This window comes from uncultured Victivallis sp., from assembly GCF_944391105.1.
Classification (GTDB): Bacteria; Verrucomicrobiota; Lentisphaeria; order Victivallales; family Victivallaceae; genus Victivallis.
Window position 1 is genome coordinate 1 of the sequence record NZ_CALXSK010000005.1, and the last position, 111,093, is coordinate 111,093.

Here is a 111,093-nt window from a genome sequence, read left to right on the forward strand (position 1 = left end):
AGCCCGTGTCGGGCTGCCGGCAATATCGCCTTGAAGGCGTGGTGCATACCACCGGCTTAGCCGGTGGTTTTGATTCTTCCTGCCCCTTTCATGGAAGCGCAAAAGAAATCTTTCATTATGCAAAATTTGCATAAAAATAGTAAAATGTGCGAAACTGCTATTGACAATTGCATATTAATCGAGTATAATATTAGCGTGATATTGGAAAACTTTCATGAGGGATCGGGAAAATGGCAGTTGCAAAGTCAAAGGGCAGCGGGTCGTCGAACGGAGTTCTGGCCCAGGTTGCATTTCGGGCACGGGTTTCGACCGGTACGGTAAGTCGTGTATTCAACAACAGTTCGCTGATTCCATCGGAGACGCGCAGCCGGGTTCTCTCGGCGGCGCGCGAACTCGGATTCCGTCCGCGGGTGGGGGTGCGCAACAAACAGATCGCGCTTGTCACGGAGCCGCCGCACAAGACGGTGATGGGCGGTTACGTCAACACGCTTACACAGCACATCTGCTATGCGCTGTCTCGGCTCGACGCGGGGATCACGATGATCACCGAGGATCGGATCGGCAATCTGACCGACTGCTGGTTTGACGGCGTGATCGGCATCGCCTGGGAAGACCGGACGATCGACATCCTGAAACAGCTTCACAACATCCCGATGGTCTGGTTCAGTGAGAACCAGTCCTCGTGGTGCCACACGGTCTTTCCGAACTGTTACACGACCGGCAGGATTGCCGGGGAGTATCTGCTCGGCAAGGGGCATCGTAAAATCGCCGTGATTCACGACATGGATTACACCGGTTGCGGTCGTGCCGAAGGGGTTCGCATGGCGATGCGGGACGCGGGGCTCAATCCCGATGAGCTGCTGTTGACGCTTTCGAGCGGCGAGCCGCTGCATCTTGCGGTCAAACAGTTGATTGATGCGGGATGCACAGCGGTCTGGGTGCCGGGTGAGGATATGCGGGCGCTGGAGGTGAACTGGCTCATCCAGGAGCTTGCGGGGAAACGGGTTCCGGATGACATCTCGCTGCTCGGCTCCGAGAATCCGGGGATCTCCGAATTCCAGCGGCCGTCGCTGACCACCATTGCGATTCCGCTGCACGAGATGGCGGAGATCGCGGTCGACCTCGTCATGCAGGGCGACACCGACGTTCTCCGGAAAATCGAGCTGCCGGCCAAACTGATCGAACGGAATTCCGTAAGCGTTTTGAAACACTGACCCGGGGATAAGTTCCCGCGGCAACAACAACAGGAAGGTCACGTTATGAACTTGAACAGAACAATACTCCCTGCGTTTCTGCTCGCATTCGCCGGGCTGCTCTGCCCGGCAGGTGAGCTCAAGCTGGACAAAGATCAGCTTGAAGCGCGGTATCACGCCAGAGTCGAACAGGATTCCCGGGGAATCAAGCTCTATTCCGACACTGCGGAATGGGATGCGGGGCTCCGGATCAATCCGCCGAAAGGGGAACTCTTCGACTTTTCCAATGCAAAATATCTCGCAGTGGACGTCGAAAATTTGTCGAAAGACCGTCAGATGCGCCTCACCATGCACATTTCGAGCGGAAAACACAACGGCAAAAGCGCGAGCCATGTGGATCTGCCTTTGCGAGAGGTCAACACCGGCATCGGCCTGAATCCCGGCGAAAAGCGCACGATGCGGCTCTATCTGCCGCACGCCTCGCTCTTCACCGCTCCGGACGGCGGCAAGAATATCCGGCAACCGCTCGACACGTCGAAGATCAACTCGATCGAATTCAAGATGCAGTGGCCGTTCGAGCCGCACAAAGTTCCCGGGCTCGTCGACTGCCGGCTTTCGAATCTCCGGCTTGAAGGGGAGCCTGAGGTCGAGCGGAAAGTGACCGGAATGGGGGAAGCGTATTTCCCGTTCATCGACGAATACGGACAGTACAAGCATCTCGACTGGCCCGAGAAGATCCACTCCGACAAACAGTTGCAGGAGAATCACAAAAAGGAGCTCGCCGAACTCGAGAAAACTCCGGCTCCCGCGACCTGGGACCGCTTCGGCGGCTGGGCGACCGGTCCGAAGTACGATGCGACCGGCAGCTTCTATCCTGTGAAGCATGACGGGAAATGGTATCTCGTCGACCCGGAAGGCAACCTTTTCTGGTCGCTCGGCATCGATGTGCTGCAGGCGCACACCGACGCGACGCAGGGCAGGGGACATGAACGCTGGTTCGCCCATGAGGTTCCCGCGGACGGAACGCTGCCTTTCACGCACTGGAATCTCCAGAAGAAGTACGGCCGTCCCGATTATGAGAAGGATTTCTACAATGTCATGGTCAAGCGGTTGGATGCGTGGGGCATCAATACGATCGGCAACTGGTCCAAGACCGATGTGATGATTCTCGGGAAGAAGCCCTACACGATGCAGCTCAGCGACTTTGCGAGGGGGTTCCCGCGTTTCCGCAAGAGCAATGTGAAGTTCTATGATGTGTTCGATCCCGAATTCGAAGAGAAAATGGGGAACATTCTGCGTGACCGCGCCGAAGTGGACGAGATCACGCGCAAATCGATCGACGACCCGATGTGCATCGGTTACTTCATCGACAACGAGCTGCGGTTCAACGACATCATGAAGGCAGTCTTCGGCGCCGAGCCCGACCAGCCCGCAAAGCAGGCGTTCATCGCCGACCTCAAGGAGAAATACGGCACGATTGAGAAGCTCAATGAGGCCTGGGAAACCGACTTCGCCGACTGGGAGAAACTTGCGGAGAACCGGAACATGCCGAAAGGCCGGGGATACCGCACGGATTCCGATGCGTTCTACGCGAAGTTCGTCGACCGCTACTTCCGGATCTGCCGGGAGGGGATCAAGAAGACCGCGCCGCACCGGCTCTATCTCGGCTGTCGTTTCGTCGGCTTCCGTCAGTCGAAAGCCGCTCAGGATGCCGCGGCGAAATATTGTGACGTGGTCAGCGTGAACACCTACCAGAACAGTGTCGCGAACGTCGATCCGAAGTCGTTCGGCGAAAAGCCGATCCTGATCGGGGAATTCCACTTCGGCACCTACGATCGCGGTATGTTCAGCAACGGGCTCTGTCCGACTGCGGATCAGACCGAGCGGGCGACCGCCTTTCTGCGGTACGTGCAGGGCGCGCTGGTCCACCCGAACATGGTCGGCGTCCACTGGTTCCAGTTCCGTGACCAGCCGCTGACCGGCCGCTGGGACGGGGAAGGGTATCAGATCGGCTTCGTCGATGTCGCGGACACTCCGTATCCGGAGTTGATTCAGGCGGCGCGCGAGGCCGGAGAGAATATGTACACCTACCGGGAGAAAGGCAAACTTGTCAACTCCATGAAGTAATTCCCCATTGCCGCCGGCTGGAAACGGCCGGCCGCTTCCGGAAATTCCCGGGGATACGGGTGAAACGGCGAACGAGTACAGACGGTTCGCCGTTTTTTTGTATTTCCGGTTTCCCGACGGAGCCTTCTCCGGCCCGGGAGATCGATCTCAGAGCGGAAGTTCCCGAAAAGAGGAGCCGCGTTCCGGGGCATCGGGAAAGCTCCGCGGTTTCAAAACCTTGCATTTCTGCATGAGGACGAAAAATAGAACCGCTTTTATGCAAAAATTGCATAAAAATAGAAAAAACTGCGGATTTGCTATTGACATTTGCATATTTTTGTGTATAATATATGTGTAGTCAAGAGAAGAACGGAATTCTGAAGGATTCCTGAAAACATTAACCGGTACTTTGAAAGAGAAGGAACTGTATCATGAAAAAGTCTTTCACTCTCATCGAGCTCCTGGTCGTGGTTGCGATCATTGCGATTCTCGCGGCGATGCTGCTGCCTGCGCTGAATCAGGCCCGTGCAACGGCGCGGGACACTTCCTGTCTCTCGAACATGAAGCAGCTCGGGACGTTGTCGCAGATGTACTTCGACAGCAACAACGGCATGATCATGAAGTACAACGGCCTGATGGCCGAAGGGAAAGCCTGCTGGAACCGGCAGGGAAAATGGCAGGACGGGCTCTACGTTCTGCAGAATGGCGGCAATCTGACCGATTTCAAACATTGGGATGACAAGGCGGGTCGCCCCAAAGGTGTGTTCGGCTGCCCCTCCCAGCCTGAGTTCGGCGAGAAGGAGTTTTATGGCGCCCGCCATTATGGGATCAACGCCTACCACAGCAATTACGAAGATCAATACATCAAGGCCGTGACCAAAGTCAACCGGATCAAATATCCCGGTTCGCGTATGCTGCTGATGGATATGGATCGCATCGGTTCGTGGCAGGATCAGAACATCGACAAGAGCACCCGGGCATTTTCGATCGTCGACGGCGCGCTCTGGCGGCACAGAAACGGTCAGTCTGCGAACGTGGCCTTCATCGACGGACACGCGAAGTCGATGACCCGGAATCAGATTCCCGAAACGCGCACCAGCATCGGCGGAGATCAATTCTGGAGCGATTGGAGATAACGGTCTCCCCGGAGTTAAAACGGCAGTTGACTGGCCGCAGATCAGATTCGATCTGCGGCCTTTTGCATTTCTGCCGGCAGTTTCGTCGGGCCGGAACGGGAGCGGAAAGGCGTTTTTTCGATTTTTTTCTTGATTTTTTTCGATTTCGCATAAGATTTTATTGTATCATGCGCATCGGTTGGAGACCAGAAGAGATGGAACGCATAATTTCACGGAGCGAATCATGAAAACAGTCTGTCCCCACTGCCACCAGAAGTACGATGTTCCCGAGGATTTTCAGCAGCAGAATGTTCTCTGTCAGAAATGCGGCGGGGAGTTTACTGTGAACCGGGCGAAGTTTTGTTCGAGCTGCGGAGCCGCCAATCCGGCACAGGCCTTTCAGTGTCACGCCTGTTCGCACCCGTTCCAATGGGAGGCTTCCCGGCCGGTGGAGAGAGCGCTCCCCGTGCGTCCGGTCTCTGCCGTGACTGACCGCTCGGAAGTGGAATTGAGTCCGGGGTTGAAAATACTTTTCTTCTTCGCCAAGCTGGGCTGTTACTTCGCAATGATCGCCGGAGTTCTGAGAGCTCTGAGCGCGGTGATCGGAGAATTCATCCATGAGGACCGGGGGATCATCATCATTTGCAGCATCATTTCCGTTCTTCTGAACGAGTGGTTTGTTCTCATCCTCACAGTGCTGGCGAATCCGGAGCGGAAGGTTAGAAAAAGTCTGTTTTTTCTGCTGGGATTCTGGGTGTACGGCATTTATCTGCTGGCCACGATCATCTTCTCTTTTCTCATGTCATCCGGATTTACGTGGATCGGAGCAGTGTTGATCAATCTGCTTTATCTTCTTTTCCTCGTGAAGGTGTTTCAGATCTGGAAGGAGCGGTGTCTCATCGACCAGGACTACGAGCCGCCGGAGCGCTGACAGGAGAAGATTCGATCGTTCCCGGACTGGAGAAGCGTTCGAAAATTCATTCCCGGAACAATTCCGCCGCACTGGAGAGCACCTGATGCTTCCCCCGAGTCGAGGCGTGCCGGTGCAGATTCCGCCGGACGCCGACCCCCGGTGCGGAAGCAACCCCGGGTCTGCCGTGTTTCCGGGTCTGCCGCCAGGGGGGGACCGGAGGTTCGGTACGACTCCGAACCGTTTTCCGGTTTCGGGACGGAAAATCGGGTGTTTCCCGGAGAATTCATTGAAAAATCATGGTTTCCGCGCTAATTTATCCATGTCGAGAAACTTTCTGCTGGAAGGAGAATTTTTATGCACATGGCGGATGCTTTGCTTTCTCCCGCGGTCGGCGGAACCATGCTGGCGGTTTCCGCCGGGGTGCTTGCCTGTTCGGTTCGGGACGTTCGGAAAAATTTTCAGGAGAGCCGTATCCCGCTCATGGGGGTGGCCGGAGCGTTTGTCTTTGCCGCGCAGATGGTGAACTTTGCGATTCCCGGAACCGGGTCGAGCGGTCATATCGGCGGCGCGGTGCTGCTTGCTGCGCTGCTCGGGCCGTCCCCCGCTTTCATCGTAATGGCGGGGGTTCTGCTGATCCAGGCGCTCTTCTTCGCCGACGGAGGATTGCTCGCGTGGGGATGCAATCTCTTCAACCTCGGATTTTTCGGTTGCTTTCTCGCGTATCCGTACGTGTTCCGCCCGATTGCGGGGAGAACTCTGAGCCGGGGACGGATTTTCGCGGCGAGTCTGGCGGCGTGTATCGTTTCACTGGAGCTCGGGGCGTTTTCCGTGACGCTTGAGACGCTGCTCTCCGGCGTTACGGAGCTGCCGTTCGGCGCGTTTGTCGCAGTGATGATGCCGATTCATCTGGCGATCGCGGTCGGGGAAGGATTGGCGACGGGGACGGTGCTGCTTTTCGTGCGGCGACATCTTCCGGAGGCGGATTCTCTGCGGTTGGAGGAGGAGAATTTCTCCCCCGGACGGTTGACGCTGGTGCTGGGAGCCGCTGCGCTGCTGATCGGCGGCGGCCTTTCGCTGCTGGCCTCCGGCGATCCCGACGGCCTTGAGTGGTCGATGGCGCGGACTGCCGGAAGTGCGGAACTCGAACGTTCCGGCGCGATCCACACCTTTTTTGCGAATCTGGCGGAGAAGTTCGCCCTGCTGCCGGATTATGCGTTTCCGGGGAGCGACGCTCCTCTCGGTACAGCGGTGGCCGGAATTGCCGGTGTACTGCTTTGCGCGGGGATTCTCGGGTTCTGCGCATATCTGGTTTGCCGGAAAACGATACATCGGAGAGCGATGAAGTGACCGGGCCGGTTTCCTGCTTTTTCCCGGTTTTGAGCGGTTCCGCGCAGCGCGGGGTGTTCGGGCGGATTGCACCGTTGCCGAAGGTTTGTTTGGTACTGGGATTTCTGGTTCTTGCCGTTTCGTTCGACCGATATGACTGGCTCGGATGTACGTTGTTTGCGGCGGTTCCGTTTCTGCTTGCGCGGATCGGCGGAGTTTCTCCGCTGCGGCTGCTGCGTCGGACGGCGCTCGCGCTGCCGTTCGTGTTGTGCGCGGCGGCGGCGAATCTTCTCTTCGACCGGGAGTTGGTCGACTTTGCCGGCGGGGCGACTTTGCCGGGCGGAATTCTCTCCTTCTGGGTGCTTGCCGCCAAGACGCTCGCGACGACGGGAATGGTGCTGCTGCTCGCGGAGACGACCTCTGCGACCGGGATTTCCGGTGCACTGGTCCGGCTTCATGTCCCGTGCATTCTGATTTTGCAGATCCAGCTTCTGCTTCGCTACCTCGTGCTGACGGCGGAGGAGGCGCGGAATCTTGCGAACGGCTATTTTCTCCGGAATCCGGAATGCCGGATCATTCCGGTGCGCGACTGGGGGATGCTGTGCGGCCGGCTCTTCCTGCGGAGCGTCGAGCGGGCGGAAGCGGTCTACCGCGCGATGCAGTGCCGCTTGTTTCACGCCGGAAAACCGCTGGAGGCCGGAGAGGTCGGCTCCTTCGCCGAATGGGGGGGCTGCATTCTGCTGTTCGGGGTTCTCTGTCTTATGCGGGGGACGCTCTCATGAGGATCGAGTTGTGCGAACTGGTTCTGGAGCGGCCCGGCGGAATCCGGGCGGTCGACGGGATTTCGTATCTGTTCGATTCGGAACGGTGCGATGCCGTCGCGATTCTCGGCGCGAACGGCGCGGGCAAGTCGACGCTGCTTGAGAGCATTCCGGGGCTTGTGCCGATTCGTTCCGGTGCGATCCGGGTGGACGGGATGAATGTGGAAAAACGGAATCTTTCTGTCGTGCGCTCGAAGGTCGGCATGATTTTTCAGAACTCCGACGACCAGCTTTTCTCGAATACGGTCGGGGAGGATGTCGCATTCGGACCGCGGAATTTGAAACTCCCCGCGGACGAGGTGGCAAAACGGGTTCAGGAGGCTCTCGCATCGATGGAGATCGCGCATCTCGCGGAGCGTGACGTGGCGCATCTCTCGGGCGGTGAAAAACGGCGGGCCGCGCTGGCCGGAGTGCTGGCGATGAAACCGGAGGCGATTCTACTCGATGAACCGACGTCGATGCTCGATCCGCGCGGTTGCCGGGAACTTGCGGAACGTCTCGCCGCGCTTCCCGCTCTGAAACTCATCGCGACGCACGATCTCGAATTCGCCGGACGGCTCTGCCCGGAGTGCCTGATTCTGCTGGAGGGGAGAATCGCGGCTGCCGGGGAAACCGGAGAGTTGCTGAAGCAGCGGGAACTTCTTCTCCGGTGCGGTCTGGCGTGATCTGCATTGGCGGGGTGGCGGGCGACACATTCTTTTTCAAGTCGATAATGGATTTTTTCGGAGGTATGCCATGAGAAAAATGATTCTGATGCTTGTCGTATCGACGCTGTTTTTGGCCGCGGTCGCTGCGAAGGAGTCCGGTCCGGCGGCCGTGGCGGTGAGCCGCGGCAAAAACGGCGAAGAGAGCTTTTTCATCTTCGGAACCGGTGCGACCGGGAAACTTTCGGATCTCCCCTCCGAACTCCGGAAGAGCGGCTGCCGGGAGGCGGATCTCTCCGCCTGGAGCAGTGAGATCGACTACGGCAAACTGCTCGCGGCACTTGAGCGGAAAGGAATCCGGGTGACTCGCTGTTACGTGCCGGATCCCGGCAGGGCCTCGTGGTTCCGGAAGAACCTTGCGGGGCCGGAGCCGGAGGCTCGCGGAAAGCGTTCGCTCTCATTCGTGCGTGCCCTGATCGAAGAGAACGAGTACAATCGCCGCTACAAACTGCCGGGAAAATTCGAGACGGTGAAATACGTGACGATCCACAATACGGCCGAACCGTTTTCTGCGCGGCAGGAACGCGACCGGGTCGATTCCCGGCGGGACAATATGAGCGTCTCGTTTCACTTCGCCGTGGACGAGCGCGAAGCCGTGCAGATTCTGCCGCTCGACATTCACGGCTGGCACGCGGGGGACGGCGCGCAGGGGCCCGGCAATACGCAGAGCATCGGCGTCGAGATCTGCCGCAGCCAGTGCCGTGGTGCGGCGGACTGGCAGTACCGCCGCAGCGAGGAGAATGCGGAAATTCTTGCCTGTGCGTTGCTTCGGCACTTCGGTCTGACGGCGGAGCAGTTGCGCATGCACCGGGATTGGAGCGGCAAATACTGTCCGCACCGGATTCTTGAGGAGAATCGGTTCGAGTCGTTTCGCGCGCGTGTCGCCGAACGTCTCTCCGAAAAGCCCGACCGGGAGGAGCGCGAAATCCTGCGCGGACTCTCCGGCCGCTGATCTGCATTTTGAATGGAGTGCGGAAGGTTGAGTCGGAAAACGGGAGGAATCCCCCTCTTTCAAGGAAAAAAATCAAATCCGCGGTTTGCGGATGCTTGTAATCTGCGGAAGCTGCGGTATAATATGAAAAGGGCTTTTTCTGTATTCAACGCCCATGAAAGGATTTTCAGAATGGCAACCAAAGCGGCAGCAGCGAAGAAGGTGCCGGCAAAAGCTCCGGCGAAAAAGACAACAGCGAAAAAGACGGCGGAGGCTCCGAAGAAACTCCGGGTCGCAATCATCGGGTGCGGCGGCATCAGCCATGCGCACATGGCGGCTTACAAGTCGATTCCGGAAGTCGAACTGGTCGGGTTCTGCGACATTCTGCCCGAGCGGCTCAAGGAGTATCAGGAGAAGTACGGCGCGAAGCCGGAACAGTGCTTCGAGAAGTGGGATGATCTCTTCAAGGTCATCAAGCCGGATGCCGTCGACATCTGCACTCCGAACGGCGTTCACTGCCCGGCGGCCGTCGCCGCGGCGAATGCGGGCTGCCACGTCATGGTTGAGAAGCCGATGGCGATGAGCCCGGAAGAGTGCGAGACGATGATCGCCGCCGCGAAGAAGAACAACGTCCTTCTGGCGGTCGGGTTCCAGCACCGCTACAACTCCAAGACCGATTTCCTGGTCAAGGCGCGTGACGAGGGCAAGTTCGGCAAGCTGATGTTTGTGAAGTGCCAGGCGCTGCGCCGCCGCGGCATTCCGAACTGGGGTGTGTTCGGCCGCAAGGAACTGCAGGGCGGCGGCCCGATGATCGACATCGGCGTGCATGTGGTCGAGATGGCGCACTACTTCATGGGTTCTCCGAAGCCGGTCGCCGCGACGGGCAACTGCTGGACCTACCTTGGCGACAAGCCGAGCGAAGTCATGAGCATGTGGCCGAACTGGGATTACAAGACCTACACGGTCGAAGACCTTGCGATCGGCCATATCCGGTTCGACAACGGCATGATCATGCAGATCGAGTCGTCGTTTGCGGCGCACATCGACAAGGACGAGTGGAAGTTCGTCGCGATGGGCGAGAAGGGCGGCTGCGACTGGGATCCGCTTCAGATCTTCACCGACGATGCTGGCGCGATGGTTCACATCAAGCCGGATTACGTCGCTCCCGACTGGAACAAGGACTGGACCTACCTCTTTGTCCGCAAGCTGCAGAACTGGGTCGACGGCATCCTCAAGGGAACGCCGTTGCGCGCCTCCGGTGAGGAAGGACTCGCGATCCAGAAGATTCTTGACGGCATCTATCGTTCCGCCGCGGCCGGCGGCAAGGAAGTGCCGATCAAGTAACGTTGGAATGTTCCGCTTTTGAATCCCGGTTTCGCGCCGGGATTTTTTTTCAGGAGAAAGATCGATGAAAAAAATTGGAGTTGCAGGGGTTGCGCATATTCATACGCCGAATTTCGCGACGCGCATGAAAGCGCGTCCGGGCGTGGAGGTCGTTGCGGTATGGGACCCGGATCCGGCGCGGGCGGAAAAATATGCGAAGGAGTTCGGTTGCAGAACCGTTTCGAATGTGGAGGCTCTCTGGCAGGAGGCCGGGGCGGAGGCGCTCGTGGTCTGCTCCGAGACGAACCGGCACAGGGAGATTGTTCCTGCGGCGGCCGCGGCCGGGATGGCTTTGTTTGTCGAGAAGCCGCTCGGATTTTCGGCGGCCGATGCGCTTGAAATGGCCGCGGCGATCGAGAAGGCCGGCGTGGTGTTTCAGACCGGATATTTCATGCGCGGCGCACCGGTTCACCGGGCGCTCAAACGCATGGTGGATGACGGGGTGTTCGGCACGATCACGCGAGTTCGTCATGTGAACTGCCACTGCGGTTCGCTCGGCGGCTGGTTCGACACGGATTTCCGCTGGATGGCGGATCCGGCGGTGGCTGGATGTGGCGCCTTCGGCGACCTCGGAACCCATTCGCTCGATATTTTAATGTGGCTCTTCGGCAAGCCGGAGTCGGTGACTGCCGATATCTCCGTCGTGACCGGACGTTACGGGGCGATGTGCGACGAAACCGGCACGGGGCTGCTGAAATTCCCTGGAGGCGCGGTCGGAACGCTCTGCGGCGGCTGGGTCGACGTCATGAATCCGGTGACCTGTGAAGTCAGCGGAATTGAAGGGTTTGCATACATTCGGAACGGTGAGCTCTTCGTGAAATCCGAACGTCTCAACTCCGACGGAAACACTCCGTGGAGCGACCTGCCGGAGGAGCTTCCGCACGCGTTCGAGCTGTTTCTTGATGCCCTGGAGGGGCGGAACGTGCCGCTCGTGTCCGCGTCGGAAGCGGCGGCGCGCAACGTCGTCATGGAAGCGCTCTACCGGGCCGCCCGGACGCACAGCTGGGTCGCGCTGTAAAAAAGGGAACGCGCGAAACTGGAAGGCGCCCCCGGTAACACGGGGGCGTTTCTTTTCCCGGTCAGAACCGCAACTCTTCCCAGGCAGGTTCGAGTTTTTTGAGTGGTGCTCGGATCGCCGGGGAGATTTCGGGGGAGAATACCGCGAGACGGCACTCCTCGGTCAGCAGCCAGAATGCTTCGAGTTCGGGTTTGCCGGTGATCTCCTCGACGCTGTCGGCGGCGATGTAGAAGCGGTCGAGATACGCCTCGATCGTTTCGAGTTTCGCCTCATCGCGCGCGGGAGCCGATGCGATGCGTTCCGCCCTCAGCTTCGCGCCGCGCAGATAACGGCCGTACCGCTCGAATACCGCCGGACTGCGCAGAAAACGGGGTCGGAAGAGGAAGTTGAGCTGCCGCTTCAGGTCCGCACAGCTTGCGGCGGCGCGCGACTTGCATTTGTCCATGAGGTCGCGCACCTGGCGGTAAGTCGGATAGAGGGCTTCGAGCTGTTTGAGAAGCCGGGTTTCGGCTTCGCCGGTCTCCTGTTTCGCGCGTTCGGCGGCGATACCGAAGGCGAGTTCATCGCGGATCTCCCACGGGTCTTCGCCGAACGCTTCGAGGATCGCGGCATTGAGCAGGTCGTCGGCCCAGTCGCGATAGTTCAGAAACCACGAGAGGTCGACTTCACGCGAGACGCGGGCGGTTCGTTTCAGGAATTTGAGCTGATTTGCGTTTTCGAGCTGAAAGAGCCGCAGAAGGCCGCGGCGGTGGTTCAGTTTCGCTTCCGATTCCTTCAGATAGACTGCGCGGCCGACTTTGCCGTCTTCGTCGCAGAGGGCGGGGCAGGCGGTTTTTCCGTTTGAATTCGGCAGTTCGATTTCGCGGGGGAGAGGTGCGGTGCCGGGCCAGGTGTCTCCCGGACGGACGGTCAGCTTTCCCGCGCCGGTGATGCCTGCGCTGAGGCGGGAGCCGTGACGGAAGCTCTCCGGCAGGGAGTCGTGGAGTTTGACCGCCCTGCCGTTCGCATCGACTTCCAGAAGTTTCATGCGCAGATACGCCGGGAGCCGGGAGTCGTCGAAATCGCCCGGCGCAACCGGTTCGCCGGTCGCCTCGCGCAGGAACTCCGCGAGCGCGTCGACGAGCGGCTGCTCCCGGAAGATGCGTCCCGCATCGAGCGATTCGAGGAACCGGTCGACGGTTTCCGCGATCGGACTGGCCTTCTGGCGGATCGGCTTCGGAAGCGAGCGGATGAGGAGTTCGGTTTTGTCGCCGAGCCAGCCGGGGACGAGGTAGTCGAGCGCCCAGCCCGGCAGCAGATTCATGCGGTCGGAGGGGGAGACCAGGCAGATGCCGTCGTCGGGTTCCCCCGGGGCGAAATGGTAGACGACCTTGAATTTCTGACCGGAAAAGGTCAGGGTGTCGGGGTAATCCTCCGCACGCCAGGAGACGAACTGCTCCTGCATCGCATCGGCGCGGGAGATGCTGTAATCCTGCGGATCGCGTTTGATCGACTCCTTCAGCGACTGGACCGAATTGATCTCCTGCGGCAGAAGGATGAGGTAGTGATCCGCGACCGCGCCGGGATCGAGCACCGTGCCGGGGCGTCGGAGTTTCTCCTCCATGCGTTCGAGCGAACGCAGAATTTCGACATGTTTTTCGACCCAGGTGCCGGGAAGGTTCAGCTCTCCGGTCGCGAGCGCTTCGCGGATGAAGATCTCGCGCGCCTCGGCCGGATGACTCTTCGCATAGTGGACGCGCCGCCCGTTGTGGATCAGCAGTCCGCCGAAGGTGAGCCGTTCCCGCGCGTAGACGAAGCCGGAGACCGGATCCCATTTCGGCTGGTCGTAGATTTTCGAGCAGAGGTGCGGCGCGGCGACTTCGAGATATTCGGGTTTGATCTCGGCGTTCTGACGCGCGAAGAGACGGCTCGTTTCGACGAGCGCGAACGAGAGCAGCCACGCCGGAACCGGCTTCTTCTTCGCGAGGCCGGAGCCGGGGAAGATCAGGAACTTGCGCCCGCCCGTCCCGAGAAAATACTGCTCTTCCGGAACGTAATGCGCGATGTTGCGCGGAATCCCGGCGAGGATCGACTCGTGCAGTGTGTCGTAAGGGGTGTTTTCGATCTCCTTCGGGAGTTCGGCGTGACTCCACTTCAGCTTCGCCGCGCTTTCGGCGAGGTCGGAAACGAGGTTGCGCCATTCGACCATGCGGTTGAAGTTGTAGAAATTCTTCCGGCAGAAAAGCCGCATCTGACGGTTGCTGCCGCACTCCCGCACGACGGCGTTCCAGAGGTTCAGGATCGAGAGGAAGTCCGACTTCGGGTCGCGGAAGCGGCGGTGCGCCTCGTCGGCCGCCTGCTGTTTTTCGAGCGGCCGCTCCTGCGGATCCTGAATCGAAAGATACGCCGTGATCACCAGCAGTTCCGGCAGAACGCGGCGCGCCTCCGCGAACGAGAGCATTTTCCCGAGGTGCGGATCGATCGGCAGAGAGGCGAGTTTCCACCCCTCCCGGGTCAGCCGCCCGGCCGGGTCGAGTGCGCGCAGATCCTCCAGCGTCCGCAGCCCCTCGCGCACGGCCGCGGGCGGTGGCGGATTGAGGAAGGGAAAACGGTCGATGCGCGGCAACCGCAGCGACGCCATCTGCAGAATCACCCCCGCAAGCCCGGTCCGCTTGATCTCCGGATCGGTGTAGGGCGCCGAACGCCGGAGGTCGTCCTCGCTGTAAAGATGGATGCAGACGCCGTCGGCGATACGGCCGCAGCGGCCGCGCCGCTGGCGGGCGCTCGCCTGGCTGATCGTTTCGACGTGCAGCTCCTCGATCCGGCTGCGCGGATTGAACCGCTTGATGCGCGCGAGACCGGAATCGATCACAAACCGGATGCGCGGAATCGTCACGCTGGTTTCTGCCACGTTCGTCGCGAGGATGATGCGGCGCATGCTGCCGGGATTGAACACCTTCTGCTGGTCGGCGGCGGCGAGCCGTCCGAAGAGCGGCAGTACCTCGGTATTGCGGTAGTTGCGGCCGGTGAGCAGGTCGGTCGCATCGCGGATCTCGCGTTCCCCGGGCAGAAATACGAGGATGTCGCCGCGCGGATCAAGTTCCCCCGCGAACTCCACGGCCCGCCCGATCGCTCCGGAGAGATCCTCATCCTCACCGGGCGGCAGATAGAGATCTTCGACCGGGAAGGTGCGTCCTTCGATCAAGAGCACCGGCGCGTGGAAGAACTCCGCGAAACTCTCCACGTCGAGCGTCGCCGACGAGATCGCAACTTTGAGATCGGGCCGGTACGGCAGCAGGTTCTTCAAATAGCCGAGGATGAAGTCGATGTTCAGCGAACGCTCGTGCGCCTCATCGATGATGAGCACTTCGTACTGTTTCAGATTGCGGTCGTTGCGGGTTTCGGCCAGCAGAATGCCGTCGGTCATGAACTTCAGCACGGTCGAGCGCTGTGTACGGTCGTCGAACCGCACCTGATAGCCGACTTCATTCCCGGTTTCGCAGCCGAGCTCCCGGGCTGCGCGGCGGGCCATTGCGGTTGCGGCCAGACGGCGCGGCTGGGTGCAGCCGATCCGGCCGGTGCGGCCGTAGCCGAGCGCGAGTGCGATCTTCGGCAGCTGGGTCGTCTTGCCGCTGCCGGTATCTCCGGCGACGATGATGACCTGATTGCTGCGCCACGCCTCCTTGATCTCTTCGACGTGGCGGCTGATCGGGAGCTCTTCCGGAAATGCAATCCGGAGTTTCCCGCAGCTTTCAACGAGTTCCGGCCGCGGTTGAGGAGGCGTCTTCATTGCGTGAGTTTCTTTCCGCGGTGGCAGAGTGCGTCGAGGAGGAGCAGCAGCCCGAGCCCGGCATAGCAGATCGGAACAAGGTAGAACGAGGTGCGCAGCCCGACCTGGTCTCCCACATAACCCATGAACCAGGAGAAGAATCCACACCCCGGAACTCCCGCGCAGGAGAGCAGAATGTAGATCATCGTCGCGTCGGACTCCTTCAGGCGGTCGACGCAGTAGCTCTGGATGCTCGGCCAGAACGGGCCGGTCGCGATTCCGAGGAAGAAGAGCAGCACGAAAAGAATCCAGACATTCGTGAGGAACGGCGGGAAGAGTCCGAGAATCGTCCCCGCCAGCGCCGCAAGCAGCACAAGTTGCAGCAGATGATTCTGCTTTACGAGCATGCCGGAACCCATGCGCCCGGCGATCATGCCGCCCGCGAAGAAGGCGGTCCCCAATCCTCCCATCCACGCATTCGCTCCGTAGTCGAGCCGGATGAAACTCGTAACCCAGAACGTCAGACAGTATTCTCCGCCGCCGGCGAGGAACATCGCCGCGAAAAAGAGCCAGAACCGGCCGATTCCCATCACGTTGACGGCGTGACCGAACACGGTTTTAAACGGAATTTGCGGTTGCGGCGGAATCTTTGTCCCTGATCTGGACGGCAGCAGATAGAGGAGCGCCGGGATCAATGCGAAAAGCGAGCACCCGGTGAGGATCCACCGCCAGCTCACGTTCCACGCCAGAAGCGCTCCCGCCACAAGAACGGTCACGACCACGCCGATCGACCAGAACGAGTGCGTGAAGTTGATGTACCGCCCCGGTTCGTCCGGGTGGAGATCCTGAATCACCGGCGTGGCGAGCCCTTCGACCACTCCCTCACCGAGTCCCGCGACTGCAATCGCCGCAAAAAGCAGCAGATAGGCGGGCGACCATGCCGCCAACAGGATCCCGACGCTCATGAGGAGCATCGCAACTCCGAGCGAGCGGAATTTGCCGAACCACCCCGCCGAGAATCCGCAGAAGAGCATCGCCGCGACCATCGGAATGCTGCGGCCGAGCTGGAGTGCGCCGCCTGCGCCCTTCCCCCCTTCTTCGAGCGGGAAGTGCAGATCCCGCGCGAGTGCGACCAGCACCACCGGCACGATGACCGAGCAGGCCGCATAGGAGCCGAAGCAGAAGAAGTTCGCGAAATCATACCGTCCGAAACGCATCCTGTGAGCGTGCATGATGACCACCCGCGTTTCAGAGAGAACCCTTGGTTGAGAGTACGCCCTTGACCCGCGGGTCGAGCGAGACGGCCTGATCGAGCGCTTTCGCGAACGCTTTGAAGATCGCTTCCGCGACGTGGTGCACCTCTTCTCCCGCGAGTTTCTTCACATGCAGATTCATCCCGGCCCGGTTCACGAGCGCCTGGAAGAATTCGCAGAAGAGTCTTACGTCGAGGTCGCGGATCATCTGCGCCGGGAAGTCGACGTCCCAGACGAGGCACGGCCGCCCCGAGAGGTCGAGCGCGACGAGCGCGAGCGTTTCGTCCATCGGCAGAATGCAGCTGCCGTAGCGGCGGATTCCCGCCTTGTCGCCGAGCGCCTCGGCGAGCGCCTGCCCGAGCACGAGGCCGAGGTCCTCCATCGTGTGATGGTAATCGACTTCGATGTCTCCTTTCGCCCGGACTTCGAGATTGAAGAAGCCGTGTTTGGCAAAGAGTTCGAGCATGTGATTCATGAACGGGATGCCGGTGTCGACCGAGCTTTTCCCTTCGCCGTCGAGTTCGAGCATGACAGTGATGTCGGTCTCCCTCGTTGTGCGTTTGACTTCGCTTTTCCGCATGATGATTTCCGCCTGATTGTTTCAGAAGTTGTAAACGTATGAATTGCATCATTAATATAGCGCCGCAAGCCGTGTTTACAACGCGGACCGCTGAAAAAAAAGCGCAAGCTGTCACTTCGCGCGCTTTTTCCCGCCCGGGGCGGCGCCGCCGACCGTTCCGACGTAAAACTCCCCGGTCGGAAGCAGATGGGTGTAGGCGAAGGCTTGAATGAATTCATCGCAGGGAACGACCGGCTTCCGGATTTTTTTCCCGTCGATCTGTGCCATGGCTTCGATTCGGACGGGGAACGGTTCCCGGTATTTTCCGGAGCTGTTTCCGATGTTCAGCGTGAACTCATTCTGATCCGCCGGGATGGTGGTCTCTCCCCGGAACGCCGGATCATCTGCCGACAGCTGGATCGGGCCGTTGAAGCCGTCCTGCCGGATGACGTGCAGTTTCAGCTTCCCGGTTCCTTTCCGGGGCAGATTCAGCATTGACTTGGCTGTGTAAACCTGAAAATCCGGCCGCGGCGGACCGATGCGCAGGAGATAGCGGTACGTGTCGCCGCCCGCGCCCGTAAGATCGCGCAGTTCCACCCGGTAAACGCCGTCGGCGGGGGCTTCCAACAGGAGATACGGGTCAACCTGCTGAAGAGATTCGCCGATATTCAGGTCGGAAGGGGAATCATCCGCTTCGGCAAGCACATTCCCGTCCGGCCCGGTCACGCGGAGCACCCCGTCGAGCGGAGAGCCGAACCGGCGCGCCGCCGCGTCGAGGACGATCTTCTGCCCGGATTTCGCCTGAAACCGGAATTCCACGTGCTCTCCGGGACGGGAGAGGATTCCGGAGACAACCTGTGTCTCGTCGGCGCGCAGAATTCGCCTGGCTGCGGTTTCTGCCTGAATGCGCGGCAGACCGGTGAACGGTTCCTCGTCGAACCGGTACGGAATTTCGCGCGGCTCGATCGCGACGCGGTAGACGAAGTCCTCGCGCCCGCGGTAGAGATTGTCGCGCACCTCGAGCAGATAGTCGCCGTCCGCGTCGGGGCGGAAACGCAATACCGGATCCGGGTTGAATCCTTCATCATCGGCGAAGGCCGCCTCGCTGCCGTCGGGGCGGAGCAGTCGCAGCACAGGCTGGAAGTGGCCCGGCACGGCGTCGCCGATGAACGGTTGGAGTTTTCGACCGATCAGGCTCAGCGTATAATTTTTTCCGGCACAGAGCCGAAGTTTGAAACGGTCGGTTTCGCCCGGCATGATCTGGCCGTCGAGCACGGCGGGAAACTGTTTGACGAGCGGGAATTCCGGTTTCGGACGGCCGGGGCGGACATACAGCGGTTCCGCCGTGTGCGGCGCCCGGTCGACGTAGAAGAGTTTCGGGGCGGTGATGCCGTTTCTCCCCCGGAGTCTGAATTCGCGTGCGCCGGGTTCGGCATCGGCGGCCACACTGATTTCGACGATCGCCATCTGCCGCAGCGACGGCGTGGCCTGCAGCGCGTTGCGCCGGACGCAGAGATTGCGGGTCACGATGGTGCGTTCGAGAAGATCGAGTTGATCGAGTTTTTCCCACCAGAGATTTTTCCGCCAGGAGTCGGTCTTTTCGGGACGCTCCGGCGCGATGCGGTTGCCTGTTTCGATACGGGCGAGCCATTCGAGCAGATATTTCCGCTGCGTCGCGTCGGGAGCGGGAAAGGAGGGTACCGCGGTGATGCTGCGGATCGAGACTCCGCCGCCCGGAACGATCCCGTCCCGGATACCCTGCAGATTCTGGCCGCCGACCAGAACCCGCACGGTCGTGCCGGCCTGCGCCCCGGCGGGATAGAGATAGCCGATATAGGGATCCGCAGCCGCGAGGGACGCCGGAAGCAGCAGGAGAAACAGCAGGTTTCCGATTTTCATTTACGCGCGCTCCCGGTAGATTTCCCGCAGCCGCCCGGCCTGGGATTCCGGCGGCAGAACGGTGGTTTCCAGCCCGATCGGATTCGGCAGCGGCCCGTCCGGATCAATGCCGCAGAGTTCATAGATGCTGCCGAGCATATCCTGCGGTGCAACCGGGCGCGAGACGACCTTTTCCGCGAATTCGTCCGAAGTTCCGACGACTTTCCCGCCCGCGAAACCGCCGCCGGCGACCAGCGAGGAGAAGCATTTGCAGTAGTGGTTTCGCCCGCCGTTCCAGGGCGCTTCCCAGTCGATCTTCGGGGTGCGGCCGAATTCGCCGGTCCACCAGATGATCGTGGAGTCGAGCAGCCCCTTTTCGTGCAGATCGGTGATGAGGGCGGTTGTGGCGCGATCCATTTCGGCGGCTTTGGTTTTCATGGTTTCGAAGTGCCGTTTGTGCGTGTCCCACCCCTGGGCGTTGATCGTGATGTACGGCACGCCCGCTTCGACGAGGCGGCGTGCGACGAGACAGGACTGACCGAGGGTCGTACGGCCGTAGCGGTCGCGCATCTCCGGCGTTTCGAGCGAGAGGTCGAACACCTTCGCCGCGTCCCCCTCGATGACCCGGCGTGCTCGGATCCCGGCCCTGTCGAACGCCTTGAGCGCCGGATTCTCCGGGAAGCTGCGGCCGAAGGTGTCGAGCCGGTCGAGCAGAGTGAAACGGTCCGCGATCTCTTCGGAGGTAAGCCCGCCCGGCGGGACGATGCCGTCGACGATGAACTTTGCCGCCGCCGGATTTCCGCCGGTCACGAGCGGACTGTAACGCTCGTTCAGGAATCCGACTTCGGAGAATCTTCCTTTCGGGACGGTCAGGATCACACAGGGCGGCAGATCGCCTTTGTACTCCCGGGCTTTGAACATGGCAATCACTGCGCCGATCGCGGGATAGACCCGTCCGCCGCCGGGACTGCGGCCGGTCTGCATGAGATAGGTCGCGGTTTCGTGTCCGGGGTACGGATGGGTCATCGAACGGATGAGGGAATACTTGTCCGCGTGTTTCGCGAGCAGCGGAAAGAACTCGCTGATCTCAATGCCGGACACGTTGGTCGGGATCGCCTTGAAGCCGCCGTTGTAATCGTGCGGCGCATTCGGTTTCGGATCGAAGGTTTCAAGTTGGCTCGGGCCGCCCCACACCCAGATTTCGATGACCGATTTTGCGAAGGGGCGCGGCGTTTTTTTCGCCGGGCTCTTCTCTGCGGCGGCGGAGAAGAGCGGCTTCCCGGCGATGTGTGCAGCTGCCCCGAACGCGGCACAGGCTGCGAAGGTTTTCAGAAATTCACGTCGAGTCATGAGGCCGGAACCCTTTCAGTGCTGATGCAGAAACTCTTTTGAATTCAATAGAATCCAGCTCAGATCCTGCGGAAATCTCCATCTCTTTTTCGTATTTTTGAGCGCGGTCTGAATCGTCAGCTTCTCTCCGACGGTTGGCGGCCGGGAATAGAAAAGCCAGTAGAGCTCCTCGACCTTGCGCGGGAGCGGTTTCAGCGCGCTGCCTTGCTGGATTTTTCCGAGTTTCCGGTAGATTTCGCCGGAGTTGAAGAGCTGCAGCCGCTGCTTGTCGGTGATGAGGTCGCTGCGTTCGGAGAGTTTTCCCGAGTCGCGCGCGGGCCGCCCGAAGAGAATCAGGAACGAGCTTGAAATCGAGCCGTCCGCGAGCGTGACCGTGCGCGCTTCCGCGGGAAGGAACGTGAACGGTTCCGGAATCACGCTGGAGTAACTGCCCGGGACGCCGGTGAGGTCGCGGATCGCATCGTCGAGCACCTCCGCCGGAAGCCTTCGGACCGCAAACGCGGCGAAGTGGCGTTCCGCCCGTTCGTCGCCGTTGCCGGAAGCTGCCCGGCAGGCGGCGGATTCCGCGATCGTCCGGCAGAGGAGCCGGAAGTCGTAACCGGATTCCCGGAATTTCCGCGCGAGCAGTTCGAGCAGCTCCGGATTGACCGGCAAATTGTCCGGGCGCAGATCGTCCGCCTCGTGCACGATGCCGCGCCCGAAGAACCGGAACCAGACCCGGTTCACAAGCGCCCGGGCGAAGTCGGGGTGCGACAGCACCGCCTCGGCCGCCGCCGTTTGCGGGTCGGAGATGTCGGGCGTTTCACGCCAGTAGACGATCTCCTCCTTCCACTCCTTTGTGCTTTTGAATGCGACCGGTTCGAAGAGGGCGCTGAACTTTTTCCGGTCAGCTTCCGGCCACGTCTCGAATCGGGAGCCGAGGAAGGTCAGAGCGACGACTCCGGCGATTCCCTGCGCGGAGCGATCCGCCGTCGCCCGGTAGAAGTTCGCCTCGGGAACGCGGAAATTGCTCCCCGCTGCCGTGAGGAGCGAGCGGGCGAACCGGTCATACGGCTCGTTCTCCTTCAGAAAACGGCGGATTCTGCGCTGATATCCGTAGACTGCGTTCGGCCAGAGGTTGATCGGAAATTCGGATTTGATTCGCAGCGTATCGCTCCACAGCATGGTCCAGTAATCCGCGAAGTTGTCGGAGTTGAGGAGCGTTTCGATCAGCGTTTCGTACTTGTCCGGCGCAGTTGAATTGACGTAGGCGCGCGCCTCGTCCGGTATCGGGAGCCGTCCCGCGAGCGCGAGATGAAGCCGACGGACCAGAACACAGTCCGACGCCTCGTGCGGAACGGCAATCCCGTTCCGCTCCCAGTCGGCCGCAAGCGCCCGGTCAACCTCCGAGCGAATCGCGACCGGGGTCGGTTTCCGGTAGATCGATGTCTCCTCCGCCGCCGTGCAGAGGGCGGCGAGAAGAGAAAGGAGCAGCAGGAAAGATTTCACTTCCGCCTTTTCCCTGACTGTCCGGATTGTTTCGCCGGTTTGGCGTGAAGCATGCGCTCAAGCTGGGCGTCGACGGCGCTGTCGGCGTTTTCCACGCGTTTCTGATATGCCTGACGGATCGCCGCGAGCCGCTGTTCCTGAATCCGCAGCCGGCTGCCGATCTCTTCGGTCGTCCGGTTGTACTGTTCGGCAAGCTGTTCGCGGAGTTTGGCGCGCAGTTCGGCTTTTTTCGCTTCATCCTTCTCCTGGCGGCAGAGGCGGGCGGTTTCGCGGATTGCTTCGGCCGCCTGCATCTTCTGGAGTTTTTTCTCACCGAGTTTGTTGAGAATCGCACTCCTCGCCGCTTCCCGGTCGGTGCGGCAGAGTTCTAGCAGTTTCGTCCGTTCCGACTCCTCCAGGGAGGAGATCATCTCCACCGCGGCCGGAGCGAGCTGCTTCTGGTCGGCCAGCACTTCGCGCAGGAGGCGTTGAGGAATGGGTTCCGACAGTTTCGCATCTTCCGCCCGAAGCTGAAACGGCGCGGCGATCGTGCCGCAGAACAGCAGTGCATAGAGAAATCTCTTCATATTTCGACCTTTCCTTTTTCGTTTGAGAGGAGTTCTTCCATCAGATCGAGTTCCGCGCCGACGTCGGCGATTGCACCGAAGAGCGAGGAGCCGTCCCACTCCGCGCCGGCTGCGGGACGGGGTTGTGTCACGGATGTCGCGATGTCGGCGAACCCGACCCCGACGGCAATCATGACCGCCGCCGCGACTCCGGAGCTCCATGCCAGAGTCCGCCGCAGGGTCCGGCGATGTTTCAGCGCTCTCCCGTCCCGGCAGTGCGCGAGCACGTTCCGGCTGAGTATTTCCGGCACGGGCGGAGCGTCGGGAGCCCCGCCCGCGAGACGTGCGAGCAGTTCTCCTCGGCACGCGGGACACGCCAAGCAGTGTTGGATGCTCTCCCGGTCAAGCGCGCCGCCCGACTCGTGAATGCGGCGGATCGTGTTCCGGCAGTGATTCATCTTTCCCTCCTGAATGGTTCGAGGAACCGTTTCAACTTCTTTTTTGCGTACTGCATGCGCATGATTGCGGTCTGAACGGCGCATTTCTGATCCGCAGCGATCACGCGGAACGAGATCTCCTGCCCACGCATGCGGAAAACCGCAAGCTGTTCCGGAGCAAGTTCTTTCAAAGCCTCTTCCAGTTTTCTTACCAGCTCCTTTTCTGCGAGGTCGTGCCAAGGTTCCGCACTGACCGGCCGATCGGCGCAGTCGCATGGGCATTCGACGCCGCCGCGCCGCCGGTTGCGCCGGAATGTATCGATCGCAAGATTCCGGGCGATGCGGAAGAGCCACGGCCCGAACTTTCCCTCTCCCCGGAAACCCGGAAGCGCCGAGTATGCCTTGATCCAGCTCTGCTGAAACACATCGTCCGCGTCAGAGGGACGGAGCAGATTCCGCAGATAACCGTAGAGCGGTTGTCGATACCGGTTATAGAGCTGCTCGAAGGCGCTGTCCGATCCCGCCAGAAAGGAGTCGATCAGCTCTTTGTCGCTTTCCTCCACTTTCGACCTGCGTTGTTCCATCGTTTTCATTGCTGTTTCTCATACACTATAACGCCGGAAATCCGGATTTATAATATGGAGTGCCGATTTTTTTCGGTTTTCCGGAGGATGCGGTCCCGGTTTCCCCGATTGGAAAAAGATCTCTTCCGGTGCGGACAGGCGATTTGAATTTCCCGAAGAGTGTGATATATTCTTTCGCAGGAACAGCCGTTGGCGAAATCAACCTTGCATGAGTACATATTGCAGTTGCTCGAAGGAGAGAGAGATGCCGCTTTATTTTGAATGTCCCCATTGCAGTATGAAGCAGGAGGTCGAAGAGAATTGTTTCGGCCGGGAAGTATTCTGTCAGAATTGCGGCCGGAAAGTGATGATCGCCCGGCCGATGGCCGCAGTGACGCCGACGACATCGCCCCAGGCCGGCGGCGGAGGCGTGTCGAACAAATCTCTGTTGGCCTACGTTCTGCTCGGAGTTTTTCTGGGGTGTTACGGAATACACGATTTTTATGCGGGATATACGACGAACGGTGTCGCTAAACTGCTGATCACTCTGCTCACCTGCGGTCTCGGCAGCATCGTCACGATGATCTGGGCAATCGTGGACATCTGCACCGTGAGAAAGGATGCGAGTGGACGTCCTTTTGCACCTTAAGCGGTTTCGATACCGGTATCTTGTTTCGGCGGCAGTGCTTCTTCTCGGGGCGGCATTGTTGTGTTTTCTTTCCTTCAACGATCCGGAATCGTTTCACTGGTATCCGCCCTGTCTGTTTCATGAGGCGACGGGGCTGTACTGCTTCGGATGCGGGAATACCAGGGCGCTTTATCTGCTCACGCATGGAGACGTGGTCGGGAGTTTGCGCAAAAACGTCCTGCTTCTTCCCGGTTGTATTTTTCTGCTGGTTTCGATCTGGAAGCCGCGCTGGGTGAATCGTCCAGCCGTCATGTGGAGTGCGGCGGTTGTGATCATCGGGTTTACCGTGCTTCGGAATCTCCCGTGGATGCCGTTCTCGCTTCTCGCGCCCCACTGAGTTCAGAATCCCCATCCTCTGTCGAAATGGAATCTTTTCCGAATCCCGTGGAGAGAATTTTTTTGAAGAAAAAAGTTGTCATGTCATCTTGACAAATCGAATTTTCTCTCCCATAATTATATTGACATCCGTACAATTGAATCAGAGAGGAAGGTTTCATGGCATCGGGGACGCGACCGAAGTATGAGGTAATCCAGCAGGAATTGACTGCGCAGATTCGGCAGGGAATTCTGCAGGTCGGCAGCAAACTTCCGACGGAACAGAAACTTGCGTCTGCCTACGGGGTTTCCCGCCTGACGGTTCGACAGGCGATCGGCGGGCTGGCCGCTGCCGGTCTGATTCACTCCGTTCAGGGGAAGGGATCGTTTGTGGCGGAGGGAAAACCGGCGGCGGTTGAGCTTCGGACCATCCATTTTGTGACCTGCTCCTTTCACACATCGGCGGAGAATGACGCATTTTCCATGCCGTTTCTGGCGCGGCTCGGGAGCGAGGCGACGCTGCGGGGTTACACGCTCTGCCTTTCGATTCTGCCGCGGCATCAGAGTTACCGGGATTTCATCCGCAAGTCGGGGTTGCCGCCGACGTTTCGCGGCGGGGTGGTTTTGAGCAACGTGCAGTACGACGAGGCGGATCTGAAGGAGCTGGAAGCGGAACGGATTCCCTATGTCACGATGCCGTGGTTTCATGCGGTTCAGCGCGGTCCGCGGGTCGGTTCCGATGGCGGAGCGGGGATGCGTCGGTGCCTGGAGTGTCTGCTGCGGCACGGGCATCGGGAGATCGGGATGATCAACTGTCCGGTCGGTTACACCGATTTTCAGATGAATCTGGAGATGTACTGCCGGATGCTCGGCGAGGCGGGACAGGTTGTTCGTCCGGAGCACATCGTGACGGCCTCTCCTTTCAGCGAGGAGGAGGGGATGGCCGCCGGGGCGCAGCTGCTGCGCGCGGGGAGCGGACTCACGGCGGTGGTTGTATTCGGCGATCGTGCCGCGGCGGGGTTTTTCCGACAGCTTTCCCGGCAGGGAATCCGGGTGCCGGAGGAGATGTCGGTGGTGGTGCACGACCGGTACAACTGGATGGATTCGGCATTTCCGTTTTCTCCCTCCGGCACACAGCAGAACATCGGGGGACTTGCCATCGCCGTGCTTGACGCACTGGAGAAACAGCGTGTCAGCGGTGTGATGGAGGATAGCGAGGATCTCGTTGCCCCCGACTGGGTTGACGGAGGAACGGTGGCCTTTACCGCTCTCGGAGTATCGAACCTTACCAGACAAGGAGTTATATGATGTTCAAGCAGCTTACCGGAACGTCCGTTTGGATCGAACGCTTCAACTCGCTCGGGGAAGCCGCGTCTCTCCCCGTACCGAACACCCATCAACCTCCCCATCGGCCAGTCATCGCCCCGCAACAGAGTCTCCGCTCGGCAAGCGGCTCTTTCTCCTCGCGCCGGCCGACCTTAGCCGAGTCCGGCTCCGCCCCGTACGCGGCACCGGCACCTTGCCGGACGCCGGGGGTGCGGGGGGCGGCGGAAACGCCCCCTGCCTCCCACAGCCATGCAACGGTTAAAGCGGCGTTTACCTTGATCGAGCGCCTCGTGGAGAAAACTTGTCAAATATACCATTCTTCCTTCGTTTGTACCCGGCAGTCAAGAGAGGGGTTCGGGGGAGAGAAAGCGGCTGGGGAAGCCGCGTCTCTCCCCGTACCGAACACCCATCAACCTCTCCATCGGCCAGTTATCGCCCCGCAACAGAGTCTCCGCTCGGCAAGCGGCGAAGTGGAGCAAAAACGCGAACGGGTCTTTCCGCAGAAAAGCGGGAAGAGCCGTTCGCGTTTTTGCGGCTCTTTCTCCTCGCGCCGGCCGACCTTAGCCGAGTCCGGCTCCGCCCCGTACGCGGCACCGGCACCTTGCCGGACGCCGGGGGTGCGGGGGGCGGCGGAAACGCCCCCTGCCTCCCACAGCCATGCAACGGTCAAAGCGGCGTTTACCTTGATAGAGCTCCTCGTGGTGATTGCGATCATCGCGATTCTTGCCTCGATGCTGCTGCCTGCGTTGAATCAGGCGCGTGACCGGGCCAAACAGATCGACTGCACGAACAATCTGAAACAAATTGGAATCGGGTTGACGCTTTACCTTGATCAGTCGGGCGGCGTTCTGCCTCCGCGCTATTACGGGGTCGGCAACGACGGTTACTGGGCGCACAATCTTGTGAACCGCTGTTTCGACAACGATTATCCGTTGAAGTCGAAATACTGGCATTGTCCCGGGCAGGTGGAGGTGTACAGCCTGCCTACCGTGGACGGGGAGTATCTCGGCAGCACGAATTACGGAGTCAACTACAACTTTCTCGTATCCGACTTTACGCCGGACAGCTCCATGGCGTTGCACATGAGCCGTCTGAAGCAGCCGCTTTCGCAGCGGATCGTCTTTCTCGACTCGGAATATCATGAATGCAATCCGTGGATGGAAAACCGGGAACCGGCGAAGAACCACCCCGGCGGCACGGTGATTCTCTACCTTGATTCGCATGTGCAGGCGTACAATCGCGACGAACTGCTGCGGAACAAAAGTCTCTTCACCCTCCAGCCCTGATGAAAGGAACTCACTGTATGCGAAGAAGATGGTTCATGTGGTCTTTGCTTCTCTCTCTTTCCGTAACCGGAATGGGAGCGGGTGCGGAGGAAAAGACGGAAACGGTTCGCTTTCCGGAGTTTAAAGAGCTTTCCGCTCCGGTGCTGTTTCCGAAGGGGGGAGAGATCACGATCGACCGGTATGGAAACTACTGTCTGAACGGGCGCCCCCGGTTTCTGCTCGGAGCGCAGATTCCGAACAAGATCGTCGGGAGCATGGCGCCGACGGAGGGATATCCCGCCTCGCTGAAATGGCTTTACGAGCAGGTGATCGATTATGAAACCGCACAGCGGATCGGGTTCGACACGCTGAGCACGTTCGTTTCGGAACAGTGGGTGCGTTCGATCGATCCGGAGTACCGGAGCTTTCTCTTTGACGACGAAACACTTGAGGCTCTTGGAAAGGTCCGGGGGGAGGCCGGCTTGCCGTTGCAGGCCGATTTCACCTGTGCGCCGTGGTCGCACGGGCGGTTTCTGGAACACCGGAAACAATACGCCGCACAGATCCCCGAATCCGCGTACAATTCACGCGGCAGCATGAGCGACAGCAACCACTGGACGCCCTATTGCCTCGCGGATCCGGTCGGGCGCGAACTCTATTTGAAAATGTGGAAGTCCGGTGCGGAGGAGATGAAAAATGCGGGCGGAAACGTTCTCATGTATGAGCTGTTCAACGAACCCGCCTACCACGATCCGTGTCCCGCGAACCGGAAGAAGTTCCTTGAATTTCTGAAGGAGAAATATGGTTCCGTCGATACCGTAAATTCCGTCTGGGGAACAAAATATCAGTCGTTGGACGAGATTGCGGAATTCCGTGATCGCACCGATTCGCCCGGACTTTACGTCGACTGGTCGAAGTTCATGGAGAGCGAATTCCTGAAACTCTGCAAAGAGGGGATGGCGCTGATTCGTTCGATCGATCCGGAGGCGCGTTTCTGCGTGCAGTCCGCCGGAGCGGACAACTACCGGACGATTTCGAAGAACCACGTCAACCAGATCGAACTGGCGAAACTCTGCGACACGGTTTCGACCTCGACCGGCGGCGGGGTTTCGGTCGGCCGGAACGGACAGTTCACTCCGGCGGAATCGGTGATTGATACGCCGATGCCGGGTCCCTCGTTCCGCGAGGATCTCCTTCAGCGGCAGTTCTACCGCGCGATTTCCGACGGCAGGCCGGTTCACGACGGAGAGACTTATACCGGAGCCGATTACGACTCGCTGCACCGGGCGCTCTGGCTTCAGCTTGTGCGCGGCGGCAACGCGAGTTACCTCTTTCTCTGGTGCAAACGCGCCTGGGATCCGCGCTGGACGCCGCCGGGATCGGAGGAAGGGGGCCGGCGCCTTGCGGAGCTCATGCAGTTTCATATTCTGAATCCGTGGGCGTTCCCGACCTCCGGGATCCGGGCGATCATGGATGTGAAACAGGAGATGCTTTTCGTCGACGATCTCTTTGTACCGCGCCAGAATTATCGGCGTCCCGAGATCGGCCTGCTGCTTTCGTTCGCGACCGAACGGCGCGCCCCCGCGGTCGGAAACACGGTTAAAAACGAGGTGCGCAACACGGCTGCGGCACTGGAATTTCTGCACGAACCTTACGGCGTCGTTCTGGAAGAACAGCCGGAACGGTTTGATCCGGAACAGTTTCCGGTGATCGTTGCTTCGGGTGTGCGCAATCTTTATCCGGAGACGGCACTGCACATTCGCGACTGGCTCGGCAAAGGCGGAATCCTGATCGCTTCGCACGAGTTGCTCCCCGAGGATGAATACGGACGGAAACTCGACTGGAGCGGGGTGTTTGACGGGCTCGAACTTGTTCCCGTAAAAGACTCCCGGCCATCGACGCTGAATTGGAAGATCGCATCCAGTTCCCGGCTGCCCGGCGAGGTGCGGGCGCGCGAATTCGTCCGGATTTCCGCCGGAAAACCGTGGCGGGTTCTCGCCGAAATCGACGGAAATCCCGCCGTCGTAAGCCGTGACTGCGGGCGTGGCAAGGTCATCTTCATCGGTGTTCAGAGTCTCGATTATCATCTTGCCGCGATCTATGATGCGATCTTCACGTCGCTCGGCCGCCGCCCGGCCGTGGAACTGAGTCTTGCTGGAAAGTCGGAACTGATTCCGAATGTGGAGGTTCACTGTGTCCGGAATGGAGAGCTGGAAGGTCTGTTCGCACTGAATCTCGACCGCTATCCGAAGCTTGCGGAACTCACGCTCCCGGCGGGAGCGGCCGCGGTTGATCCGCTTGCCCGGGAGCTGCTTCCGGTGAAGGAAGGCAAGGCGCTGGTCTATCTCCCGCCGTTGCGGAGATCCCTTGTCGTTACGGGTGCGAAATCCGCGTTGGAAAAACGGTTTGAAGGAGTCGAACCCGTTACGGAAAAACAACTTCAGTCGCGTTTTGACAAGGCGGCCGCAGAGGTGGAAAAAGAGCACCGGGCCGCGCCGAAGGAATTTCGTTACACCCCGGATCTGCGTTTCACGAAGGTGCTCGACCTGCGCGGATTCTGCAACCGGCCCTTCACCGATTCGGTCGCTTCCGACGGCAAGGGGGGATGGACCGACCAGGGGGCCGAGAACTGTCTCGACGGCGTTCCGTGGGGTGAGCAGGAGTTCTGCGGTGTCCCGACCGAGATCCTGCGGTTCGACGAAACCGAGAACAGGACATGCATTGTTCTGGATTCAAAGAATTTAGCGCCTGGATTCGGTGCGAAGGAAGTGCGCGGAATCCCGGTGGGGGGGAAGGTGAGGAATCTCTATTTCTTCCACTGCACGGCATGGACGGATGCCCGGGAGGCGTATCGGGTGGTTCTCCGTTACGAGGACGGTTCCACGCTTGCAGTCCCGGTGATCTGCCGCAAGCAGATCGGCGACTGGTGGCTCGGTGTGACCCCGCATGAGGGGACGGAGTTCCGCCCCGCCTTCCGCAATACGCTCAACCGTGGATTCCACATCTGGAAATGGGAGAATCCGGCTCCGGAAAAGGGGATCGCCTCTCTCGACCTCATCGCCGCGGGCGGGGAATCGATTCCGGTGATCGTCGGGATCACGGCGGAGTTTGTCGATCCCTCCGCGCCGTTGCTGACCCGTCTCTCCTGTGAAGGCTGGACCGGGTATGGCTGGTTCGGCTGCCGTTCGGAGTGGAAGGAGGGAACGCTTGAGGTCCGGCTCTCCGAACAGAAAAAGGATTGGTGCGGTTTCAATCTCGCGCTGCCTGACACGGTGAGGGTTGATACGAAGAAGGTCGATCCCGCCGCCGCATTCCTGACATTCCGGATCAACGGAACCGCGGACAGCTGGGGGCGTCACACCGGCGGGCAGGCGCTTCAGGTCTGTTTCACTGCCATCACCGGAGGAAAACAGACGCAGTCCGCCCAGATCCGCATCGCCGGCTTTCTCGCGGACGGTGAAAAAGGCATCGACAATGATCCTGCGACTTTTCAGCTTGTCCGGATCCCGCTGGTGAAATTTTTCCCGGACGGAATGCCGGATCAGCTGCGCAACATCAGCTTCCAGTTCCCCGGTATCGCCCCGGCGGCGGGAGTCGATATCCGCGATCTTGCGCTGGAGCTGCCGCCGGAAGCGGTCTGGCGCCGTTCTCCGCCGGAGAAATTCGATTTTGCGTCGTGGAAGATTTCGAGTTTCCTCGGCTGCTCGGCAGTGCGGCAGAAGGAGCGGTTGCTGGTCCGACTTGACGATGCAGCCAAAAAGAACTGGTGCGGCTTCTCGCTTCAGGCGCTGGAGGAGGGCGGCGCAATCGGGCTTGACGGCGCAGATCCGGCCCTCTCCTGCCTCCGGTTCGGGATCAACGGCGGCTCGACCGGAGGACAGCGGCTTCAGATCGCCGTCTCCGGAGAAGGGGGCGGATCGAAGACGGTCTGGATCGCCGACCATCTCGCCGCGCGGAAAATCGACGGTGATCCGGAGAGCGTTCAAACCGTGCGGATTCCGCTGCGCAACCTCTTTCCGGAAAAACTCCCGAAAACCATCGGGCGAATCCTGATTCAATTCATCGACACGCCTCCCGCCGAGGGCGTCGAGATCGACAGTTTGACTTTGGAGGTCCAGAAATGAACGGCAACGACAAAATGGAACTTTTCCGCACGGCTCCCGATTACATTGTTTACATCCCGTACGGCATTGGAGTCGAAGGACTTCCGGACAGCGCAAATGAACATTTTCTCGTGTTCCGGCGCAAAGACGGAACGCTGGCGGCAGTGTGGACACAGTCGGGATTCGAAGGGGAATACAACCAGCATATCGTGTTTTCCGGCTCCGATGCGCATGGACGGATCTGGACGCCGCCCCGGGTCATCGCCGGGCGAGATCCGGATCCCGCCACCGGGCGCGGCATGTGCAGCTGGGGGTATCCGCTGGTCAGTCGTTCGGGACGCATCTACGTCCTGTACAGCAAGCACATGGGGGTGAATGACATCTTTACGCACACCACCGGAGCTCTGCATGGAATCTTCAGTGACGACGGGGGAGAGAGCTGGAGTCCGGAAGCTCCCGTCGAACTGCCCCGCACGATCTGGGACAATCCCGACCCGGCGATTCCGACGAACTGCATCACCTGGCAGAAACCGCTCCGGTTCGGGGACGGGCGCTACCTCGCCGGAGTCACCCGCTGGGTCAGCCCTTCCCGCTATCCCGCGCCGCCGGTGGGAGAGGGATGGTACAACGACGACAGCGTGGTCGACTTCCTCCGCTTCGAAAACCTCGATGAAGATCCGGATTGCGCGGATCTGAAGATCACACTGCTGACACCGGATGAACGCTCCCTGCGTTATCCGATTCCCGGACATCCCGGGCGGACGCTGATTCAGGAGCCGAGTCTGGTCGAACTGCCGGACGGGCGGCTGCTGGCCGTCATGCGTTCCGTCAGCGGGCACCCGCTCTATGCCTTGAGCTGCGATTGCGGCGAACACTGGAGCGAACCGGAAATCCTCACCTACGGTGACGGCCTTCCCGCGATGGAGCATCCGCTCAGTCCGTGTCCCTGTTACCGGTTGAACGAGACCGAGTACCTCTTCTTCTTCCACAGTCACGGAGCCGACTTCGGGCCGTGGAGGAGTCATGACGGGCGCGTGCGCCGCCCGGTCTATCTGGCGCTGGGGCGATTTGTGCCGGACGCGCGTCAGCCGATCAGGTTTTCCGCGCCGATCTTCTTCATGGACAACGACAACGTTGAACTCAACCGCCGCTGCGACCTCGCGCTCTACGCAAGTTTCGAGGAGGTCGACGGCCGTCCGGTGCTCTTCTATCCGGATCGCAAGCACTTTCTGCTCGGCCGGATCATCCGCCCGGAACTTCTTGCCGGTGCCGTATTTCCGTGAGCCCGCAACTCGCCGCGCCGCCGTTCCATTTCCCGGACGGCGGCGCGTTTTCTTTCAGCGACACTCGAAGCTGATGGTGAGCCCGGCGGTGGAGAGAACGAATTCGCCTTCTTCGAAGATACGTTCCCCGGCCGGGCCGGTATAGGCAAGATCCCGCATTTTGTCGAGTTCGAACCGGACGACCCTGCTTTCGCCCGGCGCAAGTTCAAGCTGCCGGAACGCGATCAACCGCCGCGCGGGCTGGGTCAGCTCCGCCTCGGGATCGGACAGATAGAGAAACACCGTCTCCGTTCCGCGCCGCTCTCCGGCGTTTGTGACCTTGACGGAAGCGGTAAGATCTTCTTTGATCGACAGATCCGAGTATGTGAAACTCGTGTAGCTCAGGCCGTATCCGAACGGATACATCGGCGACTCTTCGAGATCATGGTAATATCCCTGATCGGGCCGCGCGCGGCGGTGCTCGTTGTAGTAGATCGGAATCTGCCCCATGCTGCGCGGGAAGGTCATCGCGAGCCGTCCGCTCGGATTGCATTCCCCGGTCAGCAGGTCGAAACAGGCGCGTGCGGCCTCGTGGCCTCCCTGCCAGAGATGCAGAATCGCGTTCGCGCACGGTTCGAGTTCCGGATAAAGAATCGGACGCCCCGCGCTCACGAGCAGTACGACCGGTTTCCCCGTGGCGGCAAGTCCATGCAGAAGATTTCGCTGCACTGCGGGCAGGGCGATGTCCGCGCGCGAACAGTTTTCGCCGGAACGGTTCCACTCTTCGCCGAGAGCGGCGAGGATGACGTCTGCCCCGCGCGCCGCTTCGACGGCGGAAGCGATTTCTCCTTCGGCGGCAGTTTCGAAGCCACACCCGGGGACGGTGATGATCCGGCTCTGCGGAAAGAACTCTCCGATCACATCCGCGAGCGTCGGTACGGTGGCGGGGTCGACATTGCCGCGCCAGTTCCCGACGAGGGCGGCCGCGTCTTCTGCGACCGGTCCGACAAGCGCGACCGTTCGAATCGATGCCGGATCGAGCGGCAGGAGCGAATTTTCATTCTTGAGCAGAACGGCACACTGCTGTGCGGCTTTGCGTGCAAGCCGGCGGTACTCCGGCAGAAGCGCGGTCGCTTCGACCGGCTGTTCTTCCGTGTACGGGTGCTCGAAGAGCCCCAGCTTGAACTTGACGCGCAGAACGCGGCGGACGGCTTCGTCGACGACGGCTTCAGCCAGCCGCCCGGAGCGGACGAGTTCAGGCAGGAGTTTGAAGCATTCGCTGACCATCTCCATATCATTACCGGCGGAGAGGCAGCGGATTGCGACCTTTTCCGGATCTCCGGAGAATCCCTGCGCCTTGAGCTGACGGAAGCTGTCCCAGTCCGAGACCACAAAGCCGGAGAATCCCCAGCGGTCGCGCAAAATTTCCGTCATGAGATAGCGGTTCACGACGGCCGGAGTTCCCGTCACGTCGTTGAAGGAGCTCATCAGCGTGAGAGCTCCCTCATCGACTCCGGCGTGAAACGACGGCAGATAGATCTCGTGCAGCTTGCGCGCAGAGATGTCGCTGTAGGAGTAGTCACGCCCGCCTTCGCTTGCGGCATACCCGGCGAAATGTTTGAGGCAGGCCGCGACCGCGTCCGGTGCGGAGGGGTCGGCGGTCTGATAGCCGCGAACGGAAGCGCGGGCGAAGAGGCCGGAGGCATACGGATCTTCGCCGAAACTCTCCATGACCCGGCCCCAGCGCGGATCGTTCGGAATGTCGACCATCGGGGCGAAGGTCCAGTCGATGCCTTCGGCGGAACACTCCTTTGCGGCGACGCGGCAGCAGGCTTCGACCGTTTCCGGATTCCAGGTGCACGCCTGGGCGAGCGGGACAGGAAAACCGGTGCGCCACCCGTGAATCACATCCATGCCCCAGATGATCGGAATCCCGAGCCTGGTCCCCTCCACGGCGCGGCGTTGAAATTCATTGCGCTTGTGTGCGCCGCCGAAGTAGGAGAGGATCGAGCCGATGGACGGGCGGAATTCTCCTCCGTCGCCGAGGTTGTTCGGGTTCACATCGGGTCCGATGGTGGTCTGAAGCAGTTGATCGCACTTTTCGTCGAGCGTCATCCGGTTGAGAAGGTCTTCGAGGCGCTCTTCCACGGGGAGCGCCGGGTTGCGATAAGGAGTCATTTCAAGTTCCGATCTGTCGAAAGTGAATGAATGTCATTGCCGAAAACGCACTTCAGCGGCAGTGATGGCTGCGATGATGATGCCCGCGGGGAAGACCGGCGGCATCTTCCGCTCCGCAATGGAGAAACAAACAGGAGGAGCGGGGGCGGCACAGAGAGCGCAACGCCGTTTCCTGATTTTCATCTCCTGAAATTCTGACCACGCACTTCTGCGGTACGACGAGTCGATTCCGGCACTCGCCCGTCTGCTGTCTGCATCCGGTTTCGCAGGCCCATCCGGCATAGCGGCACAGCTCCGGTCGTTTTTCTCTGCAGTCGGAGCACTTTCCGCACGGGGTTGCCATGCAGCTGAGGCCGACAGATTCTCCAATCTGAAATCCGTTTGCGTTTTTCCCGGCCGACACGACTTTGCCGATGATCTCCTGCACACAGCGTCCGTCTCCGTGGCGGGTCGCGTCATGGCAGAATCGAGTATGCAGCACTTCGATCTGCAGGTCGTCGTCACCAACTGCGGCGGCTGCGGCGTCCGCGGAGGAGAACACCGTTCCGGAATTGCCTTCTCCCGCCCCGGCGGCAAGCAGAACCACTCCGGCGAAAAAGAGGGCAGCCAGAATCAGCCAATGTTTTTTTCTCATGATAAACCTCCTTCTGAAAAAGCTCTTTACTGTTCGTACGCAATATAATATACCACGACAGCGATGGAAAAACAAGAGGTGGATCTCTTCCGGATGAGGACGCGTCGGTTTGCTTTGCGGAGGATCGTTTCAGCAGCTCCGGAGAATCCGGACCGCCGGGAGTGCGACCGGCTTTGGAAAAACGGTTGGCGAGCGTTGATGCGTTTCTCTGTCGGAGTTAACGTCGTCTGCAACAGATTTCACGAATGAGGCAGTGAAATGATTTTTTTCGGCAGCCAAGTTGTTTTTTAATTTTATAATAGATTGAAAACAAATATGATAGATGATAAAATGTAAATCCATGTAAAAAATAAAATTGCATTAATTGCAGATTTTTCTTGGAAATTTACATTGCCTTCAGTATAATTTATGTTGGAACCCGGCCGTGGGCCGGAGGAGTTTTGATTATGCTTATGGAACATACGACGATCAAGGAAGTTGCCGCGCGGGCGCGGGTCAGCACTGCGACCGTTTCACGAATTCTCAACGGAAAATATGCGCATCGTTCGTCGACAGTGGAGAACGTAAAGCGGGCGATCGAAGAGCTGCGCACCGCGCGTACCTTTTCCGGCGGGCGCGAAGTCGAAACGCCCGAGAGCGTGGGAGTCGTGATGTTCGCCTATCGCGATTTCCTCAACACGAATTACAATGCCACACTGGCCTCTTCCATCATGGAGGAGCTTACGTCGGAGAATTATTCCGCCCAGATCATTGCGCTGAGCCCGAAGTCTCTCGGAATCGGTTACATCGCCGGGCTCGTGCGGGAGCACCATCTCAAGGGGCTGTTGGTTCCGGAATTCGATCTGCTTTACGCGGTTTCGGAGAAACTTGAGAAACTCGGAATCCCCGTTGTCAGCATCGGGAATTTCTCCGGAATTCGCTGTCGGGTCAGCTCCAACAGCTTCCGTGCCGGTTGCGATGCCGCCAACTATCTGTGGAGCAACGGTCACCGCCGGTTTGGAATCGTTTCGATGTCACGAACGGACTTCTGCCAGGCGCAGCGAATCGACGGATTCTGCAGAACCATTCAGCAGCTCGGCGGCGATCCCGAAGAAGTCTGGATCCGGGAATTCCGTTCTCTGGAAGGGTATTCCGCATCAAGCGTGATCTCCGAACTGGTCAATATGAAGCGGAGCCCGACTGCGATTTTTTCGACCAACAGCATGTTCAGCCGGAAATTGATTGCGGGACTGGCGCAGGCCGGACTTCACGTTCCGGGGGATATATCGCTGCTCTCGTTCGAGGAGGACGGGGAGTTGGAGGATTTCCCGGTTCCGGTCAGCGTCATGCGGCAGCCGACCCGCGATATGGGCAGACTTGCTGTGGAAATGCTGGTGAAAAAACTGCGCGGCCTGGAGGTCGTGGAAAATGAAGAATTGAATTGTTCGCTGATCATTCGCAGAAGTGTCCGGAGTATTCCGGTTGAATAAAAACGAATGAGGGTCTTATGCTGTTTCAGAAGTTTGCCGGCAATCCGGTGCTGGGGCCGGAGGCGTTTCCATCCGACATCATGTATGTATTCAACCCCGGAGCGATTCGCTGCAACGGAGAGTACCTGCTGGTGGCGGACGCCGCTACGGCTGCAACGCCGATCGTTTTCTGGATCGCCCGCAGCCGGGATGGAATCCACTTCACGCCGGATCCGGAGCCGATCGCGGATTGGCCCGCTCCCGCGGCGGGACCGGAGAACTGCATTTACGATCCGCGCATCACCTTCATTGACGGCGAATATATTCTCATGTATGCGAGTCAGGCCGAGGGGCGCGGCGTTCGTACCGGGGTGGTCCGCACGAAGGATTTCCGCCGGTTCACGCGGATCGAACAGGCCGAAACCGGTCGGAACAACCGCAATTCCGTGCTGTTTCCCGAGAAGATCAACGGCCGCTATGTCCGCTTTGACCGTCCGATGGGGGATGACGAACTTGAACCGAGCGATATGTGCATCAGTTACTCCGACGATCTGTCGAACTGGTACGGCAGCAAAGTGTTGATGACGCCGCGCCCGGGATGCTGGGATTCGCATAAAATCGGCGGCGGAGCGGTCCCGATCCGCACCAGCGAAGGATGGCTGGAAATCTATCACGGAGTCGATTTGACCTGCAACGGTTACATTTACCGTCTGGGCGTGATGCTGCTTGATCTGGACGATCCATCCCGGATCATTGCACGCGGGGGGATGCCGGTTCTCTGGCCGGATCGGCCTTATGAGATGCAAGGACGCGTTCCGAACGTGACGTTCGGCTGTAATGCGCTGCTCGAATCGGATGGAACCGTGCGGATCTATTATGGGGCCGCGGACACCTGTATCGGTCTGGCGACGGCGAAGCTGGACGATTTGATTGCCGCCTGCCACCGCGGCAATCCGGTCGCAGAGACGTTTTTTTTCGGAAAGAAGCAGGAAAACAGCATTGAAACTCTTGAACTTGCAACCCTATAACCCAGGAGAAATGGCTATGAGAAGCAATCTATTCACATTGATCGAGCTCCTTGTTGTAATTGCGATTATCGCAATCCTCGCGTCCATGCTGCTGCCGGCATTGAATCAGGCGCGGGCGCGGGCGCAGAGTTCCGGATGCGCCAACAACCTGAAACAGATTGCGCATGCGGCGAGCATGTATTCCGGCGATTACGATGATTATCTGCTGCGGACTCGCTACCTGGAGTATTCGCAATCACGTCCGAATTGGAAGGACTGCTCCCGTTTCTGGCCGAATTTTATCAAGAATTATCTTGGAATCTCCGGTTCTTATCTTGATGAGGACTGGTTTAAGCACAAGATCTTCCGTTGTCCCGGCAATCAGAATGTGGGAGCCGGTTTCACGGAAGGCATCAGCTACGCCATGCATTCGCAGAACTCTTTCAACGGTTCCGGCTGGAGCGAAAAGGCGTTCAAGGCGGGCAGCGTTCCGACGCCTGCTTCGAAGCTGCAGATTCTCGACGGCAACAAAGGGGACTGGTGGGGACTTGAATTTCTATTCAGTCATGGCATCGATCCGAACAGCAAGAATGCTGCGGATCCGCGCCATAACAACTCTGTGAACGCGACGTTTCTCGACGGTCATGTGCAATCCGTTTCAGGACGGATCCTGTTCGAATATTCTTCAAGTGGTGAACCGTGGCGTTATGATCAACGTTCCGTGTACGCCTGGAATTAAAAGGGGGATTCATGAAATATTTCTTCAACTGTCTGGGGGTGTTTTTCGCCATTGCTCTGACTGGCGCCCCGGTTGAGCTGTTGCCGCTGCCGGAGGCGACGGTCGTGTTTTCCGGAGAGACCCTCCCGAAAGAGGCGGCAAGTACGTTGATTTCCGGTCCCGGCCAGCCTCAACCGCATTGGGGTAAATTAGAGGGGGCGGGGGCGACCGTCACATTTGCGAAACCTGTGCCACTGCCGCAGATTGCGGTGATTCGTTACGGCTATGCCGACTGGGCGGTCCCTGCCGAACTCGAATACTCCGTCAACGGCGGCGAGGCGAAACGCATCCGGCTTTCCGCGGCGCGAACAGCCCCGCATCAGGGAGGCCGGACCCTCGAGGCGGATCTGATTTCACTGGATACCGCTCCGGTCACGTCGTTCACAATCAAAGTGGTTGATGTTGAGACAAAAGATCGCAAATATTGTGCACATGGCGTATTGAAACTGGCCCGTCCGAAATCCGTGATTCCCGCTGCCGCTCCCGCTGCCGCTGCCGCTGCTGCGGTTTCGTCCCCCGGCCCGTCCGATGCACCGGAGATTTTTTATGAGTTGAAGCCGCTGCCGGAATCGACGGTCACGGTTCTCGGCGGGACGATTCCCGAGCCGGAACGGATCGTGGCTCCGAGGCTCGATGCGCTTTCGGTTGGAAATCCGGCGGATTTCCAGTTCCGGGTTGATTTCCGGGAACCGGTTTCGCTTCCATACGTGGCGATTCCGCGTGTCGGCTGGGGAGACTGGGCCGTGCCGAAAACAATCGAGTACCAGGTCGATGGCGGGCCTGTCCGGAAGGTCGAATTGAAGGCTTCCCGGATCGATCCGAACCGCGGAGGTTCTCTGCATCCGGCAGATCTGATTGAAATTGGCGAAAAACCGGTGAAGTCGCTGACGTTCCACGTCACAGCCGTCGAGACGAAGGTCAACAAGCACGGCTCGATCAAACTTGCGAGGCCGGAACGGGCGGTGTTTTCTCTTCCGCTGGATGCTGGGAAGTGGGCGGATTCAACCGGTGTCGCGGTGGAGATCATTACGCCGGAACCTGTCTCGGATGCGGCATTGACCGCGACCGCGTACCGCTTCCGGCGGGATTGCCGCTGGACACGTCCGTTGCCGGAGCTTTCCGCCGGAAAGCATGAATTTCAATTTCTCTGGAGTGAATTCTGCTGTGCGGAAGAACCGCAACTTGTGCTGGAACCCGGCCAGATTCATCTGCTGGAGCTCTCCTTCCCCGATCCTGCAGTGAAAGGGGTTTCCCTGAAGTGCCGGCCGGTTTCCGGAAAACCGTCCACCTCCTTTTGCGAACGATTCCCGATGCCGGATTTCTCCGCCGGTCCGGACGGCTGGAGGAACGGCATCCCCGCGAACGGGTTCGGCCGGTTCGGCTATCATGACAACAACGGACTGTTGACCTGCAACATTGAGAACGACGGTTTTTTTTACCAGACTTCGGACGGAGCGTTCCTGAAACTCTCGATCGGCAACGGTGCGGAGCAGAAACGGGTATGGCGTCGCGTCGATGTCGGCAGCGACCATATGGTCATCACGCAGCTCAAGCGGTTTATCGGGGCGAAGGAGAACAAGGTTACGAGCCGGGCGTTCGGGGAATTTGACGCGAGCCGTCTGCCGGAACGTTACGTGGCGAGCATCCTTGCCCCTGGATTTCTGGTTTATTCGAAAGATTCGGTGCTTACACTGAAACCGGATCGTGATCTCGGGACCCCCTTTCTGCTGTTCCCCGGGAAGGATCGTCAGGTCGTCTGGACGGAGGCTGCGGAAGCTGATCTCGCCGGATTGTCGGAGGGGTGGGTGGTCGTCAGCTTCGAAAAACGCCCGGGACAACCGATTTTGCTGGCGTTTCAGGAGAAGCCGCAGAAGGTCATTACCGAGGCCGGAATGCTCGGATTCACCTTCGGGAAGCCGCGGGGGTGGATCGGCTTCGGCACGCCTGCCGGTTATCGTGCATTCGCGGGAACCCCCGGCCGGGTCGATGAGAAAAGCGCGCGTCTGACCGATGTTTCCCGCCGCCTGGCCGCACTGTTGAGAAGTTATCCATTGCAGAGCACGATGAAATTCCGGATCGGCGAAGGCAAGGTTGAATTCGCAGAATCGTTCCGCCACCTGGCGTGGAGCAATGCCTGGGGCGAGTCGGGGGAAACATGGCTTCCATGTCCACCGCTTGTGGCGTTCGGCGGCGACAATGGATATCCGGTTGGATTCCCTGCCGGGAAACCGGAATCGTTCGGGATCGACACCAAATACGGTCCGTACCGGGTCTGGAATTTTTCCAATCAGAGCTGCGGCCGTTATGAGCTGCCGCAGCCTCCGGTCGACAACTTCCTCTATCCGGTTCCGGCAGACGATGCCGATGCAAAACGGGTTGGAGAGGCGATTGCAAAGCACATCGGAGGGAAACCGGAAGCACGCGTAAAAGGGGATTCGCTCTCGTGCTGGTGGATGTACGCCTCCGGCAGTCTGGCGCAGAGCCTTTTCACTCCGGAGCAGCGCAATGCCGTTTCCGCCGCCTGGAAGTGCGGCGTTGATTTTGTACTGGGGCCGCGGGGCTGGTTTGAGAGGACCGAACCGTTCAGCCATCGGAGTTATCCGATTTCATTCGCGTGGGTTGACCAGGCCAACGAGATTCTCGGCGACCCGAATTCCGGCATCGGCGGGGCGCTTTCCGGATTGTCTAACTACGCGCGGTTTACGGGGGATTGGAAGACGATCGAACAGAACTGGGAGATGATTCGCCGGTTTCCGCTCTACTTTTATCTTTCGCACGACTGGACGATGATGCAGTCCGGCTGTCGCGAGCATACGGCGGCTTCCGCCATCGACATGGATGTGATCTCCTACGAGGGGGCGGCCGGCCTGTACCGGATGGCGAAGACGTTGCGGCGGGAGGATGACGCGGCTGCGGCGGCGATGCTGCTCTCGCGTTACGCGCTGGCGGACACTCAGAAGTGGCGGGGGCCGTCCTATCGCAACCCTGCTCTGAAACCGGAGGAGTGGCGCGGAATGGGAATCGGTTTTTCCGAGCACTACGGATTTGAAGTCATGAGCGCCCGCGGGAAAGACCAGAATTACATCAACAGCGAAATCGCCCTGTCGCTTGCGTGGATCGGCAATTATCCCTGTTTTTACGCGATGCTGCTGACGGGAAACGGGGAGGAGTTCTGGCGATTCTTCGAATACACTTACGTGGAAAATACGCTGGATGACTGGCGGAAAAAGCATCCCGGCCACCGCAACTGGCACGACGCGAATATCGCCGCCCACCTTTACATGCGGCTGCTGCTGGGGGAAAAGCGTGAGGCAGTCCGCAAGGAGCTTGAGGCGCAGAAGATGTGGAGTCCGTCGCCGCGCATGGCCGCCGAAAACGCCGGGATGTACGCACTCTATTTCGGCGGGGATTCCCCTGTCCGGCTGGCTGACTGGGGGAAGGCGAAGCTGCTCCGGTTCGACTGGAACCGGACGGACCGGGTTCTCGAAGCGGAATTCGAATCGCCGGAACCGGCGACACTGGTTTTCGAGTGTCGGGAAAAACCGCAGAGCGGGCCGGAGTCTCCGCTGCCGCTGCCGCCGGGCCGCCGGACGGTCCGCTGGAGTTTCTGAACGCAAGAAAACGGGGAGTCGGAAAACGACTCCCCGGTCAGGTATACTGGCAACAGCTACTGCAGAACCAGCAAATTGAAGACGTCGGGACTCTTGCTGTCCGCGATGCCGGATCCCCATGAGAGGAAGCCGTCGCGGCCTTTGCCGGAGTTGCTGTTCACGAGCAGCGAAAATCCGATCTTCGACCCCGGCGTCAGCTTCAGCTGGAACTCCTTCGCATCGAAGTCGACGAGGTAGAGGTTGTGGTTTTTCTCCAGAGGAACGAAGGTGAGTTTTGACGCCTTCATCAATCCGGAAGGCGATCCGATGTGCCGGAAAATCGTCCCTCGCGTACCGGTTTGAGCGACCGTCACCTCATGCCACCCGCCGCCCGGACGACCATCACTTCCCCGCTGCTGAAGCGCGATCTGCAGCGAGTCTCCGTTCCAGGCGCTCTCCGCCGGATAGGGCTGATGGAACGATTTATCCGTTACGAGAACCTGGATTTGAAGTTTTTCGGCATCGTAAAACGCCCGGAACCGGGCGGAGATGTTCGGCTCGATCTCGCCGCCCTGCCAGCTCTTCCAGTTCGAGCTCGCGCTGAAATCGGTCCAGTCATCGGCCGAGAGCAGCTGGGAAAGTTTGAGGTCGTCGCGTCCGAACCCTTCCGGAAGCTTCGGCGTCGCCTTTTCCTGAACCTCCCACGGACGCACCGAAAACGCGAGCGGCAACGCATTCTTATTCCGGTCGATGATCCGGATCAGGCGGAACTGTCCCCGATTGACATTCGGCTCCATGGCGACCCGGAACGCGATTGCCTGTCGGCCGCCCGGTGGAAGCGTCAGTTCCTTCGGAATATCCTCCAGAATTTTGACGCCTGCGGGGAGCACGAGTGCCGGACGCACCGTCTGCGTCTCATTCGAACAGTTCTGCAATTCCACGTTGAACCGCGCATCACGGAAGTTCCGCACGTTGTAGCCGAATGCGTTGAACGTCATATCCGAGACATCCAGTTTCGCCCGGAAGACAACCGGCGCGACCGTGCGCGGTTCTGCCCGGTCGGCGAAATTGCGTGCGAGTTTGAAGTATTTCATTGCCCTGGTGTCTGTCTCGATCTTTCCGTTCAGTTTCCGCATCGGCAGCTTCAGATAGGCGATCTGGCCGTATGCTTCGAACGCGCCGGACTTCCGGCCGAGCGGATGGCCGTCGATCGCAAACACCTCGCCGCTCACCCCCGCCGGAAGCGCAAACTTCCCGTCCGGCTGCCAGAGGAACACCAGCGCATCGTTCCCGCTCCGGAATACGCGTGCCCGCTTTGTCTTCGCCCCCTTGAGGTCGCCCGCATATTCCGCCCCCGCAAAGAAACGGGCAAGGAACGCATAGGCCGCCATCGAACGCATCGGCGTGTGATTGGCGTCCATCATGCCGAAGTTCTTCGCTCCTTCCGGATAGAACTTATATTCGAAGGCAAAGTAACGTTCCACGCCAAGTGCCTTGAACTCCAGCGCTTTCCCGACAATTCCGGCCGCGGAGGCCATGTCTTCCCGCGGAACGGCGCGTTCTCCGTTGGAGTTGTTCCACGGGGTGCCGCATTCGGTGATCCAGATCGGGATTCCCGCCCGAGGATGACGCAATGCAAGTTCGCGTTCGCGCAAGCCGGCGACGGTCGGCTCCATCGCTTCGATTCCGGCGTAGGTGTGATAGCTCATCACGTCGCAGGTGTCGAGCATCGCATTGGCAAGGTAGGCGTCCTGAAACGCCGTTCCCGGCCACGGGTGCGCGAAGACGCCGCCGACGATCCTGGTGTCGAGTCCCGCCTGCCGGGCTGCGAACGAAACCGCCTTCGTAAAACTCGAAACCCCTTCCGCCGGGCGGTATGACCCGAATCCGAGATCAGGTTCGTTCCAGACTTCCAGCGCTTTGAGCGTGCCGCTGTAATGGCGCATGATTTCCACCCAGCTCTCTCCCGTTTTCTTCAGGTGATTCGGGAAGGGATTCGGTCCGAATTTCTCCGGATCGAGCTTCTCCCGGCTCCACGCGGGCGCATCGTGGAAGGTGTCGAGGGTTTTGATTCCCTCTTCCGTGGCGATTTTCCGATAGAGCGCGAAGTTGTCGCGATAGAGGAATTTCCCTTCTTCCGGTTCGATGTTGTTCCAGCTCAGGCGGTCGCGATTCCAGAGAATGCCGTTCCCTTTGAGAATGCGGCAGTAGGAGCGGATCACGGCTTCGTTCAGCAGGGGGCGTCCCCAGCTGAAGGAGGTGTCGATTGCGAAGAACTCGTCCGGAGTTTCCGCCGTCACGTCGCACTGGAAGACTCCGACTTGAAACGCCAGCGCCGGAACGGTGTATTCGAGCAGACCAACATAACCGCGCATCGGCGGAAGTTTCAGCACATTCCGCTCCGGATCGAACTTTGCCGTATCTCCGGAAAAGATCACCTTCCCCTGATAATCCCGGACGAAAAAGCGGCGGAACGCCTCTTCCGGTACGTCCGGTTTGCCCGAGAGCTGGAGTTCCACCGGCGAGGAATCCGAGGTTGAGCGGAACAGCCTCTCCGGAGAGACCGGCTTGAAACGGATCTGGCCGGCGTCCTGATAGTTTGGGGTGTAAAGTTTGATATTGGAGAACTCGACGACAGCCTGTTTATCCACCAGCCAGCTGTGGAAGGAGAAGGCGAATCCCCGGATCGGAGAACGCAGAATCCCGTCGTTGCTGCCGCCCCAGTGGTGTTCCGGCGACCCCGCGACCGGAAGCGTGATCTCCTGAACTTCTTCAGGATTTCCCGAAAGAGTGAGGTAGTGCTGATGGATCTGCCCGTCCGAATCCTGGAATCGCAGATCGATCCCTTTCGAAGCGGTTTTCACATGGAAGGAGATGGCCGAGAGTTCCCGCGGCGTTTGAAAGTGATGCCAGACCGCGACGTAACTGCCGCCCTTCGTGAAGTCTCCGTTGAGCCGGAGCGTGTCCAACCCGACGAGTTCGCAGGACCCGGTCGCTCCCGGAAATTCCGGCCCGTTCGTGAAATCCCAGGTGTTCGATTCCTCGCCGGGAAGCAGCGGTATCGCGTAACCATGTTGCGGCGGCGGTTCCGGTTTCCGGAACTTGATTTCCCGGATCTCCTGACTGGTTATCCGTTTGTCGGGAAAATCTCCGCGGTGGGTGACGATCGCCACCTCCCGAACCGGCGGACGGAATACCCCGTCGTTACGTCCGCCCCAGTGGTGTTCCGGAGAGCCGGATGCCCGGATCGAGCTCGTTTCCCAGGTGTTATCTCCCTTCAGCGGCAGAAAGTGCTGATGGGTCTGCCCGTCCGAATCGGTGAACCGGACGGCGATCTGATCGGCTTTCCCGCGGGTGGAGAACGTGACCAGCAGCAGATTCTCCGGCTTCTCGAAGCGATGGATCATCGCGACATAGCTGCCGCCATGCGTGAAATCCCCCTGAAGTTGATAACTTTCATCGGGTTGTTTGAGCAGCTTTCCGGTCGCCCCCTTGAACTCCGGTCCGTTGGAGAATCTCCAGGAACCGGCCGCCGCCGCGAGCGGCAGCAGGAATCCGAACAGAAAGATTCGTTTCAAAATCAGGTTCCGCATCAGTAAATTCCCATCCAGTGAATGTAGTTGCTTTCCGTCCACGCCCACTCCGGAAGCGTCAGAGCTCCGGTGAAGGCGTAGGCGTTCGAGAAGAATTTCGAAGTGACATGACCGTCGAAGTACATGAGATTAACCTTTCCGGTGTGGCGGGCGTACGGCGCGCCCTGACCTCCGCCGGTTCGGTACGCGCAAATCGCCGGGTAGGAACAGCCGTCCGGGTTGTTCTGACCACTGCCTTCGACCGAATCCATCATGAAGAACAGCTGGGATGGACGTTTGATCATCGTAGATTTGTTGGTTTTTTCGCAGGTTCGTCCGAGCATGAGCGGCCACTCGTAGATGTTGTGATTGATGTGTTCATTGTAACCGTAACTCGATCGCCATGCCGCACTCCAGTCTTTCGGATTCCGCACGTTGGTCGTCACCGGGCAGCCGAACAGCTGTTTGGTCGTGGTGAAATATCCCGTATCGTAGAGCAGAAAGTGCCAGAACATGAAGCTGTAATCCTGGCAGAGCTCTTTCGACTGCGGTTTGCGCTGGACATAGAGCGGAAGAATGAAATCGTCATAGTCCCCGCTGTACATCTGGGCACAGATTCCGATCTGCTTGAGAGCGCTCATGCAGCTGGCCTGCTTGCCTCTTTCCCGCGCCTGATTCAAGGCGGGCAGCAGCATCGCCGCCAGAATCGCGATGATCGCAATTACTACAAGAAGTTCGATCAATGTGAAATTGCGTTTGACTGGACGCGGTGAGGAAGCGAGTGGTTTTCTGGAGACCGGCTGGTTGGGATGATTTTGAGGAATTGCAGTTCTCATGACAGTTTCCTTCTTGATTCGTAAATTCTGCCGCCGCAGCGGACCGTAATTTGTGAAGATCTTATCGTTTTCCGTCGGAGTCCTCCCGCGCTCCGGTTTCTCTGATGAAATCTGTTGAGTTGGATTGAAATACTTGAACCATATTGAATCGGGCTTGTCAAAGTCTGCCCGGGATCGACCGGATACCGGAAACCGGGCCGGGTGACTGCTGAACGAGAATGCCCGGAATCCCCGGATTGGCCAGCCGGTAGAGCAGCATCTCCACCGCCCTCGCGGCCATGGCGGGGAGATTCAGGTCGATCATCGTCGGACTCGGGTAAAAACTGTTCAGCAGCACCGATTTGTCACAGACCAGGATATTGCTCCCCGCGTATTTTGACAGCAAGCCGAGCGCTTCAAGCGCGCAGCAGAGCTTCACTCCGCCGAAGGCGTTGAATCCGAAAAAACCGATCCTGTCATCTCCGGATTCAATATACTCCCGCATCCGGGAGGTGAAGTCCGGATCCTCGCGCCGGAACGAGAGTGGAGTGGCTTCGACCCCCATCGCATTCATCTGCAGGAGAAATTCCGAGATGCGCGGATGATTCGGAATCAGCACCATGTCTTCCCGCCAGATGACCACCGCACGTTTCACGTCCGCCTTTCGGAAGAAATCGCACGCGATTCTCACAACTTCACAATCGTTGGTCGTGATCCGGTCCAGTCCCGGTTTCATCGGGTCCCAGCCGAAGATCTGGGCCGCAGGGAAGTTTTCCGGAAGCTGAACCCCCTTCAGATCGTTGTAGTAGATCGCTCCGGAAAATTTCTTCAGCAGAGCGGGATTCTCCTGCAGTTCCTTCTGGTTGAGATACTCGTATTGAATTCCGTGCCCGTTGAGTCTCTCCAGAATGGTGGGCAAAATTCCGTCGCGCACAGGATCTTCTTCCCCGTCATCATAATGCAGCAAAGCCAGCAGAGCGGAGCGGCTGTTTTTCCGGTTCAGCTGCGGTTTGGGACGGCGATTGTAGGCGCGCGGCGTGAAGCCGTACTCCGCGGCTATCTTCTGGATTCTCTCCTTGACTTCCGAAGAGACCTGCGGCGAGTCGCGCAGCGCCATCGATACCGTTGCCGTAGTTACCTGAGCCTGCCGGGCAAGATCAGTCATATTTCTCAATTTCCCTGCAACGGCCATTTTTTTCAAAATCCTTTTTTAAGTTTTTTTATTTTGTTTTCCTGTGATTAATTATACCCATTTTCATGCTTCATGTCAATAGGACGAATAAAAAAAATTTAAATATAATTTTAAGTAATTTTAAGTTGAATTGCGCTGACCGGCCGCCGGGTCGGGAGGTTTCCCGCCTGCCAGTTCCGCCGATCAGGAGAATTGCCGCCGGCGAAAGTCCCGGGGGGAGAGGCCGGTCTCCCGTTTGAAGACACGGGAGAAGAAGAAGGGATTTTCCCATCCGAGGCGGTTTGCGATTTCCGCGATGGTGAGCTTGTTCTGCAAGAGAAGTTTGCGGGCCTCCTGCATTCGGCGGTGCAGGCGGAACTCCCCGGGCGTCATGCCGGTTTCGGCCCGGAACAGCCGGAAAAAAAGCGTCCGGGACATCCCGCACATGGAGGCGAGGAGTTCGGCATCGGGTTCTTCCCTGAAATGATTTGCGAGAAACTCCACCGCACGACGGCACCGTTCGATCGGACGCGGCAATTCGGACTCCGGCAACGGTACGCAGAACCGCATTCCCGCCGCGCAGAGGCGGGTGGTCAGAAGCTCTATTTCGATCGCGCTCTTCCGATCGGTGGCGGACAGACGTTCCTGCAATTCACGGATCGTGGCGCAGATCTCTTCGCTCTGAGGCGCTGAAATCAGCACCCGTTCCGGCCGGCAGCGATCGAAAAAATCCGTCCCGTCCGCAAACTCCACCGAGATCCCGGCCGCAAATACTCCCAATGGATCGTCCACGTTGGAAATCACATAGCGGTGAATCTGCGGTGTCAGCAGAAACAAAGTGTGCTCTTTCGCATCGACCGGATACTCGCCGCCGTTTTTGACCACAAGCGTGCCGGTTCCATGCAGAGTCATCATCCATATCATGAGGGGCGGATGCACCCACTCCTTTTGTCGGTATGGATCGAGCTCCATATGGGAGTACCAGAAGAGTCTCGATGTGATTCCTTCGAACATTGTGTACGATCCGATATGTTTTCCGTACGTTCTTATCAGGTGAAAATCCGGAATTCTGGTATACTATACAATAGAAATTTTTTTTTGCAATCCGGAACAGGAGGACAAAATGGAAACTCTCCATGGCACATTTGAACGGATTCGTCCGAAGCTGGAACGGCAGTATCTGGAGGTCGAATTTGATCCGGCGACCGGCGTGGACGGCGCGGAGTTGACGCGGCTCTCGGATGCGTATGTGAACGCTCATCCGGATGAGCCGGTCATCCGCACGCGGGCGGCGCTGCTCGAACTGGTTCTGACCAGGGGAAGGATCGGCATCGATCCGGATGACTGGTTCGCGGATCATCTTGCAACGGGTGATGGAATCCGGCATTTTCTCAGCCGGCGGATGGATGAGGTGCAGAAATCGTTTCCTGAATCAGAAGAGCACCAGCGAAGTGACGGCGCGCGTTCCGGCTGTTTCGACTGCTGGCTTGACCTGAGCCACACCACGCCGGACTGGAAGAGCATCCTTTCGCTCGGGGTCTGCGGGTTGCGCGACCGCGCGCTCGCGGCGGAGAAGAGCGCGAAGTCTCCGGAAACGCTGGAATTTTTCCGTGCGGTCTCCCGCGTGTTCGAGGCGATGAGAATCTATCTTCTCCGTCTTGCCGAACTTGCGGAAAAGAAGGGGGCGATCCGGGTCGCCCCCGTGCTGCGGGCGCTTTCGGAGCGTCCGCCCGAGTCGTTCCACGAGGCGCTTCAGCTCGCGTATCTCTACCATGAAGTGCAGGAGATCGAGGGGGAGCTTGTGCGTTCGATGGGGTGTTTCGACCGGCTGTACATCGATTTCTACCGGCGGGATATCGAGAAGGGCGTGCTGACGCGCGATCAGGCGAAAGAGCTTTTGAAGTTCTTCTGGATCAAGTTCTACGCCCGGACGCAGGGGTTGCAGGCCGGTAAGAATTTCTGTTTCGGCGGCCTGCTTCCGGACGGTTCCGACGCGGTCAACGAGCTGACTGTTCTCGCTTATGAGACCTACCGCGAGATGCGCGTGGTCGATCCGAAGCTCACGATGCGGGTTCACTCCGCTTCGCCGGAGGCGATGCTGCTTCAGGTCGCCGAATGCCTGAAATCCGGACTCACCGCGACGGTGTTCATGAATGACGATGTGCTCTTTCCGCTTTTTCTGAAACGCGGAAAGTCGCCGGAGGATGTCTATGACTACGTCGCGATCGGCTGTTACGAACCTGCGATCATGGGACGAGAGATGTGCTGTTCGATGACGATCATCTTCAATCTCGTCAAGCCGCTGGAGCTTCTGCTGCACGGCGGCGAGGATCCGGCGACGGGTATCCGCCTTTTCGATGTGCCGGAACGGGAATTCCACAGCTTTGAATCATTTTTCAACGCCTATCTCTCGGTGCTGAAAAAGCTGCTGATGCGGGCGATGCACATCGAACGGCTGCGCACCGCGACCTGGAGCCGGGTCAATCCGTCTCCGCTGCTCTCCGGCACGATGCCCGCGTGCATCGCCTCCGGACGCGATGTCTCCGAGGCGGGGACGAAGTACAATCAGTCCGGCGTGATGTGTGCCGCGATCGGCAGCGTCGCGGATTCGCTTTTTGCGGTGAAGAAGCTCGTGTTCGAGGAGAAACGCTGTTCGCTCGGGGAGCTTGCGGAAATCCTCCGCTCCGACTGGGCCGGCCACGAGGAGTTGCGTTTGTACGCGAGAACCCGTCTGCCGAAATGGGGAAACAACTGCACGGAACTCGATGAGTTTGCGCGCATCGTCACCGGGTTTGCCGCCGATCTCATCAACCATGAGCCGAACGGCAAAGGGGGGAGCTTTCAGATGGGGTTGTGGTCGATCGATCACAACCGGTCGTTCGGCCGGATGACCGGGGCGCTTCCGGACGGCAGGCGGGCAGGAGAGGAGCTCTCGAAGAATGTCGGCAGTTCCGCAGGCATGGACCGTCGCGGCGTGACGGCACTCATCAACTCCGCGGGGAAACTCGATCACACCTCGTTCCCGGATGGTTCCGTGCTCGACATCACGCTGCATCCGAGTGCGGTTTCCGGTGAGGACGGCGCGAAGCTGATCGTCGACCTTGTGCGCACTTATTTTGAGAAGGGGGGGCAGTCGATCCAGTTCAACATCTTCGATGCCGAGACTTTGCGGAAGGCGCGGCAGGAACCGGAGAAATATGCGAATCTGCAGGTTCGCGTCTGCGGCTGGAACGCGCGGTTCATCGATCTTTCGCCCGAGGCGCAGGAGTCGTTCATCGCGGCAGCAGGGGGAGAGGATCGATGAAACTTTCCGTCCCGATTGCGGAAGTCAAGCGCATGGCGGTTCACGACGGGCCCGGTGTGCGGACCACGGTTTTTGTGAAGGGGTGTCCGCTGCACTGTCTCTGGTGTCACAATCCGGAGTGCATTTCGGCTCGTCCCGAAATCATGTTCCGCGCCGCACGGTGCACCGGATGCCGCCGCTGTGAGGCGGTCTGTCCGAACCGGGCGCATCGGATTGCGGAAGAGGGGCATCACATCTTCCGACGCGAGCTCTGTACGGCGTGCGGTGCATGCGCGGGGGTCTGCTTCTCCGGCGCACTCACGCTGTGCGGGAAGCCGATGACGCCGGAAACGCTGCTCGGGGAACTGCTTGAGGATGTCGATTTCTACCGGGTTTCCGGGGGAGGTGTGACGATTTCAGGCGGCGAACCGCTGCTTTATCCCGCTTTCTGCCTTGCACTCTTTCGGCTGCTCGGGCGGGAGAAGATTCACCGGGCGCTCGACACCTCTGCTGCGGTTCCGTGGGAGGCGTTCGAACGTGTTCTGCCGGAGTGTGATCTGCTGCTCATTGACTTCAAGCACCCCGATCCGGAGCGCCACCGGGCGCTGACCGGGATGGATAACCGGCAGATCCGGGAGAATCTGCGGAGGCTGCAGGCATTCGACGTTCCGATCGAGATCCGAATCCCGTTTGTTCCCGGGTACAACGATTCCCCGCGGGAACTCGAAGCTGCGGCGGAGTTCCTCGACTCGTTGCCGCGCGTGACGCGTGTGCGGGTTCTCGCCTATCACAGTTTCGCCCGCTCGAAGTACGCCGCCGTCGGACGGCGTGACACGATGCCGCAGGTGGAATCCCCCTCCCGGGAGCGGGTCGAGGCTGTCGAGCAGATCTTCCGCGCCAATTGCGCATGAAGTCTCCGGCCGGCTGTATGAACGGGCCTTACTGCCGGTACATGACCGGAAAGGTCATATCCTTGACCGGTTTTCCCGTCGGAGCGTCGACCGGACCGACCCGGTCGATCAGCCCCCAGCGGCGCGTGAACGGCCAGAACGCGACCCACGCCTTGCCGACGAGATTCTTCCGGGGAACCGCCCCGAAGAAGCGGCTGTCGAGACTGAAGCGCGAGTTGTCCCCCATCATGAAGTAGTGGTCCTTCGGAACGACGTACTCCTGCTGCGGCGAGGCGATGAGGTTCCCCATTCCGTTCAGGTGGCCCTGATAGCCGCCTTTGCCGCTGTAGAGTTTTTCAAAGGCCGGGGCGATTTCGTAGATCGGGCGGAACTGATCCTCGCCCGCAGGTTTCACTTCGAGCACATTGTTCACAATCCGCAGCGTGTCCCCGGGGAGCCCGACGAGACGCTTGATGTAGAAAAATCCGCTCAAATCCGAGAGTTTCTTCCCCTGGGCCGTGAGCCCGTCGGTCGTGAACACCATCACGTCGCCGCGCTTCAGAGGCGCAAGATAGATGCTCCAGCGTTCGACAAAAAGATGATCCCCCATCGAGACGAAACCGTCCGCCAGCGTGTCCCCGGAGCGGTAGCGCCGCCCCGCTTCGAGATCGGCGTATTCAATCACCTTGCGCGCATCGCCGGGAAGCTGGTAACGCGTGTTGCCGATCGTGAACGAGGTTGTGTCCGAGAGTGTCCCGGATGTGCGGAAGGAGTTCGTGTCGAGTTCTCCCGGACTCTTCACCTGCGCCTGCGCGCGGCGGGTCGAGAAGAGCAGCCACTCCAGCGGCGCAGGCAGTTTCCCGAGCAGCGGATTGACCTTCGTCTCCCGGTCGATGTAGTGAATCCCGAACAGCGTCGGCTGCATGCTGCTGGTCGGAATCCGGAACGGCTGCAGAAACAGCGCCCGTATCCCGAACGCCACCGCTCCCACGACGAGCAGCAGATCGAGCAGCCCGCGGATCGACTGATACCGGTACGGCGGAACCGCCCTGCGGAAGCGGGACGCGTATTCTTCGAGCCGTGCATCGACCTCTTCCGCCGGAGTCCCCTTCATTTCGAGGTGCAGCGAGTCGAGATCCTCCTTCTGCTTGTCTGAAAGCAGGTCGTCGTCATTGTGGCGGCAGAGTTTGATCTCGTTCCTGAGTTTTGCGAGGCGTTTCTTCGCCCGGTGTCGTTTCCAGAAGTTCATCATGAGCCGTCGCTTTCTGCTTTCTCTTCAGTTGTCGTCATTCGCCTTGAGCACTGCGACAAACGCCTCCTGCGGGATGTTCACCTGACCGATCTGCTTCATGCGTTTTTTGCCTTCCTTCTGCTTTTCAAGCAGCTTGCGCTTGCGCGTGATGTCGCCGCCGTAACATTTGGCCAGAACATTTTTGCGCAGTGCGCGGATGCTCTCGCGCGCGATGATCTTCCCGCCGACGGCGGCCTGGATCGCGATCTGGAACATCTGCGGCGGAATCACTTCCTTCAGCCGTTCCGCGAGCTGGCGGCCGCGGCTGTACGCCATGTCGGTGTGAACGATCGAGCTGAAGGCGTCGACCGGTTCTCCGTTCACGAGAATGTCGAGCTTCACGAGCCGGTCGGCGCGGTAGCCGGAGGGTTCGTAGTCCATGCTGCCGTAGCCGCGTGTGATCGATTTGAGCTTGTCGTGGAAGTCGATCAGGATCTCGTGCATTGGAATTTCAGCCGAGATGATGACATGTTTCGCATCGACGGAACTGGTGTTCGTGCAGACTCCGCGCTTGCTCATGACCAGATTCATCACATCCCCGATGTATTCGGTCGGGATCATGATGTGGCAGTCGATGATCGGCTCCTCGATCCGGTCGATGCCGGAGGGATCGGGCAGAAACACCGGGTTGTCCACCGGAATCATCTCGCCGGATTTCATGTAGACGTGGTAGATCACCGACGGATAGGTCGCGATGATGTCGCAGTTGTATTCGCGCCGCAGCCGCTCCTGGATGATCTCCATGTGCAGCAGCCCGAGAAATCCGCAGCGGAACCCGAACCCGAGCGCGGCGGAGGTCTCCGCCTGGTAGAGGAACGCCGCGTCGTTGAGCTGCAGCTTGCCCATGCTCGCCTTGAGCTGATCGTAGTCGGCCGTGTCGATCGGATAGATGCCGGAAAAGACCATCGGACGGATCTCGCGGAACCCCGGCAGCGGATGGGGGCAGGGGTTCTTCACGTCGGTGATCGTGTCGCCCATCTTCGTGTCGGAGGGGCTTTTCAGGTTCGGCAGCAGATAGCCGACGCTTCCGGCGGAGAGTTCCTCCGCCGCGCGCATTTCCGGACTGAAGAAGCCGACCTCCTTGATTTCGCTTTCGATGCCGTTGTTGAAGAGCCGGATGCGGGTCCCGCGCCGGAAGCTGCCGTTTGTGACGCGAACGTAGTTGACCACGCCGCGGAACGTGTCGTACATCGAGTCGAAGATGAGTGCGGCGGAGCCTTCCATCGGCGGTTCCGTCGGAGCGGGGATGCGTTCGACGATCGCCTCCAGCAGTTCGGCGACTCCCGCTCCGGTTTTGCCGGAGACCAGAAGAGCTTCCTCCCGCGGCAGGGCGAGCACCTCCTCCATCTGCTCGTAGCAGAGATCGAGATTCGCCGCGGGCAGGTCGATCTTGTTGATGACCGGAATCACCTTGAGATTCTGCTTGAATGCGAGGTTCACGTTGGCGACGGTCTGCGCCTGAACACCCTGGGAGGCGTCGATCAGCAGCAGCGCCCCCTCGCACGCTCCGAGAGAACGCGAGACCTCGTAGGTGAAATCCACGTGTCCCGGGGTGTCGATCAGATTGAGTTCGTAGGTTTTCCCGTCACCGGCCTGATACTCCATGCGGACCGGATGGGATTTGATCGTGATGCCGCGCTCGCGTTCAAGATCCATTCCGTCGAGCAGCTGGTCCTGGAGATCGCGTTTCGCGACCGTTCCCGTGAGTTCGAGCAGCCGGTCGGCAAGCGTCGACTTGCCGTGGTCGATGTGCGCGATGATGCAGAAATTGCGGATCAGTTCGAGTTTTGCCATATTCCTTTGCCGTAGTGAACCGGTGAAATCCATAAATTTATCTTCTAATATAGCACTTTTTCCATTGCAAAACAACTTTTGCTTTTGCGAAAAGCGGAAAATCGTGGTATTGTAAGAACGGCGGCGGTCGGAGCATCGTCGCGGCTTTCATTCAGTGGCGGGGATTATGGACAGAATTTTCATCAACGGCCTCCGGGTCAACGCGTTGATCGGCTGTTATCCGGCCGAGCGGGAACGGCGGCAGGGTATCACGCTCGACCTTGAGCTCGGGGTCGATCTTTCTGCGGCGGCGGTGAGCGACGAGCTTTCCGACACGGTCAACTATGCCGAACTTGAGGAACGGATTCACTCGCTTGTTTCCGGGTCGCGTTTCAAGCTCATCGAGGCGCTGGCCGGCGCGGTCGGACGTCTCGCGCTCGAATATGAACGCATCCGGTTCGTCCGGGTGCGGGTCGACAAGCCCCGGGCGGCGAAATACGCCCGGTCCATCGCCGTCGAACTGGAATTTCACAAGGAGTAATGATTATGCCGGAATCGGAAAACTGGAAAGAGATCGATCCCGCGGAATTCGCCTGCAGTTCGTTCCGCATCTGGAAGGATGACTGGCTCGTGCTCGCCGCGGGTGAATTCCCGAACGGAAAATACAATGCCATGACGGTCGGCTGGGGATTTTTCGGCTGTATGTGGGCGGAACCTGCCGTGACGGTCTTTCTTCGTCCACAGCGTTATACGCTGGAGATCCTCGACCATTGCGATACGTTCACGCTTTCGGCGTTTGCCCCGGAGTACCGCCGGGCGCTCACCGCGATCGGGCGGGTTTCCGGGCGCGAGGAGCCCGGCAAACTTGCGAAGGCCGGGCTGACTGCCGTCAGATCCGCCCGGGTGGAGGCTCCCTCCTTCGCGGAAGCGGAGCTGGTGCTTGAGTGCCGCAAACTTTACCGCGCGGAGATGTCCGGGCGTCACTTTCTCGACAAGAGCCTCATCGGCAGACACTACCCCGAGCGTGACTACCATGTCTGCGTCATCGGCAAAGTCGTCCGGATCGCGGGCGATGAAAAATATCTGAATCCGGAAGCGTTGATGAAACAGTATGGCGGACATTAATCTCACACCCATGATGCAGCAGTACCGCGAGGCCAAAGCCTCGATCCCGCCCGACGCGGTGCTGCTCTTCCGGCTCGGGGACTTCTACGAGGAGTTTTTCGAGGATGCCGAGCGGGTCAGTTCCGTGCTGGAGCTCACGCTGACCCGCCGCCAGGGGTATCCGATGTGCGGATTCCCTTATCATGCGCTCGACACCTATCTGCCGCGGCTCGTCGCCGCCGGCGTGAAGGTCGCAATCGCCGAGCAGATGGAGGATCCGCGCCTTGCGAAAGGAATCGTAAAGCGGCAGATCACGCGGATCATCACGCCCGGAACCATCGTCGACAACGCGCTGCTGAATCCTTCGAGCAACAACTTCCTGACCAGCCTCGTGCAGGGCAGGGGGGGCGAGTGGGCGCTGGCGAGTCTCGACATCAGCACGGGGGAATTCCGGGTCTGCTGTGTTTCGGAGCCGGATAAGCTCGTGACTGAACTCAATCGCCTCGGTGCGCGCGAATGCGTCATCAGCCACCGGCTCGACGCGCAGTTCGAGGAGGAGGGGTCCCGGCCGGAACCGCGGGCAAAACTGCTCTGGACAACGGTGGAAAACGACTTTTTCGAACTGGACCGCGCGACGGAGCTGCTGCTGCGCCAGTTTCAGACCGCCACGCTCGACGGATTCGGGCTGCGCGATCTGCCGCATGCGGTTTCCGCCGCCGGCGCGGTGCTGCGCTATGCGACCGAGAATCTGCGTCAGGATGCGGCGCACATCACCCGGATTGAGCTTTACAGTCTCGACCATTCGCTCGAACTCGACTCGATCTCTCTGCGGAATCTCGAACTGGTCGAGACGATGTTCGGTACCGGCAAGAACGGCTCGCTGCTCGGAGTGCTCGATCACACTGAAACGCCGATGGGGGGCCGGAAACTGCGCGGGTGGGTGCTGCGTCCGCTCTGCGACCACGATGCGATCGTCGCGCGGCTCGACGCGGTCGAGGCATTCCGTGACGATCCGCTCACGCTGGCGGAACTGCGCGAGACGATCGGCGTCGTGCGCGACCTGGAGCGCATCGTCGGACGGCTGAACGTCGGGAATGCGAATCCGCGCGACCTTCAGACGCTGGCGGTTTCCCTCGGCGTGCTGCCCGGCGTCAAGAGTCTGCTCTCGATCTTCGACGTGCCGCTGCTGGAGGCGCAGAACAACCGGCTCGAACTCTTTCCCGAGCTGGTCGACCGGATCGAGCGTGCGATTGCGGAAAATCCGCCAGCACTGCTCTCGGACGGCGGCGTGATCCGCACCGGATACAGCACCGAACTCGATGAACTCCGCAGTGCCGCGACGGATGGCAAGGCGTGGCTCTCGCAGATTCAGCAGCGCGAACAGGAGCGCACGGGAATCCGTTCGCTGAAGGTCAAGTACAACTCGGTTTTCGGCTACTACATCGAGGTGAGCAAGGCGAATCTCGCGATGGTGCCGGAGGATTACGTCCGCAAGCAGACACTGGTCAATGCGGAGCGGTTCATCACGCCGGAGTTGAAGGAGCTCGAGAGCAGGATCCTCGGCGCGGAGGAGAAGTCGAAAGCGCTTGAAGTGCAGCTGTTCCAGGAGCTGCGCGAATTTGCGCTGCAGTACACCCGCCCCATTCAGACCGCCGCCGACGCGCTTGCGGAGATCGATGCGCTCGCGAGTCTTGCGGAGTGCGCGCGGCTTCACGGGTATCACCGGCCGCAGATTTTCGACGACGACCGGCTCATCATCAAAGGAGGACGCCACCCCGTTCTCGACGCGGTGCTCGGCTCCGGGAAGTTCGTTCCGAACGACTGCCTGCTCGACGGCGACCGCAACCGCATGATGCTGATCACCGGTCCGAACATGGCGGGCAAATCGACCTATATCCGCCAGACGGCGCTGCTGGTGGTGCTTGCGCAGATGGGGTCGTTCGTCCCGGCCGACTCGATGGAACTCGGGCTCGTGGACCGGATCTTCACGCGCGTCGGCGCGGCGGACGATCTCGCACGCGGCCAGAGCACCTTCATGGTAGAGATGGTCGAGACTGCGAACATTCTGAATCACGTGACGCCGAAGAGCCTCGTCATTCTCGACGAGATCGGACGGGGAACGAGCACGTTCGACGGGTTGTCGATCGCATGGGCGGTTGCGGAATTTCTGCACGACGATCCGTCGTGTCGCTGCCGGACGCAGTTCGCCACGCACTATCACGAGCTGACCGAACTTGCGCAGACCCGGCGCGGCGTGAACAACTACAACGTTGCGGTGAAGGAGTACGGCGACCAGATCATCTTCCTGCGCCAGATCGTGCCCGGCAGCACGGACCGCAGTTACGGGATCCACGTTGCGAAACTCGCGGGAATTCCGCAGCCGGTCATCGACCGGGCGAACGTGATTCTCGAACTGCTCGAAAAGACCGCCGACGCCCCGCGCGAGGCGATGGCCGCATTGCCGCGCCGAACCGTGAAGTCGAAGCGGCGCAGTCGGAACGATGCGGACGAAAACGACGACATGATTCAGCTCCGGCTGCTGTAAAAGGCGGAGAAACGGGGGGGGGGCAGGTTCCGACCGCGCCCTCTCCCGGTTCACAGAAAGCGTGCCGTGATGCTTTCGGGGGCGTTGCGGATTTCCTCCGGTGTCCCGGTCGCGACGATGCGGCCGCCGTCGGCGCCTCCTCCGGGGCCCATGTCGATGACGTAAGAGGCGTTGCGGATCACATCCAGATCGTGTTCGATCACCACCACGGTCGCTCCGTTTTCGATCAGGTGGCGGAATACTTCGAGCAGAGTGCGGACATCCAGCGGATGCAGGCCGATCGTCGGTTCGTCGAAAACGAAGACCGAATCGGATTGGGAACGGCCCATTTCGCAGGAGAGTTTCAGCCGCTGCGCCTCGCCGCCGGAGAGCCCCGGAGTCTCTTCGCCGAGCGTCAGATAGCCGAGTCCGAGGTCGCGCAGCACCTCCAGCCGGGGCCGCACGCTCTTCAGATCCCGGCAGAATTCGATCGCCTGTGCGACGTTCAGGTCCATGAGTTCCGGGAGCGACCGCGCCTCTCCCGCCTTGTTGACGAACCGGATCCGGTTCGCCTCGTCGGAATACCGTGAGCCTCCGCACGCCGGACATGGAATCTCCACATCGGGCAGAAACTGCACATCGAGGCTGATCGTCCCGGTCCCGTCGCAGGCGGCGCACCGCAGAGAACCGGTGTTGTACGAGAAATCCCCGGCCCGGAAGCCGCGCGCCTTCGCGTCGGGAGTCCGGGCGAAGAGTTTGCGAAGTTCGTCGTGAACGTTGGCATAGGTCGCCACGGTTGATCGGACGTTGATGCCGATCGGCGTCGCGTCGATCAGCTTCACCTGCCGGATTCCATCCGCATCGATCGACCGCACATGTTCCGGCGGTTTCGTCCGGTCGATCCACGCCCGCAGCGCGGGGACGAGAGTTTCCAGGACGAGTGTGGTTTTCCCGGAACCGGAGACTCCGGTGACGACGGTCAGCCGCCCTTTCGGAATCTCCACTTCCAGCGGCTGAACCGTATGAAGCGGCCCCGTGGAACAACGGATTTTCCCGAAGCGGAAAAGCTCCGATGCGGGGGCGGGAGTCATTACCCGCACATGTTCGCGCCCGGCCAGAAACGGTCCGATCCGGGAGGCCGCGCTGGTCGCGAGGTCCGCGACCGTTCCTTCGGCGATGATGCGTCCTCCGTCAGCTCCGGCCTCCGGCCCGAGTTCAACGATCCAGTCGGCCTCCGAGAGAATCTGCGTGTCGTGATCGACCAGGATGACGGAGTTGCCGTCCGCGACCAGATCGTGCATCACGCCGTTCAGGCCGACGATGTTCGAAGGATGCAATCCGATGCTCGGCTCGTCCAGCACATACAGGACACCGGTCGTGCGGTTGCGGATCGCCCGCGCGAGCTGCATTCTCTGCCGCTCCCCGGTCGAAAGCGTGCTGCCCGCCCGGTCGAGCGCCAGATATCCGAGTCCGAGATCCATCAGCCGTCCGGCGGAGGAGAAAAACGAGTCGCAGATGCTCTCCGCCATCGGTCGCATCTCCTCCGGCAGGGAGTCTGGAATGCCGTGGACCCACTTGACGAGTTCCGCGAGGGGTTTGCGGCATGCGTCGGCGAGGGAGATTCCACGCACTCTCGGTGCGCGCGCCTGCTCCGAGAGCCGGGAGCCGCCGCAGTCGGGGCACTCCTCTTCCCGCAGAAACTTCGCCACACGCTTCATCCCGGTTTCGTCCTTGACCTTGGAGAGGGCGTTTTCAACTGTGCGGACGGCGCTGTAGTAGGTGAAATCCAGTTCGCAGGCGTCCTGTGAGTTTTTCGCCTTGTAGAAAATATGTTTCTTGACGGCGGGACCGTCGTAAACGATCTGCTTCTCCTCCGGAGTGAGATCGCGGAACGGCACATCGGTCCGCACGTTCATCGCGCGGCAGACGTCGACCATGAGCGACCACATGAGGGAGTTCCACGGAGCCACAGCGCCTTCGTCGATGGTGAGCGATTCATCGGGAACGAGTGTTGTCCGGTCGACGGTCCGGACGACTCCGGTTCCGTCGCATCTGCGGCAGGCTCCCTGGCTGTTGAACGCGAGTTCTTCCGCGGAAGGTGGAGAAAACACCGCTCCGCAGCTCGGGCAGACCAGCTCCTGACCGGCGGCGACCGCGAGTGTCGGCGGATGGTAATGGCCGTTCGGGCATCGATGTTCGGCCAGACGGGAGTAGATGAGCCGCAACGAATTGAGCAGTTCGGTTCCGGTTCCGAACGTGCTGCGGATTCCGGGTACGCCGGGCCGCTGGTGCAGAGCCAGCGCCGCCGGAACGTGGAGCACTTCGTCGACCTGGGCTCTGGTCGCCTGGGTCATCCGCCTGCGGGTGTAGGTTGAAAGCGACTCCAGATATCGGCGGGAGCCCTCCGCGTACAGCACTCCGAGTGCGAGTGAGGATTTTCCCGAGCCGGAGACTCCGGCGATTCCGACGATCCGGTGCAGCGGAATGTCGACATCGATATTTTTCAAATTGTGTACGCGCGCGCCGCGTATCTCTATGGCTTTGACGTCCATTTTTTCTCCTTGCGGTTCCTGCGGCGGGGCGGTCTGTGCGTGATCTTCCTCCCGCATGGAAAGATTTCGTCGCGCAATGTAACACTGTCCGGCGTTTTTTGCAACCTTTCCCCCTGGAAAACTTCTCCCGGAACGATGCAGATCATTTTTTTCGTATTGCCCCGGGGAGGTCAGAAACATCGCACAAGAGCTTATTATGGGGGGACTCTGCCAGGGTTGATGGACTTCCACGATCATGGGCAGCCCCCTGAGCAAAATTAACCTGAAACCCTATTTTTCGCGTTCATCGCAGATTAAAACAATATCTTTGACCGTGATTACGTTGCCTTTTACTCCGTGAATGTCGAAAAAACTGTCATTGCTTTCGGCCGCGGGAAGCATTTGCACGTTCTTTCCGGTTATTTGCCCCATTTTTTTGCGGAAAAGAGCCCATTTTTCTGCCGAGAAAAGAAGTTCATCCGTGATTGTGGATAATACCACTGGGCCTCCCTGTCTTCCCATAGAAGATTCAGCATGGATTTCAAAATTGTTCAAGGAGGTCCCTTTTTCCAGTAAAACGGCACTCAGCAAAAAAAAGTTTTGCAACGGTATATCCTTAAATTGATAGTTTCCGCTGTCATCTGTAACCGTTTCCCATGTACGGATACCGCGTGTTGCATTTTGACTTCTTGGATAAACACGGGTAGCTGTCACGACAGCATTGACAGCAGGAGTTTTATTTTTTTCGTATACCTTTCCTTGCAGAGTGACCAATGCGACCGTAGGTTCCAGGAGAAGCGTAACATCATGATTTTTCCGGCTGATGACGACACTCCTCTGATCGAACGCTGTTACACGGGTATTCGGATAAATTCCGGCGCAATCCGGTTGACTGACTGTTACGACATATTTTCCGAACGGCAAATTGTCAAAAGAAAAATTCCCTTTTTCATCCACTTCGGTTTCCTGAAAGAGCTCTTCTCCTTTTATTGTTGCCTTCGCTCCGGCAAGAGGTTGCAATGTGCCATATTTCCTGATGAAATCGGCAAAGATTTTGTTGATCTCATTTTCGGTCGCGGAATTTGCTTTTTCAATTGTATCAAACAACAGATTGAGATCAAATTCGGGACGCCCTGTCGCTCTTCCTCTGATGATGCCGGTATCATTACTTTGTGCATGGCAGAATACCGCAAAACCGAAACATAGCATAACAAAAACTTTTTTCATTTTTCCTCCCTGTTCGCTCTCCCCCCCCCGGAGGGGGAGTCTTTTTGCCGGAAAGAGTGGAGCGAAACGCTCTGTCCCGGGTCCCCCGGCCCGCTTAGCGCTTGAGCCGGATGATCCGGGTCGGTTGCAGCACGATCGTGCCGTTTCCGCCGCAGCAGCAGGCCAGCAGGACGTATTCCGGTTCGAAATGCAGCGCGACGTAACAGTAACCGCAGCGCGGGTCGTTTTCGAGCAGTGAGAGTTCCATCGATTCCGGGTCCGGTTTCCCGCCGATCCCGAGTGTGAGCGGCGTCCGCTGCCATGAGGACTCCTCCGGCTTCGGCAGATTCCACCGCCCGGAACGGTCGTTCCAGACCGCCCACAGTTGGCCGCCGAATGGATCGCGCTTCAGCGTCATCGGGGAGAGCGGAGAGATGAAATTCGACGGCTCAACCGAACTCCAGTGTTCCCCTGCGTCATCGCTCACGGAGGTCATCTGATATCCCTGATCCGTGCGGAAAAACGCGAGCAGTTTGCCGGGGGCGAGTTCCACAACGCCGGGTTCCTGCACTCCGGAAGCGCTTGACTGCGGCGGCAGAACCCAGTCCGCCGCTTCGCGGAAGGTGCGACCACCGTCGTCTGAAAGGAGAAAGAGCCCGATCGCACGCGAGTCGTGGCCGTTCTCCGTCGGTCGGTGCCAGGCGCAGGGAATGATGATCCGCCCCTGTTCCAGCTGCAGCAGCCGGTCGTTGTTGACGACGAAGTAGCCGCCGACGCTCGTGAGCGCGCGGGGCGTCTCCCAGCTTTCCCCCTCGTCCTCGGAGAAGGTTACGAAGGGACGGCACTCGACCCGGTTTTGCGGATCATGCGATTTGCGCAGATAGAGCATCATGATACGTTCCTGCGAAATGCGCAGGAGCGAGACGCTCATGACGTTCATCGCGTCCCCGCGCGGAATGAGGATCCGATCCCGGCCGCTCCACGTCGCACCGCCGTCGCGGGAATAGCGTGCGGCAATGTCGCAGGGAGAATCATCCTCCCACTCCGCTCCTTCGCCGGAATAACGGCTGTAGGCGAAGAGAATTCCGCCGTCGGCGAGGCGCAGAAAAGCGCCTTCGGAGTTGCGCGGATTGCCCGCTGCCGGTTTAAGTTCCAGAACCGTTTCTTTCTGCATGGGGATCCCTCCGGTTGTTTATCGCGCATCAACAGGTATGGAAAGATATACTCCCTCCCGGCTTTTCGCAAGCGGGAGGCGAAGTTTTTTTCGATGAAAAAGGTGAGTCGGAGCCTGGCCGGTTTCCCGCCGGCAGAGTGGCGCATTTTCAGAACAGGTTGCGTGTCAGGTGTTTCAACCCCGGCCCGTCCGCTGTTTCCCTGGCGTCGGGGCAGGGCCGGTATTCGCCTGAAAAAAGGAGCCAGGCCGCCGGGATCCCTCCGGAAAAATATCATTTGACGACAGGAGATTCATGGGAAATCCGCCGTTTCCGAAAAAATGCCGGAAAAAAATAGTAATACACCTTTGCATTGGTGTATTACAACCGTATAATTACAGTAGAACACAATGGGAAATGCAATGAGAAGAAGCAAAGTAGATCTGATTTATGAACCTCTGCGCCGGGAGCTGCTTCAACTGCCGGTCGGATCAAGGGCGGGTTCCATTCGCGAGCTCATGCGGCGCTATGAGACCAGCCAGCTCTCCATCACCCGGGTTTTGAGCCGCCTGATCGATGAAGGGTTGCTTGCGCGTCGTCCGGACGGTACGCTTTTCATCAGCGGCGAGGTGGATCATGACAAGAAACGGATCGGCCTTCTGCTGCCGGACTGGCCATCGGTTTCGTTTGTGGAGATCGAGGAACGGTTGAAACTTTCCGCGAACAAATCGGATATTCAGGTTCAACGGGTCAATTATCCGTGTTCCTACTCGTTCCGGGAGTTGCGTACGACCGGATTCGACGCCCTGGTGCTGCTTCCGGATCATCCATTGACCGCTGAAGATCTCTACTTTCTGAGCCAGGTGCCGATCCCGCTGGTCGTGATGGGAAGGGTTTATGAGGAGATCAAAATGAATTTCGTCAGTTCCAGTTCGCTGGGCGATGGAGTGCTGGCGGCCAGCTATCTCTATCGGAAGGGGCATCGGGATCTGGCCGTGGTCATTTCGGAACCGCACAATTCGGTCATCCGCGGACGGTGGAACGGGTTCGTCACGTTTTCCCGGGCGGCAGGCTGCCGCGTTCGGGAGATCGAGTGCGGGATCGTCAACGGCGAAAGTTCCGTCAGCAAAACCCACGCGGTGTTCTCCGAGTTTCTGGATCGGCAACAACCTGATTTCACCGCCGTTTACGTTTTGAGCGACAGCACCGCCCTCAGTGTGATCTGCGCACTTTCCGAGCACGGGTTCAAGGTTCCCGACGATATCAGCGTGATCGGGGCGGACGGCTCCAATCAGGGCGCCTTTTTTCTGCCGCCCCTCACAACGGCCGGTCCGAATTTCGAGGAGTATATCGCCCGAATTCTCGATGTGATCGAAACTCTCTGGCGCGACCCCGAGCGGATCTGCCAGGTTATCATCGATGCAGTCGTCGTGGAACGCGGTTCCGTAAAATCACTGACATGAAAGGAAGAGGCATGAAACGGAAATTTTTTACTTTGATCGAGTTGCTTGTGGTGATTGCGATTATTGCGATTCTCGCTTCGATGCTGCTCCCGGCTCTGACCCGCTCCCGGGTGGCGGCGCAGCGCACGAAATGTTTGAGCAATCTGAAACAGCTCGGGCAGGCCATGGCGCTCTACACCGCGGATTACGAGGAACAGATCCCGATGAACCCTTCATTCCTCAATGAACATGCGATTCACGATCACAAGGTGTTCACATGGCCGACCCAGCTCTGGCCTTACATGAGCGGACTCGGCGTAACGATCTGCCCCGGCAGTCAGGAGGATCCGAACCTCGACGGGGTCTTGAAACCTCTGCCGTCGAAGATCGACAACACAACCAAGTGGTGCACGACGAGTTATCTGTTCCGTTACATCATCAAGAGCACCAACAACGGAAATGTCAAGATCACTTCACTCAAACATCCTTCCCGGCAGGTGCTGATGCTGGAGAAGAAAAGTTTTCACGATACCATTCCCGTAACGCTGATCTCCGGCGGTCAGCCGGCGCTGGGGCAGATCAATGTGAACGCCCTGTGGGTGGACGGGCATGTGGAAATCTGGCGTGAACTGCGTTACTCCGGCGGCGTCTACGATCCCAACTGGTTTCTTTACGGCACGTACAACAGCCTCAGCAGCGGCTACGACAGAAAGTAGTTTGACGAGGATGATTGGAAGATGAACGGGAAATTATTCAAAGTTGTTTCGCTTCTGCTTCTTTCTTTTGCCGGTGTGGCGGCTGCAGAGTTCACGTTGAAGGAAAGCGGACACTCTCCGGGCTGGTTCTTCCAGCCCGGAGAAGAGGTGGTCGCGGAAGTTTCGCTCGACGAATCGCCCGGGAAGGCTCCCCGGGTGAGCGTAACCGATTTTTTCGGGAATGAGACGGTTTTGCCGGTGAAGTTTTCTCCGGGTGATCGGAAGGTGCAAATCCGGATTCCGACCGGCAGACCGGGATATTTTGTCCTGGCATTGTCCGGCACGGAGCTCCGTCAATCGTTCGCCGTCACCCCGGATCAAACGAAACTCGCCACTCCCGACACTCCGTTCGGCTGCAATTTTCATCTGACGCGACTGCCGTACGAAGAGGCGGTTCGTGAGGTCGAGATCGCGCGCCGCGCCGGTTTCGGCTGGGTGCGCGGAAGCCAGTTCGACTGGGGCGACCTGCGGAAACGTGAGGATGCCGATCGGCTGTTCCGGCAGTTTGCTCCGCTCAACGAGTTCCTCCGTAAGAGCGGCATGGGGGTGGTCGGAACGATTTTTTACGTTGCCCGCTACGCGTCCGGGGCGCCGGCCGGGAGCAACTATGAAGTTTGGAGCCGGGTCGCCCCGACCGACTGGGCGGATCTGACCGAATTCGCCGCCCGCTATGCGAAGGAGTGCGACTTCATCTCCCACTGGGAGATTTTAAACGAACCCGATGCCGAACTCTTCTGGCGCGGAAGCTGGAAAAACTGGATTGCAAATGACGATCGCGGGATCATTCGCGATGCGGTCGCCTATCATGCCGCCGCCCGCAAGGGAATCCTGTCCGCCAATCCGCAGGCGAAGATTCTCTACATGGGCGTCACCGCCGCCATCCCGAAAGGGGCGACTTACCGCCCGTTTCTGCAGGAAACGCTCGACGCGGGAATCGCGGCGAACTTCGACATCATGAACCTTCACTACAATGCCGATCTGGTCGCGTGCCGCACTCTGCTCGCCGCATACGGCGCGGCGGAGCGTCCGGTCTGGGTTACGGAAATCGGAACCCATTCCGCAGGCGGTTCTTCCGAACGGCTTCAGATAGCGCGCGAGCTTGCCATGCAGCTCGAACAGCTCGCGAACGGAGCGGAGAAAGTGTTCAAATACGATTTGCGCAATGATGGAACGACCAGCCATCACGAACACAATTTCGGGCTGATTCGCAGGGATTTTTCGCCGAAACCGAATTTTGTGGCCCACGCTGTGATGATCGGGCTGCTGCACGATATGAAAAGCGCCTCTGTCCTCAACATCGTACATGCGTCCGATGCCGGCTACTGCAAGGGGGTTGCATTTGATTCCGCCTCCCGCGGCCGGATCAATGCGATTGTTCTGTGCGATGCGCCTCGCGCGGTTGTCACGCTTAACACGCCGGATAATCTCGTAACGGTCACCGATGTCATGGGGCAGACCCGGTCGCTGAAAGCTGAAAACGGCCGGATCAGACTGGAGTTGGACGAACTCCCGCTTTTCATCACCGGCCGGATCTCCGGCGAGGCCGGAGCGCCTGTTTACCCGGGGGACGTCACGGTCCGCACCTATCCGATGACGCCGCGTCCGCTGCTTGCCAACGGTTCCTTCGAAGAGGGAAACGCGCATTGGCAGAGCACCCTCGGAGAGGCGGGTCGTGTTGAGGTGACGACAGATTCCGCCGCGGATGGGAAGCGCGCCATGGCGGTGAGGATTCCCGCGCCGGGCCCCTCCGATTTTCTGGGCGTTTTTCAGAGAGTCGATCTGCGCCGCCTGATCGGACCCCTGGCCGAAAACGAATATGCGGTGATGACCCTGACCGGCAGCTGTCGGAGAGATGGCATCGCCGGACGGGGCACGAATATCGGTGTGAATTTTTTTGCCGCCGACGGCAGCCGGATTCTCTGGCGGGAGTCCGCCTACCGTGCCGGAACGCACGACTGGCGCAAAATCGAAGTTACCGGAGAGATCCCGCCGGAAACTGCGACTTTGACTGTCAACTGCAACGTCGCGCCGGATACCACCGGGACGGTGTGGCTGGACGATTTGTCGCTCTCGATTGAGATCCGTCGCAGAGCCGGCGGCGGAAAGGAACGGAAATAAGGATTACTCTTCCGGCTCTTCCAGGCCGGCCTTGCTGTACCGGGCGATCGCTCCGCAGGGAACTCCCCAGCTCAGCTGAGTGATCGCGAAAGCTCCGCTCTCCTCGTCCAGTTCGACTCCCGCCAGCGGGATGTTGAGTGTTCCGTGCTGCAGAGTCGGCATGTCGGTCAGAACTTGGTATCTGCTTCTGAACGTCACATGAGTGCCGTCCGCTTCCGGAAAACAGTTGCTCTTGCCTTTGTAGTGCTCTGCCGTGATCTGAAGATAGATGGTGGAGCTCTTTACGATGGACAAAGTGACCGCGGGAGAAACCAGCACCGGAAGACGCCATGCCTCGATCCGTGGACCGCCGTCATCTTCCGGCACGTAGTAGAAACGGTCGATCAGCACATAACCCGCCGGATTTGTGAGTGACTCCTCGTAAGGGAGCGCTCCGTTCACGATCTGTACCGCCCGTATCGGGTTGTCCGCCGAATGGTTCGGATAGGGACGCACCAGAAAAAATCCCTGGTAAACCGGAACGACCGAAGGAATCTGGTTGATCCGGAATCCATCCGGCGTCGTTTCCACGGCAATGTTGGTCCCTCCTGTGAGCCGGAGTGCATGCGGAGAGAAGTTGTCTGACATGAAAAACCTCCTTTCACGTTGCTTTGCAACAGGAGGAAATGTCAACCTTTGAGGCGTGTACCTCCCCTTCCTGCCGATGCTCCCGCCAACCGGCCCGAGCTGACCGCCCACTGGATGTTGTATCCGCCGCAGGGCGCGCCGACATCAAGCATCTCGCCCGCCAGGAAAACTCCCTCCGCGATCCGGCTTGCGAGGGTTCCGGCATGAACCTCCGAAGGAGAAACTCCCCCCGCAGTCGCCATCGCCTTCTCCCAGCCGTCCGTCCCGGCGATCGGCAGCGGATATCCCGAAAATGCGGAGACGAGCCGCTCCCGCTCTTCCGCGCGAAGGCGCGCGGCGCAGCGCTCCGCCGGAACCCCCGCCGCATCGAGCAGTGCCCGGACCAACGCGGACGGGAGCGTTGCTCCCAGCAGCCCTTTCAGCGATCTGTTTCCCGCATGTTTCTGCCAGTAGGAGATGCGTTCCCGGTACTCTCCCGCGTTCCGGCTCTCCCAGGAACATTCGAGGATCGGCTCTCCGCCATTTGCGAGCGCCCGTGCGACGCTGCCGGATAGATCGAGTACCGCCGGTCCGGAGATCCCGGTGTGCGTGAAGATGAGTTCACCACGTCCCGTTAGTTTTTTCCCGAACCGGACAGTCGCGTCCGGAAGGAGGACCCCGGGCAGCTGCGAAGCCCATTTCTCCGCAGACTTCAGCCCGACCAGCGCCGGAACGGGCTGGATGATCTCATGGCCCGCCTGTCGGGCGAGTTCGTAGCCGCTGCCGCGTCCACCCAGCGCCGGATAACCCATCCCGCCGCAGGCGAGGATGATCCGTCCGGTGTCGAAGCGGACCGCTCCGGCGCTCGCGCCGCGAACAGCTCCGTTTGCCAGGTTCAGTGTTTCAACCCGGCACTCCGGAATCACGTTTACGCCGAATCTCCTGCAACGGTTGAGGAGCAAGTTCAGCACATCTCCGGCCCGCATCGATTTCGGGAAACAGTGAAACCCGTCCGGCGCAACCACCGGAACTCCGTTTGCAGTGAGAAATTTCTCCAGCGCTTCCGGCGGAAACGCATAAAGTGCCGGCCGGACAAAGTGCATTCCGCACTGATAGCGTCGCGCAAACTCCTCAAGCGGAAGTCGATTCGTCACATTGCACTTTCCGGAACCCGAAGCCAGCAGTTTGCGGCCGGGGGAGGGGAGAAATTCGGCCAGAACGGTATTGAGTCCTGACTCCGCCGCAGCCGCCGCAGCCGACAGTCCCGCCGGACCGCCGCCGATGACGAGACAGTCGCAGCGAATCGTTTGAAACAGGTTCATCGTGCCAGGTAGACTTTGCCGAATGCGACCGTTCCTTCCCCGCTTCCCGCCGGGTAATCGACGGAGAAACCGGCCAGGCGAACCGGGAAATCCAACTTGCGGTTCTGGTCTCCGCTCCAGATGCCGCGTGCAGGTGCTCCACTTTTTTCCACCCGCAGGGAAACAAGATGCCAGCCAGGTGCAAGCCCTTTTGTCGGCAAGGAATACTGAAACACTTCTCCACTTTTGTCGGATAAACGGAGATTGACGGTTTTACCATCAAAATTTTCCGGAATCAGAAGTTCAACGCAGAAACGGGCCGAATCGAATTCCGCAAAGGGCGGCAGCGGCGGAGTGAATGCGAACTCCATCCATTTCCCCCGGGCCGCGTCCCAGTTGAAGCGCAGCGCCTGTCTCCCGTCGGCCTCCTCCACGGCAGCGGTCTGTCCTCTGTCCCCGGCAAGATGAATCCGGACCGGTGTTGTGGCTAGATCTACCAGCATTTCTCCGAGTTCCAGTGGCCCGGGCGTGAAGGCGACTTTGCCGATCCAGAGTTCTCCCTGCCCCTCCTTGCGATTGAAGTCGACCGAGACGCCGAGCATCCGCGCCGGAAAGTCGACCCTGCCGTTCTTCTTTGCTCCCCATGATTCCTTGTGAACGCTGTTCAACTGCACCAAAAGCGTCTGCAGCCCGGGCTTGAGCTGCGCGGTCGGGAACATGTACTGAAACGTCTCTCCCTGCGAGTCAATGAGCCGGAAGTTGATTTTCCGGATTGGGGCTCCTTCCGGAATGAACACCTCCAGCGCGACTTCCCCGGTGTTGAATTCCGGCAATGGAATCGGCTGGAGAAAATTGAATTCCAGATAGTTCGCCGCCGAGCAATCCCACTTCGCATGGAGCATCGCCTGCCCGGAAGGGGCGTTCCCCGGAAGAACGGACTGGCGACGAGCGTCGCTCTGGTTTACATTGATCTGCAGCGCATCCGTCGCCGGATCGTAAACGCGCGCCGGGAGCGCCGACAACGCAACCAGCGGCAACATGAACAGAGAACCGAAGAGAAAACGCAACATAGTAACCTCCCGTTTGAGCGATTCCGATGCAGGAATATAGTGTCTCTTTGAAAAGAAGTCAAACGAATAAAGCAAAAAACGCCGCGGCGAATTCGGTTCGCCGCGGCGTTGGATGGATGCAGGAAAGATCAGACCAGGTGCTTGAGCATGTTCAAAAGCACGCCCGCCGCCACAGCCGATCCGATCACGCCGGAGACGTTCGGTCCCATCGCGTGCATCAGCAGGAAGTTCTGCGGATTCGCCTCCAAACCGACCTTGTTCGCCACGCGCGCCGCCATCGGCACCGCGGAGACGCCGGCCGCGCCGATCAGCGGGTTGATCTTGTCCTTGCTGAAGAGATTCATGATCTTCGCGAAGATCACGCCGCCCGCGGTTCCGAGGCCGAATGCGATCGCACCGAGCAGCAGAATGCCGAGCGTCTGGATCGACAGGAACTGGTCGGCCGAGAGTTTCGACCCGACCGCGATCCCGAGGAAGATCGTGACGATGTTGATGAGCGCATTCTGAGCGGTCTGATTCAGACGCTCCACCACGCCGCACTCACGCATCAAATTGCCGAGCATGAGCATACCGATCAGCGGAGCCGCATCGGGCAGCAGGAACGCGCACAGCAGCGTAATCAGCAGCGGGAAGCAGATCTTCTCGAGTTTGCCGACCGTGCGGAGCTGTTTCATCGCGATTTTGCGCTCTTCCTTCGTCGTGAGCCACTTCATGATCGGCGGCTGGATGATCGGAACCAGAGCCATGTAGCTGTAGGCCGCCACCGCGACCGCTCCGAGCAGTTTCGGAGAAAGTTTGCTCGTAAGATAGATCGAGGTCGGGCCGTCCGCACCGCCGATGATGCCGATACTGGCAGCATCGAGGATGCTGAAGTTGATCGCCGGAATCCAGATCGTCAGCAGCAGAGCGCCGATCAGCGCCGAGAAGATGCCGAACTGAGCCGCGCCGCCGAGCAGCGCCGTCTTCGGGTTCGCGATCAGCGGACCGAAGTCGGTCATCGCGCCGACGCCCATGAAGATCAGCAGCGGGAACACTCCCGAGTTGATGCCGACTTCGAACACCAGACCCTGCAGACCGTCCGGACCGGCGATGCCCGCCAGCGGAATGTTCGCCAGCAGTGCGCCGAATCCGATCGGCAGCAGCAGCAGCGGTTCGAACTCCTTCACGATCGCAAGATAGATCAGCACGAGCGCAACGAGCATCATCAGCACACGACCGAGACCGAGAATCCAGGTCGACTTGAAATCGCTGCTGCTCTGATTGATGATGTCGTAGATGCCGGTGCTCTGCCAGAGCCCCTTCATCGCCTCGCCCCAGCCCGGCAGGCCGCCGCCGACCACGGTCGTGTTGCTCACCGAGTCGTGTGCGACTTCAATCGGCTGAAAGACCGCCATCACCGTGCCCGGCTCCACCACCGCGGAGGGTTTGAATCCCGGCGCAAGCTGCGCGACTTTCGCGGCGATGTCGATCTTGAATTTACCCTTGCTGCGGCCCTGCGGAACCAGAATCATGATTTCGCGGCCCGGGGCAACCTTCTGGTTGGCAGCCATCGTGAGCGAGTTCACCACAGCGGGTTTCTCCCACTCATAGACCATGTAGCGCATCTGCGTCGCCGGGTCGATGTACCAGCCGATGAGTTCATCGCTGGAAGTCGCATTCCGAACCGCCGTCGCAGGCAGCTGAATCGCGTTTTTCTTTTCCACGACGGTTTTCACACCTTCCCGGATCGCCTGATCGACCGCGGGAGCCGCCGGAACCGTCGGCTCCGGGGCAGCCATCAATGCCCCGGCGAAGAGCGCAAGGCAGACAGCGGTAAAAAGTTTCACTTTTCGCATTGTGTTACTTCTCCTCGATCATCACAAGGGTGTCGCCCGCAGCCACAACCTGGGACGGCGTGACGTTGATTTCACGGATGACGCCGGCCGCCGGGGCCTTGATTTCGGTTTCCATCTTCATCGCCTCGATCACGAGGATGACGTCGTCAGCCGCGACCTCTTCGCCCTCCTGAACCAAGATCTTCACGATCGTGCCCGGGAGCGGGGACGGCAGCGGTTTGCCCTCGCCGGAGGAGGCCGGAGCGGCAGCGGCGCTCGCGATACCCTCGGAGACCTTCACCGTGAAGCTCTTGCCGTTCACCGTCGCGGTGTAGGCGTCGCCCGCCGCATTCAGCTGAACCGCGACGTTCTTGCCGTCGACGTTGGCGGTGTAGGCTCCGCCCTTGGCCGCGCTCTTCGCGGGCTTGGCGGCTTCCTTGTAGCGGATGCCCATCGGCTTGTCGCCCTGCAGATATTTCAGGCCCTTCTCGCCGCAGGCCGCGACGATGAAGATGTTCTCTTCCGTCACCGGCAGCCCCGCCTCGATGAGCAGGTTCGTGTTGTATTTCACGCCGAGCTTCGGGTTGCGGTTGTTCAGGTCGACCACGGCTTCGGTGGTCGGCTCAAGGCCGAGCTGCTCGCTGGCCATCTTCACGATTTCCGGATCCGGCGCGACCGGGGTCTTGCCGAAGTAACCGAGAACCATCTTGCCGTAACCGTTCTTGTCGATCACTTTCCAGCGGCCCTGCATCGCGTTGGAGAACGCCTGCTGGAAGTAGAACTGGCTGACTGGCGTAACCGAGGTGCCGAATCCGCCCTTCGCAACGACTTCGCGCATTTCCGCGATGCAGTCGTCGTACTTGTCGAGACAGTTGTTGTCGCGCATCATCTGAGTGTTGGCCGTGAGCGCACCGCCCGGCATCGGGGAGAAGATGATCTTCGGAGAGACCTGCATCGACTCCGGCGGCATGAAGTATTTGTCCATGCACTTCTCGAACACTTTCTCGGCGGAGAGGATCTTCTCCGGATCGATGTCGAGCGTGTAGTCCGTGCCGCGCAGACGCTGGTACATCACGAGGATGTCCGCCTCGCAGGTGCCGCCCGAGAGCGGGCTCATCGCCAGGTCGATCACATCCGCGCCCGCTTCGATCGCCGCCATGTTGCAGCTGACCGCCATGCCGGCCGTGTCGTGCGTGTGGAACGAAATGCTCTTGCGGTTGTCGCCCTTGAACTCGGCGTCGAGGATCTCGCGCGCCTGTTTGATCGTCTCATAGACGGTCTTCGGAGTCGAGGTGCCGGAGGCATCCTTGAACGCGAGGCTGTCGAACGCCATGCCGCTCGCGAGGATCTCCTTCAGCCGGTCGATGTAGAAATTCGGAGTATGCGCATACGGCTCATTGAGGCCGGGCGCGAGTCCCATCATCGTGACGGTCGCCTGATGCTTGAGGCCGTACTGCGTGATGTATTTGCCCGAGGCGGTCAGATTCCGCACGTCGTTGAGCGCGTCGAAGTTGCGGATCGTGGTGATGCCGTGCTTCTTGAAGAGTTTCGCGTGGAGCTCGATGATATCGCTCGACTGCGAGGAGAGGCCGACCACGTTCACGCCGCGTGCGAGGGTCTGCAGATTCACGTTCGGGCCGACCACTTCACGGCAGCGGTCCATCATCTCGAACGCGTCCTCCTGGCAGTAGAAGTAGAGGCTCTGGAAGCGGGCGCCGCCGCCGATTTCGATATAGTCGATTCCGGCCTTGACCGCGGCATCCAGCGCGGGCAGGAAATCGTCGGTTTTGACGCGGGCGCCGAGACAGGACTGGAATCCGTCACGGAACGAGCAATCCATGAACTTGATTTTCTTCATCTTCTTACGATTCTCCGTTATGATTGATATGTGAGTATTGGATTTTGATTATTTGGAGCGAACCGCTTCGACCGCGGCGGCCGCAATCGCGGCGAGCTGGGCGTCGTCGCCGCTGGCCGCAGCCTTCTTCTTTGCAGGAGCCTTCGGCGGCGGCTCAAGCATTCCGGCAAACGGAGCAAGCGCCCGCTTCAGAAGATTCATCGCGAAGATCATGATGACGAGAAAGACGTACACGATCCCCATGCCAAGGACCATCAGCTTTACGCCGTCCCACAGCAAACTCATTTGACTTTCCATTTGATTGACTCTTCCTTGGGTTGTTTGTAACTTCTTGAAAAATCAAGACTCTTTTGGTTCACTCTCCACCAGTCGATCGATTCCCTGCGGATTTTCACATCTCCGCACAGGAATGTCTTTTTTGCGCCGCTTTCTTCAAACTCCATGCTGCCGTCGTCCAGAATCGCACGGAAAATCCCTGCGTGTCTGTCGCCGTGCGAATCCACAACCTCAAGGGGCTCTCCCACCAGAAGATTCGCTTTTTTCCACTCATCCAGAACGGCTCCGGCGCTTTTTAAATAGATAACATAGTATCGAATCAGCTGTTCTGCCAGTTTTTTTGCAAAAAAATCGAGATTAAATTCCCGATTTGTCTCTGCAAGGAGTGAAGTTGCGGGCTGATCGATCGTCGCGAGCACTTCCCGGGGCAGATTCAGATTCACGCCGACCCCGGAGACGACGCCGGTGATCCGCCCGTGCTCGAACCGGGCACTTTCGCTGAGAATGCCGGCCAGCTTGCGCTCTTCGACATAGATGTCGTTCGGCCATTTCAGGTAGGCGGGCACTTCCGGTGCGAGCTCCCGGACCACCGACAGGGCAGCGAGTCCGAGCAGACATCCGGCATGAAACCCGTCCTCCAGACGCTTGAGAAGCACGGTTCCGGCGAAGTTCGTGCCGGGCGGGGAAATCCACACGCGGCCGCGTCGGCCGCGTCCGGCCGTCTGGTGCCGGGCCACGACGAGGCTTCCGTCCGGCAGTTCATCGAAATGGTTTTTCGCGTAAGTGTTCGTGGAGTCCGCTTCGTCGAGGATCAGAAGTTCGGGAGTGGGGGGCGCACACATGAAATTCCTCCGGAATAAAAGGCTGGTATATGACAAATCCGGCGCCGGCCCCTGACTGGCCGGCCGCCGGATTGCGGATTGCTTTGCGGATCGACCTTTAAATGCGGCCGTCTCCCTCGCCGGCAATCTCCTTGTTCTGGAAGATCGCCACCGCCCACATCGAGCAGATCGCCACGTAGAAAACAATGTAAACGGCACAGTCCACCACGTAGCTGAACGGAATCGGGCGGTTGACCGCCACCGCGTCCGCCAGCCAGAAGAACTGCCAGTTCGGCAGAACCGCATAGAAAAACGAGAACACCGCATTCAGGAACGCCGAATCGGTCTCCCGCTGGAACAGATAGCTCGACACCAGGCCGAGAAAGAAAACCACCGTGCAGATCGACAGATTCGCGACCGAATCCAGACGCGTGGCGAACACAACCGAGATCGTCGACATCGCGATCACCGCGAAATTCAACAGCACAAGCGCATAGCAGAGGTCGGTGAGGGAAACGGTCGGACGCTCCTTGACCAGAATGCAGTAGATCGCCAGAAGCGGGATCAGAACCGCCGCCGCATAGGTCGAAATTTCCGGAAACGAGCTTCCGCGCCAGAAATTGAAGAGCATTCCAATGGCGCAGATCACCACCAGAAGCCCGAAGAAGAGAAAGAAAATTCCCATGTCGAAACGGAACTGATCGGTGGCCATGTAGACCGAAGTGATCGCCGCAAGGTTGCACAGCAGCGTGAACAGCGTCACCGCCAGCCCGATCCCCGTGATTTTCCCCAGGATGAAGGTCCAGCGGTAGACCGGCTTTGAGAGCAGCAGCAGCACGGTTCCGTTGCGCATCTCCCGGGTGACCGTGTGCGAAGAACTCAGCACGGCGATGAGAAGGCCGAAGATCAAACCGGTCGCCATCGAGCTGTCGACCACAAGCTTCAACTGCTCCGAGAAGACGAAAAGCGCCGCCGACGGATAACAGCCGATCAGGATGAAGCCCGCGAGCAGCATCAGAAAATAGATCGGCTCGCGAACCGACTCCTTGAAGGTGTTGACCGTGATCTTGAAGTAATTGAACATACGCAGTCCTTATTCCGCGACTTCCTGAACCGTCTCTTCCGTGACGACGGTTTCCTCTCCGACGACCTCGTCATCCGCGGCCTCTTCCGGTTTTGCGGCCTTGAGTTCCAGCTGCTGTTGCTGCATGGTGCGGCGGGTGGCCCGGTAATTGTTGTCCATCTCTTCGCGCAGGCGCTTGTAGTTGTCGCCGAGATGACTCAGACTCAGAAGATAGGTCGTTTCCTCCGCGATGCGGTTCCAGTCATTCCCCTCGACCCGCACAACCGGAATCGGTGTGTCGAGTTTCTTGAGATACTCTCCCACAAACTGATCCGAAACATAACGTTCGTCACCGAGAACCACGATCCGCCGCGGATTCAGGAAGCTGATGTACTGCCGCAGACTGGAGGGCGCAACCTCCCGGGCCGGGCCTTTCGGCTGTATGAAGATGATTTTCTGATCCCTGCTCTGAGGTGTGGGCAGCAGCAGGTAGGGCTGGCGGCTTTCGTTCATGATCAGTTCCGCCATCAACCGCGGATTCCTGTAGTTCGCGGTGACGATGAGCGTGACGATGTCTCGTTTCGGACCGTTGGTGAACCAAGAGGCGGCAAACACCCCCGTCGTGCATACGCTCAATGCCAGAACGACAAGACCGGTTTTCAAAAATCTGGATATGTTCATTGCGAAATCTCCCGTTGCCTGTCAGTATGATGACCGTTTTTTACCATATCAACCTGCGGTTTGGTTAAAATATAACAGGATTTGACGGACAAGCAAATAAAAAACGGGCCGATCTTTAAAAAAAAACGGGATTTTACTTGAAGATTCCGAAAAAAACGGCATTTTAATAAGAAGAGAAAACCGGTTCCGGTCAGCCGTCCCGGTGTCGCGTCCCGGTTTTTTCATCCGTTTTCCCGGCGGCCTGTCCGGGAGGACGGGTGACAATGTCGGCGTTGAATTTCAGTAAGAACCTTGATTTCAGATGATTGATGATATTTTTTCTGTTCCTTCGGGTCGCCCGGCCCGCGCAGCCGTGTTCATGAGTGGCTCCGGAACCAATGCCGAGGCGCTTTTACGCTATGGGTCGGAACACCCCGATTGCGGTTTCGTGGTCGCGCTGATCGTCACGGACGCGCCGGAGTCGAGTCGTGCCCGGGCTCTCTCCGCTCAGTGGGGCGTGCCGCTCGTGGAGCATGATATCCGGGCGTTTTACGCCGCCCGCGGCGAGTCGGCGATTTCGCTGGTTTCGGAACGGAGGCGGGCGCTCCGCAAAGAGTGGACGGAGGAGCTCCGTCGTCTGCTTGCTCCCCACACGATCGATTTCGGGGTGCTGGCCGGGTTCGTTCCGCTGTGCAACATCACGGCCGACCTGCCGTGTCTGAATGTCCATCCAGGCGACTTGACGGTCGAGGTCGACGGACGCCGCATTCTGGCCGGGCTGCATTTCCGCCCGGTGGAGAGCGCGATTCTGGCCGGGCACAACTCTCTGCGCAGCAGCGTGATCCTTGCTCAGCCGTTCGAAGGGAACGGCGAAGCGGAGATGGATTCCGGCCCGGTGCTGGGGGTTTCCGCCCCGATTCCGGTCGACCTGGAGGGGGAGAGTGTGGAGACGCTCGCCGCAGTCAGAGCGGCACGGACTCATGCGCCTTACCGGGACCGGCTGCGTGAAATCGCCGCCCGGAATGTCGAGCGCTTGAAGATCGGCGGGGATCACGTCGTCCTGCCGCGCGTGGTGGAGGATTTCGCCGCCGGGCGGTTCGGACTTGATGGCGGCGGCCGGCTTTGCTTCCGGGAGGCAGGTGCCTGGCAGCCGTGCCGAACCGTGGAGTACGACGGCCGGAGGAGGCGCATTCTGCTGTGAGGAACGGAAGGAACATCTACCGGATTCCGGTTGGTTTTGTGCTGATGCTCATGCTGCTCCTCGCGGCTGTGGCGGCGGCGGCGTACTGGTACTGGCGCCGTTCTCCCGAACGGGCGGCGGAGTTTGTGATCGCTTCCGTGAAGGGGCTTGAGGCCGGGGATGTCGAAGAGATCTCCCCCGGGCTGCTCGTGGTGAAACATCTCACTTACCGCAGCGGCGGAGTTCCTGCCGCAGGGTGCGAATCCGCCGAATTCGAGCTGGATGCTTCCGGATTCCCCGTTTCAGTCAGGATTCGCGGGGCGGAGATCGCCCGCTGGGATGCCCTGCTGCCGGTTTTTGCCGGATCGACGTTTGCAAATGCTCTGCCGGTCCGGGTTTCCGTCGAGGGGGTCTTTCTGAACGGCCGCGGTGTCGGTGTGCCGTTTACCCTTCACTGGGAGCCCGACGGCGCGGGAGTGACACAGATGGCATTCTCCATGCCGAAGCCCGGAATCGAAGCCGAGGGACGGCTTGACCCGGACAGGCGGACGGCCGAACTGAAGTTCCACGGGCGCGTCACGCCTGAATTGCTCGAACTCTTCGGCAGCCGGGCCCCGAGCGAACTGTTGTTTTCCGGACCGATAGAGGCCGGTGGCGCTGTACAGCTCGATTTGAAAGGGCTCAAGCCGGTCAAGTCGTTTCAGGGAGAACTGCGTTTTTCCGAGGAGACAGCGATTTCGGGGGGACTCTGGACGCTCTCTCCCGGAAGCCGCGCGGATTTTCACTGGCACGGGCCGGGCAGAGCCTGGGAGATCGTTCTGCCTGAGACGGTTCTGAAGCTGCCGTTTGAAGTGCCGCTGGGGGCGCTGAACATCTCCGGCGGCGACCGGGATCCGGAGATCCGTTTTTCGATCGTGAATTCTCCGCCGGTCGGAGAACTTTCCGGGGTTATGCGCATCGACGGACAGTACAACCGCACGACCGGAGATTGGATGTTCCGGCAGTCGGAGAGTTCCGACCGGGCGGTGCGCTGGAGCGGCGAACTGCCGTTCGGCATGTTCAGCTGCATCTGGCGTTCTCCGAAGATCTCCGGCGGCGGAACCCGTTCCCGCGGCAGCATCGATTTTTCGCTTGGATTTGAGGCGCTGACCTATCGCGCCCCCGGAAATCCCCAGGAGCTGGAAGCGCAACCCGGCACCCTTTCCGGAAGTTGGAGTTTTGACTTCGACAATCCCGAATCCGCCGGGTTCGAACTCACCGGGCTGCTGCGGAGTTCCCGGCTCGACTGGGCGAACCCCGAGAGCGCCTGGAGTGCGGCTCCGGTGCTGACGTCGTTCCGGTTTTCCCGCCAGGCAGGCGAAAGAAGTTCTCTGCTGGTGCTTGAACCGGAGTTGTCGGGGGTGAATCTCTACGGCGGCGGCATTCCGAAACTGAAGCTCGAAGGCGTTTCGGGGAAATTCACTTCGGTGATCGATCCCGTCCATGATGAATCCCGGCCTCCACGGGTCGAAGGGGCTGTCGAGATCCGCCGGGTCAACCCGGTTCGCTCCATGTTCGGTGCGGGGGAACTCAAGGATCTGCGTTTTTCCGGCTTTGCGGAGCTTTCGAGGGGCTGGGAGGTGACCGGACTTCAGGTCTCGGGAGGAGCGGAAAACGCGTTGTTCCGCTACCCCGAGTGCGAAATTTCCGCGGCGTTCCCCGTCTTCAGTCTGCGGTTCGACCGCAATTCGATCAAGCCCGGCGACAATTTCGTCGGAAGGATGGATTCCCGTCGGACGACGTTTTCCGCGTTCGGGGGGACGCTCACCGTACCGGATGCGCACGCCTCGTGGAGCGGGGAATTGCGCGACTCCGGGCTGCTGCCCGATCGCTGGCGCGTGGTGTTCGATATGCCGCCGGGAGTTGCGGAAAACCGGGATCTGGATGGGACGTTCCGCGCCTTCCGCTGCGAGGCGGGATTTGAACATTCGCAACTTTCCTCGGTCATGACGGTTCTGGAGGAGTTTGAAGCGCGTTTCGGCACGGCCCCCGCCTCCCGGGAATTGCGGGCCGCGCGGCAGATGCTGTCGCTCCGCCGTTCCGGAGAGGGGGAGTTCCAGGGAAACTACACGCTTTCCGACGGATCTTTGTTGGAACAGAATGCGGGCGGGAAGCAGATTTCGATCGAACTGCCGCTGGTCTGGAACGCGGACGGCGTGCGCGGCGACGGCACTTTCCGGATCGGCCGGGCCGTTCTGCCGGGAAACGTGGTTGACCTCCTCGCCGGAAAACTCCGGTTTCACGAGGGTCGGCTGGAATTCGAAGGTACGGGCCGGTCCGGCTTCTGGCGGGGGGAGGCGCTCCGTTTTTCGGGCGGATTCTCCCGCGAGCGGGAATGGGTTCTCTCCGGACAGTACGAACTTGAAAAAATCACCCTGGAGAAGCCGCTGCTGCTGGAGGAGATTCTGCCTGCCGCGTCTGCACCCGGCATGCGTTTTTCGGGCGGACTTTCCGGACATGGGAATTTTGAATTCGCCCCGGCGCGGAGTGACTGGAGCTGTGAACTCAAAACCTCGGACGGCACCCTCCGGGGCGCGGGGATCGAACTGCGGAAACTCTACGGAACGCTGCGGCTTCCCGGCAACGGCGCAGGAAGCCGCAATCCGGGCGGAGAATTCCGGTTCGGCGAGCTCTCCGCCGGTACGACGCTCGTGCGCAACGGCATGCTGGCTTTTCGACTGGTGCCTCCGGATGAGTGTGACATCCTGAGCGGAGCCGGACGGATCTGGGGCGGCAGAATCCGGCTCTCTTCGCCGGTTACGCTGCGGCCCGGAATGTCAAGTGTCGAGGTGGGGGTCGTGATTCGCGGTCTGGAGTGGAGCGGACTGCTGCGCGAGCTCGGCATCGATGCCGGAGCAATCGGCGGACGGGCGGACGGCATGCTGTTCTGGCGGCTTTATTCCGATGGACGCCGGCCGGAACTCGTCTCCGCCGAACTGACCTCCGCCGGCGGAGAACGGCTGAAACTGCAGGCGCTGGAACCCTTCGTGCTCGCATCGGAGAGTTCCTCCTCCCGGCAACGCATCTATCTGGAACTTCTGCGGGATTTCAACTGCCGGATGCTCCGGCTGCGGTTTGAACGCGAGCCCGCCGGAGGGGCGTTGCTCAGCCTCTCTGCCGTCGGACGTCCGGCCGGGACGATCAAAATCCGGGACGACAATTACCGGAGGCTGATCCGCAGCGTGAATCCGGCCGCATTCGGATTTGACGGTGAGATCGAGCTTTCCGTCGATTACCGGATTCCCGCCGGAAACGGGGAGAAGGAGAAAAAGTGAATGTTCGATTATGATGCCTACATCCAGCGCAAACTGAGCCGCTTTCTCGACGGCCCCGAGACGTTTCAGCTCAGCGCCCTGCGCCGGAACAGCCGGAAATACCGTTCCAGCACACTGGCGCTGTTCGCCTGGACGGTCGGCCTGGCCCGTCTCTTTCTCTCTCCGGCGGGTTTCTATCTGGTCCCGGCGGCAGTCATACTGACCGGCTATGCCTCCGTGGCGATGGATGCGCCGATGCGCATGATGGTTCTGGTTTTTCTGGCCATTTTTCTCATGGAGTTGATTCTCGGCTTCTGGTATCGGCCGCGGGTGGACATCGTCCGGCTGATGCCGGACCGGGTCCGGGCGAAATCGCAGTTCAAAATTCAATTCATTCTGCGGAACCGCCGGCGCTTTCCCGTCTGGGATCTCCGGGCCGATCCCTTCAACTACGGTCCGGGACTCGTGATCGAACAGCCCGCCGTGCTGGGGGAGCTGCCGCCGAAAGCCGAGGCTAAACTCGAAAGCCGCGTCTATGCCCGGCGGCGCGGGCGTTACCTGGTATACACGGCCCGGGTCGAATCCCGTTTCCCGTTCAATCTGATCAAGTGGAGCTGCCGGTGGCGGAAGGATGCACGGGTGCTTTCGGTCTATCCGGCTTTCACCTCGCTGACGAAATTCAAACTGCCGCTCGGAGCGCGAAATCAGGCAGAGGGAATGGCGCGGTATTCGAAGATCGGCGAATCGATGGAGCTCATGGGCGTGCGCGACTACCGGGACGGCGACGACATCCGCCGGATCGACTGGCCGGGAACCGCCCGGCTCGGCTCGTTTGTTGTCAAGGAGTTTGAAGAGGATGAACTCAAGCGCATCGCTCTCGTGACCGATACCTACGTCCCGCCTCCGACCCTGATGCAGCGGCTTCGGAAACACCCGAAGGAGTCGGAGGAACTTGAGGCGGCGCTGGAGCTTACCGCGGCCCTGGCGGAATATTTTTCGCGCGGGGAGGCCGCCGTGGAACTTTTCGCCGTCGGATTGGAAATTCACCACCTGGAAACCGGGCGCGGAACCACGAGTTTCGAAGCGGTTTGCGATATTTTAAGCGGGATCGAACCGTCACTGGAGCCCGCTCTGCCCCAGCTTGAACCGGACGTGTTCCGGGATCTGGCTGATGTCGGGGGGGCGGTGGTGATCCTGATCGGAGATGATCCGGAGCGCAGGAGATTTGTGGAGCGGTTGCGGGAAAGCGATGTGTCGCTGCGGGTGTTTCTGATTTCCGACTCTCCGTCGGAACTGCCCCCGGAGTGGGTCGCCCTTTCTCCGAAGGCGATCCGGTCCGGAACGGTGAGAGAGCTGTAAGATGGATCAATCGAGGAAAATCGTTTTATGGTCGGCGGCGATTCTGCTGCCCGCCGCGGTCTATTTCAGTGTGATCGCAGAGCTTCCGCATGTTCTGGTCCTCACCGTGCTTCTGCTGGTGTTTTCTTCGTTGAAGTCGAAGGGATGGCGGATCAGCGACCGCTCGATCATCTATCTGACGGTTTTGGCGATGGCGATCACTCTCTTCGGCAATTACCTCGCTCCGCTCAAGCAGGATCGATTCGGTTTTATGGCGATCTTTTCGCGGCCGGCGCTTTCGGTGCCGTTCGCGCTCTATCTCGGCGCACTCGCGGCCGGTTTCCGCCGCCGGGAACATGTCATCGGCATCGCCGCGGCAGCAGCGATGTTCTCGTTCGGTCTCGGCGGCGATATCCGGCTGGACGGACTGGTTTCGGAACGGGCGAACGAGGTCAGCCGGATGGTTTCGCTTTTTCCGTGGTTTTACGGGGGGACGATGACGTTGTCGATTCTCGCGATTCTGTTCGGCAGCCGTTCCGGGGCGAAACGGGGCAACTGGCGCCGGAACGGACTCCTGATTTTCGCACTGTTCGGGATCTGCGGATTGATCTATCTGGAGTTCCGGGGGTATCGGCAGAATGAAAATATTTTCCGCAGTTTGGAAAATGCCCTGCTGCGCGTCGGCATCCGGCAGCTTTACAAAACCGGAGGGAATGCCATGCAGCTGGGGGCTTCCCCGAATCTGATGCAGGCCATGCCTCCGGAATATTTCTCCATGGCCGACCGGGTTGCGCTGCGGGCGGTCGGCACCATGCCGCCCGGCTATCTGAGAAGCCGGTCGTTCCATCGTTACGATCGCGGCGTGTGGCACAGCATGGAGGAGGCGCTCGGCACTCCGCTCGCCACGACGATCTCCGAAGGATCGTTTGCGGCCGAGCAGCTCTACTCGGTCAGCCGGATGGAAAAAACCGTCAATGCCTGGGATCTTTATCCGGATGACTCTTTGCAGGGAAATGTGCTGGCCGTGCCGGGCGATGTGGTCTCCATTTCGCTGATCGCGTCGCGGGTACTGCGGTTTCGGGATGGCCGCATCGAGGTCGAGCAGTTTGTCCGGGAGGGAGGATATACCGTCTTCGCTGACACCCCCGGCGGCGACAGCGCCATGCAGCTCCCGGCCCGTCCCGGGCCGGAGTATCTTGAGGTTCCGCGTGAAATCGAATCCGTGCTCGGCGGGATCGTCGATGAGCTCGGGCTGGCGATGTGTACGACCGATGCCGAGCGTTTTCAGAAACTTCAGGAGTATTTTGACCGCAATTTCGAATACTCTCTGGACTGGCAGGGACCGAAGTCCGAACCTGTGCGCGAATGGAAAGCCCGGTCGGAGAGGCGATTCTCCCCGGAAGGCGGCGAACGCCGCATCGAGCGGCAGCCGGGAGTCCGGATGGGGATGCGGGCCGCCGGCCGTCTGGCGGTTGACGCGGTCGCCGGGCGCAGCCGCAATCGGTTTCGCCAATGGTGGCGTCCGGGCGATCCCGTCAAGTTTTTTCTGACGGAGCGGCGCCGCGCCCACTGTGAACTGTTCGCTTCCGCCACCGTGCTGCTGCTGCGCAGTGCGGGAGTCCCGGCCCGTTATGTGAGCGGATTCATCTGCAATGAACCGCACCCCTCGGGAAAATATTTTATCGCCCGCTACGGCGACGCTCACGCGTGGGTGGAGGCGTATGATCGTCAGAACCGGAAATGGGTTGTCATCGATACGACTCCGCCGAGTGTGACCGCAGCCGCCCCCCGGCCTGATTCCTGGCAGGAGCGCGTTTCAAGCCATGGGGATTACCTGCGGCTCGTGTGGGTCGAGATGCTGAGCAGTCTGCGGCGCGGGCATTTCGCGGACGGAGCGGTGGGACTGCTGATGCTGGCCTGGGAGGCGATGGCTTATCTTGTGACGCACCCGGTCTGGGGATGCGTGATCGGATTCCTGATCGGATTTGTTCTCCGCATGCTGCTCTACCATCGCAGGCGGCGTCCCCCGGATCTTCTCACGCCCGAACGGCGGAAACTCCAGAAAGAGTACCGCCGGCTGCTGCGCAAACTGCGCCGCGGGAAAGTGATCGGAAGGGACGACGTGCCGACTGCGGCCGAACTTCTGGCGATTGTGGAAAAACATCCGACACTTTCGCCGCCGCGACGGATCGAACTGTCCGGATATCTGAGACGCTACATGGTCAGGCGGTACGCGGTCGACGACTGACCTCCGGATAAAACCATGGCCGGAGAACGGATTTTTTTTTCCGCCCGCACGTTGACTTTTGACGAAAACCGTGCTATGGTTAAAAGATGCCGAATTGTATTATTCCGGAGCATGGGGGATTCCGGAATATGACCAGCGAACGGTTTTTCCGAAATCGTGGAAACAAAGGAGGTGTGATGGTCAACCCGTTGTGGTTTCTGGCCGTGACTCTTGCGGGGGTGGGAGTCGTCGGAGCCGGGGAGTCCGGAGCGAACAGAAATACGCCGCGTGAGGCTCTGAAAGCCTATGCCGCCATGGATTACACACTGGCCGGCAAGCTCGCCGCGGAAATTCCGGACACGCCGGAAGGACAGCTGATTTCTGGATTGTGCGATCTTTATGATCGCAGCCGGCAGAACATCAGGCGCGGGCAGTCGACCCTCGCAGGCATTTTTGTCAGCGAATCGATGCCGCTGGATTACCGGCTTGAGGCGGGGATCGCGCTCGGGCGGACAGCCCAGCTCATGAAGGAGCGCCGCGAACTCTACGGCGATGCGGGCGACCGTTACGACCATGTGAAGATTTTTGAACGGGTCATGAAGATGGCTCCGGGCAGTTCCGCCGCCCGCAACGCGTTCCTTTATCTGATCCGCGAGCGCCTTGAGACGCCGGAACTGCAGGAGGCGGCCTTTGAGGAACTCGAAATTTTCATCCGCGATTTTTCCGGGGACTCCAAGCTGCTCCCCCCGGTTCATCTGCTGGCGGAATACGAGTATATCCGGTTGAAGAACGACTACAGAAACGCCGTCCGCCATCTGCGGGAAGGCTATGAGACCGGGTTTGCGAATCCGAGCGAGAACCGCAGCGGACTCTTCCGGCTGGCGTTTCTCTACCACAAGAAGATCGGTGACAAGCCGATGGCGGTCAAATATTACCGGGAGTATCTGGAACGTTATCCCTATTCCGGGCAGGCCGCGGTCGCGCAACGCTTCCTCGAAGAACTCGGCGAGGGCGGAAAATGAGCGACAGGAACAGGGACGAAGTTTACAGCGCCGGCAGATTTCAGAAGCTCGGACTCTGGCTTGCCGTTTTGTTTTACGTGCTTTCCGTTGTGATGGTGATCCGGAACTGCGGCGGAATGTCCGTGGTGTTTTCTCCGGACACCCGGGTCATCACCATCGCCCACTGGCAGCTGGAGGATGGATTCCGTGAGGGCATCGACGCGGCGATCGCCGAATATGAGAAACGCAAGGCCGGGCAGGGCGTGAAGGTGAAGGTCCGGCAGGTCGCGATTCCGGTGCGGGGATATCCGCAGTGGTTTCTCACGCAGCTCATCGGCGGCAATCCGGCCGACATTCTGGAAGTGACCGGCAGTTCGGATATCCTCAATCAGTATTTTACTCCGCTTTCGCCCTACATCGGCAGCCCGAATCCGTGGAACAAGGGCACGCCGCTGGAGAAAATGAGCTGGCGCGAAAGTTTTGCGGACGACATGTTAAGTGCGCTTGACACGGCGTACAGCGAATTTTTCTCGGTATGCACGTTTATGCACACAACCCGGCTCTATGTGAACATGAAGCTTTACGAGGAGGCGACCGGGAAGACCGAGCTGCCCGACACTTTGACCGACTGGCTCGACGCGTGCCGGAAACTCAAGGAGTATGGCGTCAAACAGAACCGGCCGATCATCCCGATCGGGGTGCGCGGGTTTGACAAGGGAACCATCGGGCAGATTTTCGGAACCTATTATTCGGAACTCTGCACAGATCTCTCCGACACGGGTTCCCGGTACGGTTACGGGACTCAGCCGGGTGAGCTTTTCCGGCAGATCAACGCAGGAGAGCTCAGTGAGGACCGGCTGCTTGAACCGGTGGAGGTCGTGACGGAAGTGGGGCAGTATTTCGCCGACGGATTTCCCGCGATCGACCTCGAACAGACGAAGTATCTCTTTTTCGCCGGAAACGTGGCGTTCTTCATCGACGGGACCTGGAACGCGTTCAGCATGATCAACAACGCTCCGTTTCCGGTCCGGGTGATTCAGATTCCGATGCTGGACAGGGAACACCGGCTCGGCGCGAAGGCGTTCGGGCGGATCACCGAACTCGGCAGTGGCATTCAGGGGAGATTCGGCATCCCGAAAAAGACCCGTGACTTCGAACTTGCACTTGATTTCCTTCAGTTTCTTACGAGCTGGGAAATCAATCAGCTCGTCATGGTGGAACACTGCAAATGGATGTCCTCGCTCAAAGAGGTCAAATACGAGGGCGTGATGAAGGAGTTCGAGCCGGTCACAAACACGAGCCACACCGCGGTCTCCTCCCCGTTCACTTCGATCGGATCCTTGACGAACCGGCTCTCCCTGCAGCGTCTGGAGAACAGCATCATCCGTCAGCCGGAGGATCCGAAGGCGTTTTTCTGGAACGACTTTCTCCATGACAGAGAACAGACCCTCGACGAGATCCAGGAGGCGACCTACGGGGTTCAGCGGAATCTCTGGAGCATGGACGGTACGCGCTCGGCGCTCGCGGTGGGGGTGATTCTTTCCGAATCGGACTCTTCCGAAATCGGTCTGTTCCTGCAGCGTTCGAACATCAACCTCGAAGGTATTGTCAGCCGTTACCGGGCGGTGGATGCCAATATCCTCTTAATGGAAGAGCTCGGGAAGTTGAAGGAGTACGGCAAAAATGGCAATTGAAGTCCCGTTCAGGAAACTGCGTTATTACTGGCCGGCCTATCTGCTGATCGCTCTTCCGCTGCTGCTGGTGCTGGTGTTCAGCTATCATCCGATCGTGAACGGCATGTGGCACATGTTCTACCGCTGGGACGGGGACACGGTCGAGGAGTTTGTCGGGTTCCAGAACATCGTGCGCATGTGGCGCGATTCGTCGCTGCTGCACAGTTTCTTTGTGGTGACGATCTTCGTGGTCGCGAATATTGTGAAGATGGCGCTGCCGATCATCGTTGCCGTGGTGCTGCACCATGTGATCAGCGATCGGATGGGTTATTTGTACCGGATTCTCTTTGTGATTCCGATGATCATCCCGGGCATGGTCGGCATTCTGATCTGGAAATACTTCTATGAACCGAACAGCGGAATTCTGAACAATCTGCTCCGGATGATGGGATTCATCTCGCCGACGGAGACGATTCAGTGGCTGTCGGACGAGCTGCTGGTGATCCCGTCGCTCGTGTTCATGGGGTTCCCGTGGGTCGGCGCGTTCGGGGTGCTGATCTACCTCGCCGGGCTTCAGGGGATCAGCGAGGATGTCTATGAGGCGGCGGAGATCGACGGCGCGGGGCCTTTGACGGTCTTCTTCAAGATCGAACTTCCGCTGATCATGACCCAGGTGAGAATCAATCTGATCCTGATGATTATCGGCACGATCCAGAGCTGGGAGAACATCTATCTGTTTCTCGGCGCGGACGGCGGGCCGGGCGGCATTGCGACGGTTCCGGGGCTTCTGATTTTCCGGGAGGCGTTTGCGCGCGGGCTCTTCGGTTACGGGTGCGCGATCGGTTTTGTGATCTTTGTGGTCACGCTCGTCCTGACATTGATCAACAACCGCTTCGTTCGGGTTAGAAAGTAGGAGTTTGGCAAATGGCTCGCGTGGTACGATCCAGAACCGTTGAGTTTTTCAAGCACGTGTTTATTCTGCTTGTGCTGTTTTTCGCCTTTGTCCCCATGTATCTGATGATCAACATTTCGCTGAAGGACAACCAGCAGTTCGCCCGGAATCCGTGGTTTCCGGAGGCCCCGTTCCACTGGGAAAATTATCTTTTCAGCTGGGACCACCTCGGCGGAACGATCTTCAACACCGCTTTCGTGGCGATCACCGCGACGGTGCTGACGCTGGCGGTGGCGATTGTGGGGGCGTTCTTCTTCGCGCGTTACAAGATGCCCGGGTCGAAGTTTCTTTTCGGAGTCTTCATCATTCTGATGATGTACCCGTCGGTGGCGAACATGGTGCCGATGTTCAAACTCATCACGTCGCTCGGGCTCTATAACACTCATTTTGCGCTGATCATCCCGGCGATCGCGGGAGGACAGGCGTTCAACATCTTCGTACTGCGGAATTTCATCGAGGATATCCCGCAGGATCTTTTCGATGCGATCGAGATCGACGGCGGGAACATGTTCTATCAGATCTGGCATGTGGTGATTCCGCTTTCGATGCCGATCATCGGCACGCTCGGGATCCTTTCGATCATCGGCCAGTGGAACAACTTCGTGTCTCCGCTGCTTTATCTGCGCGATACGAACCTTCAGACGATTTCGGTGGCACTGCTTCACCTGGAAGGGGAGTATACGAAGAACTGGGGACAGCTGATGGCCGGTTATACAATCGCTTCGATCCCGCTGGTGGTGCTCTTCATCTTCTGCATGAAACTGTTCATCCGCGGGCTGTCGTCAGGAGCGGTCAAGGGGTGAGTTTTACAAAGCGGATATCCGCGTTGCAGGAGTTTGAAAATTCAAAATTTGCATGACATATTAAAAAATTGCATACGTGTGTCATGAGTTTCGCCTCCAGCGGTTTCCGGTGGTGAACGGAAAAATTCACGTCGCCGGGAAACGGCCGGATGCGTTTTCATCTTTATGAGATAATAAGAACTTTCGCTGGATACGGGGAACCCATTGCGGGGTTCGGGTTGAAAAAAGGGGGGTGTCGCACAGAATCATCATATCCGGAATTGCGTCGGGCAGGGGGAATCAGCCCGCCGGATTTATGAAGATCAACCTGAAAGGAAAGAGGAATTAGGAGAAAATGCATTGGATCGATTGGTGTATCATGATCATTCCCGTGATCGTCATTCTGGGATTGGCGATTTATTCCGGGAAATATGTCCGCGGAGTTGTTGACTTTCTTGCCGCCGGACGTGTGGCGGGGCGCTATGTGATTTCGGTGGGAGACCTGACCGCCGGCTTGAGCGTCATTACACTGGTCGCTCTCTGCGAAGCGAAATACCAGACCGGTTACGGGGTGGATTTCTGGGGGAAGCTGGTTGCGCCGCTCGGGGTGGTTTTTTCGCTGACGGGTTACTGTGTCTACCGCTGGCGTGAAACGAAGGCGCTCTCGTTCGGACAGTTTCTGGAGATGCGCTACAACCGGGCATTTCGCATCTTCGCCTCCGCGCTGCGGACGATTTCCGAGATGATTACGAATGCGCTCGGGCCGGCGATCGCGGTGAACTTCTTCATTTACTTTCTCGGGCTGCCGCACAGCGTTTCGATTTTCGGGCTTTCGATACCGTGTTTTACGATCATCCTCGTGCTTCTGATGTCGATGGCGATGGTCTGCATCTGGCCGGGCGGCCGGGTTTCGCTGCTGATCACTGATACGTTCCAGGGATTGCTCTGCTACCCGGTGTTCGTGATTATCGTCGGCTATATTCTCGCGAATGTCTCCTGGGACGGCGCGATCGCTCCGACCATGATGGATCGCGCCCCCGGGGAGAGTTTCCTCAATCCCTACGATGTTTCCAAGCTGCGTGACTTCAACATCTTCGCTCTGGTGGTGAACCTTTTTGCCACCGTGCTGAACCGGGCAAGCTGGTTCGGCAACGACACCACGAACTCGGGCCGCACGCCGCACGAGCAGAAAATGGCGGGAATCCTCGGCGCCTGGCGCAATGGATTCGCCTATGTGATGCTCATGGTGATCGCGGTCATGGTCATCACGATCATGAACCACGAAACTTACGCGGACCGCGCGAAAGACATCCGTGATACGCTTGCGGACAAGGTTTCGATGGAGACGATTCCTGATGCGGGGGAACGCGCCGAGGTGGTGAAGGCCGTTCAGGCGATTCCCGCGCAACACCACAAGATCGGCGTCGATGCGCCGCTTTCCCGCGTGGACAATCTTGACACTCCGGTGTTCGACGCCGTACAGGACGCGGTCGGTCGCGATGGTGACGGCAACTTCACCTTCCAGAAGTTCCGCACGATCTATCAGCAGATGATGATGACCATCACGCTGCGCAAGACCTTCCCTGTGGGACTGCTTGGACTCTTCGGGCTGCTGATGATCATGCTCGTGCTTTCGACCGATGACTCGCGTATTTTCAACGCATCGAGCACGATTCTTCAGGACGTGATCATGCCGTTCAAGAAGAAGGCGTTCACGCCGAAGCAGCATCTGTTCTGGCTTCGCATGTGTTCGGTGGGGGTTGCGGTGTTCTTTTTGATGTTCAGTCTGCTGTTCGTGCAGATCGACTACATCAACATGTTCACGACGATCATGTGTTCGATCTGGCTCGGCGGAGCCGGGCCGGTGATGATCGGCGGGTTGTACAGCCGGTTCGGCAATACGACCGGGGCTTTTGCCGCGATTTTCGCGGGTTCCGGAATATCCATCGCCGGAATCTATCTGCAGAGCAACTGGGCGCAGGACATCTATCCGCTTCTGGTGACGCAGGGGTGGGATGAGTCGGTTGGAAACTTCCTTGCAACGGTCTCTTCGCCGTTCGAGCCCTACATTGTCTGGGAAATGACTCCGGAGAAGTTCCCGATCAATTCGTTTGAGATCTATTTCATCGCGATGCTTGCCGGTATTGCCGCCTATGTCATCGGATCGTTCGTCACCTACAAGGGACCCTACAACCTTGACCGGCTGCTGCACCGCGGCATCTACAACGTGGATGGAGACGAGAAGAAGATCCACTCGAAGTGGACATGGAAGAACGTCTGGAACAAGCTCATCGGCATCACGCCGGAGTATACGCTCGGCGACCGGATCATCGCATGGTCGGTTTTCGGTTATTCCCTGGTCTACCAGCTCGGCATCACGTTTGTCCTGGTTGTGATCTGGAATCTTATCTATCCATGGCCGCTGGAGTGGTGGAGTTACTATTTCTACATCACCACGCTGCTGATTCCGGCGATTGCGGGTGTGATTACCACGGTCTGGTTCTTCTGGGGCGGGACGAAGGATACGATACAGCTTTTCCGAGACCTTGAGGCACGTATCGACAATCCGCTCGACGACGGCCGCGTGTCCGGTCAGATTTCTCTGGTTGACCAGGCTGCGATGGCGCAGGCCGAAGAGGAAACCGTCAGAAAGATGGATGAAAAATCCGGGGAGACCAGATAATCCTCCTGCCACAGCGATTTTTACGATCGGGAATCGGATGGAGAAGTTCTCCATCCGTTTTTTATTTTGGTTAACAGGTTTTTCTGTTTTTCCTCTTGCATAATGCCGGATGTGTGATATATTGATGGCGGAGGAGGCCCTGTCGAAGGGCCTTCTGTGTTTTGGCGGCGGGGGGATGAGCGCTTGTCGGTGACACAGACGAATTTCTGCACGGACAGCATGGGGGGAGGTTCCTCCTTACGTTGCGGAGGGGGAATTTTTGTCTGCTGACGGCTGTGCTGCGCATCTCTGATTCTCCATAAACAGAGAACTCTGCCGGGAGATGGAGTCGGAGTTAGCAGAAGAAAAGAGGGCGCAAAGAAAAAATGCATTGGTTGGACTGGTGTATCGTAATCATCCCGCTGGCCGTGATTCTGGGGATGGCGTTTTATTCGGGAAAATATGTCCGCGGCGTGGTGGATTTTCTCGCCGCGGGTCGAGTCGCCGGGCGCTATGTGATTTCCGTTGGCGACCTGACTGCGGGGTTGAGCGTGATTACGCTGGTCGCCGGCAGCGAACAGAACTATCAGACCGGCTACGGCATCAGTTTCTGGAACAACATCATTGCACCTGTCGGAATCGTGCTGGCTCTGACCGGATTTTGCACCTACCGCTGGCGGCAGACCCGCTGTCTTTCAAAGGGGCAGTTCATTGAGCTCCGGTACGGCAGTAAGGCGTTCCGTGTGGTGACTGCGACGGTCAGTACCATTTCCGAGATGGTGACCAATGCGCTCGGACCGGCGATCGCGACCAACTTCTTCATCTACTATCTCGGCTTGCCGCACAAGATCATGATCGGGGGCGTGAGTCTGCCCTGCTATGCGATCATCGTGGTGATGTGCCTGACGCTGGCTCTGCTGATCATCTGGCCTGCCGGCCGAATTTCCCTGCTGGTGACGGACTGCTTCCAGGGGTTGCTCTCTTACCCGATCTTCGTGATGATCGTCGGATTTATTCTGCTGAAATTCTCCTGGAATGTCGACATCTCCCCGATCCTCTGGGATCGTGTTCCTGAGCAGAGCTTTATGAATCCCTACGATGTTGCGCAGCTGCGTGACTTCAACGTCTTTGCGCTGGTTGTGACGCTGACGAGTTCAATTCTGAACCGCGCGAGCTGGATCGGGAACGATACCACGAACTCCGGCCGCACGCCGCACGAACAGAAGATGGCCGGTATTCTCGGCTCCTGGCGGAACGGGTTTTCGACGCTGATGATGCTGCTGGTCGCCGTGCTGGTCTACGTCTTCATGAACAGCGGCAACTTCTCCGAACACGATGCGTCGAACCGGTTCCGGGTCACCAACAACGAATTGCGCCAGCGGCTTTCGGAGCGGGTTCTCGATGAGGTGATTGAAGATCGCGACCGCTTTGCAGAGGTCTCCTCCGCGGTTCGGGCGATCCCCCCTGTGCATCATATTGTCGGGCAGGACAAGCCGCTTTCGCAGCAGGAGAACCTCGACACCCGTTACTTCAAGGTCGTTCGTGAGCAACTCGGCGATACGCCGGAGGCGCGCCGTGAGTTCCAGCAGTTCCGCACTCTCTATCAGCAGCAGATGATGCCGATGGTGTTGAGCAACGTGCTGCCGATCGGTATGCTCGGGTTGTTCTGTCTGCTGATGATCATGCTGCTGATTTCGACTGACGATTCGCGTATTTTCAATGCGGCGGGCTGCATTGTGCAGGATATGATTCTCCCGTTCATCAAGACCCGGCTTTCCCCGAAAAAGCACCTGCTGCTGCTGCGGTTGACCTCACTCGGGGTGACGCTTTTCTTCCTGGTTGTGGCGCTGTTCTTCTCGCAGCTGGACTACATCAACATGTTCGTGACGATCATGTGTGCGTTGTGGCTCGGTGGGGCGGGACCGATCATGGTGTTCGGCCTTTACAGCCGGTTCGGGAATCTGACCGGTGCGTGGTGTGCGATCATCTTCGGATCGGGGTCCTCGCTGCTCGGGCTGATTTTCCAGCGCAACTGGGCGACGTTGATCTATCCGTGGTTTGAACGGAACAACTGGGTCAGCCCGATGAACGATTTCCTTGTGGCGATCAGTTCGCCGTTCGATCCGTGGATTCAGTGGTCGATGGATCCGGTGAAGTTCCCGATCAACTCCTATGAGATCTTCTTCATCTCGATGATGCTTGCGGTCGGCAGCTACATCATCGGTTCGTACCTGACCTACAAACCCTACGATCTGGACAAACTCCTGCATCGCGGCAAATACTGCGACAATCCGGAAGAGGCGACGCAGCAGAAGATCAGCTGGAATCCGGTTGCGATTTTCCGCATGCTGATCGGCATTACGCCGGAGTACACCCGGGGCGACAAAATCATCGCCTGGTCGGTGTTCTGCTACACCTTCATCTACCAGCTGATCGGAACATTTGTGATCGTGGCGATCTGGAATATCTTCTGGCCGTGGCCGAAGGAGTGGTGGAACAACTACTTCTATGTTGTTTCGCTCTTCATGCCCGGAATCATCGGGGTGATCTCGACCTTCTGGTTCCTGATCGGCGGAGCGCGTGACACGGTCCGGCTCTTCAAGGATTTGAAGAAGCGGGTCGAGAATCCGAACGACAACGGACAGATTTCCGTGGTCGAGAGCAAGGGCGAATAATTTCAGCCCGGGACATGAAAAAGGCCGGACGGCGGGTAATGCCGTTCCGGCCTTTGTTTTTTTGAGGTGAATTATTCGACCTTGACAGCCTGCATCTGGGCGCGGATGCAGAGTTCCGCAGCTTTAAAAGCGTGCTCCTGGGTCATGGCGTTTTCGGTGCGGTTGAGACAGTCGAGAATCAGTTGCCCGAAGTAGGGGAAGCCGACTTTCCCTGCTGCGTTGAAATAGTGCTCCCCGCTGCCGTCGATCCAGAAAACATGGTCGCTGCCGTCGTCGCGGGTGATGTCGAGGTACTTGCGCAGTTCGATGTATCCTTCCGTCCCGAGGATGAAGGTTCGTCCGTCGCCCCAGGTGCGCAGTCCGTCCGGCGTGAACCAGTCGACGCGGAAGTAACCGGTTGCGCCGTTGTCGCCGATCAGCGTGGCGTCGCCGAAGTCGTCGAGTTCGGGGTACTCCGGATGGTTGTAGTTCGCGATCTTGCTTGAAGCAATCCGGGCGTCGGTCGCGCCGGTGTAGTAGAGAAACTGTTCAATCTGGTGACTGCCGATGTCGCAGAGGATTCCGCCGTACCGGGCCCGTTCGAAGAACCAGGCGGGACGCGAAGGCGCATTCAGTCGGTGCGGTCCCATTCCGAGCACCTGAAGAACCCGGCCGATCGCGCCCTGCTTGATGAGTTCTCCGGCATAGACGGCGCTCTCGGACTGCAGGCGTTCGCTGTAACAGACCATGTATTTGCGCTTTGTTTCTTGTACGGCGGCTTTCGCTGCGTCGAGCTGTTCGAGCGAGATCATCGGCGCCTTGTCGGTGAAATAGTCTTTGCCGGCTTGCATCACGCGAATTCCGAGCGCGGCCCGGTCGCCCGGCACGCAGGCGCCGGCAACGAGTTTCACGGCGGGATCGTCGAGAATCTGCGCTTCGGACGCGGCCGCCACGGCTTCCGGGTGCTGCTGCCGGTAGGCTTCGACCTTGGCTGGATCGGGGTCGTAGACCCATTTCAAGGTCGCGCCTGCTTCCTTCAGGCCGTTGGTCATGCCGTAGATATGGCCGTGATCGAGGCCGATTGCCGCGAATGGAAATTCGCCAGGTTTCACGACCGGTGCGGGTTTGCCGACCGGAGCGTAGTTCATGCCGTCTGCATTGTTCATGATCGATTTCTCCCACGTGATGTTTTTGTTATACTTAATCCGCTTTCCGTAAATCAAGCCGGTATTGGAAAAGGCTCGGTCGAACGACGTTCAGAAATGGTGGAAAAACAAAAAACGGCCCGTCAGAAACAGAGCCGTGTCGACAATCCAGACCGCGATGGTCAGCGGGAGAGCGCCGCGCAGGAACTTCATTCCGAGCCAGTGCACAAGGAGCGCTGCGAGAAACACGGCGCCGATGATGCCGGCGAAAAACGGGATGAGCAATCCCTGAACCATCACGCCGGACAGGATCGCCGCCTGGCTCCAGTGCAGTTGCGTACCGAGGAGTTTCCCGCCGAACCGCAGAAGAAGCACCCCCGCCGCAAACGGCAGCCCGCCGAGTGCGACGATGAGGTACAGCAATTGCAAATCAGCTTCCAGCCACTCCATGTCGCTACGCCACCGGAGAGCCCAGCAACGAATTCACATAGGCGATGACGAGAGCCGGTACAAAAAGACTCACCACTGTCATGGCCAGACTCGCGAGCACCGTGCATCGGAACACCACGATGAGCAGAACCAGTGCAACGACCAGCGCCAGCAGCACCGCTGCGAGCGGCACGAAGATGTTGATAATCCCGCACACGGTCACGACAGCCGTAACCAGCAGCGACGCTTTCCACGAGAGCACCGGCTTCGAAAGCCGGGATCCGAGAAAGAATACGAGGAATCCGAACACCCCGTAAAGCAGAAATGCAACGAGGATTGACACTCCGGTTGACATAGTTTGTTTTTCTCCTTTATGCGGCTAAACGGTCTGAGAGGACAACAGAATCCTCAGGCTGAAGCCGAGAACAATCTGGAGCAGGCGGGAGACCAGAATCAGCAGCACTCCGCTCGGGAATGGTTCACAGTCGCACCACTTGTTCAGCAGCCACAACATGACGATCCAGCTCGCAATCCAGCCGACGAAGGGAACCAGAGCAACCAGTGTTCCCGCCAGCGCAATCAGAAACGCCTGAAGCCAGGTCACTTCGGCTCTGGTGATTTTTGACCCGAGACGCAGTGTCAGGCCTCCGATCGCGCATTGAAGGAACAGTACCACAATTGCGGACAGAATTGTCTCCAGAGCTTCCATGCCGTTTCTCCTTGTGTTGGTTGCCGGTTTCCCACTTCAGTTGCGGATCCGCCTTGCATTGGCTTTTCCGATGTAAAAAGCCTTGATGTTGTTTTTGACCACGTGCTCCTTTTCGTGGAAGCAATCCATGATCGCCTCTTCGAAGACGCGGTCGAAGTCGGCCTTGTCCTCTTCGTCGAGGAAGAGGTCGCACATCATGACCGCGACGGCGCCGAGCAGCACGGAGTTCGCATACTTCAGGTCTCCGAGCTGTTTGGCCAGATCCGAGGCGGGCAGCGTGTAGATCACGCGGTCGAGCACCTCATCCGGGCAGGAGCCGTTCGACTCATCGTAGAGCAGAATTCCGTTGCGTTTCAGCGTCGGCAGATACCTTTCGAGAGAGGGGCCGTTCAGCGCGATGAGCAGGTTGCACTCTTTGCTCACCAGCGGTGAGCCGATCGGGTTGCGGCTGAGCACAACCGAGCAGTTCGCCGTGCCGCCGCGCATCTCCGGTCCGTAGCTCGGAAGCCACGAGACGTTGAAGTTGCGCAGCTTGCCCATCGTGGCAAGCATGTACCCGAGACTCAACACCCCCTGGCCGCCGGATCCGCAGAGTTTGATCCGCCGTTCCGACTGGAAAATGCGGGAGGGATTGCGGAACGACTCGCTCACACCGTCCGCGACCCGGACCGGATAGAGCAACTCCCGTACCGCCTGCGGTTCGTAGATGCCGGTCGGGCGGCTGATCGGGTCACGGCTCTCGGCCGTGTCCTTGTAGACGCCGAGCGGGAAGTAGCGGCTCATCTGGTTGTCGAGGAATTCGTTCATGTCCCGTGCGTTCATCTTCAAATTGACCGGACAGCCCGAGAGCAGTTCGACCAGCGAAAACCCCTTGCGTTCGATGCTGTTGGTCAGCGCCTTGCGGATTGCGAGCCGCGCCTTGCGGATGTTCTGCACCGTCGAGAGTGCGCACCGCTCGACGTAGACCGGAGCGTCCAGCGCCGCGACCGTTTCTGAGACTTTCAACGGATATCCTTCGCTCGTGACGCTGCGCCCGAGCGGAGAGGTCTGGGTCTTCTGCCCCGGCAGCGTGGTCGGCGCCATCTGGCCGCCGGTCATGCCGTAGATCGCGTTGTTCACGAAGAACACCGCGAGGTTTTCGCCGCGGTTCGCCGCCTGCAGAATGTGATTGAATCCGATCGACGCGAGGTCGCCGTCTCCCTGATAGGAGATGACGAGGTTTTCGGGATTCGCCCGTGCGAGGCCGGTCGCGACCGCGGGCGCCCGCCCGTGCGGCGCGGAAATGCCGAAACAGTCGAAGTAGTAGTAGCTGAACACGGCGCAGCCGACCGGGGCGATGATGATCGTTTTATCCTTGATCCCAAAGTCGTCGATCGCCTCGGCAATGAGCTTGTGAAGGATCCCGTGTCCGCAACCGGGGCAGTAGTGCATATTCGTCTTGATCGGCCCCGGACGGCGCTCAAAACTTGGGAAAAAGCCGTTGGAACGGCCGTAAAGAATCTTCTCTTTCTCCATAACTCATGCCTCCTTCGCGCCGAGGGCGTCGATGGTGCGATTCACGATTTCGTCGATGGTTGCGACGTTGCCGCCCATGCGGTTGACGAGATGGACGGGGCGGTCGCAGTTGATCGCAAGTTTCACGTCGTCGATCATCTGCCCGTCGCTCATTTCGACCGCCACGAACTGTTTGACATGCCTGAGCGCACGGATCGCGTCGACCGGGAACGGCCAGAGCGTGATCGGCCGCAGCAGCCCCGCCTTGATGCCCTTGGTACGGAGTTCGTCGACCGCCGACCGGCAGAGCCGTCCGGAGATGCCGTACCCGATGAGGACGATTTCGGCGTCGTCGGTGCGGTACTCCTCGCTGCGCTGTTCGGCGGCGCGGATCGCGGCGTATTTTGCCTGGAGCTTGCGGTTCAGCGCCTCGAGATCGTCGTGTTCGAGATAGATCGAGCTGATCATGTTCGTACGGGGACGGCTCACGTCGAGCGCCCACTCCGGAATCTCCGCCCGTGCCGGAATCGGTTCCGGCAGCGTCACGGTCTCCATGGTCTGGCCGATCACGCCGTCGGTCAGCAGATAGACGACGATGCGATACTTTTCCGCAAGTTCAAACGCGAGGCGGGGGAAGTCGCACATCTCCTGCGCCGACGAAGGCGCGAGCACGATGCAGTGATAGCTGCCGTGACCGCCGCCCTTGACGACCTGGTTGTAATCAGACTGTTCCGGACCGATGTTGCCGAGTCCGGGGCCTCCGCGCATGATGTCGACCACGAGCGCGGGCAGTTCGCTGCCGGACAGATAGCTGATCCCCTCCTGCTTGAGGCTGATTCCGAGTCCGGAGCTCGCGGTCATCGCGCGCCGGCCGTTTGCGGCAGCGCCCATGACCATGTTGATGGCGGCGATTTCGCACTCCGCCTGAAGAAACGTGCGCCCGAGCTTCGGGAAGCCGCGCGCCGCGGTATGGGCGATTTCGCTGGCCGGAGTGATCGGGTAGCCGAAAAAGCATTCGCATCCCGCCAGCAGCGCGCCGTAGACCACGGCTTCATTGCCTTTGAGAAGCATTCGATTCGTATATTCCATGACACTACTCGCTTTCAATCTGGACGACGGTGATGGCTCCCGGTTCCGGACAGGTCAGGAAGCAGCCGCCGCAGCCGATGCACTCCTGCCCAGTCCGTACAGCGTACGGGAAGCCGAGTTTGTTCAACGTGGTTCCGAGTTTCAGGACATTGCGCGGACAGGCGATCACGCACCGTTCGCAGCCCTTGCACTCATCCGGTGCGATCCGCACCTCGAATTTTTTTTTGCTCATGAAAAATATCTCCTCCTTCGGAAAAGATCCTTTGTCAAAGCGGAAGTTTCGTGTTGTGAATGATTTCCGCAATGATTTCCTGCGCCGAAACTCCGGCGTAGCGGGTTTTCGCATCGACAACGATGCGGTGGGAAAGCACCAGCGGAGCCAGTTCGCGGACATCGTCCGGCAGGACGAATTCACGTCCGCAGATCAGCGCCAGTGCGCGGGAACAGTCGGCCAGACGGATCGCGGCACGCGGACTTGCCCCCAGCGTGAGCCGCGCATCGTGACGGGTCGACTGGACAATCGTAAGCAGATAGGCGGAAACCGACGCCTCCATGCCGACTTTCTTCATGTCGGCCTGAAGCGAGAGCACCTCCTCACAGCTGATTTCCGGCTTCAGTGAGTCGAGCGGATCGATGTGGCGACGGTCGTAAAGCATCTCGCGCTCGGCCTCTTCATCGGGGTAGCCGAGCGACAGCCGCATTGCAAAACGGTCGAGCTGCGCCTCCGGCAGCGGATAGGTCCCCTGATATTCGATCGGATTCTGAGTCGCAATGACCATGAACGGCGCTTCCAGAAACCGGGTGGTCCCATCCGGAGAGACCTGGTGCTCGCACATGCATTCGAGCAGCGCCGACTGCGTACGCGGCGACGCGCGGTTGATTTCGTCCGCGAGCAGGATGTTCGTGAACACCGGCCCCTTCCGGAACTGGAACTGCCCCGTGCTCGGATTGTAGATCGATGTTCCGGTGATATCCGCCGGCAGCAGATCCGGAGTGAACTGGATCCGGTTGAATTTCGCGTCGACGAGGCGGGCCAGCGCCTTGGCCAGCGTGGTTTTCCCCACGCCGGGCACGTCGTCAAGCAGAACGTTGCCCCCCGCGATCAGCGCGGTCAGAAGATGGCGGATCACGTCGGCTTTGCCGCGGATAATCCGGTTCAGTTCAGATTCGACGATGGCGAGTTTTTCGATCGGTGTCGGCATGTTTCCCTCTTTCCTGACAGATGCTCCAATTCAGAACCAGCCCGATTCAAAGTTGAACGTTCCGGTCTCCTGGCTGTTCCAGTGAGCATTTTGTAAATCATAATAGTCGTAGACCCCGGACAGTCGCGGGATCGAGTGAACTTTCTGCGGGTAGAGCCGGGTCAGCCCGTCCCGCCGGTCATACCGGATGCAGAAGCCGTTGCCGCGCGCGTCGCGAATCTCCCCCTCAGCCGGAATTCCGGCCCGCGTGACGAGCAGTACCGGCCGCCCGTAGCGATAGAGTTCCACCGGCAGAACCGAATGGTCCCGCAGGGCTTCGACATCCTTCTTCTCCAGCTCAATATGGGCCATCACCCGGGTTGCTCCGAAGCGCGACAGTTCCAGCGCGGCCATCGAGTTGCAGACCGGCAGCGGCGTCGAGGCGGTGATCTCCAGGCCGTCCGATTCTCCGAGCAGCGCAAGCGCGTAGAGCGACGTGACCCGGAATCTCCGGATTCCGGCATTCCGCGCATTGCGGATCGCCTTGCGCAGCGAATCGAGCCTCCCCTCCGGACAGAACTCCGGCAGAATTGCCTCGGTCGTGAGTTTGCTGATCTCGTAGACGTTGCTGGCACGTACGGCCTTGCGGCTGCCGGGCTCCGCCCCGTTCGGCTTGACCGCCACGGTTTCACGCAGATGCTCCGGCAAGGCGCGGAAAGGAGCAAGTTCAAGGTAGGCTCTCCGGAATTTTTCCAGCCCGACCGCCGAATCCCGGAAACAGCTTCCGGGGGCGAGGTTCTGTTTGACTTCGTTCCAGAATTCGCGCCGCACGGCTTTGAGTTCTCCCGCCGGGAAGAAGTAACTTCCGGCGATTTCGCAATGAAATCTCCCGAGCGCAAACGTCTTCGAGTCGGCTGCGGCGAACTCCTTTTCCAGCGTCTCCGCCGTGACCGGGTGCGAGGAGGCCGCAGCGAGCGAAAGCTCTTTCTCCCAGCGTGCCAGAGGCGCATTCCGGACTTCTATGCTGATCCGGTTTGCGGAAAGTTTGAGTTCGAGATCAAGTTTCTCCCGTGGCGGCGGCAGGGCGGCGAGCTCTTTCGTGTAATCGGGGAAACTCTCGCCGATCTTGAACACAAGCCCGCCCGATGCGACCGGTTTGTCGCACGGGATGACCAGCTGCTGCCCCGGCAGCGCCTTGCGTGCCGGCTTGCCTTCGACGAACATCTTCGTGACCGTCAGCGCCGGACCTTCGTCGCCGGACTGCGGCTGAACCCGGAGCCGGTCGCCGAGGAAGAGCCGTTTCGTGGTCGTGAATCCGAAGCCGTTTTCGCGCAGTTCGTTCACGTTTCCGCACAGCAGCCCGGCCGCCCCGAGCGAATCGTGCGAGACGAGCGTGCCGGCGGACTCCTTCGTGTAAAATCCGAGCGACCACTTGCGTCCGCATCCGCGGGAGAGCATGTTCCTCGCCTCTCCGAGCCGCCCGCGGAACTCCTCCTCCGGCGCGTCGAGCAGCATCCGATAGGCGCCGACTGTCTGTCTTACATAATCCGGCTGCTTGAGCCGCCCCTCGATCTTCAACGATTCGATGCCGAGTGCGCGCAGTTTCGGAATCAGCTCAATTGTGCAGAGATCCTGCGGCGAAAAGAAAAATCCGTTGCCGTTTTTTCCGAAATAACGACGGCGGCACGGCTGTTTGCATTTGCCGCGATTGCCGCTGTAACCGCCGAGATACGATGAAAAGAGACACGCCCCGGAGAGCGAGACACAGAGCGCTCCATGCACGAACACTTCAAGTTCAAGCCGCGTCGATTTGCGCACTGCGGCGATTTCGTCGAGCGTCATCTGCCGTTCGAGGACCACGCGGCTTACGCCGAGTTTTTCCGCGACTTCAAGTCCGGCCGAGTTGTGGAATCCCATCTGGGTGGAGGCGTGCAGCACAAGTTTCGGGAAATATTCCCGCGCCATGCGGATGATCCCGAGATCCTGCACAAGCAGCGCGTCCGGCCCCATCTCTTCGAGCAGCGCGAGCGTCTCGGCAACCTCCGGCAGTTCGGACTCCTTCACAAGCGTGTTGAGTGTAAGATAGACTTTCCTGCCGAGTTTGTGGGCGTATTCGATGATCTGCGCCATGCGTTCCGGCGTGAAGTTTTCGCCGCGTTCGCGCGCATTGAATTTCGCCAGACCCGCGTAGATCGCGTCTGCGCCCGCCTCAAAAGCGGCGAGGGCTCCGGCGGGACTCCCCGCCGGAGCCAGCAATTCAGGATTCGGCGGCAGAACGCCGGGTGCTCTCTCTTCTCTGCTCATTATCTTTCCGTACTCCGTATTCTTTAAACTATATGGCAACTTCCGCAAAAATCAATGTTTCAAGCGGAAAAATCTCTCAAATTCGGCACAGAATCGCCCCCAGTGCGGCCGAACAGAAGATTGCCGTCATGATGCTGCATTTGCTCTTGTAAAGCGCCCACCCCGAAAGCAGAAACACCGGAACGGACCCGTAGCAGAGCCGGAACGGCCCCTCGTAGGCTTTCAGGTGTCCGGTCGCAAGTTCCGCCAGATATCCCCAGGGAAGCTGGCTGGTGAAAAGCGAAAGTTCGAGGTAGATGAGCGTGGTCGCCGCCATGAGCCCGACCGTCACCGGGCCGATTCCCGCCATGATGCCGCGCACGATGGGGCTCTGTTCCCAGCGCGCGAGCGAGCGCAGCGCGATCTGCATGAGAATGTAACTCGGCAGCAAAAGCCCGATCGTGCAGATGAGCGCCCCGAAATACCCGCCCCGGCGAAAACCGAGAAATGTCGCAAGATTCACTCCGATCGGTCCCGGCGTCACCTGCGAGATCGCCGCAAAGTCGCTCAACTCGTGCAGCGTGAGCCAGTGTCTCGCATCGACCAGCTCCTGGATGTAGAGCGGCATGAGCGCGCTTCCGCCGCCGAAGCAGAGCAGTCCGAACCAGCAGAAAAGCAGAAAGAGCGTGAGGAGTTCGGCCATCCCGCTCTCGGCTTTTCCGGCCAGGGCGGCCCGGCTTTGCCGCAGCTGCGTCCGGATGCCGCAGATGAGTCCGACTGCGATTCCCGCTCCGAGCATGATCGCCGGATTGGTTCCGTAGAAGTAGACCGCTTCGATCGTGAAGAGCGCCGCCGCCAGCGAATACTTTCCCGTGATGACCTTCGGCCAGAGCCGGACGATTGCGACGATCGTCAGCGCCGAGAGCGCGGTGCGCACGCCGATGAACGCCCCCTGCACATAGAGATTCTCCATCGGGATCACCCCGAAGCCGACCGATACGAGACAGATGATGAGGTACGAGGGGAGGGCGACCGCCACGAGTGCGACGAGTGCGCCCCACTGCCCGGCCGTCCGGTATCCGACGTAGATCGCCGCGTTGCCGGCCGTGAGTCCCGGGATCGCCTGAATGACCGTCAGCATTTCGAGCAGTTCCCCGTCCTTGAGCCAGCGCAGTTTGCGCACGAAGATCTCCTCGGCTGCAAGGATGATCGCATACCCGCCGCCGACTACGAAGAGCGCGATTTTGAAGAAGTTCCAGAAGAGCAGCCGGAGCCGTTTTGCGAACGGTACGTCGTTGAGAGCGGATTCCATGGTGTTTCTACTCCAGTCGGATGCGCGGGTCGGCCCACGCGTAGGCGAGGTCGGCGAGCAGGTTCATGATGACGAACAGCAGCGCACTCGTGATGACCAGCGCTTTGAGCAGTTGAAGATCCGAATTGTAGAGCGCGTCTACCCCCGTGAAGCCGAGTCCGGGGATGCCGAAGAACGACTCCAGCAGCAGGCTCCCGGTGAAGAGGAACGGCAGCGACGCGCTCGCCCGCGTGATGATTTGAATCGCCGCGTTGCGCAGCAGATGTTTGCTGTAGACCTGGAACGGCGAGAGCCCCTTCGCCGCCGCCGTGCGCAGGTATTCACGCCGCAGCTCATTCACGAAAACCGTGCGGTAGAAGCGGACGTTCCCGCCGATGCCGCAGAGAATTCCGACCAGAATCGGCAGACAGAGATAACCGAATCCCTCATATCCCCAGACCGGGAAGAGGTCGTAATAGTAACCGAGAAACCACTGCGCGAAGATGATGACCACAAGATAGGAAACGCTCATGCCCGCCACCGAAATGAGCACGAGCGCGCGGTCGATGATCGTATCCTTGAACGCCGCCGCCACGAGCGCAAGCGCGAGCCCGATGACCAGCTCTCCGAGAAACACCGGAATCATGAGACAGAGCGACGGCCAGACTCCCCGGATCAGGATCTTCGAAATCGGTTCTCGCGTGGTGATGGTTTTTCCGAAGTCGAGCACGCGGATATACGGGAACTCCGGTTGAAAGCTCACAAGTTCTCCCAGTGCCCGCAGAAATTGCGAATTCCACGGGGAATCCTGGAGACGGTAGAATTCAATTTCGTCGATTCCCTCTGCAAAGAACATCGGAGAGGGGTTGTCATCCTCGAAATAGTGTGTCTCGCCGTTTTTCACGACGCGGCAGCCGTAGCGCGGAATCGGAAACTGCCGTTCAAAGCGCAGATAGGTCCCGTTGAACGGCGGCTCGACCTTTTCGAGTTTCACAGCCGTGACGCCGGGACGCAGCGGTTCCCCCGCCCGGTAGGGGGCGAACGCTTCGGTTTTGCAGCGGCGTCCGTAGAAGAGCGGCAGATCCGCGCCGAGGTCGCGGCGCAGCGCATCGATCTCATCGGCGCGGGCGTTTTTGCCGAGCACCGCGGCGGCGGGGTCTCCCGCGGCAACGTGAAACAACACGAAGGTCAGGAACACCACGCCCAGCAGGATCAGCACGGAATAAAATGTTCTGCGGATAATGAAACTGAGCATGATATAAAATATCCCGGAATGCGCTCTTTTTCAATTGAAAAAAACGCTTTCCGGTTGTAAAATATGGATATGGCGAATTCCGAAAACAATCCGTTGCTTCTGCATGTCTGCTGCGCTCCGTGCGCCGCGGGCTGCGTGGAGCGTCTGCTTGAGACCGGGCGGGAGATCCGGCTCTACTACTCGAACAGCAACATCGCCACGAGTGAGGAGTTTGAGCGGCGGCTCGCATCGGTCGAGCAGCTTGCGGGAATCTTCGATCTTGCTCTGGAGGTCGATCCCTACCGGCATGCGGACTGGGAGCGGTCGATCGCCGGTTACGAATCCGAGCCCGAACGCGGGTTGCGCTGTCCGCTCTGCTTCGGCTGGTCGCTCGGGCGCACGGCGGAGCGGGCCGCCCGGCTTGGCGCGAATTTTGCGACGACGCTGACCGTGAGTCCCCACAAGCCGAGTCGCGTGATCTTCGAGGTCGGGGGGCGCTATGCAAACTTCGAGCCGTGGGATTTCAAGAAAAAGGACGGCTTCAAACGGAGCCGTGAACTTGCGCGGGAGTATGGATTCTACCTTCAGAACTTCTGCGGCTGCGAGTTTTCCGTGCGCTGACTTCCCGTCTGCCCGAAAACGAAAAAGCCCCCCGGGGGAACCGGAGGGCCGCAAACGGCGGAAGAACTTACTTCGCCTGCTCGTTCTTCTGGAGAACACCCGCTTCGAGCAGCTTGTCGATGAGCTGCTGCATGGAGTTGAACGCGCCGAGGAAGCCCTGCGGCGGCATGATGATGCGTTCGTTGACCACCGGAGTCGGGGCCGAGCCGTCCTCGTTCGGCTGAAGGGTGACGAAGTCAAAACGGACCATGCCGCCGGCGAAGTGAATCTGACCGATGCCGTCCGCGAAAATCTCCTTCTTGTGTTCCATCCTGCAATTCTCCTTATTGTTATGATTGTCTGCCGTTTTCACACGGCATTGCCTGTCCCGACAGGGGCAAAACACTTCATTATACACCCGATTGCGGAAAAGTCAAATTCCTGAACGGAAAAATCCTTTTAAAAAATGGGATTTTTTTTAGGAATATCCGATTCTCCTGGTGAAAATATGCTTTCTTTTTTGCGCATTTCCTCCGCGTCGAAGAATGTCGACGTGGAAGGGCAGCGTGAACCATGCCACGCCCCAAGGTTTCCGCCCGCGTGGCTCACTGATATGTGGTCGACTCCGGCGGGGTTACCTTTGCCGGCGGCAGAGGTGGAAACGTTTTCCCACGCCGGAGAGCCGGCAGGACAGCTGGCTGCCGGATATTACAACCGTGACCGCGGCCAGAATGACCAGAATTCCGAGCACCAGGCGCAATGTCAGCTGTTCCCCGAACAGCAGAATCCCGAAAAAAACCGCGGTAATCGGTTCCAGGGCTCCGAGAATTGCCGTCCGTGTTGCGCCGATCAGCCGAATCGATACCGTCATAAGCAGCAGGGAAACGATCGTGGGGAAAAACGCCAGCGCAATCGCACACCCCCAGCCGGAGAGTGTCGCGGGCCACTGCAGGTCAGCTCCGAATTTCAACCGGATTCCAAAGAGCGGTACCCCGAACACCAGAGCATAAAAGGTCAGAAGCTCCGGAGACAGGCGTTTCAAATCAGTCTCCCGAACCGCGACCATGTAGAGCGCATAACTCAACGCCGAGAGCAGAACCAGAACCAGACCACTGATATTCAGGGAATTTTCCCCGTCTCCCCTGTACAGGATTCCCACCCCCGCTAGGGCGCCGACAATTCCCAGAATCGTCGGAACGGAAATTTTTTCACGAAAAAATGTCGCCATGATGACCGCAACCATCACAGGATATACAAAGAGAATCGTCGAGGCGATTCCGGCATCCATTTTCTTGTAACTCAGAAAGAGAAAAAGCGATGAAAGCGCCATCAGCAATCCTCCGATCACAGCCAGAATCAACTGTCTGCCAGACAGCCGGAACGATTTCTTACGCCAGACCAGGAAGAGACCAAGCAGAATCATGGCCAGAGCGTATCGGTGGAACAGCACCGAATCCGGAGTCATTCCGGTCCGATACAGGGGGAGCGTGAACAGAGGATTCATCCCGTAAGCCACTGCGGCGAAAACTCCGCAGCACAGACCTTTAAATGTATCCTTGTTCATTTCGGGAATGTTTCCGTTGAGTCGTCTGCCGGCGGACGCAGTCGCGCATGCCGGAGACCTGGTTTCAATTGCCGCGGTAAGTTCCGTAACCGTTTGCCGACATGGTGATCGGAATGTGGTAATGATTCGAACCACGGATTTCAAAAACAACCTCGACAAAAGGATAGATCGATTCCCGGTTCTGCTTCCGGAAGTAATCCCGGGTTTCGAATTTCAGTTTATAAATTCCATCGTTTGTCCGGTTCGCTGGCAGAAAGTTTCCAATTCTGCCGTTTGGGTCGGTAATTCCCGCATCGACTTTATTCCAGGTAATTCCGTCTTCCGCCAGACGGAAAAGTACGATGGGCACTCCGGAGGCCGGCCTGCCGAGGTTGACGTCCAGAATATGGGTGCTGAGCTGATAATTCTCTGAGGGCGTGGCGGCATACGTCCGGACTCCGAGACATGCGCAAACGAGACAAAGAGTGTAGATGAGGTGTTTCATGATCTCTCCTTTTTTCTGTTCTGTTTCCGGAGAACGGCTGTGCAACTCGACGGTCTTGACATGCGAATTTCAGGAGCGCCACGTCTCCCGAAAATAAAAAAAATGGCAGCCCCGCAAGGATTCGAATATGCGGCTGACTACTTCCTCCTCAAAAAACGCTTTCCTCCGGCTGTTTTTCCTGTTTTCAGGTCCCAAAATCCCGCAATTGTGACCCATTTGTGCCCCAATTGTGACCCCGGCAAGAGGCCATCAATACTTATAATTTACCCGTTATGGCTGGATTTTGACAGGGGATTTCCAAACTTTTTTTCAACTTTTTCAAGTTAATAACACATCTCCATTCTTTCGATTAAGGAGTAAATTTCCTTGTACTTGCTGAATATGGAAAGAAAAGAATTGGCTCATTATCAGACAGAGTGAGATAGCTTGTAATACCATGAAGAAATCTCAGAAAAGTTGCCCTTGTCGTAAAAAGTCTTGGTTCGTTCAAGTTTATCCGTTTCTGTCCGCATTGAAGTGGATTGTCTGCTGTCAAAACAGGTATTCATGAGGCCGGGATTACACTGTTTGGAATGATGAAAACTCCCCCCAACGTTTTATGCCGTCATTGACGGAACGTTGGAGGGGGAGAACAGAGGGTTATTTCAACCCGGCAAGATTGGTTCCGAAGACTCCTTCGGCATCAAGGACCAATCCTTCAGCCCATTGGGGAACCGTTCTCCATATTTGAATCATGGTTTCCATAGCTTGCTTGGCCTGATCTTCAGGAACGCAGGCAATCACCTCGTCGTGAATGTGAAGGACAATTGGAATACCGGCTTCTTCACATTTCAGAATTACATGGACCAGCAGATCACGGGCTGTAGCCTGAACGACGTTCTCTGTGAGAAGTCCACCATGAAGATTCTTCCCATCATGGTAACAAAGCGGCTGTTGTTCCATGAGGGTAGTAACCTGCTCGCCTTGCGAGTTGAGATAACTGATTTCCTGAATACGGGTCGGCAGGATCGCCGTGGCTTGATATATGAGTTTCCGCCCAGATGGTAATGTCACCCATGTCGCTCTGTTGTCGCTGGCAATAACCAGCCTGCCCAATTTCCTGAAATTCCGGCTTGTTACGCTTTTACGGAACTCCTTTTCCAGCTCCTTCCAGAAACCGGGGATTGCCCGGTATTGGTTCCGATAGGAGTGGACGATCTTATAGGCAAGTGCGGCAAGCTCGCGCTCTGAACGGCACAATTCGCTGCTGGCGATGGAACTTTTCAATTGTTTCGCGAAACGCTCCACTCCCATTTGGTATCCCAAACCGAGGATGGCTGTTTTGCCGATCTGGCGCAATAAGCCCTTTCGTTGTTCTGCCGGAGAATCATCACAGGGCTTCCCTGCTGGTTCCTTAAATACTTCTGAAGCAAACTCAGAGTAGATATCCCGTCCAGAGGCAAAAGCCGAATTGAGCTGTTCTTCTTTGGTCAGCCATGCAAGTACACGCGCTTCGATCTGTGCCGCATCCACGGCGACAAAAACGTATCCTGCCGGTGCATGAATGGATTGCCTGATCTTCCATGCCGTATCATTGAGGATTTGAACCGGCGAGCGTCCGGGAACAGGAAGATTCTGTAAGTTAAGACCGTTGCCTCCTGCAAAACGTCCGGTTTGCGCATGATGGTACTTGAGAAACACCGGCAAAGTACCACCCGTTAGATTTGCCATACCGCTGAGGTAATTGATACGTGACAGCAATTGTGCTTTTGATTTCACCAGCAACCTTGCTTTGACGAGTTTACTGACAAGCGGGTCGGGATCGGAGAGCATGTTCTGCATCTCAGGGTCATCCATTGAAATAGCCGGGATCATTCCGTTTTTACCCGGTTTCATCGCAAGAGTACGGTTGGTTTTAGCCAATGCATCGGAAAGCAGTTGAGCAAACTGACGATCACTTGAAATTTCTTCGGGCTGCATATCCCCCAATTCATTGATCAGTCGGGTACAAAGTTCATGGCGGGCTTGTTGGAGCAGTTCTTTGTTGATCTTTATCGCATCACGCAGGAAACATTGTACAGTATGATTGATGATCTCCAACTCTTCCGGTAATATCTCTGGAACAATATGGTCATAGAGTTCACGAGTGATGACGACATCGTTGATCGCATAGGTACGGAGTTCCGCAAACTCTGCTGCTGTGAGCTCACGTTTGCCTTTGGAGAACTCAAGGTCGAGCTTTGCGGGCAAATGACAGCGTTCCGCAAGCTCTTTTAAGCTTACTTTCACATCGACACCGAAAAGATACTTTGCCATCAGCATGGTATCGTGAATACATGGGGGAATGATGTTGAACTTGTATTTAAGGATAGCGGCATCAAACATGGCATTGTGCATGATGATGCAGGCATTTTCCAGATTGTTGCCGTAAACACTTTGCAACTCATGAAGCAACACATCGGCATCACGGCGGAACTCTCTTTTACCGTCAGGATAGTATACTGCCAGTCCATGAATCTTAAACTGGGAGGAAAGAATGTACTCCTGATAAGAAGGGAAGCTATTGAGATTGTAACTGTCGGAATAAAAAGTCTCGAAATCGAGAGTCAGTAATGGGAACATAATAAATAGAACCTTTGTGTTGTAAATTTTTAAAATTTTATAATTCTCTATTAAGATAGAAAAACCTAATATTATGTATTTTGCAGATTAGGTTATTCTATCTTAAATAGCAGTTTGAAATTTTATTTTTTTTCTTGAACTGAGCCGCTAGCGCGGCAGGGAAAGCGAAACGAGAATATCCAAATGAAGAAAAATCGCTGGTGATTT

General features: G+C 59.0%; 83 protein-coding genes. 39 read left to right on the forward strand and 44 right to left on the reverse strand.

The window, feature by feature from the left end; translation table 11 throughout:
• Positions 1–230 precede the first annotated feature (230 nt).
• The 10 genes from Q0K10_RS02935 to Q0K10_RS02980 all read left to right on the forward strand — a co-directional run bounded on the left by Q0K10_RS02935 (position 231) and on the right by Q0K10_RS02980 (position 11,510).
• Positions 231–1,214 (forward strand): LacI family DNA-binding transcriptional regulator, encoded by a 984-nt coding sequence (locus Q0K10_RS02935; RefSeq protein WP_294502944.1) that lies wholly within the window; start codon positions 231–233, stop codon positions 1,212–1,214.
• Positions 1,215–1,259: 45 nt separating this feature from the next.
• The gene (locus Q0K10_RS02940) at positions 1,260–3,320 is read left to right on the forward strand and encodes a beta-galactosidase (RefSeq protein WP_294502946.1); all 2,061 of its coding nucleotides are present in this window, start codon (positions 1,260–1,262) and stop codon (positions 3,318–3,320) included.
• Positions 3,321–3,730: 410 nt separating this feature from the next.
• Complete coding sequence (locus tag Q0K10_RS02945; protein ID WP_294502949.1) at positions 3,731–4,435, forward strand: type II secretion system protein; 705 nt, start codon at positions 3,731–3,733, stop codon at positions 4,433–4,435.
• A gap of 223 nt (positions 4,436–4,658) precedes the next feature.
• Positions 4,659–5,345, forward strand: coding sequence for a hypothetical protein (locus tag Q0K10_RS02950; protein WP_294502952.1), 687 nt, complete (start codon positions 4,659–4,661; stop codon positions 5,343–5,345).
• A 342-nt stretch (positions 5,346–5,687) separates the two neighbouring features.
• Entirely contained in the window at positions 5,688–6,674 is a 987-nt protein-coding gene (locus tag Q0K10_RS02955; RefSeq protein ID WP_294502954.1) for an energy-coupling factor ABC transporter permease, read from the forward strand.
• Entirely contained in the window at positions 6,671–7,435 is a 765-nt protein-coding gene (locus Q0K10_RS02960; RefSeq protein WP_294502957.1) for an energy-coupling factor transporter transmembrane protein EcfT, read from the forward strand. The genes Q0K10_RS02955 and Q0K10_RS02960 overlap by 4 nt, the downstream gene beginning before the upstream one ends.
• On the forward strand, positions 7,432–8,139 hold the full coding sequence (locus Q0K10_RS02965; protein ID WP_294502959.1) for an energy-coupling factor ABC transporter ATP-binding protein: 708 nt from the start codon (positions 7,432–7,434) through the stop codon (positions 8,137–8,139). The genes Q0K10_RS02960 and Q0K10_RS02965 overlap by 4 nt, the downstream gene beginning before the upstream one ends.
• Before the next feature lie 70 nt (positions 8,140–8,209).
• On the forward strand, positions 8,210–9,130 hold the full coding sequence (locus Q0K10_RS02970; protein ID WP_294502962.1) for an N-acetylmuramoyl-L-alanine amidase: 921 nt from the start codon (positions 8,210–8,212) through the stop codon (positions 9,128–9,130).
• A gap of 171 nt (positions 9,131–9,301) precedes the next feature.
• Positions 9,302–10,453 carry a Gfo/Idh/MocA family oxidoreductase gene (locus Q0K10_RS02975; RefSeq protein ID WP_294502963.1) on the forward strand — a complete coding sequence of 384 codons (1,152 nt, stop codon included), beginning with the start codon at positions 9,302–9,304 and terminating at the stop codon, positions 10,451–10,453.
• 64 nt (positions 10,454–10,517) lie between these two features.
• Positions 10,518–11,510 (forward strand): Gfo/Idh/MocA family oxidoreductase, encoded by a 993-nt coding sequence (locus Q0K10_RS02980; RefSeq protein WP_294502965.1) that lies wholly within the window; start codon positions 10,518–10,520, stop codon positions 11,508–11,510.
• A 61-nt stretch (positions 11,511–11,571) separates the two neighbouring features.
• Here Q0K10_RS02980 and hrpA read toward each other — a convergent pair whose 3' ends face one another.
• From hrpA to Q0K10_RS03025, 9 genes are all read right to left on the reverse strand, one after another.
• Positions 11,572–15,279, reverse strand: coding sequence for an ATP-dependent RNA helicase HrpA (gene hrpA / locus Q0K10_RS02985; RefSeq protein WP_294502968.1), 3,708 nt, complete (start codon positions 15,277–15,279; stop codon positions 11,572–11,574).
• Positions 15,276–16,490, reverse strand: a complete 1,215-nt coding sequence (locus tag Q0K10_RS02990; RefSeq protein ID WP_294502971.1) for a sugar MFS transporter — start codon at positions 16,488–16,490, stop codon at positions 15,276–15,278. Before Q0K10_RS02990 ends, hrpA begins: the two co-directional genes overlap by 4 nt.
• 16 nt (positions 16,491–16,506) lie before the next feature.
• Positions 16,507–17,094, reverse strand: coding sequence for an imidazoleglycerol-phosphate dehydratase HisB (gene hisB / locus Q0K10_RS02995; protein ID WP_366942942.1), 588 nt, complete (start codon positions 17,092–17,094; stop codon positions 16,507–16,509).
• A 108-nt stretch (positions 17,095–17,202) separates the two neighbouring features.
• Positions 17,203–18,969 (reverse strand): hypothetical protein, encoded by a 1,767-nt coding sequence (locus Q0K10_RS03000; RefSeq protein WP_294502978.1) that lies wholly within the window; start codon positions 18,967–18,969, stop codon positions 17,203–17,205.
• Positions 18,970–20,298 (reverse strand): DUF1501 domain-containing protein, encoded by a 1,329-nt coding sequence (locus tag Q0K10_RS03005; RefSeq protein WP_294502980.1) that lies wholly within the window; start codon positions 20,296–20,298, stop codon positions 18,970–18,972. It abuts the gene before it with no gap.
• 15 nt (positions 20,299–20,313) lie between these two features.
• On the reverse strand, positions 20,314–21,786 hold the full coding sequence (locus Q0K10_RS03010) for a DUF1553 domain-containing protein (protein WP_294502982.1): 1,473 nt from the start codon (positions 21,784–21,786) through the stop codon (positions 20,314–20,316).
• Positions 21,783–22,352: a hypothetical protein gene (locus Q0K10_RS03015; RefSeq protein WP_294502984.1), complete on the reverse strand. Its 570-nt coding sequence runs from the start codon at positions 22,350–22,352 to the stop codon at positions 21,783–21,785. The genes Q0K10_RS03010 and Q0K10_RS03015 overlap by 4 nt, the downstream gene beginning before the upstream one ends.
• Positions 22,349–22,789: a hypothetical protein gene (locus Q0K10_RS03020; protein ID WP_294502985.1), complete on the reverse strand. Its 441-nt coding sequence runs from the start codon at positions 22,787–22,789 to the stop codon at positions 22,349–22,351. Before Q0K10_RS03020 ends, Q0K10_RS03015 begins: the two co-directional genes overlap by 4 nt.
• A complete protein-coding gene (locus Q0K10_RS03025; RefSeq protein WP_294502986.1) occupies positions 22,786–23,361 on the reverse strand; it encodes a sigma-70 family RNA polymerase sigma factor in 576 nt (191 codons plus the stop codon). The genes Q0K10_RS03020 and Q0K10_RS03025 overlap by 4 nt, the downstream gene beginning before the upstream one ends.
• A gap of 235 nt (positions 23,362–23,596) precedes the next feature.
• Here Q0K10_RS03025 and Q0K10_RS03030 point away from each other — a divergent pair, with 235 nt between their 5' ends.
• From Q0K10_RS03030 to Q0K10_RS03055, 6 genes are all read left to right on the forward strand, one after another.
• Positions 23,597–23,980, forward strand: a complete 384-nt coding sequence (locus Q0K10_RS03030; RefSeq protein ID WP_294502990.1) for a TM2 domain-containing protein — start codon at positions 23,597–23,599, stop codon at positions 23,978–23,980.
• A complete protein-coding gene (locus Q0K10_RS03035) occupies positions 23,958–24,356 on the forward strand; it encodes a DUF2752 domain-containing protein (RefSeq protein WP_294502991.1) in 399 nt (132 codons plus the stop codon). The genes Q0K10_RS03030 and Q0K10_RS03035 overlap by 23 nt, the downstream gene beginning before the upstream one ends.
• A gap of 158 nt (positions 24,357–24,514) precedes the next feature.
• Positions 24,515–25,642: a GntR family transcriptional regulator gene (locus tag Q0K10_RS03040; RefSeq protein WP_294502992.1), complete on the forward strand. Its 1,128-nt coding sequence runs from the start codon at positions 24,515–24,517 to the stop codon at positions 25,640–25,642.
• Between the two features lie 635 nt (positions 25,643–26,277).
• A complete protein-coding gene (locus Q0K10_RS03045; protein WP_366942943.1) occupies positions 26,278–26,946 on the forward strand; it encodes a type II secretion system protein in 669 nt (222 codons plus the stop codon).
• Positions 26,947–26,981: 35 nt separating this feature from the next.
• Entirely contained in the window at positions 26,982–31,049 is a 4,068-nt protein-coding gene (locus Q0K10_RS03050; RefSeq protein ID WP_294502994.1) for a beta-galactosidase, read from the forward strand.
• The gene (locus Q0K10_RS03055; protein ID WP_294502996.1) at positions 31,046–32,311 is read left to right on the forward strand and encodes an exo-alpha-sialidase; all 1,266 of its coding nucleotides are present in this window, start codon (positions 31,046–31,048) and stop codon (positions 32,309–32,311) included. The genes Q0K10_RS03050 and Q0K10_RS03055 overlap by 4 nt, the downstream gene beginning before the upstream one ends.
• 54 nt (positions 32,312–32,365) lie before the next feature.
• On the opposite strand, the gene Q0K10_RS03060 is transcribed toward Q0K10_RS03055, so the two are convergent.
• Positions 32,366–34,468, reverse strand: coding sequence for a glycoside hydrolase family 3 N-terminal domain-containing protein (locus Q0K10_RS03060; protein WP_294503003.1), 2,103 nt, complete (start codon positions 34,466–34,468; stop codon positions 32,366–32,368).
• 52 nt (positions 34,469–34,520) lie between these two features.
• Positions 34,521–35,102 (reverse strand): alcohol dehydrogenase catalytic domain-containing protein, encoded by a 582-nt coding sequence (locus tag Q0K10_RS03065; protein WP_294503006.1) that lies wholly within the window; start codon positions 35,100–35,102, stop codon positions 34,521–34,523.
• A gap of 446 nt (positions 35,103–35,548) precedes the next feature.
• Between Q0K10_RS03065 and Q0K10_RS03070 the strand changes: the two genes are divergently transcribed.
• The 4 genes from Q0K10_RS03070 to Q0K10_RS03085 are packed head-to-tail and all read left to right on the forward strand — an operon-like array spanning position 35,549 to position 41,946.
• The gene (locus Q0K10_RS03070; RefSeq protein ID WP_294503008.1) at positions 35,549–36,571 is read left to right on the forward strand and encodes a LacI family DNA-binding transcriptional regulator; all 1,023 of its coding nucleotides are present in this window, start codon (positions 35,549–35,551) and stop codon (positions 36,569–36,571) included.
• A gap of 17 nt (positions 36,572–36,588) precedes the next feature.
• The gene (locus tag Q0K10_RS03075; RefSeq protein ID WP_294503010.1) at positions 36,589–37,578 is read left to right on the forward strand and encodes a glycoside hydrolase family 130 protein; all 990 of its coding nucleotides are present in this window, start codon (positions 36,589–36,591) and stop codon (positions 37,576–37,578) included.
• Positions 37,579–37,594: 16 nt separating this feature from the next.
• The gene (locus Q0K10_RS03080) at positions 37,595–38,296 is read left to right on the forward strand and encodes a prepilin-type N-terminal cleavage/methylation domain-containing protein (RefSeq protein WP_294503012.1); all 702 of its coding nucleotides are present in this window, start codon (positions 37,595–37,597) and stop codon (positions 38,294–38,296) included.
• 11 nt (positions 38,297–38,307) lie between these two features.
• Positions 38,308–41,946, forward strand: a complete 3,639-nt coding sequence (locus tag Q0K10_RS03085) for a hypothetical protein (RefSeq protein ID WP_294503014.1) — start codon at positions 38,308–38,310, stop codon at positions 41,944–41,946.
• A 56-nt stretch (positions 41,947–42,002) separates the two neighbouring features.
• Here Q0K10_RS03085 and Q0K10_RS03090 read toward each other — a convergent pair whose 3' ends face one another.
• The 4 genes from Q0K10_RS03090 to Q0K10_RS03105 all read right to left on the reverse strand — a co-directional run bounded on the left by Q0K10_RS03090 (position 42,003) and on the right by Q0K10_RS03105 (position 48,497).
• Complete coding sequence (locus Q0K10_RS03090) at positions 42,003–45,518, reverse strand: sugar-binding protein (protein WP_294503017.1); 3,516 nt, start codon at positions 45,516–45,518, stop codon at positions 42,003–42,005.
• Positions 45,518–46,333, reverse strand: a complete 816-nt coding sequence (locus tag Q0K10_RS03095; RefSeq protein WP_294503019.1) for an H-X9-DG-CTERM domain-containing protein — start codon at positions 46,331–46,333, stop codon at positions 45,518–45,520. Before Q0K10_RS03095 ends, Q0K10_RS03090 begins: the two co-directional genes overlap by 1 nt.
• Before the next feature lie 157 nt (positions 46,334–46,490).
• The gene (locus tag Q0K10_RS03100) at positions 46,491–47,477 is read right to left on the reverse strand and encodes a LacI family DNA-binding transcriptional regulator (RefSeq protein WP_294503022.1); all 987 of its coding nucleotides are present in this window, start codon (positions 47,475–47,477) and stop codon (positions 46,491–46,493) included.
• 210 nt (positions 47,478–47,687) lie between these two features.
• A complete protein-coding gene (locus tag Q0K10_RS03105) occupies positions 47,688–48,497 on the reverse strand; it encodes an AraC family transcriptional regulator (protein WP_294503025.1) in 810 nt (269 codons plus the stop codon).
• Positions 48,498–48,606: 109 nt separating this feature from the next.
• Here Q0K10_RS03105 and Q0K10_RS03110 point away from each other — a divergent pair, with 109 nt between their 5' ends.
• Positions 48,607–50,787 (forward strand): pyruvate formate lyase family protein, encoded by a 2,181-nt coding sequence (locus Q0K10_RS03110; protein WP_294503028.1) that lies wholly within the window; start codon positions 48,607–48,609, stop codon positions 50,785–50,787.
• A complete protein-coding gene (locus Q0K10_RS03115; RefSeq protein WP_294503030.1) occupies positions 50,784–51,677 on the forward strand; it encodes a glycyl-radical enzyme activating protein in 894 nt (297 codons plus the stop codon). Before Q0K10_RS03110 ends, Q0K10_RS03115 begins: the two co-directional genes overlap by 4 nt.
• A 28-nt stretch (positions 51,678–51,705) precedes the next feature.
• Here Q0K10_RS03115 and lepB read toward each other — a convergent pair whose 3' ends face one another.
• Entirely contained in the window at positions 51,706–52,908 is a 1,203-nt protein-coding gene (gene lepB / locus Q0K10_RS03120; protein WP_294503033.1) for a signal peptidase I, read from the reverse strand.
• A 24-nt stretch (positions 52,909–52,932) separates the two neighbouring features.
• Positions 52,933–54,741, reverse strand: coding sequence for a translation elongation factor 4 (gene lepA / locus Q0K10_RS03125; RefSeq protein ID WP_294503035.1), 1,809 nt, complete (start codon positions 54,739–54,741; stop codon positions 52,933–52,935).
• Between the two features lie 166 nt (positions 54,742–54,907).
• Here lepA and folB point away from each other — a divergent pair, with 166 nt between their 5' ends.
• The 3 genes from folB to mutS are packed head-to-tail and all read left to right on the forward strand — an operon-like array spanning position 54,908 to position 58,369.
• A complete protein-coding gene (gene folB, locus Q0K10_RS03130) occupies positions 54,908–55,261 on the forward strand; it encodes a dihydroneopterin aldolase (protein WP_294503037.1) in 354 nt (117 codons plus the stop codon).
• Positions 55,262–55,266: 5 nt separating this feature from the next.
• A complete protein-coding gene (locus Q0K10_RS03135; RefSeq protein WP_294503040.1) occupies positions 55,267–55,845 on the forward strand; it encodes a flavin reductase in 579 nt (192 codons plus the stop codon).
• Positions 55,832–58,369, forward strand: coding sequence for a DNA mismatch repair protein MutS (gene mutS, locus Q0K10_RS03140; protein WP_294503042.1), 2,538 nt, complete (start codon positions 55,832–55,834; stop codon positions 58,367–58,369). The genes Q0K10_RS03135 and mutS overlap by 14 nt, the downstream gene beginning before the upstream one ends.
• A 50-nt stretch (positions 58,370–58,419) precedes the next feature.
• On the opposite strand, the gene Q0K10_RS03145 is transcribed toward mutS, so the two are convergent.
• From Q0K10_RS03145 to Q0K10_RS03155, 3 genes are all read right to left on the reverse strand, one after another.
• Complete coding sequence (locus tag Q0K10_RS03145; RefSeq protein ID WP_294503045.1) at positions 58,420–60,900, reverse strand: hypothetical protein; 2,481 nt, start codon at positions 60,898–60,900, stop codon at positions 58,420–58,422.
• Between the two features lie 270 nt (positions 60,901–61,170).
• On the reverse strand, positions 61,171–62,106 hold the full coding sequence (locus Q0K10_RS03150; RefSeq protein WP_294503047.1) for a collagen binding domain-containing protein: 936 nt from the start codon (positions 62,104–62,106) through the stop codon (positions 61,171–61,173).
• Between the two features lie 94 nt (positions 62,107–62,200).
• Entirely contained in the window at positions 62,201–63,259 is a 1,059-nt protein-coding gene (locus Q0K10_RS03155) for a sialidase family protein (RefSeq protein ID WP_294503050.1), read from the reverse strand.
• Between the two features lie 399 nt (positions 63,260–63,658).
• Between Q0K10_RS03155 and Q0K10_RS03160 the strand changes: the two genes are divergently transcribed.
• From Q0K10_RS03160 to Q0K10_RS03170, 3 genes are read left to right on the forward strand one after another with little or no spacing between them, the layout of a single operon-like run.
• Entirely contained in the window at positions 63,659–64,699 is a 1,041-nt protein-coding gene (locus Q0K10_RS03160) for a substrate-binding domain-containing protein (protein ID WP_294503053.1), read from the forward strand.
• Between the two features lie 11 nt (positions 64,700–64,710).
• On the forward strand, positions 64,711–65,394 hold the full coding sequence (locus Q0K10_RS03165; protein ID WP_294503057.1) for a type II secretion system protein: 684 nt from the start codon (positions 64,711–64,713) through the stop codon (positions 65,392–65,394).
• Positions 65,395–65,415: 21 nt separating this feature from the next.
• Entirely contained in the window at positions 65,416–67,551 is a 2,136-nt protein-coding gene (locus tag Q0K10_RS03170) for a glycosyl hydrolase (protein WP_294503060.1), read from the forward strand.
• 3 nt (positions 67,552–67,554) lie between these two features.
• Here the strand turns inward: Q0K10_RS03170 and Q0K10_RS03175 are convergent, their stop codons facing one another.
• The 9 genes from Q0K10_RS03175 to Q0K10_RS03215 all read right to left on the reverse strand — a co-directional run bounded on the left by Q0K10_RS03175 (position 67,555) and on the right by Q0K10_RS03215 (position 77,041).
• Positions 67,555–68,178, reverse strand: a complete 624-nt coding sequence (locus tag Q0K10_RS03175; protein ID WP_294503063.1) for a hypothetical protein — start codon at positions 68,176–68,178, stop codon at positions 67,555–67,557.
• Between the two features lie 41 nt (positions 68,179–68,219).
• The gene (locus Q0K10_RS03180; RefSeq protein WP_294503065.1) at positions 68,220–69,479 is read right to left on the reverse strand and encodes an aminoacetone oxidase family FAD-binding enzyme; all 1,260 of its coding nucleotides are present in this window, start codon (positions 69,477–69,479) and stop codon (positions 68,220–68,222) included.
• Positions 69,476–70,528, reverse strand: coding sequence for a hypothetical protein (locus tag Q0K10_RS03185; RefSeq protein ID WP_294503069.1), 1,053 nt, complete (start codon positions 70,526–70,528; stop codon positions 69,476–69,478). The genes Q0K10_RS03180 and Q0K10_RS03185 overlap by 4 nt, the downstream gene beginning before the upstream one ends.
• Positions 70,529–70,656: 128 nt before the next feature.
• The gene (locus Q0K10_RS03190) at positions 70,657–71,922 is read right to left on the reverse strand and encodes a sodium ion-translocating decarboxylase subunit beta (protein ID WP_366942945.1); all 1,266 of its coding nucleotides are present in this window, start codon (positions 71,920–71,922) and stop codon (positions 70,657–70,659) included.
• A gap of 445 nt (positions 71,923–72,367) precedes the next feature.
• On the reverse strand, positions 72,368–74,200 hold the full coding sequence (locus Q0K10_RS03195; RefSeq protein WP_294503073.1) for a biotin/lipoyl-containing protein: 1,833 nt from the start codon (positions 74,198–74,200) through the stop codon (positions 72,368–72,370).
• Positions 74,201–74,248: 48 nt separating this feature from the next.
• On the reverse strand, positions 74,249–74,485 hold the full coding sequence (locus Q0K10_RS03200; protein WP_294503075.1) for an OadG family transporter subunit: 237 nt from the start codon (positions 74,483–74,485) through the stop codon (positions 74,249–74,251).
• Positions 74,482–75,318 carry a biotin--[acetyl-CoA-carboxylase] ligase gene (locus tag Q0K10_RS03205; RefSeq protein WP_294503078.1) on the reverse strand — a complete coding sequence of 279 codons (837 nt, stop codon included), beginning with the start codon at positions 75,316–75,318 and terminating at the stop codon, positions 74,482–74,484. The genes Q0K10_RS03200 and Q0K10_RS03205 overlap by 4 nt, the downstream gene beginning before the upstream one ends.
• A 97-nt stretch (positions 75,319–75,415) precedes the next feature.
• A complete protein-coding gene (locus Q0K10_RS03210; protein WP_294503080.1) occupies positions 75,416–76,381 on the reverse strand; it encodes an ABC transporter permease subunit in 966 nt (321 codons plus the stop codon).
• Positions 76,382–76,390: 9 nt separating this feature from the next.
• Positions 76,391–77,041 carry a hypothetical protein gene (locus tag Q0K10_RS03215; protein WP_294503082.1) on the reverse strand — a complete coding sequence of 217 codons (651 nt, stop codon included), beginning with the start codon at positions 77,039–77,041 and terminating at the stop codon, positions 76,391–76,393.
• Positions 77,042–77,399: 358 nt separating this feature from the next.
• Between Q0K10_RS03215 and Q0K10_RS03220 the strand changes: the two genes are divergently transcribed.
• The 10 genes from Q0K10_RS03220 to Q0K10_RS03265 all read left to right on the forward strand — a co-directional run bounded on the left by Q0K10_RS03220 (position 77,400) and on the right by Q0K10_RS03265 (position 94,803).
• On the forward strand, positions 77,400–78,221 hold the full coding sequence (locus tag Q0K10_RS03220; protein WP_294503086.1) for a hypothetical protein: 822 nt from the start codon (positions 77,400–77,402) through the stop codon (positions 78,219–78,221).
• Positions 78,218–81,514: a hypothetical protein gene (locus Q0K10_RS03225; protein ID WP_294503089.1), complete on the forward strand. Its 3,297-nt coding sequence runs from the start codon at positions 78,218–78,220 to the stop codon at positions 81,512–81,514. The genes Q0K10_RS03220 and Q0K10_RS03225 overlap by 4 nt, the downstream gene beginning before the upstream one ends.
• Complete coding sequence (locus tag Q0K10_RS03230) at positions 81,515–82,852, forward strand: DUF58 domain-containing protein (RefSeq protein ID WP_294503092.1); 1,338 nt, start codon at positions 81,515–81,517, stop codon at positions 82,850–82,852.
• Between the two features lies 1 nt (position 82,853).
• Positions 82,854–85,079: a transglutaminase family protein gene (locus Q0K10_RS03235; RefSeq protein ID WP_294503094.1), complete on the forward strand. Its 2,226-nt coding sequence runs from the start codon at positions 82,854–82,856 to the stop codon at positions 85,077–85,079.
• Between the two features lie 176 nt (positions 85,080–85,255).
• Positions 85,256–86,080 (forward strand): hypothetical protein, encoded by an 825-nt coding sequence (locus Q0K10_RS03240; RefSeq protein WP_294503097.1) that lies wholly within the window; start codon positions 85,256–85,258, stop codon positions 86,078–86,080.
• Positions 86,077–87,753, forward strand: coding sequence for an ABC transporter substrate-binding protein (locus Q0K10_RS03245; RefSeq protein ID WP_294503100.1), 1,677 nt, complete (start codon positions 86,077–86,079; stop codon positions 87,751–87,753). Before Q0K10_RS03240 ends, Q0K10_RS03245 begins: the two co-directional genes overlap by 4 nt.
• Positions 87,743–88,645, forward strand: a complete 903-nt coding sequence (locus tag Q0K10_RS03250; RefSeq protein ID WP_294503102.1) for a carbohydrate ABC transporter permease — start codon at positions 87,743–87,745, stop codon at positions 88,643–88,645. Before Q0K10_RS03245 ends, Q0K10_RS03250 begins: the two co-directional genes overlap by 11 nt.
• An 11-nt stretch (positions 88,646–88,656) precedes the next feature.
• Positions 88,657–89,487, forward strand: coding sequence for a carbohydrate ABC transporter permease (locus Q0K10_RS03255; protein ID WP_294503105.1), 831 nt, complete (start codon positions 88,657–88,659; stop codon positions 89,485–89,487).
• A 334-nt stretch (positions 89,488–89,821) separates the two neighbouring features.
• Positions 89,822–92,149: a hypothetical protein gene (locus Q0K10_RS03260; RefSeq protein WP_294503108.1), complete on the forward strand. Its 2,328-nt coding sequence runs from the start codon at positions 89,822–89,824 to the stop codon at positions 92,147–92,149.
• A 365-nt stretch (positions 92,150–92,514) separates the two neighbouring features.
• A complete protein-coding gene (locus Q0K10_RS03265; protein WP_294503110.1) occupies positions 92,515–94,803 on the forward strand; it encodes a hypothetical protein in 2,289 nt (762 codons plus the stop codon).
• Between the two features lie 71 nt (positions 94,804–94,874).
• On the opposite strand, the gene Q0K10_RS03270 is transcribed toward Q0K10_RS03265, so the two are convergent.
• From Q0K10_RS03270 to Q0K10_RS03320, 11 genes are all read right to left on the reverse strand, one after another.
• On the reverse strand, positions 94,875–95,948 hold the full coding sequence (locus tag Q0K10_RS03270; RefSeq protein WP_294503113.1) for a Gfo/Idh/MocA family oxidoreductase: 1,074 nt from the start codon (positions 95,946–95,948) through the stop codon (positions 94,875–94,877).
• 90 nt (positions 95,949–96,038) lie between these two features.
• Entirely contained in the window at positions 96,039–96,377 is a 339-nt protein-coding gene (locus Q0K10_RS03275; protein ID WP_294503116.1) for a hypothetical protein, read from the reverse strand.
• Positions 96,378–96,381: 4 nt separating this feature from the next.
• Positions 96,382–96,711, reverse strand: coding sequence for a hypothetical protein (locus Q0K10_RS03280; protein WP_294503119.1), 330 nt, complete (start codon positions 96,709–96,711; stop codon positions 96,382–96,384).
• Between the two features lie 24 nt (positions 96,712–96,735).
• Positions 96,736–97,065 (reverse strand): hypothetical protein, encoded by a 330-nt coding sequence (locus tag Q0K10_RS03285; protein ID WP_294503122.1) that lies wholly within the window; start codon positions 97,063–97,065, stop codon positions 96,736–96,738.
• A 36-nt stretch (positions 97,066–97,101) separates the two neighbouring features.
• Positions 97,102–98,580 (reverse strand): 2-oxoacid:acceptor oxidoreductase family protein, encoded by a 1,479-nt coding sequence (locus Q0K10_RS03290; protein WP_294503126.1) that lies wholly within the window; start codon positions 98,578–98,580, stop codon positions 97,102–97,104.
• Between the two features lie 3 nt (positions 98,581–98,583).
• Positions 98,584–99,648, reverse strand: a complete 1,065-nt coding sequence (vorB, locus tag Q0K10_RS03295; RefSeq protein ID WP_294503129.1) for a 3-methyl-2-oxobutanoate dehydrogenase subunit VorB — start codon at positions 99,646–99,648, stop codon at positions 98,584–98,586.
• Positions 99,649–99,652: 4 nt separating this feature from the next.
• Positions 99,653–99,880 carry a 4Fe-4S dicluster domain-containing protein gene (locus Q0K10_RS03300; protein WP_294503131.1) on the reverse strand — a complete coding sequence of 76 codons (228 nt, stop codon included), beginning with the start codon at positions 99,878–99,880 and terminating at the stop codon, positions 99,653–99,655.
• A gap of 34 nt (positions 99,881–99,914) precedes the next feature.
• Entirely contained in the window at positions 99,915–100,850 is a 936-nt protein-coding gene (locus Q0K10_RS03305) for a MoxR family ATPase (RefSeq protein WP_294503134.1), read from the reverse strand.
• Positions 100,851–100,880: 30 nt separating this feature from the next.
• Positions 100,881–103,133: a DUF3656 domain-containing protein gene (locus Q0K10_RS03310; protein WP_294503137.1), complete on the reverse strand. Its 2,253-nt coding sequence runs from the start codon at positions 103,131–103,133 to the stop codon at positions 100,881–100,883.
• Positions 103,134–103,209: 76 nt separating this feature from the next.
• Positions 103,210–104,424 carry a chromate transporter gene (locus Q0K10_RS03315; protein WP_294503140.1) on the reverse strand — a complete coding sequence of 405 codons (1,215 nt, stop codon included), beginning with the start codon at positions 104,422–104,424 and terminating at the stop codon, positions 103,210–103,212.
• 7 nt (positions 104,425–104,431) lie between these two features.
• Positions 104,432–105,658, reverse strand: coding sequence for an ABC transporter permease (locus Q0K10_RS03320; protein ID WP_294503142.1), 1,227 nt, complete (start codon positions 105,656–105,658; stop codon positions 104,432–104,434).
• A 69-nt stretch (positions 105,659–105,727) separates the two neighbouring features.
• Here Q0K10_RS03320 and Q0K10_RS03325 point away from each other — a divergent pair, with 69 nt between their 5' ends.
• Positions 105,728–106,258, forward strand: coding sequence for an epoxyqueuosine reductase QueH (locus Q0K10_RS03325; protein ID WP_294503146.1), 531 nt, complete (start codon positions 105,728–105,730; stop codon positions 106,256–106,258).
• Positions 106,259–106,325: 67 nt separating this feature from the next.
• On the opposite strand, the gene Q0K10_RS03330 is transcribed toward Q0K10_RS03325, so the two are convergent.
• From Q0K10_RS03330 to Q0K10_RS03345, 4 genes are all read right to left on the reverse strand, one after another.
• Positions 106,326–106,568, reverse strand: a complete 243-nt coding sequence (locus Q0K10_RS03330) for a hypothetical protein (protein ID WP_294478629.1) — start codon at positions 106,566–106,568, stop codon at positions 106,326–106,328.
• 303 nt (positions 106,569–106,871) lie between these two features.
• Entirely contained in the window at positions 106,872–107,801 is a 930-nt protein-coding gene (locus Q0K10_RS03335) for an EamA family transporter (protein WP_294503148.1), read from the reverse strand.
• Positions 107,802–107,865: 64 nt separating this feature from the next.
• Positions 107,866–108,285, reverse strand: coding sequence for a hydroxyisourate hydrolase (uraH, locus tag Q0K10_RS03340; RefSeq protein WP_294503150.1), 420 nt, complete (start codon positions 108,283–108,285; stop codon positions 107,866–107,868).
• A gap of 639 nt (positions 108,286–108,924) precedes the next feature.
• Positions 108,925–110,886, reverse strand: coding sequence for a DNA polymerase (locus tag Q0K10_RS03345; RefSeq protein ID WP_294503152.1), 1,962 nt, complete (start codon positions 110,884–110,886; stop codon positions 108,925–108,927).
• Between the last annotated feature and the right edge of the window lie 207 nt (positions 110,887–111,093).

Bases quoted from the DNA above. Each gene is read 5' to 3' on its own strand.
- Q0K10_RS03080 (WP_294503012.1), top strand. From the start codon at position 37,595: ATGAGAAGCAATCTATTCACATTGATCGAGCTCCTTGTTGTAATTGCG.
- hrpA (WP_294502968.1), bottom strand. From the start codon at position 15,279: ATGAAGACGCCTCCTCAACCGCGGCCGGAACTCGTTGAAAGCTGCGGG.
- Q0K10_RS03195 (WP_294503073.1), bottom strand. From the start codon at position 74,200: ATGAAGAAAATCAAGTTCATGGATTGCTCGTTCCGTGACGGATTCCAG.
- Q0K10_RS03305 (WP_294503134.1), bottom strand. From the start codon at position 100,850: ATGCCGACACCGATCGAAAAACTCGCCATCGTCGAATCTGAACTGAAC.
- Q0K10_RS03145 (WP_294503045.1), bottom strand. From the start codon at position 60,900: ATGGACGTCAAAGCCATAGAGATACGCGGCGCGCGCGTACACAATTTG.
- Q0K10_RS03270 (WP_294503113.1), bottom strand. From the start codon at position 95,948: ATGAACAATGCAGACGGCATGAACTACGCTCCGGTCGGCAAACCCGCA.
- Q0K10_RS03250 (WP_294503102.1), top strand. From the start codon at position 87,743: ATGGCAATTGAAGTCCCGTTCAGGAAACTGCGTTATTACTGGCCGGCC.
- Q0K10_RS02935 (WP_294502944.1), top strand. From the start codon at position 231: ATGGCAGTTGCAAAGTCAAAGGGCAGCGGGTCGTCGAACGGAGTTCTG.
- Q0K10_RS03255 (WP_294503105.1), top strand. From the start codon at position 88,657: ATGGCTCGCGTGGTACGATCCAGAACCGTTGAGTTTTTCAAGCACGTG.
- Q0K10_RS03265 (WP_294503110.1), top strand. From the start codon at position 92,515: ATGCATTGGTTGGACTGGTGTATCGTAATCATCCCGCTGGCCGTGATT.
- Q0K10_RS03070 (WP_294503008.1), top strand. From the start codon at position 35,549: ATGCTTATGGAACATACGACGATCAAGGAAGTTGCCGCGCGGGCGCGG.
- Q0K10_RS03200 (WP_294503075.1), bottom strand. From the start codon at position 74,485: ATGAGTTTGCTGTGGGACGGCGTAAAGCTGATGGTCCTTGGCATGGGG.
- Q0K10_RS03325 (WP_294503146.1), top strand. From the start codon at position 105,728: ATGGCGAATTCCGAAAACAATCCGTTGCTTCTGCATGTCTGCTGCGCT.
- Q0K10_RS03220 (WP_294503086.1), top strand. From the start codon at position 77,400: ATGAGTGGCTCCGGAACCAATGCCGAGGCGCTTTTACGCTATGGGTCG.
- Q0K10_RS03150 (WP_294503047.1), bottom strand. From the start codon at position 62,106: ATGAAAAAAGTTTTTGTTATGCTATGTTTCGGTTTTGCGGTATTCTGC.
- Q0K10_RS03180 (WP_294503065.1), bottom strand. From the start codon at position 69,479: ATGAACCTGTTTCAAACGATTCGCTGCGACTGTCTCGTCATCGGCGGC.
- Q0K10_RS03290 (WP_294503126.1), bottom strand. From the start codon at position 98,580: ATGGAGAAAGAGAAGATTCTTTACGGCCGTTCCAACGGCTTTTTCCCA.
- Q0K10_RS03050 (WP_294502994.1), top strand. From the start codon at position 26,982: ATGTGGTCTTTGCTTCTCTCTCTTTCCGTAACCGGAATGGGAGCGGGT.
- lepB (WP_294503033.1), bottom strand. From the start codon at position 52,908: ATGATGAACTTCTGGAAACGACACCGGGCGAAGAAACGCCTCGCAAAA.
- Q0K10_RS03040 (WP_294502992.1), top strand. From the start codon at position 24,515: ATGGCATCGGGGACGCGACCGAAGTATGAGGTAATCCAGCAGGAATTG.
- Q0K10_RS03315 (WP_294503140.1), bottom strand. From the start codon at position 104,424: ATGGAATCCGCTCTCAACGACGTACCGTTCGCAAAACGGCTCCGGCTG.
- Q0K10_RS03330 (WP_294478629.1), bottom strand. From the start codon at position 106,568: ATGGAACACAAGAAGGAGATTTTCGCGGACGGCATCGGTCAGATTCAC.
- Q0K10_RS02975 (WP_294502963.1), top strand. From the start codon at position 9,302: ATGGCAACCAAAGCGGCAGCAGCGAAGAAGGTGCCGGCAAAAGCTCCG.
- Q0K10_RS03280 (WP_294503119.1), bottom strand. From the start codon at position 96,711: ATGTCAACCGGAGTGTCAATCCTCGTTGCATTTCTGCTTTACGGGGTG.
- Q0K10_RS03085 (WP_294503014.1), top strand. From the start codon at position 38,308: ATGAAATATTTCTTCAACTGTCTGGGGGTGTTTTTCGCCATTGCTCTG.
- Q0K10_RS03115 (WP_294503030.1), top strand. From the start codon at position 50,784: ATGAAACTTTCCGTCCCGATTGCGGAAGTCAAGCGCATGGCGGTTCAC.
- Q0K10_RS03275 (WP_294503116.1), bottom strand. From the start codon at position 96,377: ATGGAGTGGCTGGAAGCTGATTTGCAATTGCTGTACCTCATCGTCGCA.
- Q0K10_RS03210 (WP_294503080.1), bottom strand. From the start codon at position 76,381: ATGTTCAATTACTTCAAGATCACGGTCAACACCTTCAAGGAGTCGGTT.
- Q0K10_RS03245 (WP_294503100.1), top strand. From the start codon at position 86,077: ATGAGCGACAGGAACAGGGACGAAGTTTACAGCGCCGGCAGATTTCAG.
- Q0K10_RS03205 (WP_294503078.1), bottom strand. From the start codon at position 75,318: ATGTGTGCGCCCCCCACTCCCGAACTTCTGATCCTCGACGAAGCGGAC.
- Q0K10_RS02940 (WP_294502946.1), top strand. From the start codon at position 1,260: ATGAACTTGAACAGAACAATACTCCCTGCGTTTCTGCTCGCATTCGCC.
- Q0K10_RS03095 (WP_294503019.1), bottom strand. From the start codon at position 46,333: ATGAGAACTGCAATTCCTCAAAATCATCCCAACCAGCCGGTCTCCAGA.
- Q0K10_RS03005 (WP_294502980.1), bottom strand. From the start codon at position 20,298: ATGACTCGACGTGAATTTCTGAAAACCTTCGCAGCCTGTGCCGCGTTC.
- Q0K10_RS03030 (WP_294502990.1), top strand. From the start codon at position 23,597: ATGCCGCTTTATTTTGAATGTCCCCATTGCAGTATGAAGCAGGAGGTC.
- folB (WP_294503037.1), top strand. From the start codon at position 54,908: ATGGACAGAATTTTCATCAACGGCCTCCGGGTCAACGCGTTGATCGGC.
- Q0K10_RS03015 (WP_294502984.1), bottom strand. From the start codon at position 22,352: ATGAAGAGATTTCTCTATGCACTGCTGTTCTGCGGCACGATCGCCGCG.
- Q0K10_RS03105 (WP_294503025.1), bottom strand. From the start codon at position 48,497: ATGTTCGAAGGAATCACATCGAGACTCTTCTGGTACTCCCATATGGAG.
- Q0K10_RS03310 (WP_294503137.1), bottom strand. From the start codon at position 103,133: ATGAGCAGAGAAGAGAGAGCACCCGGCGTTCTGCCGCCGAATCCTGAA.
- Q0K10_RS03060 (WP_294503003.1), bottom strand. From the start codon at position 34,468: ATGACTCCTTATCGCAACCCGGCGCTCCCCGTGGAAGAGCGCCTCGAA.
- Q0K10_RS03230 (WP_294503092.1), top strand. From the start codon at position 81,515: ATGTTCGATTATGATGCCTACATCCAGCGCAAACTGAGCCGCTTTCTC.
- Q0K10_RS03165 (WP_294503057.1), top strand. From the start codon at position 64,711: ATGAAACGGAAATTTTTTACTTTGATCGAGTTGCTTGTGGTGATTGCG.
- Q0K10_RS03300 (WP_294503131.1), bottom strand. From the start codon at position 99,880: ATGAGCAAAAAAAAATTCGAGGTGCGGATCGCACCGGATGAGTGCAAG.
- Q0K10_RS03065 (WP_294503006.1), bottom strand. From the start codon at position 35,102: ATGAGAAAAAAACATTGGCTGATTCTGGCTGCCCTCTTTTTCGCCGGA.
- Q0K10_RS03345 (WP_294503152.1), bottom strand. From the start codon at position 110,886: ATGTTCCCATTACTGACTCTCGATTTCGAGACTTTTTATTCCGACAGT.
- Q0K10_RS03170 (WP_294503060.1), top strand. From the start codon at position 65,416: ATGAACGGGAAATTATTCAAAGTTGTTTCGCTTCTGCTTCTTTCTTTT.
- Q0K10_RS03155 (WP_294503050.1), bottom strand. From the start codon at position 63,259: ATGCAGAAAGAAACGGTTCTGGAACTTAAACCGGCAGCGGGCAATCCG.
- Q0K10_RS03090 (WP_294503017.1), bottom strand. From the start codon at position 45,518: ATGCGGAACCTGATTTTGAAACGAATCTTTCTGTTCGGATTCCTGCTG.
- Q0K10_RS03240 (WP_294503097.1), top strand. From the start codon at position 85,256: ATGGTCAACCCGTTGTGGTTTCTGGCCGTGACTCTTGCGGGGGTGGGA.
- Q0K10_RS03160 (WP_294503053.1), top strand. From the start codon at position 63,659: ATGAGAAGAAGCAAAGTAGATCTGATTTATGAACCTCTGCGCCGGGAG.
- Q0K10_RS03135 (WP_294503040.1), top strand. From the start codon at position 55,267: ATGCCGGAATCGGAAAACTGGAAAGAGATCGATCCCGCGGAATTCGCC.
- Q0K10_RS03075 (WP_294503010.1), top strand. From the start codon at position 36,589: ATGCTGTTTCAGAAGTTTGCCGGCAATCCGGTGCTGGGGCCGGAGGCG.
- Q0K10_RS03020 (WP_294502985.1), bottom strand. From the start codon at position 22,789: ATGAATCACTGCCGGAACACGATCCGCCGCATTCACGAGTCGGGCGGC.
- Q0K10_RS03000 (WP_294502978.1), bottom strand. From the start codon at position 18,969: ATGAAAATCGGAAACCTGCTGTTTCTCCTGCTGCTTCCGGCGTCCCTC.
- Q0K10_RS03185 (WP_294503069.1), bottom strand. From the start codon at position 70,528: ATGTTGCGTTTTCTCTTCGGTTCTCTGTTCATGTTGCCGCTGGTTGCG.
- Q0K10_RS02970 (WP_294502962.1), top strand. From the start codon at position 8,210: ATGAGAAAAATGATTCTGATGCTTGTCGTATCGACGCTGTTTTTGGCC.
- Q0K10_RS03055 (WP_294502996.1), top strand. From the start codon at position 31,046: ATGAACGGCAACGACAAAATGGAACTTTTCCGCACGGCTCCCGATTAC.
- Q0K10_RS03335 (WP_294503148.1), bottom strand. From the start codon at position 107,801: ATGAACAAGGATACATTTAAAGGTCTGTGCTGCGGAGTTTTCGCCGCA.
- Q0K10_RS03215 (WP_294503082.1), bottom strand. From the start codon at position 77,041: ATGAACATATCCAGATTTTTGAAAACCGGTCTTGTCGTTCTGGCATTG.
- Q0K10_RS02990 (WP_294502971.1), bottom strand. From the start codon at position 16,490: ATGCACGCTCACAGGATGCGTTTCGGACGGTATGATTTCGCGAACTTC.
- Q0K10_RS03190 (WP_366942945.1), bottom strand. From the start codon at position 71,922: ATGGCGGTCTTTCAGCCGATTGAAGTCGCACACGACTCGGTGAGCAAC.
- Q0K10_RS02965 (WP_294502959.1), top strand. From the start codon at position 7,432: ATGAGGATCGAGTTGTGCGAACTGGTTCTGGAGCGGCCCGGCGGAATC.
- vorB (WP_294503129.1), bottom strand. From the start codon at position 99,648: ATGGAATATACGAATCGAATGCTTCTCAAAGGCAATGAAGCCGTGGTC.
- mutS (WP_294503042.1), top strand. From the start codon at position 55,832: ATGGCGGACATTAATCTCACACCCATGATGCAGCAGTACCGCGAGGCC.
- uraH (WP_294503150.1), bottom strand. From the start codon at position 108,285: ATGAAACACCTCATCTACACTCTTTGTCTCGTTTGCGCATGTCTCGGA.
- Q0K10_RS02980 (WP_294502965.1), top strand. From the start codon at position 10,518: ATGAAAAAAATTGGAGTTGCAGGGGTTGCGCATATTCATACGCCGAAT.
- Q0K10_RS03235 (WP_294503094.1), top strand. From the start codon at position 82,854: ATGGATCAATCGAGGAAAATCGTTTTATGGTCGGCGGCGATTCTGCTG.
- Q0K10_RS03260 (WP_294503108.1), top strand. From the start codon at position 89,822: ATGCATTGGATCGATTGGTGTATCATGATCATTCCCGTGATCGTCATT.
- lepA (WP_294503035.1), bottom strand. From the start codon at position 54,741: ATGGCAAAACTCGAACTGATCCGCAATTTCTGCATCATCGCGCACATC.
- Q0K10_RS02955 (WP_294502954.1), top strand. From the start codon at position 5,688: ATGGCGGATGCTTTGCTTTCTCCCGCGGTCGGCGGAACCATGCTGGCG.
- Q0K10_RS03025 (WP_294502986.1), bottom strand. From the start codon at position 23,361: ATGAAAACGATGGAACAACGCAGGTCGAAAGTGGAGGAAAGCGACAAA.
- Q0K10_RS03285 (WP_294503122.1), bottom strand. From the start codon at position 97,065: ATGGAAGCTCTGGAGACAATTCTGTCCGCAATTGTGGTACTGTTCCTT.
- Q0K10_RS03175 (WP_294503063.1), bottom strand. From the start codon at position 68,178: ATGTCAGACAACTTCTCTCCGCATGCACTCCGGCTCACAGGAGGGACC.
- Q0K10_RS03320 (WP_294503142.1), bottom strand. From the start codon at position 105,658: ATGCTCAGTTTCATTATCCGCAGAACATTTTATTCCGTGCTGATCCTG.
- Q0K10_RS03100 (WP_294503022.1), bottom strand. From the start codon at position 47,477: ATGACTGATCTTGCCCGGCAGGCTCAGGTAACTACGGCAACGGTATCG.
- Q0K10_RS02945 (WP_294502949.1), top strand. From the start codon at position 3,731: ATGAAAAAGTCTTTCACTCTCATCGAGCTCCTGGTCGTGGTTGCGATC.
- Q0K10_RS02950 (WP_294502952.1), top strand. From the start codon at position 4,659: ATGAAAACAGTCTGTCCCCACTGCCACCAGAAGTACGATGTTCCCGAG.
- Q0K10_RS03110 (WP_294503028.1), top strand. From the start codon at position 48,607: ATGGAAACTCTCCATGGCACATTTGAACGGATTCGTCCGAAGCTGGAA.